General features: G+C 65.5%; 69 protein-coding genes and 3 pseudogenes. 36 read left to right on the plus strand and 36 right to left on the minus strand.

Annotated elements, in window-relative coordinates; genetic code table 11:
* Positions 1–102: 102 nt before the first annotated feature.
* Together ACODRZ_RS16890 and ACODRZ_RS16895 are read right to left on the minus strand one after the other, a co-directional pair.
* Positions 103–864: an enoyl-CoA hydratase gene (locus ACODRZ_RS16890; RefSeq protein ID WP_488971874.1), complete on the minus strand. Its 762-nt coding sequence runs from the start codon at positions 862–864 to the stop codon at positions 103–105.
* 53 nt (positions 865–917) lie between these two features.
* Positions 918–2,201: a cystathionine gamma-synthase family protein gene (locus tag ACODRZ_RS16895; protein WP_488971873.1), complete on the minus strand. Its 1,284-nt coding sequence runs from the start codon at positions 2,199–2,201 to the stop codon at positions 918–920.
* A gap of 330 nt (positions 2,202–2,531) precedes the next feature.
* Here ACODRZ_RS16895 and ACODRZ_RS16900 point away from each other — a divergent pair, with 330 nt between their 5' ends.
* Complete coding sequence (locus tag ACODRZ_RS16900) at positions 2,532–2,891, plus strand: cation diffusion facilitator family transporter (protein ID WP_488971872.1); 360 nt, start codon at positions 2,532–2,534, stop codon at positions 2,889–2,891.
* Positions 2,876–3,523: a cation diffusion facilitator family transporter gene (locus ACODRZ_RS16905; RefSeq protein WP_488971871.1), complete on the plus strand. Its 648-nt coding sequence runs from the start codon at positions 2,876–2,878 to the stop codon at positions 3,521–3,523. Before ACODRZ_RS16900 ends, ACODRZ_RS16905 begins: the two co-directional genes overlap by 16 nt.
* 22 nt (positions 3,524–3,545) lie before the next feature.
* Here ACODRZ_RS16905 and ACODRZ_RS16910 read toward each other — a convergent pair whose 3' ends face one another.
* Positions 3,546–4,598, minus strand: coding sequence for an AI-2E family transporter (locus ACODRZ_RS16910; RefSeq protein WP_488971870.1), 1,053 nt, complete (start codon positions 4,596–4,598; stop codon positions 3,546–3,548).
* A gap of 345 nt (positions 4,599–4,943) precedes the next feature.
* Positions 4,944–5,351, minus strand: a complete 408-nt coding sequence (locus tag ACODRZ_RS16915) for a MarR family winged helix-turn-helix transcriptional regulator (protein WP_488971869.1) — start codon at positions 5,349–5,351, stop codon at positions 4,944–4,946.
* Positions 5,352–5,441: 90 nt separating this feature from the next.
* On the opposite strand from ACODRZ_RS16915, the gene ACODRZ_RS16920 reads away from it, so the two are divergent.
* Positions 5,442–7,187, plus strand: coding sequence for a chloride channel protein (locus ACODRZ_RS16920; protein ID WP_488986213.1), 1,746 nt, complete (start codon positions 5,442–5,444; stop codon positions 7,185–7,187).
* 1,056 nt (positions 7,188–8,243) lie between these two features.
* Here the strand turns inward: ACODRZ_RS16920 and ACODRZ_RS16925 are convergent.
* On the minus strand, positions 8,244–8,501 hold the full coding sequence (locus ACODRZ_RS16925) for a response regulator transcription factor (protein WP_488971868.1): 258 nt from the start codon (positions 8,499–8,501) through the stop codon (positions 8,244–8,246).
* Between the two features lie 488 nt (positions 8,502–8,989).
* Here ACODRZ_RS16925 and ACODRZ_RS16930 point away from each other — a divergent pair.
* Positions 8,990–9,250: pseudogene (locus ACODRZ_RS16930) on the plus strand (PAS domain-containing protein); the annotation flags it as partial.
* Positions 9,251–9,352: 102 nt separating this feature from the next.
* Complete coding sequence (locus ACODRZ_RS16935; protein ID WP_488986216.1) at positions 9,353–11,683, plus strand: PAS domain-containing protein; 2,331 nt, start codon at positions 9,353–9,355, stop codon at positions 11,681–11,683.
* Between the two features lie 188 nt (positions 11,684–11,871).
* On the opposite strand, the gene ACODRZ_RS16940 is transcribed toward ACODRZ_RS16935, so the two are convergent.
* The 13 genes and pseudogenes from ACODRZ_RS16940 to ACODRZ_RS17000 form a co-directional block, all read right to left on the minus strand.
* Positions 11,872–12,075 (minus strand): hypothetical protein, encoded by a 204-nt coding sequence (locus tag ACODRZ_RS16940; protein ID WP_488971867.1) that lies wholly within the window; start codon positions 12,073–12,075, stop codon positions 11,872–11,874.
* Positions 12,076–12,818: 743 nt separating this feature from the next.
* A pseudogene (locus tag ACODRZ_RS16945) lies at positions 12,819–13,604 on the minus strand (IS110 family RNA-guided transposase); the annotation flags it as partial.
* A gap of 84 nt (positions 13,605–13,688) precedes the next feature.
* A complete protein-coding gene (locus ACODRZ_RS16950; protein WP_066489027.1) occupies positions 13,689–14,693 on the minus strand; it encodes a tyrosine-type recombinase/integrase in 1,005 nt (334 codons plus the stop codon).
* Positions 14,690–16,057 carry a tyrosine-type recombinase/integrase gene (locus ACODRZ_RS16955; RefSeq protein WP_313912368.1) on the minus strand — a complete coding sequence of 456 codons (1,368 nt, stop codon included), beginning with the start codon at positions 16,055–16,057 and terminating at the stop codon, positions 14,690–14,692. Before ACODRZ_RS16955 ends, ACODRZ_RS16950 begins: the two co-directional genes overlap by 4 nt.
* Positions 16,054–17,283, minus strand: a complete 1,230-nt coding sequence (locus ACODRZ_RS16960) for a site-specific integrase (RefSeq protein ID WP_066489022.1) — start codon at positions 17,281–17,283, stop codon at positions 16,054–16,056. Before ACODRZ_RS16960 ends, ACODRZ_RS16955 begins: the two co-directional genes overlap by 4 nt.
* Positions 17,284–17,440: 157 nt before the next feature.
* Positions 17,441–17,695: pseudogene (locus ACODRZ_RS16965) on the minus strand (IS110 family transposase); the annotation flags it as partial.
* Between the two features lie 425 nt (positions 17,696–18,120).
* Complete coding sequence (locus ACODRZ_RS16970) at positions 18,121–18,288, minus strand: hypothetical protein (RefSeq protein ID WP_488971866.1); 168 nt, start codon at positions 18,286–18,288, stop codon at positions 18,121–18,123.
* Positions 18,289–18,363: 75 nt separating this feature from the next.
* Positions 18,364–19,149 (minus strand): sugar transferase, encoded by a 786-nt coding sequence (locus ACODRZ_RS16975; RefSeq protein WP_488971865.1) that lies wholly within the window; start codon positions 19,147–19,149, stop codon positions 18,364–18,366.
* A gap of 353 nt (positions 19,150–19,502) precedes the next feature.
* Entirely contained in the window at positions 19,503–20,855 is a 1,353-nt protein-coding gene (locus ACODRZ_RS16980) for an HlyD family type I secretion periplasmic adaptor subunit (RefSeq protein WP_488971864.1), read from the minus strand.
* 4 nt (positions 20,856–20,859) lie between these two features.
* Positions 20,860–22,590, minus strand: coding sequence for a type I secretion system permease/ATPase (locus ACODRZ_RS16985; protein WP_488986214.1), 1,731 nt, complete (start codon positions 22,588–22,590; stop codon positions 20,860–20,862).
* 76 nt (positions 22,591–22,666) lie between these two features.
* Positions 22,667–24,115 (minus strand): TolC family outer membrane protein, encoded by a 1,449-nt coding sequence (locus tag ACODRZ_RS16990; RefSeq protein WP_488971863.1) that lies wholly within the window; start codon positions 24,113–24,115, stop codon positions 22,667–22,669.
* A gap of 154 nt (positions 24,116–24,269) precedes the next feature.
* Positions 24,270–25,253 (minus strand): cell wall hydrolase, encoded by a 984-nt coding sequence (locus ACODRZ_RS16995; protein ID WP_488971862.1) that lies wholly within the window; start codon positions 25,251–25,253, stop codon positions 24,270–24,272.
* Between the two features lie 287 nt (positions 25,254–25,540).
* The gene (locus tag ACODRZ_RS17000; protein WP_488971861.1) at positions 25,541–25,819 is read right to left on the minus strand and encodes a hypothetical protein; all 279 of its coding nucleotides are present in this window, start codon (positions 25,817–25,819) and stop codon (positions 25,541–25,543) included.
* Between the two features lie 570 nt (positions 25,820–26,389).
* Between ACODRZ_RS17000 and ACODRZ_RS17005 the strand changes: the two genes are divergently transcribed.
* Complete coding sequence (locus ACODRZ_RS17005) at positions 26,390–26,548, plus strand: hypothetical protein (protein ID WP_488971860.1); 159 nt, start codon at positions 26,390–26,392, stop codon at positions 26,546–26,548.
* Between the two features lie 271 nt (positions 26,549–26,819).
* Here the strand turns inward: ACODRZ_RS17005 and ACODRZ_RS17010 are convergent, their stop codons facing one another.
* From ACODRZ_RS17010 to ACODRZ_RS17035, 6 genes are all read right to left on the minus strand, one after another.
* Positions 26,820–28,163, minus strand: coding sequence for an MFS transporter (locus ACODRZ_RS17010; RefSeq protein ID WP_488971875.1), 1,344 nt, complete (start codon positions 28,161–28,163; stop codon positions 26,820–26,822).
* 630 nt (positions 28,164–28,793) lie between these two features.
* Positions 28,794–30,092: an APC family permease gene (locus ACODRZ_RS17015; protein WP_488971859.1), complete on the minus strand. Its 1,299-nt coding sequence runs from the start codon at positions 30,090–30,092 to the stop codon at positions 28,794–28,796.
* Positions 30,089–31,555 (minus strand): S10 family serine carboxypeptidase-like protein, encoded by a 1,467-nt coding sequence (locus ACODRZ_RS17020; RefSeq protein WP_488971858.1) that lies wholly within the window; start codon positions 31,553–31,555, stop codon positions 30,089–30,091. The genes ACODRZ_RS17015 and ACODRZ_RS17020 overlap by 4 nt, the downstream gene beginning before the upstream one ends.
* A 2-nt stretch (positions 31,556–31,557) precedes the next feature.
* Positions 31,558–32,736 carry a pyridoxal phosphate-dependent aminotransferase gene (locus tag ACODRZ_RS17025; protein ID WP_488971857.1) on the minus strand — a complete coding sequence of 393 codons (1,179 nt, stop codon included), beginning with the start codon at positions 32,734–32,736 and terminating at the stop codon, positions 31,558–31,560.
* Positions 32,737–32,826: 90 nt separating this feature from the next.
* Positions 32,827–35,880 (minus strand): TonB-dependent receptor domain-containing protein, encoded by a 3,054-nt coding sequence (locus ACODRZ_RS17030; RefSeq protein ID WP_488971856.1) that lies wholly within the window; start codon positions 35,878–35,880, stop codon positions 32,827–32,829.
* A 168-nt stretch (positions 35,881–36,048) separates the two neighbouring features.
* The gene (locus tag ACODRZ_RS17035; protein ID WP_488971855.1) at positions 36,049–37,452 is read right to left on the minus strand and encodes a S10 family serine carboxypeptidase-like protein; all 1,404 of its coding nucleotides are present in this window, start codon (positions 37,450–37,452) and stop codon (positions 36,049–36,051) included.
* Positions 37,453–37,629: 177 nt separating this feature from the next.
* On the opposite strand from ACODRZ_RS17035, the gene ACODRZ_RS17040 reads away from it, so the two are divergent.
* Entirely contained in the window at positions 37,630–38,871 is a 1,242-nt protein-coding gene (locus tag ACODRZ_RS17040; RefSeq protein WP_488971854.1) for an aminotransferase class V-fold PLP-dependent enzyme, read from the plus strand.
* A 17-nt stretch (positions 38,872–38,888) separates the two neighbouring features.
* On the plus strand, positions 38,889–40,409 hold the full coding sequence (locus ACODRZ_RS17045) for a S10 family serine carboxypeptidase-like protein (RefSeq protein ID WP_488971853.1): 1,521 nt from the start codon (positions 38,889–38,891) through the stop codon (positions 40,407–40,409).
* Positions 40,410–40,429: 20 nt separating this feature from the next.
* On the opposite strand, the gene pcaDC is transcribed toward ACODRZ_RS17045, so the two are convergent.
* The 5 genes from pcaDC to pobA are packed head-to-tail and all read right to left on the minus strand — an operon-like array spanning position 40,430 to position 45,387.
* Complete coding sequence (pcaDC, locus tag ACODRZ_RS17050) at positions 40,430–41,617, minus strand: bifunctional 3-oxoadipate enol-lactonase/4-carboxymuconolactone decarboxylase PcaDC (protein WP_488971852.1); 1,188 nt, start codon at positions 41,615–41,617, stop codon at positions 40,430–40,432.
* Positions 41,618–41,619: 2 nt separating this feature from the next.
* A complete protein-coding gene (locus tag ACODRZ_RS17055; protein ID WP_488971851.1) occupies positions 41,620–42,765 on the minus strand; it encodes a lyase family protein in 1,146 nt (381 codons plus the stop codon).
* Positions 42,762–43,457: a protocatechuate 3,4-dioxygenase subunit alpha gene (pcaG, locus tag ACODRZ_RS17060; protein WP_488971850.1), complete on the minus strand. Its 696-nt coding sequence runs from the start codon at positions 43,455–43,457 to the stop codon at positions 42,762–42,764. Before pcaG ends, ACODRZ_RS17055 begins: the two co-directional genes overlap by 4 nt.
* Entirely contained in the window at positions 43,447–44,163 is a 717-nt protein-coding gene (pcaH, locus tag ACODRZ_RS17065; RefSeq protein ID WP_488971849.1) for a protocatechuate 3,4-dioxygenase subunit beta, read from the minus strand. Before pcaH ends, pcaG begins: the two co-directional genes overlap by 11 nt.
* A 42-nt stretch (positions 44,164–44,205) precedes the next feature.
* Entirely contained in the window at positions 44,206–45,387 is a 1,182-nt protein-coding gene (gene pobA / locus ACODRZ_RS17070) for a 4-hydroxybenzoate 3-monooxygenase (protein WP_488971848.1), read from the minus strand.
* 152 nt (positions 45,388–45,539) lie between these two features.
* Here pobA and ACODRZ_RS17075 point away from each other — a divergent pair, with 152 nt between their 5' ends.
* Positions 45,540–46,418, plus strand: coding sequence for a helix-turn-helix domain-containing protein (locus ACODRZ_RS17075; RefSeq protein WP_488971847.1), 879 nt, complete (start codon positions 45,540–45,542; stop codon positions 46,416–46,418).
* On the opposite strand, the gene ACODRZ_RS17080 is transcribed toward ACODRZ_RS17075, so the two are convergent.
* Positions 46,415–47,749, minus strand: coding sequence for a family 1 glycosylhydrolase (locus ACODRZ_RS17080; protein WP_488971846.1), 1,335 nt, complete (start codon positions 47,747–47,749; stop codon positions 46,415–46,417). The genes ACODRZ_RS17075 and ACODRZ_RS17080 overlap by 4 nt on opposite strands.
* A gap of 219 nt (positions 47,750–47,968) precedes the next feature.
* Here ACODRZ_RS17080 and ACODRZ_RS17085 point away from each other — a divergent pair, with 219 nt between their 5' ends.
* Entirely contained in the window at positions 47,969–50,158 is a 2,190-nt protein-coding gene (locus ACODRZ_RS17085; RefSeq protein ID WP_488971845.1) for a TonB-dependent receptor, read from the plus strand.
* Between the two features lie 128 nt (positions 50,159–50,286).
* On the opposite strand, the gene ACODRZ_RS17090 is transcribed toward ACODRZ_RS17085, so the two are convergent.
* Positions 50,287–50,964, minus strand: a complete 678-nt coding sequence (locus ACODRZ_RS17090) for a TetR/AcrR family transcriptional regulator (protein ID WP_285017377.1) — start codon at positions 50,962–50,964, stop codon at positions 50,287–50,289.
* 87 nt (positions 50,965–51,051) lie between these two features.
* Between ACODRZ_RS17090 and ACODRZ_RS17095 the strand changes: the two genes are divergently transcribed.
* The 3 genes from ACODRZ_RS17095 to ACODRZ_RS17105 all read left to right on the plus strand — a co-directional run bounded on the left by ACODRZ_RS17095 (position 51,052) and on the right by ACODRZ_RS17105 (position 55,185).
* Complete coding sequence (locus ACODRZ_RS17095; protein ID WP_488971844.1) at positions 51,052–52,152, plus strand: LLM class flavin-dependent oxidoreductase; 1,101 nt, start codon at positions 51,052–51,054, stop codon at positions 52,150–52,152.
* 67 nt (positions 52,153–52,219) lie between these two features.
* A complete protein-coding gene (locus tag ACODRZ_RS17100) occupies positions 52,220–52,807 on the plus strand; it encodes an NADPH-dependent FMN reductase (protein WP_488971843.1) in 588 nt (195 codons plus the stop codon).
* Complete coding sequence (locus ACODRZ_RS17105; protein ID WP_488971842.1) at positions 52,804–55,185, plus strand: beta-glucosidase; 2,382 nt, start codon at positions 52,804–52,806, stop codon at positions 55,183–55,185. Before ACODRZ_RS17100 ends, ACODRZ_RS17105 begins: the two co-directional genes overlap by 4 nt.
* Positions 55,186–55,256: 71 nt before the next feature.
* Here ACODRZ_RS17105 and ACODRZ_RS17110 read toward each other — a convergent pair whose 3' ends face one another.
* Positions 55,257–56,474: an MFS transporter gene (locus ACODRZ_RS17110; protein WP_488971841.1), complete on the minus strand. Its 1,218-nt coding sequence runs from the start codon at positions 56,472–56,474 to the stop codon at positions 55,257–55,259.
* Positions 56,475–56,695: 221 nt separating this feature from the next.
* On the opposite strand from ACODRZ_RS17110, the gene ACODRZ_RS17115 reads away from it, so the two are divergent.
* The 4 genes from ACODRZ_RS17115 (at position 56,696) to ACODRZ_RS17130 (ending at position 61,653) form a co-directional block, all read left to right on the plus strand.
* On the plus strand, positions 56,696–57,322 hold the full coding sequence (locus ACODRZ_RS17115) for a gluconate 2-dehydrogenase subunit 3 family protein (protein WP_488971840.1): 627 nt from the start codon (positions 56,696–56,698) through the stop codon (positions 57,320–57,322).
* Entirely contained in the window at positions 57,322–59,019 is a 1,698-nt protein-coding gene (locus ACODRZ_RS17120) for a GMC oxidoreductase (RefSeq protein ID WP_488971839.1), read from the plus strand. The genes ACODRZ_RS17115 and ACODRZ_RS17120 overlap by 1 nt, the downstream gene beginning before the upstream one ends.
* A complete protein-coding gene (locus tag ACODRZ_RS17125; RefSeq protein WP_488971838.1) occupies positions 59,016–60,455 on the plus strand; it encodes an MFS transporter in 1,440 nt (479 codons plus the stop codon). The genes ACODRZ_RS17120 and ACODRZ_RS17125 overlap by 4 nt, the downstream gene beginning before the upstream one ends.
* Positions 60,456–60,651: 196 nt before the next feature.
* On the plus strand, positions 60,652–61,653 hold the full coding sequence (locus ACODRZ_RS17130; protein WP_488971837.1) for a Rieske 2Fe-2S domain-containing protein: 1,002 nt from the start codon (positions 60,652–60,654) through the stop codon (positions 61,651–61,653).
* A gap of 38 nt (positions 61,654–61,691) precedes the next feature.
* Here ACODRZ_RS17130 and ACODRZ_RS17135 read toward each other — a convergent pair whose 3' ends face one another.
* Positions 61,692–62,090 (minus strand): C-glycoside deglycosidase beta subunit domain-containing protein, encoded by a 399-nt coding sequence (locus ACODRZ_RS17135; RefSeq protein ID WP_488971836.1) that lies wholly within the window; start codon positions 62,088–62,090, stop codon positions 61,692–61,694.
* Positions 62,090–63,094 carry a sugar phosphate isomerase/epimerase family protein gene (locus tag ACODRZ_RS17140; protein ID WP_488971835.1) on the minus strand — a complete coding sequence of 335 codons (1,005 nt, stop codon included), beginning with the start codon at positions 63,092–63,094 and terminating at the stop codon, positions 62,090–62,092. The genes ACODRZ_RS17135 and ACODRZ_RS17140 overlap by 1 nt, the downstream gene beginning before the upstream one ends.
* A 293-nt stretch (positions 63,095–63,387) precedes the next feature.
* On the opposite strand from ACODRZ_RS17140, the gene ACODRZ_RS17145 reads away from it, so the two are divergent.
* The 9 genes from ACODRZ_RS17145 (at position 63,388) to ACODRZ_RS17185 (ending at position 74,972) form a co-directional block, all read left to right on the plus strand.
* Entirely contained in the window at positions 63,388–64,503 is a 1,116-nt protein-coding gene (locus tag ACODRZ_RS17145) for an FAD-dependent oxidoreductase (RefSeq protein WP_488971834.1), read from the plus strand.
* Positions 64,504–64,521: 18 nt separating this feature from the next.
* Positions 64,522–65,424: a VOC family protein gene (locus tag ACODRZ_RS17150; protein ID WP_488971833.1), complete on the plus strand. Its 903-nt coding sequence runs from the start codon at positions 64,522–64,524 to the stop codon at positions 65,422–65,424.
* Between the two features lie 3 nt (positions 65,425–65,427).
* Positions 65,428–66,585, plus strand: a complete 1,158-nt coding sequence (locus ACODRZ_RS17155; RefSeq protein WP_488971832.1) for an alpha/beta hydrolase family protein — start codon at positions 65,428–65,430, stop codon at positions 66,583–66,585.
* Positions 66,582–67,373 carry a cyclase family protein gene (locus tag ACODRZ_RS17160; protein WP_488971831.1) on the plus strand — a complete coding sequence of 264 codons (792 nt, stop codon included), beginning with the start codon at positions 66,582–66,584 and terminating at the stop codon, positions 67,371–67,373. The genes ACODRZ_RS17155 and ACODRZ_RS17160 overlap by 4 nt, the downstream gene beginning before the upstream one ends.
* 7 nt (positions 67,374–67,380) lie before the next feature.
* Complete coding sequence (locus tag ACODRZ_RS17165; protein WP_488971830.1) at positions 67,381–68,346, plus strand: fumarylacetoacetate hydrolase family protein; 966 nt, start codon at positions 67,381–67,383, stop codon at positions 68,344–68,346.
* 380 nt (positions 68,347–68,726) lie between these two features.
* Entirely contained in the window at positions 68,727–71,636 is a 2,910-nt protein-coding gene (locus ACODRZ_RS17170) for a TonB-dependent receptor (protein WP_488971829.1), read from the plus strand.
* Positions 71,637–71,701: 65 nt separating this feature from the next.
* Positions 71,702–72,418 (plus strand): response regulator transcription factor, encoded by a 717-nt coding sequence (locus ACODRZ_RS17175; RefSeq protein ID WP_488971828.1) that lies wholly within the window; start codon positions 71,702–71,704, stop codon positions 72,416–72,418.
* A complete protein-coding gene (locus ACODRZ_RS17180; protein ID WP_488971827.1) occupies positions 72,415–73,851 on the plus strand; it encodes a sensor histidine kinase in 1,437 nt (478 codons plus the stop codon). The genes ACODRZ_RS17175 and ACODRZ_RS17180 overlap by 4 nt, the downstream gene beginning before the upstream one ends.
* A 5-nt stretch (positions 73,852–73,856) precedes the next feature.
* Positions 73,857–74,972 carry an alkaline phosphatase gene (locus ACODRZ_RS17185; RefSeq protein WP_488971826.1) on the plus strand — a complete coding sequence of 372 codons (1,116 nt, stop codon included), beginning with the start codon at positions 73,857–73,859 and terminating at the stop codon, positions 74,970–74,972.
* Between the two features lie 189 nt (positions 74,973–75,161).
* Here the strand turns inward: ACODRZ_RS17185 and glpK are convergent, their stop codons facing one another.
* Positions 75,162–76,664, minus strand: a complete 1,503-nt coding sequence (gene glpK, locus ACODRZ_RS17190; protein WP_488971825.1) for a glycerol kinase GlpK — start codon at positions 76,662–76,664, stop codon at positions 75,162–75,164.
* 138 nt (positions 76,665–76,802) lie between these two features.
* On the opposite strand from glpK, the gene ACODRZ_RS17195 reads away from it, so the two are divergent.
* The 10 genes from ACODRZ_RS17195 to yaaA all read left to right on the plus strand — a co-directional run bounded on the left by ACODRZ_RS17195 (position 76,803) and on the right by yaaA (position 91,457).
* Positions 76,803–78,350, plus strand: coding sequence for a glycerol-3-phosphate dehydrogenase (locus ACODRZ_RS17195; RefSeq protein WP_488971824.1), 1,548 nt, complete (start codon positions 76,803–76,805; stop codon positions 78,348–78,350).
* A gap of 129 nt (positions 78,351–78,479) precedes the next feature.
* Entirely contained in the window at positions 78,480–79,733 is a 1,254-nt protein-coding gene (locus ACODRZ_RS17200; RefSeq protein ID WP_488986215.1) for an MFS transporter, read from the plus strand.
* A gap of 4 nt (positions 79,734–79,737) precedes the next feature.
* Positions 79,738–82,137 carry a glycoside hydrolase family 31 protein gene (locus tag ACODRZ_RS17205; protein WP_488971822.1) on the plus strand — a complete coding sequence of 800 codons (2,400 nt, stop codon included), beginning with the start codon at positions 79,738–79,740 and terminating at the stop codon, positions 82,135–82,137.
* 272 nt (positions 82,138–82,409) lie between these two features.
* Positions 82,410–84,656, plus strand: coding sequence for a TonB-dependent receptor (locus tag ACODRZ_RS17210; protein WP_488971821.1), 2,247 nt, complete (start codon positions 82,410–82,412; stop codon positions 84,654–84,656).
* A gap of 92 nt (positions 84,657–84,748) precedes the next feature.
* A complete protein-coding gene (locus tag ACODRZ_RS17215) occupies positions 84,749–86,059 on the plus strand; it encodes an alpha/beta hydrolase family protein (RefSeq protein ID WP_488971820.1) in 1,311 nt (436 codons plus the stop codon).
* 25 nt (positions 86,060–86,084) lie between these two features.
* Entirely contained in the window at positions 86,085–87,509 is a 1,425-nt protein-coding gene (locus ACODRZ_RS17220) for a carboxylesterase/lipase family protein (RefSeq protein ID WP_488971819.1), read from the plus strand.
* A 196-nt stretch (positions 87,510–87,705) separates the two neighbouring features.
* On the plus strand, positions 87,706–88,914 hold the full coding sequence (manD, locus tag ACODRZ_RS17225; protein ID WP_488971818.1) for a D-mannonate dehydratase ManD: 1,209 nt from the start codon (positions 87,706–87,708) through the stop codon (positions 88,912–88,914).
* Between the two features lie 11 nt (positions 88,915–88,925).
* Positions 88,926–89,843 carry a sugar kinase gene (locus ACODRZ_RS17230; protein WP_488971817.1) on the plus strand — a complete coding sequence of 306 codons (918 nt, stop codon included), beginning with the start codon at positions 88,926–88,928 and terminating at the stop codon, positions 89,841–89,843.
* 41 nt (positions 89,844–89,884) lie between these two features.
* Positions 89,885–90,646: a FadR/GntR family transcriptional regulator gene (locus tag ACODRZ_RS17235; protein ID WP_488971816.1), complete on the plus strand. Its 762-nt coding sequence runs from the start codon at positions 89,885–89,887 to the stop codon at positions 90,644–90,646.
* A 58-nt stretch (positions 90,647–90,704) separates the two neighbouring features.
* Complete coding sequence (gene yaaA / locus ACODRZ_RS17240; RefSeq protein ID WP_488971815.1) at positions 90,705–91,457, plus strand: peroxide stress protein YaaA; 753 nt, start codon at positions 90,705–90,707, stop codon at positions 91,455–91,457.
* Between the two features lie 19 nt (positions 91,458–91,476).
* On the opposite strand, the gene ACODRZ_RS17245 is transcribed toward yaaA, so the two are convergent.
* The coding region (locus tag ACODRZ_RS17245; RefSeq protein WP_488971814.1) for an EAL domain-containing protein at positions 91,477–92,435 on the minus strand (959 nt) is incomplete at its 5' end.

Here is a 92,435-nt window from a genome sequence, read left to right on the forward strand (position 1 = left end):
CCTGACGATGGCCCACGGCCACAGCCGAAATTACACCACCTTGACGGACGCGACCGTGTCGAATACGCGAAGGGCGGTGGGTACTAGGGCCGGGGGTAAGTTTCAGCTTCGCGAAACGAAGACAGGTTGGCGCTTCTCGAAGAAAGCGGCGAAGGCTTCCTGCGCCTCGGGTGATTGCATGGCATCCCGGAAAAGACCTGCTTCCTCCTCGATGCGCGCAGCCACAGCGGCCTGATCGCCTTTCATAAGACGCCGCGTGGCAAAAAGGGCCTCCGGCGGCTTGGTGGTCAAAAGCCGAGCCTTGCTCCTCGCATGGTCGAGAAGTCCATCGGCCGGAACGATGCCGGTGATCAGCCCCGACTTGTCCGCGCCTCGCGCATCCAGCGGCTCACCCAGCAACAGCATTGATGCCGCCTTGGCATACCCCAGTGTAGCGGGCGCCAGCAGGCTTGATCCCGCTTCCGGAACGATCCCGAGATTGACGAACGGCATGATGAACCGGGCATCCGGGGTTGCGTAGACGAGATCGCAGTGGAACAGCAGGGTTGTTCCCACGCCTACGGCAAGCCCCTGGACCGCAGCGACGACCGGCTTTTGGAACACGGCTATCGCCCGAATGAAATCGAAGGCGGCAGCGGCGCCTTCCGGGCCGGATACGAAATCAGCCAGATCGTTCCCGGCACAAAAGGCGTCGCCCGTTCCATGGATGAGCACCGCGCGAACATCACTTCGGTGAGAGGCGTCGGCGAGGGCGGTCGTCATGATCCCGTACATGGCGCCTGTCAGCGCGTTCTTCTTCCCGGGGCGGTCGATCTCGATTTCCAGAACGTGGCGGTCGTCGGTCACTTTGACGAAGTCCGTCATGTGCCCTTCCTTCCCATGGTTTGGGTGCAATTCTGAAACAGGCTGGTCGATGTTCAGGCCTGGTCGAGCGCCTGAGACAAATCCGCGACGATATCGCTTTCGTTCTCGATCCCGATGGACAGGCGGACCGTGGACTGCAGGACGCCGATCCGGTCCCGGATTTCCAAGGGTACGCCGGAATGGGTGGTCGTGGCCGGGTGGCTCGCCAGCGATTCCGTGCCTCCCAGGCTGACCGCGAGCTTGAAGATCTGCAGGGCATTGAGGAACCGGAAGGCTGCCGGCTGACCTCCTGCGATGTCGAAGGCGAAAGTCGATCCCGCTCCTTTGCACTGCGCCGCAAAGACGTTCGCCTGCGGTGAGCCCTCGGCATGAAACGGGGGATAGGCCACGCCTTCGACCTTGGGGTGGTCGCGCAGAAAAGCGGCGGCCACGGCAGCATTCACGTTCGCACGTTCCATCCGCAGCCCGAGCGTTTCGAGCGAACGGCTGAGCATCCAACTGCTGTACGGATCCAACTGCGTGCCGATCGCGCTGCGCAGTAGTCTGACTTCCCGCATGAGGGCCGCCGATCCGAGCGCGGCTCCTGCGACCAGATCCGAGTGGCCGCCGACATACTTGGTAAGCGAATAGAGCGAAATATCGGCGCCGTGCCGCAGAGGCCGCTGGAAGATCGGGCCAAGCAGGGTGTTGTCGCACATGAGAAGCGGGCGATGCCCCTGCTCCAGCGCGATGAGATCGCGGACCCTTGCGAGAAGGGCGATATCGACAAGGCTGTTCGTGGGATTGGCAGGTGTTTCGATGAGTATTACCGACAAGCGCCCCGAGGCGGCGGCGCTACGTGCCGCGCTGACGATTTCGCCTTCATCGAGGCCATCGGCAAACCCAACAGCGCGGATGCCCAGATTGGCGAAGGTCCGAGACAGAAGGGTCCCGGTCCCGCCATAGAGAGGCTGCGAATGCAGAATGACGTCGCCGGGTCTCGCGAACGCCAGAATGCTGGTGGTGATCGCGCCCATTCCCGATGAGAAGACCACGCCCGCTTCGGCGCCTTCGTAAACCGCCAGGCGATCCTCGACGATCTCGCTGTTGGGGTGGTTGAAGCGCGAGTAGACCAGTCCGCGACCTTCGCCGGGCGGCGGTTCCTTGCGACCGGCAACATAGTCGAAGAAGTCCCGGCCTTCCTCGGCGGTCGGGAAGACGAAAGTGGAAGTCAGGAATACCGGGGGCTTGACCGCACCTTCGGACAATGAGGGGTCGTAGCCGTAGTTCAGCATCAGGGTGTCGGGATGAAGCTGGTGCTCCCCGATGGCGGTCTTGCTCTCACGTGGTGCGGTCATTCCTGCTCTCCTCGGCTCCCCAATTTCCTGCAAACTCACCACCGGAGTGCAGCATTGTTCCCAAGGCCGCAAGTCGGTGCCGTCGATGGCTCCTCGTGGAGATCGGCAGCAACCACCCACTAAATTCGTCATGCAGTTTCGTGCGACGGGCGAAGTCTGGGGCGTGGACGCTTTCGTGGCTAACGGCGAGCGGCCTAGTCGATGCGCGACATGACGCTTCTGTTACAATGGCAAAGACCTCTCCCGAGTGCCGAACATTAGGGCTTTTCAATGTTCGGCCCGTTGCCGAACGCACTGGTTAGGACGCGACGCGCGGCCCATAGGGTCGCAATGTCTGCACATGCTTCAAAGAAAGCGCTCTACGCCGCCCTGGCCGCCAACGCCGGTATCGCTGTCGCCAAATTTTGTGGAGCTGCCTACACCGGGTCGTCGGCGATGGTGTCGGAGGGCATCCACAGCCTCGTGGATACCGGCAATCAGATCCTGCTTCTTTACGGCATCAAGGATGCGAGCCGCCCCGCCGATGCGTCGCATCCCTTCGGATATGGCTTGCGCCTCTATTTCTGGGGCTTCGTTGTTGCCGTGGCAGTCTTCGCCCTGGGCTCGGGGGTCGCGATTATCGAGGGGCCGAGAAGGGGCTCCATCCAACGCGCATCGATAATGCCTGGGTCAATATGCTCATCCTGCTAGTCGCGATCGTGCTCGAGGGGTCGTCGCTGCTTGTAGCCCTGCGCGAAGTTCGAACGGAAGCGGCCCGGCGCGGCCTGGGATTTCTGGAAACCATTCGAACCCACCGCGATCCGACAATCTTCGCCGTAGTCTACGAGGAGACAGCCGCGCTTGCCGGGCTGGCGGCGGCGCTGATCGGCATCGCGCTGGCAGTGATGCTCGACATCCCCGCCATAGATGGCTGGACCTCGATCATGATCGGCATCATCCTTGCCGTAACCGCACTCAGCCTTGCTCGCCGCTGCTACGTGTTGATGACCGGGCAGTCCGCCGATCCTGCGATCGAAAAGCGCCTCCGCAAAATTCTTGCCCTGGTCAAACCGATCGAGCAGGTCAACGAAGTGCGGACGATGCACTTCGGGCCATCGGAAGTCCTCGTTCTGGCGTCGGCCGATTTCGTGGACGATACGCTTGCCGGAACCGTGGAGCGTATCGTCTCGGATGTGGAAGACGGCATGCGCGAAGAATTTCCCGAAGTGCGCCGCGTCTACATCGAGGCCCAGTCAACCGTGCGCCACTGCGAGGCGCTGGAGGATATCGGCGAACATGCGGACGCGCTGGAGCGCGAGGAAGACGGCGAGGGTGCCTGGTAAAGGCAGTCCGCCAGCGTCGGGATCAGTTTCTTTCGATCTTCACTTCCTTGCCGAGTATGGCCTCCACGTAGATCCGCTTTACCAGCACGAAGGTGACGATCGTTAGAGGCGCGGCAAGAACCACACCCAAAGCGCCGAAAAGCATCCCGGTAGCCAGCACGGCAAAGAGGAGAACAGCAGGCGGGACATCGACCGCCTGCTTCTGGATCATCGGCTGCAGAAAATTCCCCTGAAGCTGCTGGATGACGATGAACAGGACCACGGTCCACAGCGCCGTCACCGGCGATTGCGTGAACGCCAGAAGCACGGCTGGCACGCCCGAGATCACGGGGCCGATCATCGGGATGACATCGAGCAGCCCGGCGATCACGCCGAGGCCTCCGGCTGAAGGCACCCCGAGCAGGGCGAGACCGGCCGAAGTCAGGGCAGCGACGACGAGCGAAGAAACCGCCTGCCCCTTCATCCATCCGTTCAGACCATGCCCGGCATCCTTCAGAGCTGCTTCGGTGACATGGACTGCGGTTTGAGGGATGAGCAGCAGAAGGCCACGGCGGTACACCGAGGGGTCGGCAGCGAGGAATACCGCCGCGAAGATGACGAGGACGAGGTTGGTGAGACCATTGCCGAAGGCGAGCACGTAGGTTCCTGCCTTCGAAAGTGTGCTCGAGAGCATGTCCTTGCCTTGCTCGAGCGCTCCGTTCACAGCCTCGCCAAGCCCGGCGTGGTCGAGAAATGCCTGGAGGCTGTCAACGGCGCCCGGAAGGGTCTGGCGAATGCTGTCGAACTCGCTGGCGAGCTGCGCTCCGAACAGCCCCAGAGCCCCGATGAAGATGCCAAGCAGCAGGACTACGGCGGCCGCGAGAGCCAGTGCGCGCCCGATCGGGAAGATCGCGCAAATCGCGCGCGTCAGAGCATCGAGGACGACGGCGAGAACGACAGCTGCGAAGACCAGAAGGAAGAAACTGGCCAGACGGACGAATAGGAAACCTGCTCCGACGATGGCCAGAATTGCAACCGTCGCTGTGGCAATCCTGCTGAGCGTCCAATAGCGCCCAGCTGCCGTGTTCTCATTCAAATGAAGTCCCCTTTGTCGTCCGAAAGCGGCAGAGAGGGAATAAGGGGATTTTCATGGGCAGGTTCCCATGGTTCAGCCAAGGATCCCGACGGGGTCGAATTGCGTCGATGGAATTCGAACGGTAAGTTCTGGTGGAAGGCACCTGGTATGTTGATGTCTACAAGTGCGCGTTGCTGCCGTCCCGCCGTCGACCCATGCCGATCATTCCGCCGCCAATTATCACTTACTAACTTCAGATGGTCCGCTCGCTTGCGAAGTCCGAGGAAGCCAGCGCGATCTATCTGTCAAACTTGCCCGACCAACGATGAGCGGTTCTTATCTTGGGCAATCTTGTCCGACCGCCTATCAATCCATCATCGTCCCTAGCAGGCCCATGAGCAATGGTTTGAGACGCAAGATTTCCTCCCGATGCACAGTGCTCAGTCGCGCAAGCTTGGCGTGGGCCTCCTGAGTCAGGACAAGCAGCGCGCGGCGCTTGTCCTGCGCTGATGTCCTGCGTTCGACAAGGTTCAATACCATCAGCCGGTCGACCAGTCCCGTCGCGCTATGCGGCTTCAGGATCAGCCGGTCCGCAACATAGCCTACCGTCGCCCCACCCACCGGAGCGGCCCGGATCGCGAGCAGTGCCTGATGCTGTTGCGGGGTCAGGCCACATTCGGCCGCTCGACTCTCACTGAAGGCCAGAAACTGCCGCAGGGAAAATCGGAACTCCGCCAGCGTGGCGTAATCGGCGTCGGAAAGCTCTGCTGCCATCGCACATCCCTAACGCGACGAGCTCCATTGATAAATATCGTATTGCGATATATTTGGCTAACCATCGCTTCTCTCTCGATCGGTCCCGCCATGAAACGTTTCGCCGCTCCTCCCACGCCCCGCCGCCTCGCCGACCACAGTGCCGATCTGCGTATGCTGATGCTGGCCGCGGCGGCCGTGATCGTGGGAACGGGCAGCGCGATGGGGGCATGGCTGTTACTCCGGGCCATTGCCATCGCTACCAATCTGTTCTGGTTCGGTCGCCTCTCCGCCACTCCGTCGGAGATCAGCGACAATGCGCTGGGCCTCGGGCTGGGTGCCATTCCCATCATCGGCAGCCTGATCGTCGGCCTGATGGCGCGCTATGGGTCAGACAAGATCCGGGGCCACGGAATCCCAGAGGCCATCGAGGCCATTCTCTATGGCGAGAGCCGCCTGTCGCCCAAGGTCGCGCTGCTGAAACCACTATCCTCCGCCATATCGATCGGCAGTGGCGGCCCCTTTGGCGCGGAAGGGCCGATCATCATGACGGGTGGCGCCATCGGATCGCTGTTCGCCCAGCAGTTCGACCTGAGCGCGGCGGAGCGAAAGACCCTGCTCGTCGCCGGTGCCGCAGCGGGAATGACGGCAATTTTCGGCACGCCGGTCGCCGCCCTGCTGCTCGCCATCGAAGTGTTGCTGTTCGAGTGGAAGCCGCGCAGCTTCGTGCCGGTCGTCATCGCAACGCTTGCCGCCTTTCTCTGGCGTCCATACCTTATCGACAGCGGGCCGCTGTTTCCCGTCATTCACCACGTGCTGCTCGGTCCCGTGACTATCGCTATTGCTCTGGCTATGGGGGCTCTTGCGGGGTGTCAGGCTTCGCTCCTGTCCCTCCTTCTGTACCGGGTGGAGGATATGTTCGGCCGTCTGCCGCTCCACTGGATGTGGTGGCCGGCTATCGGCGCCGTGTCGGTGGGGATTGGCGGGCTGATCGATGCCCATGTGCTTGGCGCGGGCTATGAGAGCATCCGTGCTCTGCTCGACGGGTCGATGGCGTTGCGGGTCGCTCTCGCTCTGCTGGTGGTGAAGGCGGCGGTGTGGCTCATCGCCCTGGGATCCGGCACATCGGGTGGTGTCCTCGCTCCGCTTCTGATGCTGGGAGGAGCATTGGGTTTCGTGATCGGCCATTTCCTGCCCGGCGGCAGTGCGTTATGGGCGCTGGCGGGCATGGCCGGGACGATGAGCGGAGCGATGCGCGCGCCTTTGACGGCGGCGCTGTTCGCGGCGGAACTGACCGGCGATTTTGCAATGCTGCCGCTCACCGTCGCTGCGTCAGTGGGCGCCTATGCAGTCAGCGTGCTGCTGATCCGCCGCTCCATCCTGACGGAGAAGATCGCGCGGCGCGGACGGCATGTGCTGCAGGAATACAGCGTCGATCCGCTCGACTTCCTTCAGGCCGAGCAGGTGATGACACCCGATCCGGAGACGCTGTCCGGTGGACTGTCCCTCGCCGGGGCGATCAACTTCTTCGCGACGGCAAAGCATCGCAGCTATCCGGTGGTTGATGCGAAAGGATGCCTGATCGGCCTCGTGTCCCGCTCCGACGCGCTGCGGTGGCAGATGGAGGAGAACGCCCCGATCAAGGCATCTCTTGCGGAGGTTCTGTCGGACGTCTCCCTGCCCTTTGCCACGCCGCAAAACCCCATCAGCCAGATTGCGGACATGATGGTCGACAGCGGTATCGGCCGTATCCCAGTCGTAGATCCGGCAACCTCGCGGCTGGTGGGCATATTGAGCCGTCAGGATCTGCTGAAGGTGCGCCATGTCCACCGCGCATCCGAATGGAAGAGGCGGTGACCGAACCTCCTCAGTCGTTCATCGGATGAATTCGTAGGCTTGGGAACAGACCAAGCGCTTTATCTTTGCGATATGTGGGATGTGGTATGAATATCTCCGAAGATATCTATCTTTTGTAGGCGTCTTCGCTCGGATTCAGCGACCACTCCCCCGTCGTGCAGTTTTCCGGATTGAAAGGAGCGACGGTGCGCATAGTCTGAGCGGGTTCGCCGGGCATAGTGGCGCGAAACCTGACCATAGCGGCCCAACCCCCGTTAAGCTTCGGTTGATCAACCGTGAGATCTATGAACTCGAAGCCACTGCTGCCAAGTGGCAGACCGGCGCTAATCCGCAGCAGCAAGTCGCGCAGGAAGGGGGAGTGGCGGGTGCGGCAGATATCATTGGGCTCGGTCGCAGTAAGGTCTGCCGCTCCAATATCGTAAGTAGTGGGTGTCGGTTTAGGGTGTGGGGCATATGGGTCGAAGAAACAATCCGTGCCTCAAGAACGAGGTGGCTCCGCGCCCCGGGGATGGCGCGGAGCCGAATACGGAACGCACCCATGACGGCACCTACATACGGTATATTGAATCTAAAACCCGATCAACGCGTTCGTGCTATCGAGTAGGAATTCCTGTCAGCCTAAGCGGCGAACCTTTCGAAAGACCTTTATGCTGATCGACAATAGGCTAGCCATGAAGCCTAAAAGGGTAAGGCGAAGTTGGCCGCGATCATTGCTCTGAATTTCGCCAAGCCTTGTGCGAGGTGCTCGCCGAGTGTGTCGACTGTGCCTTGGCGAACGTGGCACGACGGGGCGATGATGATGGTTGTGGCGCGTAGATCTGCCATCCCCGAAAGGTGTACAGCAAAAGAAATATCAACGCGCGGTACGAAAAGCGCAGTGATTATGGGGCAATGGCACTGATGGTCCGGACCGCGGCGGTAGGGCTCGGTGCAATAAACCAGAATTGGCAGGCAATTTTTACCTTTCGTTACTTGAGGTCAGCGAATTCACTGGTAGAGGCGATCGCGGGCGACGGCGAGGGCGCGATCACGCCACCCGTCGTCCATCGGCCTTCATCAGATCAGTTGTGCAGTCAGGACCTGTGCGATCATGTGCGCGCGGTTTCTCGACCGCGTCTTGAGCCGCACGTTTTCGACATGGCGTTCGACCGTAGAGGGTGCGATCTTGAGGCGCAGCGCGGTTTCTTTGGCGGAAAAACCATCTGCCACGTGACGGATGACGTCGGTCTCGCGCGCTGTCAGCGCCAACAATCGAGATGCTTGTGTGTTGTACATGAGTCGCCCCTCACTCTGTGGAGGAACGATTGTGCGCACAAAATCAAATACAGGATATCAGTATTTTTTCCAGTTAAAGCCAAGGCAAGGATATCGAACCGGAATCCGCCGATAAGATTATAGATATTGGCAATCGCTCCCTGACAAAAAGCACCACATCGCCGGGGAAGAGATATGTTCAAATCGACCTTTGTTAAGTTCGCGTTCCCGAAATTTGTTGAACGCGCAATCATGATACCCGGCTTTGATTGAGAAACCGCTGTGCGCCCTTTTGGCTTCAGGGCATTTTCCGGCCAGTAACATTCCGCTTCCAAATCGATGGCCTGCGCCCAGCTTCAACTGGATCGCGCCTTGCCTCGCAGATATACAGTCGCGGGCATCAGGAGCTTAAGGCATTGGACTCAACCGGAACCGAGGCGAAGATTATCGACGACCTGCAGGCTATCGTCGCGCGCTCGCGTCTGGACGCAGACCGCCTCAAGCTCGCACTCGCGGCCGGCACTATCGTCGGGACCTGGTTCTGGGATGTGCCCGCCGACCGTTTCACGGTCGATGAGCCTTTTGCCGAGGCGTTCGGTCTCGACCCCGCCCTGGGGCGGGACGGTCTCAGTCTCGAGAAGATCGTCGAGACCGTCCATCCCGAGGACCGCGCCGGCCTCATCGCCGCCATTGAGGAAGCGCTCGCGAGGGGAGGCCGCTATGCCCATCAGTACCGCGTCTGCCGCACCAATGGCCAGTATCACTGGATCGAGGCCAACGGACACGTCGTCCATGATGAAGGCGGCAAGCCCATAAGCTTTCCCGGCGTGATTATCGATATCGGAGAACGTCGCCGTATCGAGGCTGAACGCGACAGCGCGCGGGCGCTGCTGACCAATTTCGTCGATGCCATGCCCGGCGTCGTCTACGCCAAGGATCGCGAAGGCCGGCTGATGATCGGCAACCATGGTACGAGCGAACTCATCGGCAAGGCGCCCGAGGATTTTATCGGCCGCACCGACCTGGAGGTGCTCGAGGACAAGCAGCAGGCCGCCATGGTAATGGCGACCGATCAGCGGATCATGGCCAGCGGCCGTTCCGAACAGGTCGAGGAGGATGTGAATTTTCCCGATGGCCGGCGTGCCATCTGGCTGTCGACCAAATCACCGCTGCGGGATGCCGATGGTGCGGTAGTGGGCCTTGTCGGAACCTCGCTCGATATCACAGAGCGCAAGGCCATTGAGGCCAGCCACCGCGAGATCGAGGAGCGCTACCGGCTCGCCATCGGTGCTACGAGCGACGTGATCTGGGATTGGCGTCTCGCCGACGGCCACGTCGTCTGGAACGAGGCACTGGCGACACGCTTCGGGCATGCACTGGAGCAGACAAGCGCACAGTGGTGGCTCGACCACATCCACCCCGAAGACCGCGCGCGGATCGAGGCCAGCATTCATGCGGTGGTCGATCATGGCGGGACCAGCTGGACTGACGAGTATCGCTTCCAGCGCGCTGACGGCAGCTACGCATTCGTGCTCGATCGCGGCGCCGTGCTGCGCAATGACGATGGCGCTCCCGTTCGCATGATCGGCGCGATGCTCGATCAGACCGAGCGCAAGGCGGCAGAGGCCGCGCTCGCCGAAAGTGAAGAGCGGCTTCGTCTCGCGACCGAAGCCTCCGATGTCGGCCTCTGGGACGTCGACATCATAAAAGATGTGTTGATCTGGCCGGCCCGCACCAAGGGCATGTTTGGCATTTCGCCCGATGTGCCGGTATCGATGCGCGACTTCTACGCGGGACTGCATCCTGACGATCTCGATGCGACCAGCGCGGCATTCGCGGCGGCCTCCGATCCCGATCAGCGCGCGCTCTACGATGTGGAATATCGAACCGTCGGCAAAGAGGACGGGATCATCCGCTGGGTCGCGGCCAAGGGTCGCGGCGTGTTCGAGGAGGATCGCTGCATCCGCGTGGTCGGCGTTGCGATCGACGTCACGACGCGCAAGGCTGATGAGGCCCAACTCTTAGACCTTAACGAACGGCTCGAACTGCGCGTTGCCGAGGAGGTCGCCGAGCGGACAAGAGCCGAGGATGCGCTACGCCAGAGCCAGAAGATGGAAGCCGTCGGTCAACTCACCGGCGGTATCGCGCACGACTTCAACAATATGCTTGCCGTCGTTGTCGGGTCGCTGGACCTGCTGACCCGGCGCATGGGAGAGGCCGATCCCAGGGCCCGGCGCTATGTCGACGCGGCGATGGATGGCGCGCGGCGCGCGGCTCAACTCACCCAGCGCCTTCTCGCTTTCTCGCGCCAGCAGCCCCTCAAGCCCGAGGCGTTAGACGCGAACAAGCTGGTTGCCGGCATGTCCGATCTGCTTCGCCATACGCTTCCTGATATTCAGCCCGAAACCGTGCTGGCTGGCGGGCTGTGGCGAACTTTCGCCGATCCCAACCAACTCGAGAATGTCATCCTGAACCTCGCTGTCAACGCGCGAGATGCCATGGCCGATGGCGGGAAGCTGACGATCGAAACCGCCAATTGCCATCTCGACGTTCGCTACGCCGCCGGCCATCTCGGTGTACCGGCCGGGCAGTATGTAATGATCGCTGTGAGCGACACCGGCAGCGGCATGCCCGAGGAGGTCATTGCCAAGGCGTTCGACCCCTTCTTCACCACCAAGGAGGTCGGGCGCGGCACGGGTCTTGGCCTCAGCCAGGTCTACGGGTTCGTCAAACAGTCGGGCGGACATGTGAAGATCTATTCCGAGGTCGGCCAGGGGACCACGGTGAAGGTCTATCTGCCCCGTCTCATGGGCGCAGTCGAAGACGTGGAGAGCGCCCAGACGGACGACGCGCTGCCGATGGGCGAGAGTCAAGAAGTGATCCTCGTTGTCGAGGATGAGCCGGGTGTGCGCCAGTTCTCGGTAGATGCTCTGAGTGAGCTTGGCTACCGGGTGCTCGAGGCCGATGGGGCGGCAGCCGCACTCAAGCTGATCGACGCCCATCCCGAAATCGCGCTGATGTTCACCGATGTTGTCATGCCCGAGATCAATGGTCGCAAGCTTGCAGACGAGGCACGCCAGCGGCGTCCCGACCTCAAAGTTCTCTTTACCACCGGCTATACCCGCAACGCCGTCGTCCATAACGGCGTGCTCGATCCTGGCGTGCATCTGATTGGCAAGCCCTTCACGGTCGAGGAACTGGCGACGGCAGTGCGTCTCGTGATCGAAGAAGACGTCGAATAGACTTTTTAGGCGCGGTACCTACTCTACCGGTGGCTGGTCCTACGATCGCCGATTTCGAGGCAGCCGATATCCATAGGGCGTGGCACGAGTGGTGCGAGTTGGTCGGGAGCCGACGGCGCGTGAATGTGGGCTATCCAAAACGCGCGGCTGCAGGCCGGCGGTTCGTCTATCGGCCAAAAGGCGTGAGGCTACGGGTTCGCATTTGCTTCGCGCATGAGCGCAGACAGCTGCTTCTTGAATGATTGCCCGTCGAAGTGCGCATCGATCTGCGTAAAGCCCTCCTGCGCCAACCGCGAGCGCAGATCCTTAATGGATACGCATTGGCCTTCACGGGCGAGTTCGAAGGCACGAACCGGTAAAGTGGTCTCGGGTGTCAATATCTTCTCCAGCATCGATCGTGCTTGCGCTTGCCGAAAAGCACTTCCGTAGCAGCTAAGATTAAACCCTCGGGAAGCGATTAAGTTACATCACATCGCGCCAGATTGAAAAGTTGTGAGTGCAGCAGCGGATTTCCGCACACATCACCGTGTTAGCCCGGGGGGGACATGAATGGCCAACCTCCGACGTCAGAGATCTGTACAGCCAGCTGTAGTTGGTCCCTGGATTTATATGGTACGCCATTGGTGGAAAGCGTTGGAAGCCCTTCTGACCAACCGAAGCGCAGGTGGCGGCTATGCGTCTGATCCTGATATCGGTACCCACAACACCGACCTCTCGACCTTCATGATCGACACCATCAATTTGACGATCGTCGGTCTTCATGCGCGGCGGTCTGCCGCGGCTTCCCGGGCGATTGACCGGTTCCGACGCCAATGGACATTCCAATGGCTGCCCCAAAACACATCGAGGGGTCGGAAGCTGGTGCCGCTGAAATGTCGTCTGTGGACGCCCCCAAAGAAGCAAGCGTTAAATGAGAGGTGGTACGTAGTCAGGTGCTCTCGTCTGTCCGGCCTCTGAGTGCAGCATTATGCTGCGGGCCAGTATGGGAGTTCGCGGACCGGATCCAAATCGGCTTAGCGCGCTTGGTTAGCGCTTCGACATTCCCTGGTTTTCCGACCCCGTCTAACTGACAGTTGTGCCATACCCTCCTTCGACCGCCTACGTCTCCGACGACCTCAGGTCTGTTGTCGCAGCATCACGCGGCGACAGCGACCGGAGCTTTGTAATCCTCCTGCTTTGTCATGAGCGCCCAGGCAATGCGCGCCATCTTGTTGGCGGGCGCCACCGACACGAGCATACGCGGTTTGCGGGCCAACATCCCTTCCAGCCACGAACCTGCCGGCGCTCCCCGCACGGTTGCCTACCGCACGACCGCGCTGCCGCCGATAATAAGCAATCGCCTGATGGTCCGCTCGCCCATCTTCGATATCCTGCCCAATTTCTGCTTGCCACCGGTTGAGTGCTGAAGTGGGGCAAGGCCCAGCCACGCAGCAAAATCGCGGCCTTTCGTGAACGACGCCGCCTGAGGCGCTAGCGCCACGATAGCAGTTGCAGCGATCGGCCCGATGCCAGGGATTGTCATGAGTCGGCGCGCAACTTCATCTTCACGTGCCCGGCGCGCGATCTCCTTGTCTAGGCCGGTAATCCGATGATCCAGTTGGTCCAACATTTCGGTCATGACCCGCAGCATGGCCCGGGCGGGCTCGGGTAGAGAAGAAGCCATCTCATCTTCATCCAGCAAATCCGCTAGCATTGTCGCCTGGGCTACGCCGCGCGGTGCTACCCAGCCGTACTCCGCGAGATGACCACGCAATGCGTTGATCAATTGAGTGCGTTGACGAACCAGCAAGTCACGTGTCCGAAAGACCATGCCGGCAGCCTGTTGTTCCTCGGTCTTTATTGAGACGAACCGCATGCCTGGCCGCTGCGCCGCCTCACAAATCGCTTCCGCATCGATCGCATCGTTCTTGTGTCGCTTCACTAATCACGAGGTCCCCATAATGCGGAGGAACGCGGCCTGATTGGCGGATTTTCGCCTTTCTGGGCCATGCTCCTCCTCATTATTTCAGAGCTTGTCGAGCCAGGCGAGCACGCTTGCATCGCGTTTCCAGGATGGTTTGCCGCCAGGTGTGGTCGGAGCGGCGACCTGTTCCAGGGCTTTCCGCTTCGTTTCCAGATTGGCCCTGGCATAGTGGTTGGTTGTATCGAGGCTCACATGGCCGAGCCAGCTGCGTATGATTGTAACGTCGACGCCCGCCGAGATGAGATGCACGGCGGTGGCGTGGCGGAAGGCATGTGGCGTCACATGCTTGGCACATAGCGTTGGCATGGTTTCGGCCGCAGACCTCACGTAGGCAGCAAGCTTGAACCGAACCCCCGAGGCACTGAGGGGTTCGCCATAGCGGTTGACGAACAGCCGCTGGTCAGGCGCCCGTGGCTGCCGCTCGAGCAGTTTGCGCAACAGCAGGACCGTTTCCGGCCATAGCGGGCAGATGCGTTCCTTCCGCCCCTTGCCGGTCAGACGCACGCAGCTCGGGCTTTCGAACCGGATCGCCTCGGGGCATAGATCTAGCGCTTCCTGTATCCGTGCGCCGCTGTTGTAGAGGAACGAGAACAGCGCATGGTCGCGCGCACCCTCAACGGTCGAACGGTCTGGCTGAGCGAGGATCGCCGTCACTTCCGCCGGATCCAGATAGCTCGGCGCCGACACGGGAGCACGCTTGATCGGGATATGGAGGATTTCGACGCATTGGGCGATCGACGCGGGATCCTTGGTGGCCACGAAGTGGAAGAAGCTGCGGATCGCGGCAAGCCGGCAGTTGCGCGTGCCGATTGTGCCGCCGCGTTCATGTTCGGCGTGGCTGAGGAACGCAATGACGGCGCTGGCGGTCAGATCGGCCAGCGTGATAACCACCACCTTCTTTCCTGCACGCTGTGCGACGAACCGCAGCAACAGCCGCCAGGTGTCACGGTATGAGCGAACCGTATGGATGGACGCGTTGCGCTGCTCGACCAGCCATTCGTAGAAGAACGCGCGCAACAGTTTCGGGAACGGGTCGGCTTTGCTCATGGCTGCGCCTCCCGCCCCAGGCTGAGGCATTGTGCGCCCATCGTGCGGAACCGCTCGTTGGCGAGGTGCAGCAACTCCTGCGTGACCGTAATGTAGACCAGCGTGGAGTTGATATCCCGATGGCCGAGGTAAGTCGCAAGGAACGGCAAGCGCTCCTGCGGATTGATGCCCGTTCGGTACCATTCGAGGATTCTGTTCACGACCATCGAGTGGCGCAGGTCATGCACGCGCGGGCCTGCTTTTCCTCGCAATGGTTTCAACCCGGCGCGGCGTATGACGTCGGAGAGCAACCAGGTGATCATTTCCGGGGTGTAATGGCCGTCGCCTCGCTCGTGCCAGAACAGACCCGACCGTGCGTCCTGTGATCCACCGGCACGCCGGCGCGCATCGATGTAGGCCCGAAGCTCGACTACAACGCTGCCCGGTAGTGGCAAAATGCGGGTCTTGAAGAACTTGGTCTGCCGGATGGTAATGCTACCCGCGTGCAGGTCAACATCACCAAGATCTAGACGGGCAAGCTCACCGCGCCGCAAGCCCGCGCAATAGGCGAGGAGCAGCATGGTGTACATGCTCTGTGGGCGAAGTGGTGCCTGCGGCGACGGGTAGTTACGTGCGATCTCGAGCATCCGCCGAACGTCGGCAGGCGAGTAGATATGAGGCGTTCGCCATTGCTTGGAGGCCTCCTTCCTCGGTCTCGGGTCAGGTCGGCGCATGGGTATCGACGGGTCGCGGTGACGCAGGATTTTCGCAAAGACGCGCGCGAGCTTTTCGCATTCCTCAGCGTGATGAAGCGTGCCATTCGTTGCTGCCCATCGATCCATCATGGAGCTCAGCGGCTCGGCTTCCGGTCCCGGATGCAACTGGAGGAACCGGTCGAACCGCAAAAGCAACTGGGGCTGCGATGTGTATTTGTATCCTCTGCGCCGCATCATCGCGACATGCTCGGCCATTATTTCGCCCAGCACGCTTCCGAACGGTCTGGGCTGGCGGAGTTCGGCAAGTGCCTCTTGCGGATTCCGCGACGCCAATGCCCGCCAGATCGGCATGCACTGCTTGATATTGCACTCATCGCGCAGAGCGGCGACGGGATTGCGTTGGATCGCGCCGATTTTCGCCAGGCGTTCGAGGAACCGGTCAACGATGCGGGTGCGGTGCAAGAGCGTGGACGGCGCTCGACGAACGGCCGATTCTCGTAGCCAGGCCAGCAGCACTTCCTGATCCAGTGCCTCGTAACGTTCAGCGACATCCTGCAAGCCATGCAAGACCTGGGCATAACCGGCTCGGCTTTTCGTGCTGCGCAGATCAAGGCTCGCGACATAGCGGCCAATGATCGCTCGGTCGGGATCGGGCCAGCGTGCGGTCATGCCACCAACTCCATTCCCGGCACGTCTAGCGCGATGGCCCTGAGGTCTTCGGTAGCAAGTTTGAGATAGGGAGCCGTCGATCCTGTCGAACGATGTCCCAGCACGTCGCCGATGACCTTTTGAGGCACCGCGGCGCGCAGCATTTCGACCGCGCGCGCATGACGGAAGATGTGGGGGCCGCACTTACCAGGCGGTTGAACGCCAGCGTCACGGAGCCGCCGCCGAACCATGCTGTATAGCTTATCGAGCTTTCGGTAGGGCGCGCGTGTACGAACGAAGATCTCCCTGGCATCGGTCGAGGGGCGCCCGGATCGCAGATAGGCGAGCACCGCTTCGCCGACCGGCTCAAGAAGGGGCAGGAATGTGCTGGCTCGCGTCTTGTGGTGACGCACATGGATGGCTTCCGTTCGCCAGTCGATGTCCTCGATCCGGAGATGGCGGATTTCACCTGACCGCAGACCATAGGCTGCGAGGAGTTGCAGGATCGCATAATCCCGCAACCCCGCCGGTGACTTGTCCTTCTCGGCACTCTCCAGAACGGCGATGATCTGCCCACGGCTCAGGACCGAAGGTACGCCTTCATATGCATAAAGCGTCGGCGCCAGCACATGCCCTGACAGATCCGTCGTAACGCGACCTGTGATATGGAGGTAGCGCAGCAACGAGCGAAGCCGCTCTGCCACAGACTTCAGCGAACAGCGCGTCAGTTTCGGCGCGCGCAAATCCATATAACGGTCAACGTCAGTGACGCTCAGATCCGCCAAGCCGTCGTTTCCGCAATCGATCTGCCAAGCCAGGAAGTTCCGGGCTTCCCACATCAGCGCTGCGACGCTCGCGCAAGCCATCCCGCGTTCCTCACGCAGCCAGATTTCGTATTCGTCACAGATTGAAAATCGGACCTCATCGGCCTCACAGGCTGGCTTGATGGCTGGCGGCCATTGGCCGTGAACAAGCCGCATCAGTGCGTGAATTCCGGAGCGTGGGACCTCGTGCCAGCGCGCACTGGGACGTCGACCACGCTGCTTTTCGAACTGGACGATTGCGTGCCGCAGATATCGTTCCACATGCACGTCGATCACGCCCGTGACGGGGATACCCCGCTGCTCCAGATAATCGAGAAATCCAGAAGCGTAGGCGCAGTAATTCCTCGCCACCACCGGGCTGTATCGCTGACCGATAAGCGACGACTTAAGTGTGGCGATTAGTTCGTGATGTTTATCCGACATTGGCGGCTCCTCTGCTGGTCTATTGACCCGCAGAGGTTCGGCGCCAAATAATGCGAAGCAAGTCGATCCGAAAACAACGAAAATCCGCCAATCAGGCCGCGTTCCTCCGCATTATGGGGACCTCGTGATTAGTGAAGTTATGCTCACCTCGCCATAACTTCACGAAGGGCTTGACGTAGGTCGGCGGAATAAGCCGGACCTCATGCCCAAGTTGGGCCAATTGTCGCGCCCAGTGATGGGCGCCGCCGCATGCCTCCATCGCGACAAGGCAGGCAGGTTGGTTAGCAAAGAACTCGAGCAGCTTGCTGCGGCTCAGTTTGCGGCTGAAGACTGTCTCGCCCCGCTCGTCGGCACCGTGTGCGTGAAACGAATTCTTGGCGATATCCAATCCGATTGTGATAACCTCCGACACGGACGCCTCCTTCAGTGGTGTTCAACACCTCCACTATGGCACATCGATGCCGTCGGGGGGCGTCCACCCCATCAGCTATATCCGTCACCCGGCTCCAACTCAGTCAATCGCCTGTCAGCCACAGCATGGCTTCCTGAAACTCAGGCACTTAACCGTCCCCAACTCGTTATCCTTTGCACAAGCGGGGCTGGGCGAATTGCCCAGTGCCTCGCCTAGGAGCATTGCCCATGACGCTTTCGCCGCCGCTACTTTATTCCCCCGAAATCGAGACGTTGCAGGATGACGAGGGCGAAACGCTTGCCTCGATCAATGCTTCTTTCGACAAGATCCTTCAGACTACTTATGAAGATTATGGCCGCGCCGTGCGCGCGGTCCATGCCAAGGCGCACGGTATACTTGAAGGTACGTTCACCGTGGCCGAGGTCCTACCGCCCGAACTGGCGCAGGGGCTCTTCGCAATGCCGGGCAGCTATCGCGTCTACTTGCGCATCTCGACGAACCCCGGCGATATCCTTGACGATGCCGTGGCACTGCCGCGCGGTCTGGCTCTCAAGGTCCTGGATGTTGCGGGCGAGCGCCTGCCCGGTGCGCAAGGATCCACACTCATGCCGCCTAGCGCGTCTTGGGCAGTCATGATGGAATTGTCCGCTCTCGCCGCCAGAAGTCTTTCAGTAAACCCCGCGAGAAGCGATGACGGCAGGGACGGTACGGAAACAGATGGCGAGATCATAGAGCGTCGACTTGCGCAGGGCATACAGCGCGTCGAGGCGAACTCGAGCCTCGTAGGATACCTCATTGCGGCCACTTACCTGCCACAAGCCGGTGAGGCCCGGACGTACCGAGCAATAGGCGCCGAACCGGCTGCCATAGCGCTGGATTTCAGCTTCGATTATTGGGCGAGGCCCGACGATGCTCATGTGCCCGACAAGGATATTGAAGAGTTGCGGCAATTCATCGAGGCTGCTCTTGCGCAGGATCGCACCGACCGGCGTTATGCGGGGATCGCTGCGCAGTTTTTGGTCGCGTTGCCATTCCGCCCTGGCTTCCGGCGACGATGCGAGCAGGTCGTTCAGCACTTCCTGAGCGTTCACGACCATCGAACGGAATTTGAGGCAGGGAAACAGCCTTCCGTCACGGCCCACGCGATACTGCACGAAAAGCACGGGGCCTGGAGCCGTAAGCTTGATCGCGAGTGCGGCAAGGATCAGGAACGGGAGGAAGATCAGGATTGCGGTAGCAGCCACCAGGATGTCGAATACCCGCCCGACGATCGACAAGGCCCGTTCCTCGTTCGAATTGTCTGCTATCGGACGCACGAAAGAAGAACTGGCGTTCATGGCAATGGATGTACCCTTGCTGTGTGGGTCCGCGTTCATCGGATTGGCGTAGACGGTGAAGGATGGGGCAGAATTTGCCCGTGCCGTTTCGTCGAAATGACTCGAGAGAGCTTCCATCGATCCACCCTGAATAGCGAAAATGGCCTGAGAGCTGCCACACGTTGGTTGATGACATGGTAATAGAAGTTAAAGGGGCGTCAATATTATCACGCTGCAGTGCGGCATCATCGAATGATCCGATTGCAATGTATTAATTCCCCCTTGCGTCGTGGGATTCGTCTGAAGTCGCCAATTCCCTGTTTTTCGGTCTTCGGGTTTTTAGTCCGATGTGGATGCTGCAGAAATTTAATCCTTCATAGCGGATCAGACATTCGCGCGTTCCAGGATCAATCGGTTGGATGCCGCTCCGTTGCAATCGTTGACCGTCGGCTGTTCGCGAATCGGCATGGTCGATCGGCCGAGCGCCGAGCCTAGCCTTCGCGAAACGCACGCGCCAACTGATCGGCCAACGGTTTCAGGATATAGCTGAGCATCGTGCGGCGATTTGTTTGAATGAAGGTCTCGGCGGGCATGCCCGGGCGCAGGCGCAATTCTCCAAGCCTCGCGGCCTGACCTTCATCCAGGGTTACGGTAACGCGGTAGAAGGCGCTGTGCGCCGCCTTGTCGTCGGTTCGATCCGCCGAGACATGCGTGACGGTTCCACTCAGTTCGGGTGTAGTGCGGGCCGAAAAGGCGCTGAAGCGCAAGGTCGCCTTCTGACCGACATGAACCTGATCGATGTCCACCGGAGAAATCGTCGCCTCGACGACCATGCGATCGTCGTCCGGAACCAGTTCGAGGATCGTCTGCCCGGCCGGGACGACCCCGCCGACCGTCCGGAACGCCAGCTTGTCGACGGTGCCCGACTGCGGCGCGCGGATGATGGCGCGCTCATAGCTGTCGTTTGCGGCCACTTGAGCGCGCCTCAACTCGCTGATCCGAGCCAGGACATCCATCAGTTCGGCGGCCGCGCTGCTTCGCGCGTCGGCCTGGATCGAGCCCATCTGCAAGCGCAGTTCGCCGATCCGCGCAGCGCCGGAAACGACCGCCTCGCGCGCGCCGTGCGCTTCGGCGGTAAGCCCCGATGCAGACCGTTCGAGCGCGTTCAGCCGGTCAAGCGTCGTGTAGCGCTTTTCATAAAGCTTGCGCGTGGCATCCAGTTCGTCCTTGATCAGCGACGCCTGCTCGGCAAAGCTCTGTGCCTTGGTGCGGGAACTGGCGACATCGGCCGCAGTCTGGTTGATCCGCTGGCCGAGTTGCGCGGTCATGGAACGGCGGGCATCGCGACGCAGGATGAAGGTCCTGCGCTCCTGTTCCACCAGCGCTGCGACGTTGGGATCGTGGGCACGGGCCTTGAGTTCCGCAGGAAAAGGCATGTCAGGGCTGTTGTCACGCTCGGCCGTCAGCCGTGCTGCGCGGGCCAGCAACTGATCGACATTCTCCCCGGTGTAAGTCGCAGCCGCGCCGCTTACCCGAGAGTCCAGGCGCATCAGCGGCTGGCCTTTGGATACGTGATCTCCGTCACGCACCATGATGTCGGCGACCACGCCCCCGGAAGGGTGCCCGATCTCCTTGACGTAACTCGATACGGTAACCTCGCCGGGTCCTATCACCGCGCCGGTCATCGGCAGGAATACCGCAAGTCCGCCGAGACCGAAAACGAGGGCACCGCATAGCAGCAGACCTGCGCGAACTTCTTTGCGCAAACTGCGCGTCGGTTCGTAGTCCGGCTCGGCCAGCGTTGTGGGAAGGGCGGCAGATGGGATGATGATCTCGCTGGACACGGCTCTACTCGACAGGAGGTTCGGGAGTGCGCGAGGGCGCCGGGTTGAAGTTGATGCGCTTGAGCATTTCCGCACGTTCGCCCATCTGGAGAACCTGACCGTCCGCCATGATCATGATGTGGTCGACCTGGGCGAACACGGTCGGGCGGTGTCCGACGATGATGACCAGCGCTCCCCGCTGTTTGGCGGCGGCGATCGCGGCAAGAAGAGCATCTTCGCCCGCCGCGTCGAGATTGGAATTGGGTTCATCGAGGACGATCAGGAACGGTTCGCCGTAAAGCGCGCGGGCGAGCGCGATGCGCTGCCTCTGCCCGCCCGACAGTGCGCCGCCGGACGGCCCGCCGATGGGATATTCGTAGCCACCCGGAAGGGCGACGATCATGTCATGCACGCCGGCGGCGCGCGCCGCCGCAATGATCGCTTCGGGCTCTGCTTGGGGGTCGAAGCGGGCGATGTTCTGCGCAATGCTGCCTTCGAAAAGTTCGATGGTTTGCGGTACGTAGCCGATGTCGCGTCCGATCTGTACCGGGTCCCATTGATCCAGCGACGCCCCGTCAAGGCGAACGGCTCCCCTGAGCAAGGGCCAGGCGCCGGTGATAGCGCGCATCAATGACGATTTCCCGGACCCGCTATGACCGATGACAGCCAGCGCTTCACCGGCAGCGAGGCGAAAGGAAACGTTGGCGACCGTTATCTTCTGGCGACCGGGTGGGCCGCAGACTACGCTTTGCACTTCGAGCTCGACATGCGGCCTTGGCAGCAGCATCGGTTGTTCGAGCGGCGGCACGCGGTCGAGCAGGGCGGCCAGACGGCGCCACGCCTGGCCGGCTTCGGTCATCGGTTTCCATTGGCCGATGGTCTGTTCGACGGGCATCAGGGCGCGCGCACTCAGGATCGATCCGGCGATGATGACGCCGCCGGTCGCATCGTTGTCGATCACCAGGAACGCACCCACAGCGAGCACGAAGGACTGCAGGAACAGGCGGAATGCCTTGCCGATCACCTGGGTCCGGCCGGACACGCCTGCCAGTTCATCGTGCGCGGCGATCAGGTTCAGGCTGACCGCGTCCCAGCTTGCGCGGCGCCTGGCACCCATTCCCAGAACGCGCAGGACTTCGCCGTTGCGGCGCACGTCCTCGGCCATGTTGAACCGGGCGGCGGCGACGGCAGCGGCCTGCGACGCTGGCCCGCGAGTCCGGCGGTCCCCCAGTACCATCAGGGCGATCATGATCAGCACCCCTGCCAGTGTTGCCAGGCCGAGAGCCCAATGAAACAACGTGAGGATCAGCAGGAACATGACCACATAGGGCAGGTCGAGCAGGGCCAGTGGCCCCGGCCCGGTGATATACCCTCGCACGACGTCGAGGTCCCTTACGGGCGCAGCCCCTGCAGGCATGGGGCCGACCTCCTGCTCGTAGCGACTGATGATGTCGTACAGTCGATCGCAGAGCTTCTGGTCAGCCTGCGCGCCGGAATGCAGCAGTACGCGCGATCGGATAACGTCGACCGCACCCTGGAACACGTAGGCGACCGTCACCATCAGTAACAGCCCGGCGAGTGTGGCGCCGCTGCGACTGGCAAGCACGTCGTCGTAGACCAGCAGCATGAAGAAGGAGCCGGACAGGAGCAGCACGTTGAAGACGGCGCTGAAGGTCAGGATCGGCCAGAGCACGGGGAGGATTGCTCGAAGCATTCCGCGCACTTCGCCGAAGAATGTGTCGCGCGCTGGGGTCATGAGGAATGTCCTGTAGCAGCGTGTCTCGGCAGCTTCGGCCGTGTAGTTCGCGAAACGTCCGATGGAAAAGCCGGGCTCATTGCGCGTCCGGTTCCGGGGACATGTCGTGTCCGGGCTCGGCGTCGTTTTCGACGCTGGCCGGAGCAGGCGTGAAACGCTGGTCGTAGCCGGCCGTGTCGATCGTCTGGATCAGCGGGGCGGTCGGCAGGCCGGTCCATGGTGCAGGTTGGTAGACCGACGGGTCGAATGCGGGTGTACCGGGGGCGAAGGCGTCGGCGCGCAATTGCCCCATCGCGCCGAGCAGCAGTGCGTGCTGCACATAGATCTGGGCTTCGGACTGCGCCTGAGCCTGACGCGAAACCAGCAAATCGCGCGCAGTGTCCAGCACGTCCAGCGAGGTGACTTGTCCGGCGAGTTGCTGCTGCCTGGCACCATCGAGTGCGCTTTGGGCAGCCGTTACCGCGCGGTTGTAGGCGGGCAGGGCGCGTCGTGCCGCTGCAAGCTGATCCCAGTAGCTTGCGATGTTCTGCCGCACGTTGCGCGAGGTCTGTTCCAGTTGCTGGGCTGCCGCGTCGGCAAGTTGCCGCGCCTCGCGAATGCGCGCCGAAAGCAGGCCCGCCGAATAGAGGGGAACCGTCAAGCCCAACTGGACCTGAGCGGAGGTTTCGCGCGGATCGTCGTCTTCGATCGTGAGCGGGGTGCGGGCCACGCTTGCCTGCAGGCCGACATAGGGACGGGCATTGCCACGGGCCTGAGCAATGCGCCCCTGGGCGGCGGCGAGGTCGAAGCGGGCCGCTTCCAGCAGGGGGCTCGCCGTGGCACCAAGCGCCTGTGCATCCTCCACTGTGGGAGGCAACGGGGGGAGTTGGGGAAGCGGTGCCAGAGCCCCCGGATAATGCCCTATGACATTGCGAAAGCTGTTGCGACTGGCGAGCAGGCTGCCCTGGGCGAGTTCAAGCTGCGCCTGGCCACTGAAGATGCGGCTGCGCGTCTGCTGCAGATCCGTCTCGGTGGCGTAGCGGGCCGAATAGCGGGCGTTGATCTGATCGAGTTGCTCGGTCAACTGCGAGAGGTTCGCGCGGGCAGTCTCGACGAGTTTCTCGTCGCGCAGAACCGTGGAGTAGGCGATTACGACGTTCGCCAGCATGTCCTGCTCGGATGCGTGCATGTCTGCCATCGATGCGCTATACCCGGCGTCGGCGATCCGTCGCTGCGCGGTCAGGCGGCCGAAGGTGAACAGCGGCTGGTCGATCGATGCCGACAGCTGGGGCGTGAACCCCGACTGCTTCAAGGCGGTGATACCGTTCTCGGTCACGCGCCGCCAGGCATAGGCATAGCTGGCATCCGCGGAGATGCTGGGGCCGAACTGGGCTTTTGCCTGCAGCACCCGCTCCTTGGCGGCGCGCGTGCCGGCGCGGTTTGCTTCTACGCCGGGGTTATGCCGGTAGGCTTCCGCAATCGCGTCTCCCAGGGTTTCGCCGAAGGCAGGGGGCGCAACAGCGATCGCGGCCGCTGCGCTCAGCAAGATCCAATACTGCCGGCACAGGAAAAGTCGCATGGTCGGTCCGCTTACGTCCAGTGACTTGTCCTGACGCCACATGGTGAACATGACCCTGCCGCCGCCCTCCGGATTACCCCGTAGTTTCTGCGGCTTTGCGCTTACGGAGCGCGCATGGCCGTCACCACGCATGGGACAAGTCGCCCCTGAAGGTAATCCAGCGCCGGTTCTGGCTCGAAAGGCACTGGCTGTCGGACGGGTGGTTGAAGCGCGTACAATCCCATAGGACGACTTCGACCCCGGTACGCTTGTCGCTGACGTAGAGGAAAACGACTGTGCGAATGACAGGCCTGGTCGGAGAACCGTAAGGCGCCGAATGGCGATCCCATCCGACGACTTTGCAATACGTCTGGCCACGACACTCCCTCAGGCCTTGCATGGCGAGCTTCGTTCCGTCTCCGCCACCATCGACGAGAATGAAATGGTCGCCTTCCTGCCGCGTCAGCACGGTGCTTGCTGCTACTGCGGTTCCGCCGGGCTCCTCGGTTGTGTCGGTGGGCGCGGTACTTGCATTCTCGACCGTCCGGTGCGCTTGGGAAATGAAGGTGAGCTTATGCTGGTACGCCTCAATGCTGCTGTAGGGCGCATCGAAGGCGGGTTTGCGGCCCCAGCTTCCTCGCCAGCGGAAGAACAGGTGTGTGTCGATCTGGGCGATCTTGTCGAGTGTGGCGCTCCAGTAAGGCCGCACCCAGTCGGTATGATAATGCGTGGCCATTCCGATGGCGGGATCGGTCTCCCCGGCGAGGAAGGATGCGGCGGTCTCTCGCGCCCGGCGCCACGGCGCGGGAGCGGGATGGCGGGTGAGCGCGCCATCGCAGGTGAAAGTGAACTGGCACCCGCTCGCGCGTTCGGAGCCCTGATAGACGACACCGCACACCGAATGCGGGAAAGCCGGATGGCGCATGCGGTTGAGGACCACTTGCGCGACGGCGGCCTGGCCCTTCCTGTCATCGCCGGCCTCGTAAAGCAGGGCGCTGGCCATGCAATCCAGAGCGCGGCTGTAACCATCGCTCGTCTTGTCGAGATGAAACCCGGTCGGACGATCGGTGCCGAGAGGAACAAAGGGCGTGACGCGGTTCAGGGATAGGGCGTCGCGATGGGCCATCCGCTCGAACGCGACCGGGGCGACAGGCGGCGGGGCTGCAGCCCGGCCGGGTGCACTTCGCGGATATACTGCACTTGACCTCGGCTCTGCCGGTTCAGGACGATGTCCGGCAGGGCGGACCGTCAGGGAAGCGAGCACGATAATCACGGCAAGCGCGAGGATAGCGGAAAGCCGTCCACGCTTTGCAGTGCTTCGCCGCAGTACGCATGCGACATTGCCTTGCGTGCGCTCCGGGGGCGAGGCCAGGCGCGATCGCGGTTGCCAGTGGAGAGGTGCGCAGGAGATGCTCATCGGCTTGGTGTCACCGAGATCATGCCGTAGAACTGCGAATAGCGTTCAAAAGGCGCCCCACCGTTCACGGTGATGGATTCAAAGCTTGTCGTGCCGCGCGTATATGTGCCTTTGAAACGATGCTCGATGGAGTCCTGATTGGCGGATTTGAAATAGCTGCTTGTCCGCGCGCCGGCCTCGAGCGCCGCATCGTTGAAAAGATCCTCTCGCTTAACACTGGTTCGGGTGAAAAGGTTGTCGTCTCCGCGAGCGCCGAAGGCCACTGATGGCAGCACGTCTAAGCCACCGAGTTCATAGGCGATTGATGCATATTAAGGGATGACGCAGCGACCGGGAACATCGTCCGGCTCCCGAATGATCCGATGAGGGGGATGCGCTTGCGCCCGCGCCATCGACCAGGTATTCGCCTGTGAGCTGGTTTTCACCGCAGGCGGTAATGCGCAGCTGATCCCCGGCACTCGGAATGTAGTGGGGCTCCACGCCATCGAACGTAAGTTTCGGCAAGGCTGTGGTTCCGGTGCATGCGCTTGTGCCAAGGAGCTGGGTGCATAGTTCATTCGTGAGTTCCAGCATGGGTTCTTCCGCAGTCGTGATGACATTGTCCGTCCGGCAATCTGGCGTACCGATGGGCTGAGTTTCAAAGGAAGAACCGTTCAATAACGACGCAATTCTGCAGTGATTGATCCGATTGCGATCAGGTTATTCTTAAGGGATTCTCGATCGAGCGCCGCTGGAGCGGCTGGTCGAGGCATGCGGGGCGTCGTTGGTCATGACTTTGTGCGGTGCGGTGGCTGCAGACCGTGCAGTTAATCCAATCACAGCACTTGTTCCTCTATGCATGGGGCATGTCCGATGCCCATGACCCCTCCCTTCAGGCCATGCGCGCCGCTCGACCAGCGGCGCCGATCGGTGCGCGTCCGATCCTGTGGCGTGGCTGGCTGGCCGGACTGGCGATCAGCGTCGCGCTCTGGGGGGCACTGGCTGCGGTGGTGGTCTATCTCTGACCGGACGAGGCGGCGCTTCGCCTCACCTCATCTCACCTTGCCTCCGCAAACGGGAATTGCCTGTATTTCGGATATGCTTGCGATTGAGGGGTATCCCTCAAGCTCTCTACGCTGATCGTGCCTGCCGCCATGTTTCTGGGTCGCCTACCCGGCGATGGAGCTAGCCAAGTCTCCTGTCGACCCCATGCGGCCTGCGGCGCTGGTCGCTTCCACGGGGATGCTTTTCGCGGCATTTGGCTTCGGATGATTTCCTGTCGTCCGCGCTTCGGAATCAGTCTGACACCGTGCCGAGGCGACGTTCATCCTCGCGGTCGATGGCAAGCAGCGATGTGCCTTTGCTCTCGGTCATGACGAGGGCGGACAGCAGGCTGATGGCGCCCGCCGCTGCGACATAGAACGCGATCGGCAGCCAGTCATCGTACTCGCGCAGCAGGGTGGTGCCGATAAGCGGCGCCCAGGATCCCGCAAAGATCGCCGTCACCTGATATCCGAGAGAAACGCCGGAGTAGCGCATCCGGGTGGGGAACATCTCGGCCATGATCGCGGGCTGCGGGGCATACATCAAGGCATGGACGAACATGCCCACGAAGATGCCCGCCAGCACGACGACGGTGCTTGCGCTGTTGAACATCGGGAATGCGATGAAAGGCCATGCAACCGTGAGCGCCGCTCCGAGCATATAAACCGGCTTGCGGCCGATCCGGTCGGCCAAGGCACCGAACAGCGGGATAAGAACGACATGGAGGATATGCGCGCAGAACAGCAGGGCCAGGATCTTGGTCGTATCGACACCGATATGGGCCAGATAGGTGATCGAGAACGTGACGACCATATAGTACAGGATATTCTCGCCCACCCGCAGGCCCATCGCCGTGAAGACGCCGCGCGGGTAGCGTCGGAAGACTTCGACCAGCCCGTAACCCTGGTGCGCGCGCTCTTCGGCTTCGGCCTTGGCGGCCTCGAAAATGGGGGAGTCGGCCACCTGGGTTCGGATGTAGTACCCGATCCCCACGATAACGGCCGAAAGCCAGAAGCCGAAGCGCCAGCCCCACGACAGGAATTGCGTGTCGGACAGGGTTGCCGACAGGATCAGCAGCACGATCGTTGCCAGCAGGTTGCCCAGAGGCACGCCCGCTTGGGGAAAACTGCCCCAGAAAGCGCGGCTGTGATTGGGGCTGTGTTCTGCCACCAGCAGCACTGCGCCGCCCCATTCCCCGCCCAGCGCGAACCCCTGCACGAAACGCAGGACCACCAGAAGGACCGGCGCCCAATAGCCGATCGAGCCGAAAGTAGGGAGGCAGCCCATCAGGAATGTCGAACAGCCGATCAGCATCAGGCTGAACTGGAGCAATGATTTGCGCCCGACCCTGTCGCCGATGTGACCGAACACGATGCCGCCCAGCGGTCGCGCGATGAAGCCGACCGCATAAGTGGCGAACGCTGCGATCACGCCGTCCAGGTCATTGCCGGTGGCCGGGAAGAACAGCTTGCCGAAGATGAGCGTGGCGGCCGTTCCGTACAGGAAGAACTCGTACCACTCGACCACGGTGCCCGCCATCGAGGCGCCCACGACCTTGCGCAGGTAAGGTAGATCGGCCTTCTCTTCGTGCTGCATCGCTTCCACATCCCATTTCCCGTTACGCTGCCGTGCGTGAGTCAAGCCCAGCCGCTTCCGCGCGTGCGGGATATGTTGCAGCGCATTCAAATCAACTCAAGTCGTTAGAATGATCAGGGGACGTGCTTAAGGAAATGGGGCAGGCGCGGCTGGCAGGCCGCTTCATCCCGGCCTGTCACCGGCATCGGGCAGGCTGCGGATGCGGCCAGATGGTGATCCGGCGCACATCGTCGCGGGCGGGAAGCGGCGTGCTCTCGTTGGGGTATCCGCTCCAACTGCCGCCTATCACCAGATTGGCGATCTCGAAACGTTCGTCGAACGATGGAGCGGCAAGCTGCGCCAGCAGATCGGCGCCATTGCGAGGTGGCGGGGGCGCCGCCGCCGCTGGTTGCCTGGGCGTTCGGATCGGCGTTTTCCTACAGTCGTTTGTGTGGGTTAAAGTGCCCGTATGACCCGTCGGCCCCCTTCCGCAAGGTGACAACCTTTCGTGCCAAGGTGACAGGTTGGCGGGCTCAAGTGTCACCTTACCGGGCCAAGGTTACACCTTTCAGTCGCAAGGTGACACATTCCGCCCCCAAGGTGACACCTTTTCATCCTGGACGGTGTAAACTGTGTAAACCTGCCGGTCGGTCAGCCCCGGACGCGGGTGTGCAGCAGGCGGAACGCCGCGCCCGCCAGCACCCAACCGCCGAGCAGGGCGTAAGGGCGCCAGTCGGCCTCCAGCCCCACCAGTGCGAGGGCCAGTGCGCAGGCGGCTCCGGCATAGGCGAAGGCGCGCATCGTCGGGCGGGCGAACTTGAAGGCGGCAGCCTCGTAGAGATCGTCGTGCCGCTCGACCACGCGGGCGGCGGAGAGGCAGATGCTGGCGTATTTCAGCAGGTTGGGGATGTTGACCGCCAGGAACAGGAAAGTCAGCTCCATCGGCAGCAGCAGTCCCGCGCAGCCGATGGCGAAGACCGCCAGCAGCGCGACGTAAGGCGTCTGCCAGCGTGGATGGACCCGGCCGAGCGCGGCGGGCAGCATCCCCGCCGTGCCCATGGCGTAGAGGCTGCGGCTGAACATCGCGAACATCGCGTTGAGCGACTTGCCGATCGACAGCACCGCCGCCAGCACGATCACCGGCGTCGCCACCGGCCCCATGAACGCCTTGGCGGCGTCGAGGATCGGCGCCTCGCTCGATCCCAGTGCCGGAGCGCCCAGCACGCCGAGCGCCACGAAGCCCACGGCAAGGTAGAGCAGCGTCGCCGAGCCGATCGACAGGGCGATCCCCAGCGGAATGGCGCGGCGGCTGTCGGCGACTTCGGCGCCTGCCTCGGTCGCGGCCTCGATGCCGAAGAACAGGCCCATCAGCAGCGGCATCGCCGCGATCATGCCGTGCAGGCCGTTGGGGAAGAGGGGTTCGAGGCGGGAGATGTCCACCGTCGTCGCGCCGCCCCAGCCGATGAATACCGCGAACAGGATCAGCATCGCAGCCAGCAGCCACTTCTGCACGGTCGCGGCGATATGGACGCCGAACAGGTTGGCGAGCAGCGCCAGCACCAGCACCGCGAACATCGTCGGCTTGACCGGCAGCGGCAGGATCATCGATCCGTAGCGCACGAGGACCAGCGCCAGGACCACCATCGCCCCCATGTTGGCGATGATCCGCGCCCAGGCGATGAAGAAGCCGAGCGCGGGGTGCAGGAACCGCGCGGGCCACGCGAACGAGGCGCCCGACACCGGCAGCGCCGAGCCGAGGAAGGCATAGCTCACCGCGATCAGGTACATCGGCAGCGCTGCGACCAGCACCGAGAGCAGCATCGCGGGACCGGCGATCGCGGTGGCGGGCGCGATCGCGGAGAAGATCGAGACCCCCACCGCCGTACCGAGGCCCAGCGCGACGACGCCCCAGAGGTCGATGCCCTTGGCGAGTTTCTGCTCGTCGCTCACGGCTTGCTGCCCGCGATGACGAAGGCGCGGATGTCGGCGACTAGCCTGCGCCAGCTGACGTCGTCGGAATAGGCGACGTGCCCAGCGGGATAGCGGTGGTTGACGAAGCGGTCTTCGGTCAGGCTGGATTGCGCGAAGAGGTAATCCGCCGCACCGACGGTAGTTGCGAGGTCGTAGAGGCCGGTGCCGACGAACAGGTGCAGCTTGGGCTCGGCGGCCATCGCGGCTTCGAGGCGGGCCATGAACGGCCAGTCGTTGAATGGGCTGTCGCCCGCGCCGTAGGACCATTCTCCGGGGAAGCGGGTGATGACCTTGTAGCGCTCCGGGTTCGCCACGCCGATGCTGGCGAGCTGGCCGATCACCGCCTTGCCGTAGAGGTCGGACACGGCGGAGAAGGCGTCGGGGCCGACCATCTCGCCTGCGTTGGCCGGGAGCGGCGCGGTGTAGCGCGCGTCGTAGCGGCCCAGCACTTTGCCCTCGTCGCGCAGCAGTTCGACGCGGAAGCGCTCCTTGGAGATGCGCAAGTCGTGGGTGAGGTAGAAGGCGGCGGGGATGCCGGTGAGGTCGGCCAGCTTGGCGGCGACCTTGGCGCGATCGGCCTCGTCCAGCGCGCGGCCCTTGTAGAGCGCGTCGAGGTAGGCCGGGCCGAAGGCGGCGGCCTCTGCGGCGCTGGCGGCGGGGTCGCAGGGCGCGGGGCGCTTGTGGTGGTAGCAGGCCAGCGCGGCGAGGGTCGGCAGCGAGACCGGGTAGGTCACCACGTTGTCGGGCCGCTGCGAGGTCTCGATCATGTTGAGCGCCTGCCCGAGCAGCAGCACGCCGCGCACCTTGAGGGCGCTGTCCTGCGCCTTCAGCGCATCGACCATCGCGGCGGCGCGGATGGTGCCGTAGCTCTCGCCGAGGATGAACAGCGGCGAGGCGGTGCGGTGGTTCTCGGCGAGCCAGGCGCGGGCGGCCTGCGAGACGGCATCCGCATCGCCCTTCACCGACTGGTAGAAGGCGGGGTCGGCGTCCTTGCCGATTTCGGAGAAGCCGGTGCCGGGCGGGTCGAGGAAGACGAGGTCGGCAACGTCGAGCAGCGAGGCCGGGTTGGCGGACACGTCCACCTCGACGGGCAGCGGCGCGGCGGGGTCTTGCGGGACATGCGCCCGCATCGGGCCGAGTGCGCCCATCTGCAGATAGGCCGAGGCTGCGCCCGGGCCGCCGTTGAAGACGAACAGCACCGGGCGCTCGGCAGAGGCGCTCTTGCGGACATAGGCGACGTAACCGGCGGTCGCGTCGCTGCGTCCCGGCTTGCTCGCGACCGGGTACGTGCCCGCCTCGGCCGTGAAGGCGAGGCGCTTGCTGCCGACCTTGAGGCTCTGTTCGGTGCTGCCTTCTATCTTCGCCGCGACGGTGGGCGCTTCCTGCGCGATAGCCGAAGTGCTCGCCAGCATCGCCAGCGCGAGGGTCAGCCAAGTGCGCATGTTCAGTTCGTCCCTCTGGCGGCTAGCAGGTCGCGGTAGCGGACCAGCCCGTCGGTCAATGCCTGCAATCCGTAGTCCACGTCGGCCGGGGCACGGGCGAAGCCGATGCGTATGTGCCCGGCGGCGCCGAAGTATTCCCCCGGCGCCACGACCACGCCGCAGCGTTCGGCCAGCCATTCGGAGAAGGCGATCGTGTCGTCAATCCCGGTCAGGCGCGGGAAGGCGATGCAGCCGAAGCGCGGCAGCTCGCCCGAGACGAGGCCCTCGGCGCGCCAGTGGGCGTGGTAGCTCTCGATGATCGGGCGGGCCTTGCGCATGATCGCGTCGCGGTATGTGTCGAACGGCTCGGGCCGCTCCAGCACCAGCGCGGCGGCGGCGTGGGCGAGGTTGGAGACGCCGAACTCGGTCTCGTCCGCCAGCGCGCGGATGCGGCGCATCGGGGCCTCGTCCGCGACGATCCAGCCGCAGCGCAGGGTGCTGAGGCCGTAGGACTTGGTCAGGCTGTCGATCCCGATGATCGCGGGCGAGAGCGACACCGCCGAGGGTGGGCGCACATCGGCATCGACATAGGCGGCGTAGACTTCATCCACGACGACATGAATGCCGCGTGCCTCGGCGATGCGGGCGATGGCCAGCAGCATGTCCCGATCCACCGCCATGCCGGAAGGGTTGTGCAGGTTGGACAGCACGATCAGCCGCGTCATCGGAGTGATCCGCGCGGCGATCTCGTCGGGGTCGATGGTGAAGCCATCGCCTTGCCGGGTGAACTGATCAACGCCAAGGCCGTTGGTCCGGGCGATGGTGTGGAACAGGTCGAAGCCGGGCGTCTCGACCAGCACCGACTGCCCGGGACCGACGAGGGCGCGGTAGATCAGCGAGAGCGCGCCGGTCGCTCCGGTGGCGCAGAGCACGCGGTCGGTCGCCACGCCGTAGCGCCGGGCGAGCTGCTCGACGACGTAGGGATTGCCGTTGAAGGCGCTGGTGTAGCGCGAGGTCACCGGCTCGGCGAATTCCTCGACGACGATCCGGCGCAGCAGGTCCACTGGCTCGGGCACGGAGCTGTCGAACAGGCTGACCAGCAGGTTGCGCTCGGAGCGGACCGAGCGGATCACCTTGCGGACCCACTGCGAGTACGAGCCGATCCCGGCGTCGTCGGGAGTGGGGGAGGGAAAGGGGGGCATCGGCGGGTTCATCGCGGGGATCGTCTGTTTTTCCGTTCGATGCGGGAATGAAACCGCCGCCAGCGCGTCATGCACCGGCGGCGGATCGGATCACTTCAGCTTGATGCGCGCGCCGACGAAGAAGCGGCGGCCGAGGATGTCGCCATAGGCGATCTGCGGATAGGACGGGGCCTTGTCGGTCAGGTTGTCGATGCCTGCGCGGAAGGTCATGTTCCCGGCCTCGACCTGCGCCGAGATCGAGTGGACGATGTTCGACTTGAGGATCGGATTCGGATTGGTCTCGACGGTCGCGTCATAAGCGGCGCGGGTGCGGCCGAGGTAGTCAAGCTGGTAGCTGACGCGCACCGGCCCCTTGTCCCACACCGCGTTGAACCGACCGACCCATTCGGGGCTGCGGTACGTGTCGTCGGTGCGGATGAAGGTGGTGCCCGTCACCGACGTGGTGAGCAGGGTGTTGTGCGTGGCATTCGCAGTCAGTCGCAGGGTGCCGAGGTCGTTGCCGCCGAACAGATCGCCGGGTGCGAAGGCGTAGTCGATCGTGTACGTTTCGCCCCGGTACTTCATAACGCCCGCGTTGAAGGTGGTCGTGGTGCCGGTGACGATGGTGCCGCCGATGGTGGTGGCATCGGGCGTGACGAGGCGCGTGAAGGCGCTGCACACCGCGTCCGCCGGGTTCGGATCGTCGAAGCAGGCCGCGGCGAAGTCCTCGGTGGTGAAGGCCGAGAGGCCGTCCTTGAGGTCGATCTCGATGCGGTCGACGCTGATCGACAGTCCGGGCACGAAGCGCGGCTGCAGCACGATGCCGTAAGTCAGCGTGTCCGAGATCTCGTTGCGCAGGTTCGGATTGCCGCCGCTGGTGACGGTCGTGCGGTTGAAGTTCTCCGCTGGGCTCTGGAAGCGGGCGAGGCGGTCGGCGGCGCTCAGGCCCGCACCGGTGCCGTCCCCGTCGACGCCGAACGTCGGGTTGGCGGTGAACAGCGCAAGGCAGTTGGCGTAGCGGACCGACGGGTTGGAGCCCGCGTTGATCCGGTCGGCATCGCAAGGGTCGTAGCCTGCCGATTCGATGGACGTGCTGGTCGGCGCGAGCAGCTGGGTCAGCGTCGGCGCGCGGAAGTTGCGGCTGCGCGATCCGCGCAAGGTGACGCCGTCGGTGACTTCCCAGCGCAGGCCCGCGTCCCACACGCTCTCGGTGCCCGCGAACGAGTTGTCGACGTAGCGGAAGGCGCCCTTGAATTCGAGCAGCTTGACCAGCGGCAGGGTGAAGTCGCGGCCGATCAGCGGCACGATGACTTCGGCGGAAAGCTCGTCGGTGTTGTAGCCGCCCGACTGCGCCACCTGCTGCGAGCCGTCGCCGAACACGCCGTCGCGGTTGGCCTGCAGCGGGCTGAACGCGGCCTTCTCGTCGCGGTGTTCATAGGCGGCGCTGAACTGCACCTCGCCCATCGGCAGCGTGAACAGCGTGCCGCCCAAGGTGGCAAGAACGTCGATCTGCTCGTTGGTCCAGTCCATCCCGGCGCGGGTGCTGACGTAGTCGCGCGCGGCATCGCTGACGGTGTTCGTACCGAAGGGGTTGATCGGCGCGCAGCTCGGGTCGTCGTTGGTGGTGTCGGCATCGGCGTTGATCGCGCAGACCGCCTGCCCGCCGGAGAGGACCGAGTTGATCGCATTGTTGTAGCGGCTGTTGACGACCTGCCAGCTGCGCTGCCTGCCCTCGACACGGGCGTAGCTGCCCGAAACCGACCAGTAGAAGTTGCGGCTGCCGACGTCGAAGTCACCGTCCAGCGTCAGGGCGCCGCGCCAGGTGTCGGTGTTGTAGGTCTGCACCGGGTCGGGGACGAGGTCGTAGAAGTACTTCGACAGGTATAGCGGCGCGCCGTTGGCGAAGCTGGGGCGGGCGGCGATCAGCGCGGCCTTGGCCTCGTCGGTCAGGAAGGCGTTGTTGATGGTGAACGCAATCGGCCCGGCATAAGTGCCGCCGTTCAGCACGGTGCGGCTGTTGCGCTGCGGGATCTCGCGGCCCTTGGTGTTGGCGTAGAGGAATTCGGCCGAGAGGGTGATGCGATCGGTCAGGTCGTAGTGGCCGATCGCGTTGGCGGTCAGGCGCTCGACCCCGGTGCGCAGGCCCGCCAGTTCCTGATAGGGGAAGCCCTCGCCGTCAAAGGCGAAGGGGATGCCCTGGATGGTGCCGGGATTGTAGGGGATGATGCTGCCGTCGCTGCCGAACTGCAGCGCGCTGCCCGCGCCGTTGCGCAGCAGGAAGCTGGGCGGCGGGGCGGGCGCGGTGAAGATCACGCCGTTGCCGTTGAACGGCCAGAACCCGGCGTTGAAGATTTCCTTGACCGACGGAATTCCGTCGCTGGGACCGGTGTTGGCCGGGTTTGTGACGGTCAGGCGGCCGAGGTTCGACAGCGGGCGATCCGAGAAGCGCAGCGAGGGCGTCTTCGACCAGCCCACGTCGACCGCGAAGTTGCCGCGACCTTCGGCGAAGTTGAAGCCCGCGGTGCCGCGCAGCGAGTAGGTGCCGTAGTCGCCGCGGTCGGAGATGCCGGTCTGGCCGTCCAGCTCGATGCCGGTGAAGTCCTTCTTGAGGATGTAGTTCACCGTGCCCGCGATCGCGTCCGAACCGTAGACCGCTGCGCCGCCGCCCTGATAGACCTCGACGCGCTCGAGCAAGCCGAGAGGGAGGATGTTGGAATCGACCTGCGCGTCGCCGCCACCGGCAGCCCCGCCGATGCCCGAGCTGCTGGTCACCATGCGGCGGCCGTTGAGCAGGGTCAGCGTGCGCCCGGTGCCGAGGTTGAAGAGGTTGGGCGCCTGAATGCCCGAACCGCTGCTCTCGCCCGAACCGTCCGCCTGATTGAGCGTCGGCACGTTGGAGGGCAGGTCGTTGAGGGCATCGGCGACGCTGACATAGCCGCGATCGAGGATCTGTTGCTGGCCGACTTCGAGGACCGGGGCGGCATCGGAATTGGGCGCGCGGCGGATGCGCGATCCGGTGACGACGATGGCTTCACCGGCGCTTTCGGCCCCGGCGCCATCGAACGCGGCGGGGCGCAGGTCCTGCGCGTGGACCGGCGTGCCGAACACGGCGACCGAGAGTGCGGTGGTGGCCAGAAGCGTGCGTGTCTGCCTGCGAAGTGTCATGCCCGAATTCCCCGATGTGTCCCTGAAGGCCGCCGCGTTGGCGCAGCGTTTCCCTGTCCGTCAGGATAGAGGCAGGCACCGGGAATAGTTTTGCGTTCGCACCGGCCCCGGCGCATCGCTCGCCCGTTTCCGCTGCGATTGCAATTAAGGGCGCAAGATTTATGCGCGTTATCGCAGGAACGCGGAAAGCTCACGCCCGAAGCGCAGGGTTTCGCGATCATCCTCATACATCATGTGGCCGCCTTCGTAGCAGTTCAGCACGAAGCGCGCGGCGACCGAAGCGGGCAGCGCCGCGACGGTCGCCTGATTGCCCGCGCAGCTGTTGAGCGAATCGAAACGCCCGGCAGCGACCCAGGTGCGCAGCGTCGGCATCTTCTCCATCGCGCGCAGGGTCCAGGGCTGCGAGGGGCTGGGCGGGCCTTCTCCGGCCATGGCGCGGGCGAGCGACTCTTTGGTGATCGGCGACTGGTCGTACTGCCACGCGCTGCCCGCGTTCGAGGCCGGGGCGTCGATCCCGGCATAGCTGCCCGCGCGGTAGCCGAGCGTCGTGCGGTAGTAATCGAGCACGAGCGCGTTTTCCGCAGCCTCGTCGGGTTCAGGTCCGGAGCGGCGCATGTCGAAGACGTCGAGCGTCTTCTTTTCTCCCGCGAGCAGCGCGGTGCGGAACTGGCGGGGCGAGACCCACAGCGTCTTGCCGTCGATCAAGGCGGGATCGAGGCCCTGATAGCGGGCCAGCGCGGTGATCACCGCTTCGCGCTTCTGCGGGGACAGTGTATCGGGCGCGGCGAGAGCCGGGGCGTAGACCTGCACGGCCCATCTGCGCGCTTCGGCCAGCAGTTTCGCGCGGTCGGCACCCGGCGCAAGACGGCCGAGCGCATGGGCGGTGGCGATCCGGCTGTCGAGCGAGAGCGCGCGCATCAGGTTACGGTCGGACATGTCGCCGAGCGGGATGCCGCCCGAGATCAGTGCGATGCCCGCGACCGGCGTGCCTGCATCCACCAGCGCCTCGGCGACGCCTGCCGCGCGCCATGTGCCGAAGCTCTCGCCCGCGAGGTAGAGCGGTGCGGCAGCGCGGTTATAGACCTTGCGCCAGTCGCCGACGAACCCGGCGACGGAGGCGATGTCCGCGCGCGTGCCGTAGAAATCGGCGGCATGTTCCGGCGCATCGGCGCGGCTGAAGCCGGTGCCAACGGGATCGACAAAGACGAGGTCGCTGATCGCGAGCGGGCTCGCCGGATTGTCGGCGAGGCGTCCCTCGGCGATCACGCGCGGGCCGAGCGCATGGAACTGCAGCAGCCGCGAATCCGCGCCGGGGCCGCCGTTCCACACGAAAGTCAGCGGGCGCTGCTTGCGCTTCGGTACGATGTAGGCGGTGTAGAAGATCCGCCCCCGCACCTCGCCCTTGAGGTTGCGGACCGGCAGTGTCCCGGCGCAGGCGGCATAATCGATGCGCTTTCCGGCGATCACGGCATGGTGCCGGGTCTCTACCGCATCCGCCTTGCAGACCGACGCGGCATGCGCGGGCAGGGCCACGGTCATCAGCAGGGCGGGAATGGCAGCCAGTCGCAGCATCATGGGTCTCCGGATCACGCATCGACGATAGCGGCGGGGCCGAGGCATTTTTATGCGCAGTTGGGGGCTGTTGGACAGGGTGCCGTGCGTCGCTATGGCGCTTCCGGCGCGCAACATCGGCGAATTCTATTCGCAAAGCCCGGGTTAGTGTGCATGGCACGGAGCACAGGAGCGCGCATGGAGATCAAGGGAATGACACGGCGCGGCGTACTGGCGGCAGCGAGCGCCGTGCCGGTGGCGGTGCCTGTCGCGGCCCGTGCGGCTGCCGTGATCAAGCCCACCGCATTGCCGGATCGCGCAGCCTTCGCGCCCAGCGTGGCGGGCTACCTCGACAGCGGGACGATGCACCCGATCCCGCTCGGCGCGCGCGCGGCGGTGCAGCGCTACCTCGACCAGCGCACGTCCATGGAGGGCCACTACCCGACCGACGAGGTCGAGACGCGCGTGAAGGCCAATTTCGCCCGCCTGATCAACGCCGCACCGGAGGAACTGGCCTTCGTCCAGAGCACCACCGCAGGCGAGCAGCTGGTGATCGAGGCGCTGGACTTCCCGCACGGCGGCGGGCGCATCGTCACCGACACGCTGCACTTCTTCGGCTCGTTCTATCTCTACGAGGAACTGGCGAAGCAGGGCGTCGACGTCGCCTGGCTGCGGCCGGAAGGCGGGCGCATCTCCGTCGAGGCTTACGAGCGGGCGATCACGCCGGGAACGCGGCTCGTCGCGCTCTCGCTGGTATCGACCTACAACGGCTTCGAGCATGACCTGAAGCGCATCTGCGAGATCGCCCATGCGCGCGGCGCGCTGGTCTATGCGGATATTATCCACGCGGCAGGCACCATTCCCATCGACGTGCGGGCAAGCGGCGTCGATTTCGCCTCCACCGCCAGCTACAAGTGGCTGATGGGGGACTTCGGCCTCGGCTTCCTCTACGCCCGCGCCAACTTGCGCGAGCGGCTGAAGCGCACCCATTTCGGCTATTACCAGCTCTCCGGGTTCGCGCCGCACGTCTACCCCTTCGATCCGCCGGGCGAGACGATCGCCGACACCACCCTGCGCGGCGATATGGAGGGGCTATTCGCGGGCGGCACCCGGTCCCACGCGGTACTGGCCCAGCTCGACTGGTCGCTGGACTATATCCTCGGCCTTGGCGTCGAGCGCATGGTGGCGCACCGCCTGCCGTTGCTGGCGCGCCTGCGCGAAGGGCTGGCAGCGAAGGGCTACGCCATCGTCACGCCCGAAGGATCGCGCACGCCGCTGGTGACCTGCGCGCTGGAAGGCGCCTACGCCAAGTTGTCTGACCCCCTGAAGGCCGCGCAAGTGCGCATCACGCTTTCGCGCAACCGCTTCCGCGTCTGCCCTTCGGTCTTCACGGACGAGCACGACATCGACCGCCTCCTCGCCGCGCTGCCGCGCGCCTGATCCTGCAGGAAATGCCCATGCGTCACTTTTCCGCCGCCGCCATTGTTACCGCCGCCATGCTCCTCGCCACGACCTCGGTTGTCGTCCATGCACAGGACGGGGAGGCGCCGATGTCGCCCGCGTTCCTTCGCGCCATGGAGCCGATGGTTCCGCGCGATACGGCCACCGACCGCGTCGTCGTCACCCGCCATTCCGCGAAGATCGCCGGGCGCAAGCTGGCGTACAAGGCGGTGGTCACCGAACTGCCGATGCCGGGCGCGGACGGCGCTCCCGTGGCGGTCGGCGTCAGCTACGCCTACGTCGCCGAGACCAAGGGCGATCTGGCGAAGCGGCCGGTCCTGTTCGTCTTCAACGGTGGCCCCGGCGCCTCGTCCTCGCCGCTGCACATGCAGGCGCTCGGGCCGCGCCGGATCGTCGGCAAGGGCGACGCGGCGCATCTGGAGGACAATCCGTACAGCCTGCTCGACGTCGCCGACCTCGTCTTCATCGACCCGGTGGGCACGGGCGCGAGCATGCCGGTGAAGGACCGCGACGCGAGCGCATACTGGGGCGTCGGCGGCGATGCGCGCGGCGTCTCGGCGATGATCGAGGCGTGGGTGAAGGCCAACGGCCGCACCGCCTCGCCGCGCGTGTTGGTCGGCGAAAGCTACGGCACCTCGCGCGCGCTGGCGATCCTCAACGAGGACATGAAGGCGAAGAAGGCGCTTCCTGCAGGCGTCGTCCTGCTGTCGCTGGCGATCGGCGATGCGGACGGTCCGGTACTGTCCGAGGCGATGCACCTGCCGACCTTCGCGGCGGTCGCGTGGTATCATCAGGCGATCGACCGGGGCGGGCGCACGGTGGCCCAGCATTATGCCGAGGCGCTGAACTTCGCGCAGACCGAATATGCCTCCGCCCTCATGCGTGGCCCGGCCTTGCCGCAGGCCGAGCGCAGGCAGGTGGCCGAGCGCATGTCGGCGCTGATCGGCATCCCCGCCGATACCATCGAGGGGAAGAACCTGCGCCTCGACAACTACGACTTCATGCTCGCGCTGCTGGCGGACAAGGGCCTGCGCACCGGCCAGCTCGACGGCCGGGCGACCCGCGCCATCGCGGAATCGAAGCTGCGCCCGCCGTTCGACGATCCGTCCATGTCGCTGGGTTCGGGCACCAGCGCCGGGATCGAGGGCTATCTCAAGGACGAACTCGGCTACTCCGCGCCGAGCCCCTATCGCAGCCTCAATCTCGGCATCAACTTCAAGTGGAACTGGGACAAGGACTACGGCGGCAGCTACCGCGCCATGTCGTTCGCACCTTATCTCAAGGCGGCGATGGATGCGCAGCCCGGCCTGAAGGTCTTCGCGGGCGGCGGGTACTACGACATCACCACGCCGGTCTACGCAGGCCAGTTCGCGCTGGAGCAGGCCGGGGTTCCTGCGGACCGGGTGACTTACGCCCGATACGCGGCGGGCCATTCGGTCTTCGAGGACGAGGACGGGCTGACCGGCCTCAGCGCCGATCTCCATCGCTTTCTCGCCTCGCTCGGCGGCGGCGACTAAGACGCCGCCGCCGGTCCGGCTTATCCTGCTTGCGCGGCGTCGATCTCGGCGATGATCCGGGCTGCCTCGGCGAAGGCGGTGTTGGCGGCCGGGACACCCGCGTAGATCGCGGTCTGCATCAGCACTTCCTTCAGCTCCTCGCGAGTGAAACCATCGCGCTGCAGGCCGGAGCGGACGTGGAGTGCGAATTCCTCCCAGCGGCCGAGACTTGCGGTGATCGCAAGGACGACGAGGCGGCGGGTGCGGTCGTCAAGGCCGGGGCGGCTCCAGATTTCCTGCCAGGCGATGCGCGTGATCATTGCCTGGAAATCGGCGTTGAAGGGGGTGCGCGCGGCAAGCGAGCGATCCACCCATTCGTCGCCGAGCACGCGCCTGCGGTTGAGCAGCCCGGCTTCGAACAGCGTGTCGGCTGCCGCCTCGGACTGCGCGGTGTCGGCAAGGAAACGGATGAGCGCCCCGCCCAGCGCGGCCGGGCTTTCGATCGGCGGCAGGTGCGAGGAGTCCAGGTGAATGACCTCGGCGCCCGGGATCGCGTCCGCCAGGTGTTCGCCGTGGCCGACGAAGGGGGTCGAGGTGTCCCGGTCGCCCGCGACGATCAGCGTGGGCACGGCGATGGCGGGGAGCCGCTCGGCAAGCTGCATGTCGCGGATTGCCGCGCCGCAGCCCGCATATCCCGCGTCCGCCATGGCTACGAGGCTGCCGCGCAGCCCTTGTGCGATTGCCGGATGGGTCCGCACGAAGCCGGGTGAGAGAAAGCGCCCCATGGCGAGTTCGGCGATGGCCTGGGTGCCCTGCGCCCGCACGGTCTCGACGCGGGTGTTCCACGAAGGCGCATCCATGTGGGCGGATGTGCAGACGAGCGCCAGCGCTTCCACGCGATCTGGGAAGTCGAGCGCCATCTGCATCGCGATCATCCCGCCCAGCGACACGCCTGCGATGGCCGCGTGCGGGATGCCCGCCGCTTCCATCGCGGCAACGACGTCGGCTGCCAGCTGCGGCAGCTTGTAGTCGCCTTCCGGCGCGTCGGAGGCGCCATGGCCGCGCGTATCAATGCGCAGCACGCGGAAATGCGGCAGCAGCGCGGGCAGGGTGGTATCCCACAGGCCCATGTCGGTGCCGATGGAATTGAGCAGGATCAGCGTGGGGGCGTCGACCGAACCATCCAGCTTCCAGTAGAGCCGGACGCCGTCATTCATTGCGAAGGGCACGTCTATCCTTTCCGTTCGATCTTCAGCAGCGCAGCGGTGATCGCTGCGCTCTCGCCGATGTCGCGGCCGGGTCCTGCCGCGCCGAGGTTGCGGGCGATGGCGTCCGCGTCGATTTCCAGCCCCTCGGCGACCACCGCCAGCGCATCGAGGCTGCCCGAGGCGAGGCAGAACAGTTCGGCGAGCGCGGGCGCTTCGGCCTGCCATCCGCCGAGGCCGCGCTCTTCCTCCTGCGGCAGGCCGCCAAGCACGCCCGCGACGAGGCCGGGTGAGCGGGTGGCTGCGGCGAGCGCGACCTGGCAGCCTGTGGGATTGCGCTTGTGGGCCATGGCCGAGGAACCGCCGCGTCCGGGGATGGCGGGCTCGCGCGCTTCGCCCACGCCGTTCTGGGCGAGCAGGGCGACGTCGCGCGCCATCTTGCCCGCCGCGCCGATCAGAATGCCGAGGGCAGCGGCGATGGCGGCCACCCCGCCGCGCCGCCCGTGCCATGGCGGCGACGGCCTCAGGCCAAGGTCTGCGGCCATGCGGCGCGCGACCGCTTCGCCCTTGCCGTCCATACCGGCGCGGGTTCCGGCGGCTCCGCCCAGCTGCACGCAGGCATGCGCGGCGATCTCGGCGGCGAGGCGCGCGGCGGCCTCGACGATCCCGGCGCGCCAGTGGGCGATGCGCAGACCGAAGCCGATCGGCAGCGCATCCTGCAGCAAGGTGCGACCGATTGCCGGGCGCTCCGCCTCGGCCTGCGCCAGCGCGGCCAGCGCGGCATCGATGCGCGCGGCGTCGGCCTGCAGCAGCGCATGCGCGGCCACGGCCTGCCGCATCATCACGGTATCGGCGACATCCTGGCTGGTCGCGCCCTTGTGCGCCAGTGGGGCGACTTCAAGCGGGAGTGCGGCGCGCAGGCGTGCCACCAGCGGGATCGCGAGGGTTCCGGCCAGCGCTGCCTCCTCGGCCAGCGCTGCCGGGTTGATTTCCAGCGCGGTGCAGGTCGAGGCGATGGCTTGCGCGGCCTCGGCGGAGAGCACGCCTTCGGCCGCCTGCGCCGTGGCCAGCGCGCTCTCGAACGCGAGGGCATGGGCGATCACCGCCGCGTCGTCATGGACGGCGAGCATCGATGCCGTGGCGGCGGCGCGCTGGGCGATGAGGCGGCTCACAGGTCGAAGAACACCGTTTCCCGCTCGCCCTGAATGACGATGTCGAACCACCACGTGCCGTCCTCCTGGCGGCGGGCGATCAGGGTGTCGCGGCGCTCCTCGGGCACCTGAGCGAGCACCGGGTCGGTCTCGTTGCCCTCGGCGCCCTCGAAATAGAGGCGGGTGGGCAGGCGCTTGAGCAACCCGCGCCCGAATACGGACACCGCGATGTGCGGCGCCTGCAGCGTGTTGCCCGGTCCCGGAACACGGCCCGGCCTGACGGTGCGGAAGCGGTAGATGCCGCTCTCGTCGGTCGATGCGCGGCCGAATCCGGTGAAGTTCGGGTCGATCGCCAGATCCTCGCGCGGGTCGTCGGCGCTGCGATAGCGACCGGCGGCATTGGCCTGCCAGATCTCGATCATCGCGTCGCTTATCGGATCGCCGTTGCCGTCGTAGACGCAGCCCGCCAGCGCGATCACCTCGCCCTCGGGCGCGTCCTTGGGAGCGCTGACGTTGAGGACGTAGTGCGCCTCGGGGAACAGCTCCGGGCGCGCGCCCATGTCGGACGCGCCGACGAGGTCCGCGCCGCCCTTCCACGGCAGCCCGTAGTGGAAGAAGGGACCGACCGTCTGCGAGGGCGTCTGGCCGAACAGCGCAGGGTCGAGATTGTCCGCACGGGGAGCGGCATTGCGGGTTTCGAGGTCAGTGGTCATGGTCGGAGTCCTCGAACGGGGTCTGGTCGCGGCCCTTGAGCACCACGTCGAACAGGTAGCCGAGCGCCCAGTTGGGCACCGTTGTCGCGATGTCGAAGCGGCAGACCATGCGGTTACGGTAGGGCATCGGCACGGCGTTGGCGATCGGATCGATCTCGATCAGCGGATCGTCGGGGAAATAGAGCTGCGTCACAAGCCGCGTCGAGAACGCCGGGCCAAGCAGCGAGAGATGGATGTGCGCCGGGCGCCAGGCATTCTTGTGGTTGCCCCAGGGATAGGCGCCGGGACGGATCGTGGTATAGCTGTAGCGGCCCTGATCGTCGGTGATGACGCGGCCCGCGCCGGTGAAGTTGGGGTCAAGCGGCGCGTCCCAGTTGTCCTTGCCGTGGATGTAGCGCCCGGCGGCATTGGCCTGCCAGATCTCCATCACGGTGTTCGGCACCGGCCGCCCGCGGTCGTCGAGCACGCGGCCCGAGACGACGATGCGCTGGCCCTGCGGCGGCGCCTTGTGCTGGGCGGTGAGGTCGGCCATCGCGCCGCCCATCAGCTGCTCCCAGCAGCCGGTCGGGCCGGTCGTCTCGGTCAGCGTCTGCTGCAGGGGAAGCGGCGCGAGCGAGGGGCTGCGCAGGCCCGTCGAGCGGTAGTCCGGGACGAGCGATGGCGGCGATCCCGCATCCTCGCGGGCATAGGGCAGAACTTCAGTCACGGGTCATGGCTCCGGAACGGGGGTGATCGGAAAGGGCGGGCATCATTCGGAGCCCATCGGCAGGCCGACGTAGTTCTCCGCCAGCGTGCGCTGGGCCGCGCGCGAGCCGCGGATATAGTCGAGTTCGGCAGCCTGGATGCGGCGGGCGAAGCCGTCCATCTCGGGGAAGCGGTGGGTGATCGAGGTGAACCACCAGGAGAACCGCTCCGCCTTCCACACCCGCGCGAGGGCGCGGGCGGAATAGGAATCGAGCCCGGTCTGGCTGCCGCCGTGATAGTGCTCGACCAGCGCTTCGCCCAGGAACATGACGTCGGACACCGCGAGGTTCATGCCCTTCGCTCCGGTCGGCGGGACGATGTGTGCGGCGTCCCCGGCGAGGAACAGGCGCCCCCAGCGCATCGGCTCCGACACGAAGGAGCGCAGCGGTGCGATGGACTTTTCGAAGCTGGGGCCGCGCGTCACGCGCGATGCGGCGTCAGGGCCGATGCGCAGGCACAGTTCGTCCCAGAAACGCTCGTCGGGCCAGTCCTCGATGCTCTCGTCCAGCCCGCACTGAATGTAGTAGCGGCTGCGCGTGGCCGACCGCATAGAGGCGAGGGCGAAGCCGCGCTCGTGGTTGGCGTAGATCAGTTCGTGATCGGCGGGCGGCACGTCGGCGAGGATGCCGAGCCAGCCGAACGGATAGACCCGCTCGAAGGTGCGCAGGACGTCGGCGGGGATGCTGGCGCGGCTGACGCCGTGGTAGCCGTCGCACCCGGCCACGAAGTCGCAGCGCAGTTCGTGTGCCTCGCCCTCGCTGCGCCAGCGCACGACGGGGGCGTCGGTGTCGAGACCCTCCAGCGAGACGTCCTCGGCGTTCCATTCGATCCGTAGGCCGCGTGCGGGTGCGGCTTCGAACAGGTCATGCATGACTTCCTGCTGGCCGTAGACGGTCACCGCGCTGCCGCCGGTGAGTTCGGCCATGTCGATGCGGAACAGCGAACCGTCGAGCGAGATCTGGGTGCCGCCGTGGACGAGGCCCTCGCGGTCGAGCCGCTCGCCGAGGCCGAGGCGGTGCATCAGATCGGTGGTGACCTGTTCGAGCACGCCCGCGCGCACGCGGCCTTCGACATAAGCGCGGTCGCGCCGCTCGATGACGACGGCATCGATACCCTCGGCCGCGAGCAGGTGTGCGAGAAACATGCCGGCGGGGCCGGCGCCGATGATGGCTACGCTGGTGCGCATGAATATCCTCTCCCGAGCTGTCGGCGGTATCGCCGTTGCTCCGTGCTGTGCCGCCATCCTACGCCTGCGGCCCGTGATGGACATGGCCGCGCCGACATATTACTTGGACGAAACGACAGCCTTTAAAACGACAGCCTTTAAGGTGCGAGGCCTTGAGCAAGCAGACAGTTCCATCCTTCTATCTCTATGGAGAAGCGCCAAGGTTGGTGCACAAGGACTTCGTCCACGTCGAAACGCTGGACGATCGGTCACGCCCTAGTGAATGGACGATCCAACCGCACGCCCATGCCGAGCTGAACCACATCTTCGTCCTGCTCTCCGGCGGCGGCGCGATGAAGGCGGACGGCGCCCTGCTGCGGATTGCAGCGCCGGGCTTCCTTTTCGTCCCCGCATCGACGGTGCACGGTTTCGAATGGCTGGAGGACAGCGAGGGCTTCGTGGTGACCGTGGGCAGCAGCTATGTCGCGGACCTCAATGCCGCCGACGAGACGCTGGCCGACCTCTTCGCAAGGCCGAGGGCGGTCGGCTTCGCGGCCGGGGAGGTTGAGCAGGTGCGGCGGATCGTCGCCGACCTGATGCGGGAGTTGAACTGGGCCTCGGTGGGGCACCGCGCGGCGGTCAGCGCGGCGATGCTCTCGCTGCTGGTCGTCGCCATCCGCAGCATGGACGCGACGGCGGAAGCAGGGGAGCGCGTCGGCCCCCATGCCACGACGGTCGCACGCCTGCGCGAACGGATCGAGCGCCGTTTCCGCCTGCGCGAGCCGATCTCCAGCCATGCCGCCGCGCTGGGGGTGAGCGAGACCGCCTTGCGCTCGGCCTGCGCCAAAGTGGCGGGACGCTCGCCGGGCGAGATGCTCGACGAGCGGGCCTTGCTGGAGGCGCAGCGGGCGCTGCTCTACACCAACCTGACGATTTCGGAGATCGGCTTCTCGGTGGGCTTCGCCGATCCCGCCTATTTCAGCCGGTTCTTCCAGCGCAAGGTCGGCCTGTCGCCGCGCGCCTACCGCACGAAGCAGCGCCTCCAGCCCTAGAGCGAATTGCGGCGGGCAATCTCGGCCAGCACGTACGCCGAGGGCTTGGGTGTCCGCGCGAACGTCGCGCGGTCGAGCGTGTGCAGGCCGAACTGCGGCTTGTAGCCGAAGACCCACTCGTAATTGTCCACCAGCGACCAGTGCATGTAGCCGAGCACGGGCACGCCTTCGTCCATCGCGCGCTTGAGTTCGGTCAGCGCGGCGGGGATCAGGCGGGCGCGCTTGGTGTCGTCGGCCGAGTTGATGCCGTGTTCGGTGACGATGACGGGCACGCCGCTGACCTGATGGGCATGACGCACCGCGCCCGCCAGCGAGGCCGGATAGACTTCCGATCCCGCGTCATTGGTCTCGGCGCCTTGCGGTGCGGGCAGGCGGCCCTTGTCGTTCCAGACCGTGCGCTCGTAGTTCTGCACACCGACGAAATCGTTGCCGCGCGCCGCTTCCAGCCAGGGCTGATAGAGCTTCCTGCGCATCGCGTCGCGCAGGCTGTTCCGACCCACCGCCTGATCGTCGATGATGGCAAGGCTGACGCCCACGGGAAGGTCGCCGCGCACCGCCTTGATGGCTTCGCGCCCGGCCTTGTGGCCCGCGAGTAGGTTTGCCTGCACCACTTGCGGATCGGCGACGTAGAGCGGGTTGCCGGGCAGGAATCGCGCCACCGCATGCGTGCGGGCGGCGGCTTCCTGCATGGCCTTGTCGGCGCCGAGCAGTTGCTTGCCGATATCTCCGGGCAGCACGATGTCGAGCAACCCGCTGAGGTTGGGCTCGTTCAGCGTCGTCGCCTGCCCGATCCCGACGGCGAGATGGCGCGCGGCCTTGTCGCAGTAGCGGGCGAAGAGCGCGGGCGCCTCGGGATTGGACCAGCCGCCCTGCGCGGCGAACCAGACGGGCGTAGTGAAGTGGTTGAACGTTACCATCGGGTTCAGCCCGCGCTCCCGGCAGCCCTCGATCATCGCCTTGTAGTGGTCGAGCATGGCGATGGAGAACTGGCCCTTCGCCGGTTCGATCCGCGCCCATTCGAGGCTGAAGCGATAGGTGCCCAGGCCTAGGCCCTTCACCAGATCGAGGTCGGTGCGCCACAACGCGAAGCTGTTCGCCGCATCGCCCGATGGCTCGGCGTAGACGGTGGGGCTGGCATGTTCCATCGCCCAGACGTCGCTGTTCACATTGTTGCCTTCGACCTGATAGGCCGCCGTCGCCGCGCCCCACAGGAAGCCTTTGGGAAACGCCGGATTTACCGGACGCGCGGCCCGGGCCAGGGCGGGCGTTTCCATCATGGTGGCAAGCCCGGATGCGGCGGCGGTCGCCAGAACGGTGCGTCGATCGATCATGCTTGTCTTCCCTCTCCCGCCGTCCTCTGTGCGAATCGGCACGAGTTATTTAGAATTTATATTCTAAAATCGGAAGTGGCTTGATTGCGGCACACCGTGGTTCCCTCATAGCCTTGACGACCCGCTTGACGACCGATTCTCCATCTATTAATTAGAATGCGTATTCTGGTTTTATAACGGCTTCCCAGAAGGGCAGCCATTCGCATTGGGGAGAGATCTATGAAGCTGAATTTCCTGCTTGTTTCCGTGTCCGCATTCGCCCTGCCGACGATTGCCATGGCGCAGGACGCGGCGAGCGAATCGCAGGATCAGGCCGGTCTCGGGGACATCATCGTCACCGCCAACCGCACCGCTTCCAGCGCGCAGGACACGCCGACCGCGCTCAACGTCTATTCCGGTGACTCGCTGCGCGACGCGGGTATCGCCTCGGTCCGCGATCTCGCCACGATCGATCCCAGCGTGAACATCTCGCCGTCCGCAGGCGCGGCCTATGTCGCGGTGCGCGGCATCGCCTCGACCGACGTGACCGAGATCGGCGATCCCTCGGTCCCCGTCTCGCGCGACGGGTTCTACACCAACCGTTCGTTCTCGCTGAATTCCTCGATGTACGACCTTGCTCGCATCGAAGTGCTCAAGGGGCCGCAGGGCACGCTCAACGGCCGCAACTCGACCGGCGGCCTCGTCAGCATCATCACCAATCGCCCCAAGTTCGAGAACGGCGGCTATGCCTCGGTGGAGGCGGCGAACTTCGGCACCTTCAATGGCGAGATGGGCGCCAATCTGGCCGTCAGCGACACTTTCGCGATCCGCGCCTCGGGCACGTACCTGACGCATGACGGCTACCGCAAGATCGACGGTCCCACCACCAGCGGTGACGACGAGGACTTCGCATCGGGCCGCATCCAGGCACTCTACAATTCGGGCGGGCTCTCGGCCTGGGTTTCCTATCAGCACGATTCCCGCACGGTGAACGGCGATGCGATCCTGCGCGGTACTCTGGGCGGACCGAAGCCGAGCTTCAGCGATCTCGGCGCGTTCCCTGGCAATTCGGCGCAGAAGACCACGCTCGAAGGCGACCGGGTGCGCTGGGAACTGGCCTACTCGACCGACAGCAACCTCAACTTCATCTACGCAGGCGGCTTCGACAGCCAGAACTGGGTCAACGTCCTCGACGCGACCGGCCCGGAATATCCAGCCAACCGCCAGTTCCGCCAGAACGAGCGCCCCAAGACCTGGAACCACGAATTCCGCGTGAGCAACGACAGCAGTTCCAAGCTGTTCTTCCAGGCGGGCTACTTCCGGTTCAGCGAGAACAACACGGTCGATTCCGGCCTCTACAACCTCGACATGACCGGCCTGTTTGCGGATGGCGGCCCGCTCGAGGCACTGGGCCAGCCCGACCAGTACGGCATCAAGTTCGACTACAAGATCCGCACCCGTTCGCAGGCGGTCTTCGCGCAAGTCGATTACGACCTGACCGACCGGCTCGAGATCAGCCTCGGCGGCCGCTACACCTGGGACAAGAAGACCCGCAGCGGTCAGGCGCTGTTGTTCCTGCCCGCGCTGGCCAGCCCCTTCGCACCGGCGCTGCGCCTGACCACGCCCGGAGACGGCAACCTGAGCGACAGCCAGCCGACCTGGCATACGGGCCTGAACTTCCGCCCGAAGCCCGACACGCTGATCTATGCGAAGTACGATCGCGGCTACAAGTCGGGCGGCTTCAACTCGAACGGCAGTTCGGCCGCGGTGCCTTACGATTCCGAACAGCTCGATGCCTTCGAGATCGGCACCAAGAACTCGCTGCTGGGCAATACGCTGCAGATCAACGGCGACGTGTTCTACTCGAACTACCGCGGCTATCAGGCATCGCAGACTTCCGACGTGCTGCAGGGCAGCGGCATCTTCAACGTGGGTTCGGCCAAGATCTTCGGGGCCGAGGCAGAAGTGAAGGCACTGCTGGGCAAGGCCACGCGCATCGGCCTCAACGCCGCCTACCTGCACACCAGGTTCGGGAACGGCATTGTCGTCAACGACGGTGACGGCAACCCGCAGGACATCAGCGGCAACCGCCTGCCCAACGCGCCCTCGTTCACCGTCACCGGGTCGTTCGACCAGGACATCGCGGTGGGCGCGGGCAAGATCACCGCGCATGCCGATGCCAAGTATTCGTCGAAGTACTACTTCTCCGCATTCAACCTCGACGATATCTCGACCGCCAGCTTCGTCGTCGCCAATGCCTCGATCGGGTACGAACCCGACCACGGCGGCTGGAAGGTGATCGCCTTCGTGCGCAACATCTTCGACAAGAACGTGCTGGCCTATGCGCAGCAGAACTTCGTCTCGCACACCAACAACTACCAGTTCCAGCCGCCGCGCACCTATGGCGTGCGGGCAAGCGTCAGCTTCTGACGTCGGGGCAGATGCAATCGCGGGGCCGCACCGTTTCCTCCTTGCGGCCCCGCGATAAACTGAAGGGGCGCGGCATCGCTGCCGCGCCCCTCGATTGTGTCATACTGCCGGAAAGGCGAAATCCCGCGTCAGGCATCCGCCTTGAGGTAGGCGAGGCACATCCGGCCCAGCTCGGTGTTGAGCTGCTCCCAGTCGTGGGCATAGGCGGATTCGGCAGTCGAGCCGAGACTCAGCTGGCGGGCCAGCGTGGCGAAGATGATCTGGTAGGCGGCATTGGCCTTCAGTTCGTGGTCGTCGCCGCCGAACGCCTCGCGGTATTCGAGCATCGCGGCGATGCCCATCGCGGCGGCGCGGTTGGCGCTCTGCTTGCCGGGTTCGGACACCAGCGGGTCGAACGAGGCGCGCTGCATGCTCAGGCGCAGCAGCGGCGCATGGTCGCGCAGCACTCCGGCGAACGCCTGCACGTAGCGCGGCATGAACGTGTCGAGCGAGGTCGCCTTCGCCTTGACCGCCACCATCATCGCGTCCTCGTCCGCCGCCATGCGTTCGAGGTGGTTGGCGATCACCGCGCGGACCAGGTTCTCCTTGCTCTTGAAGCGCAGGTAGATCGACCCGATCGAGACGGCGCCCGTCTGGCTGACGTCCTGGAGGGTGAACTCCTCGCTACCCCGCTCGAGCATCAGCTTTTCGGCGGCGACGAGCATGCGCTCGAACGAGGCCTTGCTGCGCCCCTGCTGCGGGGTTCGGCTGACGGTATCGACCGCCAGCGTTTTTTCGGAAGCGCGAGGCTTTGGACGTGTTGACATGACAGCAATAAACACCTTATCAAAATAAGAACGTCAATTCTAATTTAGCGACATATCCATGTCGCGATGATTCCCTTGGGAGGGTACATGCGCTTTTCCGTCTTCCTGAACGCCCGTTCGCTCGGCCCCGAGCAGGATCGCAAGCTGATGAAGGACCTTGAGGCGCACGCGCGTCTCGCGGCCTCGCTGGACTACGATGCGATCTTCCTGCCGGACCATCACTTCAACGGTTACATGCCGGTGGCGAGCGACAGCTTCATCTTCGCAGGCTATCTGGCGGCGCAGATGCCGCACATGCATTTCGGCTTCTCGGTCGTGTCGGTGCCGCTGCATCACCCCGTGCGCTTCGCCGAGCGGATCAACGTCCTCGACCAGCTGACCAACGGCAAGCTGCTCGTCGGCGTCGGTTCGGGCACCACGCCCGAGGAGATGATCGGCTTCGCGGTGGACTACAGGGACGCGGGCGCCCTTGCCGAGAACAACCTCGCCATCGCCGAGCAGCTCTGGGCCAAGCGGATGGACGATCCCGCCGTGGTGATCGAGAACGGGCCGTACAACGGCCGGGTCCTCCAGCGCATCACGCCGGCGCCCTATACGCCCGGCCATGCCCGCCTGATGCCGGTGGCGATGAAGGAGGCCAGTTCGCGCCGCGCCGCCGAGAACGGCTGGCCCGCCTTCATCCCCGCCTTCACCCCGCCCAAGATCGGCGGCACCGAGCCCTTCGTCCACGTCAAGAAGTGGTTCGACATCTACAAGGGCTTCCTGCTCGAAGCCGGTCACAGCGACGAGGTGGTCGCCTCCGCGCTCGACTGGACGACGCATACCTATCAGGTCGTCCACGTCGCCGAGACCGACGAGCAGGCGCGCGAGGAACTCGAAGTCATCCTGCGCAGCTATCAGGACGCGGTCGAGCGTGAGGCCGAATTCAACGCCCGCGCCGAGAGCGACGACGCCAACAGGAAGACCGACCGCACGCCCGATGCGCTGACCGACGACTGGATCGGCACCTGGTGCCTCTACGGCTCGCCCGAGACGGTGATCGAGCACCTGAAGCCCTATCAGGAGCTGGGCATCGGCAACATCCTGTGCGGCACGACGACCGGCCCGCTCACCGACGAGCGCCTGCAACTGGGCAATCAGACGCTGCACCTGCTTTCGGAGAAGGTGATGCCCGCGCTCAAGGGCTGAGCCGAGCCGACGACAACAATGACAAGGCGCCCGGAAACAGGGCGCCGCCGTATCAGGAGAGCGCGTAGTGACCGCAAATTCATCGCCCCGCCGCAAGCGGGTGGTCGGCCTTGGCGGGACGTTCCGCCAGGCCTCTTCCAGCGAGCGGATCGTGCGGGCCGTCCTTGCCGAATACGCGGCGATGGGTGCCAAGACGACGATGTTCGACGGCCCCTCGCTCGCTCGCCTGCCGCACTTCAACCCGGAGAATGCCGAGCGCACGGCCGAGGAACAGGCTCTGGTCGAGGCGGTTCGCGGCTGCGACGCGCTCGTCATCGGTAGCCCCGGCTATCACGGCGGTTACTCCGGGCTGGTGAAGAACGCGGTCGATCTCCTCGAGGACTTGCGCAGCGATGCGCGGGTCTACTTCGATGGTCTTCCGGTCGGTCTGGTCGTGACGGCGGCGGGCTGGCAGGCCTGCGGCACGACGCTTTCCGCGCTGCGCGACGTCGTCCACGCGATGCGCGGTTGGCCAACGCCGGTCGGCATCGCGGTCAATTCGGTGGAGCAGCGGCCGTTCGGTCCTGACGGCGCACTAGCCGATGACGGCATCGCCCACGCCGTGCGGGCACAGGCACAGCAGATCATGGGTTTCGCATTCGGGGTTTCGGCATGACGGACATCACGCTCACGCAGGCGAGCGCACTTACGGCGGGCGGGGCGATGTGGTCCTCGGTCGCATTGCCCGAGGCGGACATTCCGGCCTTCACCATGTCCGATGGCCCGCTCGGCATCGCCAGCGGCCGGGTGGACGAGCGCGATATCGCGCTGCTCAGCCCGTGCTCGACGCTGCTGGGCGCGACGTGGGACCGAGACTTGTGCCGCCGCGTCGGCGAACTCGTCGGGCACGAGGCGGTCGCGCGCGGCGTCGATGCGGTGCTGGCCCCCAACCTCAACCTTGCGCGCAGCCCGCTGGCCGGGCGCGCCTTTGAGTATTTCTCCGAGGACCCGGTACTGGCAGGCGTTCTCGGCGCCGAGTGGGCCATGGGCCTGCAGTCGACCGGCACCGGCTCGGTCGCCAAGCACCTTGTCTGCAACGACAGCGAGACCGCGCGTGACGAAGTCGACGTGCGCGTCGATGAACGTACCTTGCGCGAAGTCTACCTGCTGCCGTTCGAATATGCGGTGGCAGCGGGCTGCGTCGGCCTGCTGGCGGCATACAACCGCGTCAACGGTTCATGGTGCGCGGAGCAGGCCGAAGTGCTGACCGGAATCGTCAAGGGCGAGTGGGCCTTCGGCGGCGTGATCATGAGCGACTGGTTCGGCACCCATTCCACCGATGGCTCGATCAACGCAGGGCTCGATCTGGAAATGCCGGGGCCGGCGCGGTTCCTCGGATCCAAGGTGGAGGCGGCCGTCGCGGCGGGCTCGGTCCTGCGCAGCCGCGTCGATGACGCCGCTGCCCGTGTCACCGCCGTCGCCCGCCGCCTCGATGCGCCCAAGGCCGCGCCTGCGCCGATGGATCAGGCCGAGGCGCTGCTGGTCGAGGCCGCTGCAGCGGGCTTCACCCTGCTGCGCAACGAAGGCGCGATGCTGCCGCTCGAACCGGGGACGGTGAAGCGGCTGGCGGTGATCGGGCCCAATGCCTACGCGCCGTGCTTCCAGGGTGGGACCTTCGCGAAGATTTCGATCTCGCCCGATGCGCCGACGCCGCTGGAAACGCTGCGCGAGACCTATGGCGATACCTGCGAACTGGTTTTCGAACCGGGCGTCGATCCGCAGCCGCGCCTGCCGGGGATGCCGGTGGTCCCGGCGCTCGACATCGGCGACGGCTGCACGCGCGGCATGACGCTGGAATACTTCGCGCAGCCCGGCTGCACCGGGGAGGTGCTTTCGCGTGAGACGCGCGATACCAATTCGCTGGTGTGGTTCGTCGGCGTGCATGAGCAGGCGGAGTTCACCCGGCCCGGCTCGCTGCGCGCGTCCGGCCGGTTCACGGCGGAAAGCGCGGGGCTCTACAGCTTCTACCTCGGCTCCACCGGCGCGGCGCGCATCCTTGTGGATGGGCGCGAGGTGCTGGCGGCAGGCGGTGAAGTCCCGGCCTCCGAGATCATGGGCGTCCTCAAGCGCGGCGATGCCGACGTGGCCGCGATCGAACTGGCCGAGGGGCAGCAGGTCACCGTCACCGCCGAATTCGACTGGCTGGGCGGGCGTGTGCAGGGCCTCTGGTACGGCGTTCGCCACCCCGACAGCGCCGAGGCCATGCTCGCCCGCGCCGTCGAGGCCGCGCGGGGAGCCGATGCGGTGCTGCTGATGGTGGGCGAGACATCGGATTCCAGCGTCGAGAGCAAGGACCGCGGCGACACCCGCCTGCCCGAGATGCAGGAGCGCCTGATCGCGCAAGTCTGCGCCGTCAATCCGCGTACGGCGGTGATCGTCAACGTCGGCCATGCCTTCGACTGCAGCTGGGAGGATGGCGCTGCCGCCGTGCTCTCGGTCTGGTATCCGGGGCAGGGCTTTGCGCAGGCGCTGGCGGACGTGCTTTGCGGCCGCCGCGAGCCGCGCGGGCGTCTGCCGGTGACGATCGCGGCCGACGAAGCGGACTATCCCGCCTTCGACCTCGCCCCTGCGGCGGACGGGACGCTGACTTACGCCGAGGGCACGCGCTTCGGCTATCGCGGACTGGTGGCGCAGGGGCGAGCCGCGCGCCATCCGTTCGGCAGCGGCCTTGGTTACGCGCAAGTGCTCTGGAGCGATGCGCGTGCGGAGGACGGGGCGATCTCTGTGGCGCTGACCAATCCGGGCGAGCGCGAGACCTGCGAGATCGTGCAGGTCTATCGCGACGAGCCGGAATGCGCGCTGGTCGGCTTCGCGCGCGCCATTCTCGCGCCCGGAGAGACGCGGCGGGTCACGGTGCCGCTGGAGACCAGGGCACTGCGCATCTGGGGCGAGGAGGGCTGGATGCCCATCGCCGATCGCCTGACGCTGCGTGCCGCCCGGCATTGCGAGGATGCCGGGCTGCCGGTCGAGGTCACGCTCGCCGCATTCGCCTGAAAGGCAAGGCCACACAGAAAAGGGGCCGGCAGGACAATCCGTCCTGCCGGCCCCTTTTCTGTGTTCGTGGATCAGGCCGTGCGCGGCATCGCCGGGGTGGCGCGCAGGGCGGCGACGATCGCTACCGCCATGCCGACCAGCGCCGCGCAGCCACTCGCTACGAAGGCGCCCTGCATCGTCCCGGTCGCAAGGTTCATCTGGTGGACCAGCCAGGGCGAGCTGAACTGGCCGAAGAAGAACGCGCCGGTCCAGATGCCCATGCCCCGGCCGCGATGCTCGAAGGGGAACTTGGTCTGTGCCCACGCTACCAGCATCGGCACGGCCATGCCTGCGGCGGTCTGCTGGATGCACAGGCCGACGACCATCTCGCCCGGCGTGCGGGCAAGGCCGATCACGGCAAGGCCGGTGCCGATGATGCCGAAGAAGGTGGCCAGTTGCACCGCGTTCGCGCGTCCCGAGAGGATGCGGAACAGCAGTGCCCCGGGGATCACGAAGAGGCTGGGCAGGAAGCTCATCCGGCCGACCGCACCGGGATCACGCACGCCGACTTCCCCGAAGGCGATGCTGCCATTGACGATGAAGACGTAATAGAGCGCCGAGGAGAACAGCGTGACAAGCGCCACCGTTGCCGCCGCCGCGATCGGGAAGGACGACTTGCCCGCCGCCGTCGGTGCTTCGGCCTGCACCCTGGGCGCCTGCGCCCGCTTCGGCTCGAACATGAAGGCGAGCATCGCGAAGAAGATCGGAAAGGCCACCAGATAGACCAGGAAGCCGCCGTTCCAGCGCAGCGAGGCCACCGTGCCCGACAGCAGGATCACGCCCGAGGCAAGGAACGGCCCGACGACGCCCTGCACGAACAGCCAGTCGCGACGCCCGGTGTCCTCCCAGTAGTCGGCGATCAGGGTGTTGACGATGGTGAGGATGCCCGCCTCGCACACGCCCAGCATCAGGCGCGTGGCGAATATCTGGTCGAGGTCGTCGAGGAAGAACGGCGCGGTGCCGAACAGCCCGTAGAAGAACGTGCAGCCCAGCAGCAGCCGCCGCCGCCCGAACTTGTCGACGAAGAACCCTGCGAACGGCGCGAGCACGGCCACGGTGAGGCCCGGCGCGGTGACCATGAGCGGCACTTTCGCGGCCGCGTCGGGGTCGGTGGCGAAGTGCTGGATCATCGAGGCGACGATCGGGAACATCGAGACGATGGCGAAGATGGGCAGGAACGCCGCCGAGACCAGGGTCACGCCCTGAGGTCGCATCGTCAGCCTGCCGAAGAATCGGGATACCGGGTTCATGCTACTCCCAACTGCGCTCTGGATTGGCGCATATTAGAATTCGTATTCTCGTTTGGTATCCGGCCATGGGCGCCCGGTCAATGGACTTGTTTTGCCGACGATGGGCTTGACGAACGCGCCGTTCAAAAATTAGAATGATAATTATAAAAATGGGTGATGGTGCAGATGAGACGGCGTTTGCGAATGGACATGACATATAGTGGCGCGGCGTTGCGGGAGCGATGCGCGTGAGCGGCTGGACGCGCCGCGATTTCGCGGGCGGCGTGGCGCTGTTCGCGCTGGCGCTGGGCATACCGGCGGCAGCGGTGAAGCTCACCGACCTTGCCGCCGAGGAAGCGCCGAGCGACCGCCAGCGCAGCCTGATGGCCGAGGTGTCCGACCTCGTAATCCCACGCACCGATACGCCTGGTGCAAGGGACGTGGGGGTGGGCGACTTCGTGGTCCTCGCCCTCGCGCATGGGCTGAGCGGCACCGGTGCGCCGATGGCTGTGGAGACGGTGACGGCGGCGCTCGTGCCCTTCCGCCGCCGTGACGGATCGCTGCGCCATCTGGCGTGGCTGGAGCAGGTTCTCGACCGGGCAGCGGGCGGCGACTTCCTGCGGCAGCCACGAAACCGGCGGGTCGAGGTTCTCTCCGCGCTGGATGCCGATGCCTTCGCACAAGGCGCCGCCTTCTCGCCCTGGACGGCGATCAAGGGGCTGATCCTGACCGGCTACTACACCACCGAGGCGGGGGGATCGCAGGAGCTTCGCTACGAACTCGTCCCCGGCAAGTGGGAGTGGGACATTCCGATGACGCCCGGCATGCGGGCATTTTCCAGCGACTGGACGGCAGTGGATTTCGGCTGATGACGGGCAACAACACGCAATTCGACGCGATCGTCGTCGGCTCAGGCATCACCGGCGGCTGGGCGGCCAAGGAACTGACCGAGGCGGGCCTCACCGTCCTGATGATCGAGCGCGGCCGCAAGATCGAGCATCAGGTCGACTACGAGACCGAGACAAAGTCTCCGTGGGACATGGAGTTTCGCGGGCAGGGCGACGCGGCGCTCTATGCGCGCGAATACCCGGTGCAGATGCTCAACCGGCACTTCAACGAATTCACGCAAGGCCACTTCGTCAACGATGCGCAGGAGCCTTATCAAAAGGCGCAGGGCAAGGATTTCGACTGGTTCCGATCTTATCAGCTGGGCGGCCGCTCGCTGACCTGGGGGCGCCAGTGCTATCGCTGGTCGGACTACGATTTCGGCGCCAACAAGCGCGACGGCTTCGGCACCGACTGGCCGATCCGCTACGCCGAACTCGCGCCGTGGTACGACCGGGTCGAGGAGTTCGTCGGCGTGTCGGGCGCGGCGGAAGGGCTGGCGCAGTTGCCTGACGGGCGCTTCCTGCCGCCGATGGAACTCAACTGCGTCGAGCAGGCGACCCGCGAGCGCATCCTTGCGAAATACCCCGACCGCGTCATGACGATCGGGCGCACCGCCAACCTCACCGAAGCGCGCCCCGAACAGGGCCGCGGGCATTGCCAGTATCGCAGCATCTGCGCGCGCGGATGCTCCTACGGCGCTTACTTCTCGACCCAGTCGGCGACGTTGCCGGCGGCGCAGAAGACCGGGCGGTTGACGGTGGTGACCGACGCGCAGGTGCACAAGCTGGACTACGATCCGGCGACGGAGCGGGTCACCGGCGTCCACTGGATCGACACGAAGACGGGTGAAGGGCGGCAGGCGCACTCGCGGATCGTGTTCCTCAATGCAGGCGCGTTCAACTCGGTCCACCTGATGCTCAATTCGGCGAGCGAGGCGATGCCCCGTGGCCTCGCCAATTCCAGTGGGGTGCTGGGGACGCATATCATGGACCACGCCAACACGATGGCGGGCATGGCGGTGATGCCCGGGTTCGAAGGGCGCACCACGTTCGGCAACCGTCCGACCGGCATCGTCATCCCGCGTTTCCGCAATCTGGAGACGATGGACGGCAAGGGCTTCACGCGCGGCTATTCGTTTCAGGGCGGCGCCCTGCAGGGCACGTGGACGCGCGGCAAGCGCATGGCGGGCATCGGCAGCGCCTACAAGGACGAGCTGCACGATATCGGTCCCTGGACGATGGTGCTGGTGGTCTTCGCCGATTCGATGCCGCGCGCCAGTAACCGCCTGACACTGAGCAACCGCACCGACCCGCGCGGCGTGCGCCAGCTGGAGATCGCCTTCGAGCACGGCAGGGAGGAACTGGCCGCGCTGTCCGACGCCAAGACCGAGGCGGCGGCGATGCTGACGGCGGCGGGCGGCCATGTCGTCATGGGCTTCGACCGGCCGGGCCACGGCGGCACCTCGATTCACGAGATGGGCGGCGCGCGGATGGGCTGGGATCCCCGGACTTCGGTGCTCAACCGCTGGAGCCAGGCGCATGACGTGCCCAACCTGTTCGTCACCGACGGCGCGCAGATGAGTTCGTCGGCCTGCCAGAACCCCTCGCTGACGTATATGGCGCTGACCGCGCGGGCCTGCGATGCGGCGGTGAAGATGCTGCGGGAAGGGGCGATTTGACGCCCGATGCGTCGCCGCCGCCAGCGGTGAAGCACGGTTCGGGCCTCAGCGAGCGGCAGAAGTCGCTCGCCTACCTGACGCTGATGGTGGCGCTGGTGCTGGAGATCGTCGATGTCACGATCGTCAACACCGCACTGCCGGTGATCGAGCGCGACTTCGGCGCCATGGCCGCGCAGGCGCAGTGGGTGGCAGCGGGGTATTCGCTCGCCTTTGCACTGCTGCTGATGCTGGGCGGACGGCTGGGCGATTCGTGGGGTTACCGGCGGCTGTTCGTCGGTGGGGTCGGCGGCTTCACGCTGGCTTCGATCCTCTGCGGCCTTTCGGGAAGCCCCGACCAGCTCATCGCCGCGCGCGTGCTACAAGGATCGGCGGGCGCGATGATGGCGCCGCAGGTCATGGCATTGGTGCAAGTGCTGTTCGAGCCGCTGGAGCGCGTCGCCAAGCTGGCATGGGTGGGCGTGATCGGCGGGCTCTCGGCGATCTGCGGGCCGATTCTGGGCGGGCTGCTGATTCATGCCGACCTGTTCGGGCTGGGCTGGCGCAGCGTGTTCCTGATCAACGCGCCGGTCGGCCTCTTCGCGATGGTGGTCGGCTGGAGGCTGCTGCCGGACGCGCGATCGTCAAACCCGCGAGGCGTCGATCTTGCCGGGACGCTGCTGTTCGCGGGCGCGATGGCGGCGCTGCTGGCGCCGCTGGCGCGGGGCGCGGACTTCGGCTGGCAGGCGTGGCACTTCGCGCTGCTGGCCGCCGCGCCCGGGTTGCTGGCGCTGGTCTGGCGCCGCACCCGCGCGCGGGCCGCCAGAGGCACCGCCGCCCTGTTCGCGCCGGAGCTTTTCGCTGAGCCGCAGTTCGCGCTGGGCCTCGCGATAGCGCTGCTGTTCGGTGCGGCGACCGGCGGGTTCCTGTTCGTCTTCGCCTTCGGGGCGCAGAAGCTGCTGGGCTATTCGCCCTTGCAGACCGGGCTGCTGCACATTCCCTTCAGCGTGGGTGTGATGCTGGGCATCGCGTTCCTCGGCCGCAAGCTGCTGATGAGCCGAGGCAAAGGCGTGCTGGTGCTGGGGGCCGGGCTCATGGCGCTGTTCGCGGGTGGCTCGCTGGGGTGGATCGGCTGGGGAAGCCCGTGGATTTGGGCGCTGCCCTGTCTGGCGCTCGCCGGAACCGGGATGGGCATGACTACCGGGCCGCTGACGCCGGTGATGCTGGCGCGGGTCGATACGCGCCATGCCGGGGCGGCGAGCGGGCTGATCAAGACGGTACAGGAACTCGGCATGGCGCTGGGTATCGCGGTGGTCGGCACGGCCTTCTTCGCCGGAGCGCCGCGCGGACAGGTAGGCGCGGTCTGGCCTGCCATCGCGGTGATCGAGGTGCTGCTGGCGGCGTGCCTGTTGCTGGCGCTTCGTCTGCCCGCGCAGCTGTTCCCGGAGCATGACGCTTGACTGGAATATTCATTCCAATTAAACCGTGATCCAAGCCTGGTAGCGGTCTTCGCACCGTTTGGGACGGCGGCGCGCTTCGCGCCGTCAGCTGCAGGCCCCGTGTCCTTCGGGACGAATCCCTATCGGGATGGGGCAATGTAGCGTCACATGCGCACCTCCTCCCCCGATCCATGACAGAGATAGAGGGGAGAAGACGATGCCCGAATATGTGCGCAACCTGTGGTACATGGCCGCCTGGGACCACGAGATCCCGGAACGCGGCATGCTTTCGCGCATCCTGCTCGATGAAAAGTGGCTGATCGCACGTCTTTCGGACGGCGCTTACGCCATGCTGGCGGACCGCTGCCCGCACCGCTTCGTGCCGTTGAGCAAGGGGCGGCTGGAGGGTGACCTGATCCATTGCCCTTACCACGGCCTCGCCTTCGACCGCACCGGCGCCTGCGTCCACAATCCGTTCCCGGCCGCGCCGCCTTCCCATGCGCGGGCGCGCACGATGCCGGTGGTCCATGCCCATCGCGCTCTGTGGTTCTGGCCCGGCGATCCGGCGCAGGCGGACCCGGCGCTCATCCCCGACTTCGCCTTCGTCGACCGCGCCGGAATGCAGCGCAGCAGCCTGACGATCCGGGGCAATTACGAGCTGGTCAGCGACAACCTCATGGACCTCACCCATGCGGAGTTCCTCCACGTCACCAGCTTCGGGGTGAACGGCTCGATCTTTCAGGGCGAGCAGTCGATCCGCACCGATTCCGACGGCGCGATCTGGAACAACTGGGACATGGAAGCGGTCACGCCGCCGATGTGGGCCGCGCCGATGCTGGCCAAGGGCGAGCAGGTGGACCAGTGGCTGCACATGCGCTGGCACGCCCCCGCCGCGATGGCGCTGACGGTCGGCCTTGCGCGCACGGCGACGCAGCGGGCGGACCTAGTCGTGCCGCAAATGGTCAACCCGCACATCATCACCCCCGAGACGCAGACGACTTCGCACTACTTCTACGACCACGAAGCCACGCCGGAGGCCGAGGCACTGGCGCGGCAGGTCTTCGTGGAAGAGGACGAGCCGATGATCGAGGCGGCGCAGGATGCTCTCGGCTCGCAGGACTTCTGGGACGCACGCCCGGCGATCCTCGAAACCGACGCAGGCGCGATCCGCGCACGGCGGCGGCTGATGCAACTGCGCAGGGCGGAAGCGGCTGGATGAAGCAGGGGGCGGCGCAACCCGCGCCGCCCCTTTCAACGTCAGATCGATACCGTTTTGCGGTCAGTGTTGATCGAGGGGAACGGCAGGTACGACACCCGCAACTGCTGGAGCAGCGCGAGTTCGTGCTCGCCCGCCGGGAAGCCGCCGGGATGGTCGACGAGAATCGTCGCGGGTGTGCCGAAGGGCCAGCGGCGGTCGTAGGCCAGTTCCATCTCGTCCAGCGTCAGGGCGCCCCCCGTGCGGCCGCCGCCTTCATCGAAACGCACGGCTTCGCGGGCAAGGGGCTCGCCGTCGATGGACACGTCCAGCTTCTCGATCATCGAAAGGCCGAGGCCGCGGTAGTAGCCGAGCTTGGCCTCGAAGGCGAAGCCGGTGGGGGCGTCCGCCGGGCCGGTGTTGCGCAGGCTGGCGGCGTTGATCAGGTACTTGTCGAACATCAGGCGATCTCCAGCCGACTTTCCGCCTTGGCGATGAGGTTTTCGAACATGACGTGCTGGCGGCGCACCTGCTCGCGGCTGTCCACTTCCTCGACGTCCTGGATCCAGCGGTTGCCTTCGTATTCGCTGGAAAGCGTGCCTTCCCAGCCGCACTTCACGAGTTCGGGGATCACTTCGTCGTAGGCGATCGTCGGGTCGGTGCAGTCCTGCGTCATGCCGTAGAACTTCGCCTGGATATGGCGGAAATACGGAGCGTAGTCCCTGATCCGCTTCGGATTCGCGTAAGGTGCATGGCGCAGGGTTTCGGCCATCGCGATCTCGGCCTTGTTGCCGCCCATCTTCACCGCGACTTCGTAGATCGTGTATTCGCACATGATCTTCTGTTCGTGCTGGTCGACGATGAACTGCGCGACTTCGGGGCGGGCGCCCTGCCGCTCGAACCGGGCGCGGAATTCGGGGGGGTAGTGCTTCATAAACACGCCCATGTCAGGCAGGATGCCGAGGTGCTTCGTGCCGAGGCGGTCGGCGACGTCGATCGTGCGCAGGATCCACGCATGTTCCAGATGCCACGGCGCGTGGACCTCGACGCCCATGTGGACGTCGAGCTGCTCGGCGTAAGGCACGCACTTTTCGAGGATGTCTGGCCGCACGAAGATCAGCACGCGCATGTTGCGGATGCCGAGGCGGTTGCAGAGCACGAGGTCGCGGCGGATGCTCTCGACCTGCTCATCGTCGGACAGGACCTCGCCCTTGCGCAGCTTGGTGTCGAGGAACATGTCGTAGCAGGTGAAATGGGCGCCGTGGCGGGCGAGCATGTCCTGCCATTCGCCGACTTGCGCATCGCTGATGTTCGGGAACGTCGGCATGTTCTGCTCGGGCAGGATCTCGATGCCCGGTGCGCCGATCGAGGCGGCGAAGGCGACGACGTCCTCCACGCTCATCCGGCCCAGGAACATTTCTTCCTGAAAACTGTAGAGGCTCACGCCCCGCTGGATCTTGGACATAGTGGCCCCTTTCGAATGGGCCGTTCGCAGCGGCATACGAAAGCGCTTCCGGCCCGTGCGGCCTGTCGCTTCTCCCGGATACGCGGCGTTGCGGCCGTCTATATTAGAATAGAAATTCGTATTTGGACCCGGATCGGGGCGCTGTCAATCTCTTGACGACCCGCGAATCCATAATTAGAAATATCGTTCTAATTTACGGATGCGGGACATAAAGCCGCGCCGGTTCGGACCATGAGCCCGGGAGAGAAGCATGCGGCCAATTCATGAGATTGTGACGAAGACGGGCGCTCGCCATGCGTGACCTCGATGTCCTCGTCATCGGCGGCGGCATCGGCGGGCTATCCGCCGCGATCGCGCTCGGCCGCGCGGGCCACCGGGTGACGGTGATCGAGCGTGACCCGGAGTGGTCGGTCTACGGCGTCGGCATCATCCAGCAGGCCAACGTTGTGCGGGCGATGGACCAGCTTGGCGTGCTCGACGCATTCCTCGACGCGGCTTGCGGCTTCGATGCAGTGGAGATCTACGTGCCCTCCGGCGAGCGCGTCGCGCGGGTACCGGCGCCCAGCCTCGTACCGGGCAAGCCCGCCAATGTCGGCATCGGCCGCCGCGCGCTGCAGAAGGTGCTCGGCGACCGCGCGAAGGCGCTCGGAGCGGCGATCCGGCTGGGCGTGACCGCGACCGCGCTCGACGATGACGGTGCCAGTGTGGCCGTCGGCTTCTCGGACGGCAGCGCGGAACGCTTCGACATCGTGGTGGGCGCGGACGGGGTCTATTCGCAGACGCGCGAGGCGATCCTGCCGGATGCCGCCGCGCCGGAATTCACCGGGCAGGGCGTGTGGCGCTACAACTTCCCGCGCCCCGCCGATCTCGACGCGCTGCACGTCTACAATGGCCCCGTAGGTATCGGTCTGGTGCCGATGAGTGCCGATGGGATGTATCTCTTCGCGACCAGCCCGGAGCCAGGCAATCCGCACTATCCCCGAGAGGGCCTTGCCGCCGCGATGCGGGCAAAGCTGGCGAATGCCGCGCCGCAAATCCGGGCGCTGGCGGAGCAGATCACCGATGACGCGGGCGTGGTCTACCGTCCGCTGGAGGGGCTGATGGTCCACGGCCCCTGGCACAAGGGCCGCGTGGTCCTGCTCGGCGATGCGGTCCATGCGACGACGCCGCATCTGGGGCAGGGTGCAGGGATGGCGATCGAGGATGCGCTCGTGCTCGCCGAGGAACTGGGCCGCAGCGACGCGCCGGAAGCCGCCTTCGCCGCCTACCGCGAGCGCCGCTACGAACGCTGCCGCTACATCGTCGAGAAGTCGCTGGAGATCTGCCACGGCCAGATCGGCAAAGGCCCGCAAGTCGACAACCACAAGGCCACCGCAGAGATGTTCGCGGTCGTCTCGCAAGCTATCTGATCAGGCAAGGACAGACCCATGACCCGAGTGACCGAGATCCGTTATGTCGGATATGGCGTCGAGGATTTCGACGCCGAACGCGCTTTCTACACTAACGACTGGGGCCTCGTCGAAGTGGCCGGTGATGACCAGATGGCGTGGTTCAAGACCCACGGCCATGACGAGCACCACGTCGTGCGCCTGCACAAGTCGGACGCCAACCACGTCGAGGTGATCGCCTTCGCCGCCGACACCCGCGCCGACGTCGATACCCTGCACGACAAGGTCGCCCAGGCGGGCTGCAGGGTCGTCCACGCCCCGCGCGATTTGGATGCGCCGGGCGGCGGCTACGGCTTCCGCTTCTTCTCGCCCGACGGTCTGCCCTTCGAGATTTCCGCCGACGTCGCGCGCTCTGACAAGCGGGCGATGGAGCGCTGGGAAGGCATGCCGGTGAAGATCAGCCACATCGTCGTCCACTCGCCCGACCATCAGGGGCTGGTGCGCTTCTTCACTGAGGTGCTGGGCTTCAGGGTGAGCGACTGGCTGGGCGACTTCATGTGCTTCCTGCGCTGCAACGAGGCGCACCACCGCGTCGCCATCCTGCCCGGACCGCCGTGCCTCAACCACGTCGCCTACGACATGCTGACGGTGGACGACATGTTCCGCGGCGCCCACCGCCTCAAGCAGCACGGCATCGACATTCGCTGGGGGCCGGGCCGCCACACGGCGGGCAACAACACCTTCAGCTACTTCGTGACGCCGGGGGGCTTCGCGGTCGAGTATACCTCGGAACTGGAGGAAGTGGACTTCGAGAACCACGTCCACAAGGTCCACGTACCCGCGCCGCTCGTCATGGACCAGTGGAGCATCGGTGTCGGCGGCCCGCAGACGATGCCGCACCCCAAGCCCGATGCGAAGCTGTTCCAGGCGGCGGAGGTCTGATCGGTGGCTTTGTTCGAATACTTCCCGAACTACATCTGGAACCTCTCGGTCGCGATCGCGATGGAATCGGGCGCGCAGCTCGGCGAGATCGTCGACATGTGCCAGCCGATCCGCGACGCGGCGGACAATGGCGCGGACGCGGGCACGCCGCAGTTCATGAAGGCATGGGCGGCGATGGGCGACAAGCTGCTCGATCTCGCCGCCGAGGACGAGGCGAAGGGCCGCGCCTGCTCCGCTTCGAACAAGCTGGAACGCGCCTCGCTCTACCTGATCACGGCAGAGCGCATGCAGGGCCACGGCGCACCGGGGCGCGAGGCGACTTACGCGAAGGCGCGCGAGGCGTTCGACCGCTCGACCGCGCTGGGCAAGCTCAACCGCGAGCGGGTGGAGATACGGCTTGCGCAGGGCACCATGCCCGCGCTGTTCACCCGCGCGCCGGGCGAGGGCCGCAAGCCCGTCGTCGTGTTCTGCAACGGCCTCGATAGCTGCAAGGAACTGCTTTACTGGACCCGGCTCCCCGAGGAACTGGCGCGGCGCGGCATCTCCACCCTGTGCGTCGATCAGCCCGGTTCCGGCGAGGCGCTGCGCCTGCAGGGCCTGCCGGTCGACCCGCATTCCGAAAGCTGGGCGAGCAAGGCGGTGGACTGGCTGGAGCAGCAACCCGAGGTCGATCCCAAAGCCATCGGCATGACCGGCATCTCGCTCGGTGGCCACTTCGCGCCGCGCGCCGTCGCCTACGAGCCCCGCTTCGCCAGCGGCGCGGTCTGGGGCGCCAACCATAACTGGCGCGAGGTGCAGGACAAGCGCATGTCCCGCGAGGGCGAGAACCCGGTGCCGCATTACTGGGCACACGTCCACTGGGCCTTCGGCGCCGAGGGTCAGGAGGACTTCCTCGCCAAATCCGAGGCGATGAACCTCAACGGCCATATGGACGGGATCAAGGTGCCATTCCTCGTCACTCATGGCGCGCAGGATCGCCAGATCAGCGTCGCCTATGCCGATGACCTCTACGACCAGCTCGTCAACTCGCCCCGGCGCGAGAAGGTGATCTTCACCCCGCGCGAAGGCGGCGTCGAGCACGTCGGCGCCGACAACATGGCCTATGGCCGCGACCTGATCTCCGACTGGTTCGCCGAAACGCTTGGAGGAGCAATCGCATGACCCGTCATTTCGTCGACCTCTCGATCACCCTGTGCAACGACGTGGTCAGCGACCCGCCGTTCCTCAAGCCCGAGATCACGTACCAGAACCACATGGACACGGCGGGCGAACTTGACATGTTCTTCCCCGGCGTAACCGCCGACGACACCCCTGACGGCGCCGGTTTCGCGGCCTCCGAATGGGTGAAGCTGACGACGCACAGCGGCACGCATCTGGACGCGCCCTACCACTTCCACCCGACCATGAACGGCCGGGACGGCGAGCCCGAACGCTCGATCACCATCGACGAAGTGCCGCTGGAATGGTGCTTCCAGCGCGGGGTGAAGCTGGACTTCCGCCACCTGCCGGACGGTCATGTGGTCACCGCCGCCGAAGTCGAGGCGGAACTCGCGCGGATCGGCCATGACCTGCAGCCGCTCGACATCGTTCTCGTCAACACGGCGGCGGGCAAGGCGCTCGGGCGGCCGGACTTCGTGAACGTCGGCTGCGGCATGGGCTACGAGGCGACGATGTACCTGACCGAGCGGGGTGTGCGCGTCACCGGCACCGATGCCTGGTCATGGGACGCGCCTTTCGCGCATACCGCGAAGAAGGTGCAGGAGACCGGCGACACCTCGCTGATCTGGGAGGGGCACAAGGCCGGGCGCGACATCGGCTACTGCCATCTCGAAAAGCTGCACAACCTGGAGGCCTTGCCGCCGCACGGCTTCACCGTCAGCTGCTTCCCGCACAAGATCAAGGGCGCGTCGGCCGGGTGGACCCGCGCCGTCGCCATCATCGAGGACTGAGCCTGCCATGCGTCTCGCAACGCTTGCCGACGGGACGGCGGACGGCCGCCTCGTCGTCGTTTCGGCGGACGGCGCGCGCTGCCTTGACGCGCCGATGCCCAACCTGCTGGGCGCGATGGAGGGCTGGACGGGTGCGGAAGCGCTGCTGCGTGATCTCGCCGCCCGGCTCAACGCGGGCGAGGGCGATCCGCTCGACCCCGCGCTTCTGCGAGCACCGCTGCCGCGTTCGTGGCAGTGGCTCGACGGTTCGGCATTCGGGACGCACGGGGAACTCATGCAGATCGCCTTCCATCTCCCGCCGATCGAGAGCGACCGCCCGCTGATGTACCAGGGCATGTCCGATCGCTTCCTCGGCCCCAACGATCCCGTCCCGTTCCCCAGCGAGGCGGACGGCATCGATTTCGAGGGCGAGTTCGGCGTCATCGTCGACGCGGTGCCGATGGGCGTCACGCCCGAGCAGGCGCTTGGCCACATCCGGCTGGTGGTCCAGATCAACGACTGGTCCCTGCGCGCGATCGCCCCTGTCGAGATGAAGACCGGCTTCGGCTGGGTCCAGGCCAAGCCTGCCTGCTCGATGGCGCCTTTCGCGGTCACGCCCGATGCGCTGGGCACGGCATGGCGCGACGGGCGTGTCTGCATGGACCTGCACGTCGACTGGAACGGCCAGCGCTTCGGCCGGGCGAACGGTGCGGCGATGGATTACGGCTTTCACGACCTCGTGGCCCATGCCGCCCGAACGCGCGATCTGGTCGCGGGCACGATCATCGGCTCGGGCACGGTGTCGAGCCCGGCCTATGCCGAGGTCGGCTCCAGCTGCATTTCCGAAGTGCGCGCCATCGAGACGATCCGCGACGGCAAGCCGTCCACGCCGTTCATGGCCTATGGCGACAGGATCCGCATGGAAGGCCGGGACGCGGACGGCGCTGCGCCGTTCGGCGCGATCGACCAGATCGTTTCGCGCCCGGCGGGCTGACCGTGCCGTTCGCGGACTGACCGCCAGGTCGGCTGCCGGAAGATATCCCGGCCGAGGCCGTCGGAGACATGCTCCGGCGGCCTTCTTTCTTAAATTTCCCTAATCTTCGGTGCTGTCACAGAACCGTAAATGCCGCTCCCTAGTGGCCATCCCCGACGATCGATAATGCTGTTGCACTGCAGCGAATTGCACTGATCCGAACCTGGGATTTCGCAATCGTGGCACAGGCGCTCGCGCGCCGGTGCACCGGCTCCATTCGTCATGATCACATTTTGAATTTGCGATCTTCGATCGCGAATTGGGGGCAATCCGTCATGTCGGTATTCTCGAGTATTTCGAAGTCTCGTCTTTGTCTTCGCGCGGCGCTGACCGCCGTTGCGGTGTCAAGCATATCGGTCGTCTGCGCGCCTGCGCAGGCCCAGTCGACCGGCGCGGCCCGTGCGGAAGGGCGGGTTTCGGGCACCGTCGTCAACGCCTCGGGTGATTTCCTGCGCGGCGCGGAAGTGCGGGTCGAAGGTTCGGACATCGTCTCGGTCACCGACAGCGACGGCCGCTTCACGCTGCAGCGCGTGCCCGTCGGCACCCAGCAGCTGAGCATTTCCTACATCGGCTTCGAGACCGGCCATCAGCCGGTCGAGGTCGGCGGCGCGGACGCGGCCGAGGTGCGCGTTTCGCTGCGTCCGCGCAGCGTTGACCAGGCGGGCGACATCGTCGTCAGCGGCAGCCGCCCGATCGCCGAATCCGAGGAAGCCGCGCTGCAGCTCAAGCGGTCCTCCACCTCGCTCGTCGATGTCATCGCGGCGGACAGCGTCGGCCGCTTCCCCGACCAGAACATCGCCGCCGCCGTGAGCCGCCTGCCGGGCGTCAGCGTCGGTCGCGATCAGGGGCAGGAGCGCTACATCAGCCTGCGCGGCTCCCCGGCAAGCTGGACGACGATGGCCTTCGACGGTGTCAACGTCATCAGCCCTGCGGGCCGCGAGACCCGTTTCGACACGATCCCCTCCTCGATCGCCAGCCAGACGGTGATCCTCAAGGCCGTGACTGCCGACATGCCGGGTGAAACCGTGGCCGGCAACATCAACATCGTCACCCGCAGCCCGTTCGACTATCCCGGCCTCAAGGGCGCGCTCGACGGCGGCTACGGCTACAACGACCTCGGCCAGGGCAAGCAGTACAACTTCAGCGGCTTCCTTTCCGACCGCTTCGCCAATGATACCCTCGGCATCCTGATCGGCGCCTCGCGCTACGAGCGCGACATGGTGACGGACAACTTCGAGAACAGCTGGGAAGTCTCGCCCGAGGACCAGGAGGACGGCGGCGAGAACCGCATCTGGAATTCCAAGACCCAGAACAAGCTCTATCGCCTGACGCGCAGCAACACATCGTTCTCGGGCCGCCTTGAATGGCGCCCGGACAGCGCCAACAAAGTGTTCCTGAGCTCGATCTACAGCCAGTTCCGCGACGACGAACTGCGCAACGCCTGGGTGTTCGACCTCGATCAGGACGCCAAGAAGACCGGCAGCAGCACCGTCGGCACCACGACCGGCTACGCCGATATCCGCACCGGCAATACGCCGATGCAGGGCACGCTCTACGGTTCCGAGATCGAGAGCACGCTCAATTCCAACTCCTCGCGCCAGAGCATCTTCACCAACACGCTCGCGGGCGAGCACGAGATGGACGCCTGGAAGATCAAGTGGCGAGCGAACTACACCCGTGCCGACAATCGTAGCAAGCCGCCCTTCGGTTCTTCCTGGGCGAGCCCCAGCAGCTTCACCTCGCGTCCCACGCTGGTCTATGACTTCACTGACCCGAACCTCGCCAAAGTGCAGCTCTACGACACCGTGCGCAATGCGGACGGCACCTACAGCGCGGGTGCCTCGCGCCCCTATATCTCGCCGACCGAGCTGAACTTCCTGTCGATGACCCGCAATCGCCAGCTTGACCGGACCAATGCCTACACCGGCAAGCTCGATGTCGAGCACACCCTGGACCTGTTCGGTGCCGAGACGGTGTTCCAGTTCGGCGGCGAATACGACAAGCGCATCAAGACCTCGCGCCGCACCGTGCTGGAGGTGACGCCTGCGACCCTTGCCGCCGCCGGCCTTAGCAACCCCACCCAGGCCGACATCAGCATCGACACGCCCTACAAGGGCAAACTGCCGCTGGGCTACGGCTTCAAGTACTTCTCCAGCGAGAAGGGCGAGGCCCTGTTCGACAGCTACCTCGCGGCGGGCGCGGCGCAAGTGCAGGCGGATACCAGCGAAGAGAACAACTATCGCGTCAGCGAGGAAGTCATCGCCGGCTACCTCATGGGCACCACCTACTTCGACTGGGGCAACATCGTCTACGGCGCCCGCGTCGAGAAGGTGACCAACACCGGTTCGGCCCTGTCGATGATCGACGATACATGGACGCCCACCCACGTCTCCAGCAGCTTCACCTCGGTCTATCCCAGCATCCACCTGAACTGGGACATCAACCGCGACATGAAGCTGCGCGTGTCGGGCAACACCGGCGCGGCGCGTCCGGACTACGACCAGCTGCGTCCGAACTTCTCCTACGACGACGTCGAGCAGGTGGTGTCCGGCGGCAACCCGAATGCCCGACCGGAGCGGGCCAAGGGCGTCGACGTCTACTTCGAATGGTACATGCCCTCGCGCGGGTTCTTCTCGGTGGGCGCCTACTACAAGAAGCTGGAGGACATCCTCTACGACGTCGAGCTGACCACTTTCGGCTCGGACGTGCTCAACTCGGACGGCATCGATCGTTCGGACTACCGCTACTCGACGGTCGCCAACGGCGGCGGCGGACACATCAAGGGCATCGAGTTCGCGTTCTCGCAGCCGCTCGAGGGCCTCGCCCGTTCCGCCGGCCTGCCCGACTGGGCGCAGGGCTTCGGTGTTCAGGCCAACCTGACGCTGAACGACTCCAAGGCTACTACGCCGGACGGTCGCACCACCGACCTGCCGGGCGCCTCGCCGCTGATCTACAACATCTCGGGCTATTACGAGCGCTACGGCTTCTCGGCCCGGGTCAGCTACCAGTGGCAGAAGGCCTACCTGGACTCGATCGGTTCGGGTGACATCCTGGGCGATACTTACTGGGCCAACGTCGCGCGCCTGGACTTCTCGATGCGCTACTCGATCAACGAGAACCTGCAGCTGTACCTCGATGCCAACAACCTCACCAACGAGCCGGGCATCCGCTACCAGGGCGACTTCCAGCACCAGATCGAGCACGAGACGTTCGGCCGCCGGTATCTCGCCGGCGTGCGCCTGAACTTCTGATCATGAGCGCGGGCGGCGCCGTTCCCTGCGGGGAGCGGCGTCGCCGGCATTCTCGCGAAGATCGCATGAACAGGACCATCCTCGTCGTGGAAGACGACCCGGCCACCGCCGGGTTTCTCCGTGCGGGACTCGAGGAAGAAGGCTACGCCGTTTCCTGCGCCGCCGACGGCCGTCACGGCCTCGAACTTGCCCAGGGTGGCCGGGGTCAGGGAGCCGGGGGCCAGGGAGGCAGCTTCGACGCCATCGTGCTTGACCGGATGCTGCCGGAGCTGGATGGCCTGGCGCTGCTCGCGACGTTGCGGGCGCAGGGTTGCGATACGCCCGTCATCATCCTTTCGGCGATCGGCTCGACTGACGAGCGGGTGCGTGGCCTCAGGGCCGGGTCGGACGACTATCTGGTCAAGCCCTTCGCCATGACCGAACTGCTCGCCCGGCTGGAAGTCCTGCACCGCCGCCGCGCCGCCTCGCCCGCGGTCGTCACACGGCTGGCCTGCGCGGACCTGACGCTGGACCTTCTGGCTTCGCGCGTGGAGCGGGCGGGCCAGGTGCTCCTCCTGCAGCCGCGCGCGGTCCAGCTGCTGGAATACCTGATGCGCAACCAGGGGCAGGTCGTCACCCGTTCGATGATCTTCCAGCACGTGTGGAACTACGATTTCGACCCCGGCACCAACGTGATCGACGTCTACGTCAGCAGCCTGCGCAAGGAGATCGACCGCCCCGGCCTCGTCCCCCTGCTGCGCACGGTGCGCGGCGAGGGATACCGCTTCGGGCCTGCCGCATGACCCCGGGCAGCGTCACCCGGCGCGGCCTGCCGCCGTGGCGCTCCACGAGCGGGCGCTTCGTCCTGCTGCACCTCGTCCTCAGCCTCGCCTGCATCCTGCCGGTGCTGCTGTACGTCTACTTCCAGGTCGACCGCATCATCCTGGCCGATTTCACCCGGCCGCTGGAATTCCGCCAGAGCAATCTCGACAAGCAGTACGGCATCGGCGGCATCGCACGGTTGCAGCGCGAAGTGGTCAGCCGCGCGGTGCGCGCGCATCGCGACCAGACCGCGATCCTTCTCGTCGATGCGGCCGGGCGCAAGCTCGCGGGGAATATCGAGCGCTGGCCGGCCGGCCTCGCCGCGCCGTCGGACTGGACACCGTTCACGCTGAAGCGCCTGGAAGAGCCCCGGCCCGAGGAGTTCCTCGTCCGGACCGTGCGCTACCCGTCGGGCCACCGCCTGCTGCTGGGCGGGCTGCTCGACAACCGCGCCGACGTACAGGGCGCCTTGCTGCTGGCGCTGGTCGCGGCCTTCGCGCTGGCGGTCCCGGTCGGGCTGCTGGGCAGCTTCGTTATCGTGCGCGAGATGAACCGCATGGTCGCCGCGATCGCCAGCATCGGCCAGCACGTCGGCGCCGGGGATCTCGGCCGCCGCGCGGATACCGATGGCAGCGGCGATCCGGTGGACCGGCTGAAGGCGTCGCTCAACGCCATGCTCGATCGCATCGAGGTGCTGGTGGAAGAGCATCGCACGCTGACCGACGCCCTTGCGCACGACTTGCGCTCGCCGCTCACGCGCATCCACATCCAGGTCACGCAGGCCCTTGCCGCTGCGCCGACCAGCTCCTCTGCGGCCCCCTCCGCCCCTGCAGACCGCGAGCGTTTCGATACGATCGCGCAGGAAGTGGGCATCGTCCTGCATATGCTGGAAAGCGCGCTGGAGATCAGCCGGGCCGAGGCCGGGATCGGGCGCGGCACTTTCGAGCGCTTCGACCTCGCCGCGATGCTGCGCGACTTATGCGAGATATACCAGCCTCTCGCAGCCGCCAGCGGCGTGGCGATCACCGTCGATTGCGTGGCCGACCTTGATCTGCAGGGCAACCGCGCGCTCGTTGCGCGGGCGCTGGCGAACCTGATCGACAATGCCCTCAAATACGGCGCGCAAGGCGGCGTGATCGCGCTGGATGCCAGGTCCGCAGGCGGCGAAGTCCATGTCTGCGTGGCGGATCGTGCCGGTGGCATCCCGGAAGAACGCCGCACGGAGGCGGTGCGCAAGTTCGGCCGCCTCGACAGTTCCCGCAGCACGCCCGGCAGCGGACTGGGCCTCAGCCTCGTCAGCGCCGTGGCCTCGCTCCACGGCGGCCGTCTCGAACTGGAGGACAACCGGCCCGGCCTGCGCGCCCGGCTGGTCCTCTCGCGTCTCCATCATTTGCAAAACCCCACGAAGGAGTAACAGGAATGCGCATCTCGATTAAGGCCGTGGCCACCATGGCCGCAGCACTGCTCACCGGAACCGCCGGTCTTGCCCAGGCGCAGGAAGCGCGCAACGTCATCGTGTTCCTCGGTGACGCGGGCGGGCTCCCCACGCTCAACGCGGGCGGTATCCTCGCCAACGACAAGCCGCAGTCGCTCTATATCCACACGATGCCCTACGTGGCGCTTTCGGACACCTCCTCGGCGAATCGCTGGGTCACGGATTCGGGCGCGGGCATGACGGCGATCATGACCGGCCACAAGACGAACAATTCGATGGTCTCGGCCATTCCCTCCGGTCCGAACGGCGCGGTGGTTCCGGTCAAGTCCCTGCTCGAATATGCCGAGCAGCGCGGCCTTTCCACCGGCGTCATGACCAACATGAAGATCTGGGATGCGACCCCGGCGGCCACTTACGCCCACGTCGCCGCGCGCAAGGACAAGGATTCGATCTTCCAGCAGATGCTCAAGCCGCGCTTCGGCAACGGCGTCGACATCCTGATCGGCAAGGGCCGCGCCGATGCCGTCGCCTCGTTCGCGTCGCGCCAGACCACGGCCGAGAAGGCCTTCGCCGACGCCGGTTACCGCTTCGGGGATGATCCGGCGATCGTGCGCGACGCGGCCCGCGCCGCTGTGCTGCGCGACAGCGACTTCGCCCCGATCCCGGCGGTCGAGGCGACCATCGCCCAGCTCGCGAAGAATCCCAAGGGCTACTTCCTCATGGTCGAGTGGGACATGCACACCGACGACCCGAAGAAGGGCCTGCGCCACGTGGTCGAGATGGATGACATGATCCGCCGCGTCCACGAGATCGCCGGCAAGGACACCCTGATCCTGTTCACCGCCGACCACAGCTTCGGCCTGCGCATGGGCGGCGGCGTGCGCGGCACCCCGCTGGTCGAGCAGTACGATGCGGAAGCGGCGAAGCCCGGCGTGACGAACGCCACCAATGGCGTCATCAGCGTCCAGGACGGCCACACCGGCGAGGAAGTGATCGTGGCCGCATCCGGTCCCGGCGCCGAAAAGGTGCACGGCTTCATGCCGAACACCCGGCTGTTCGACATCATGCTTTCGGCCTTCGGCTGGAAGCGCGATCAGTAAGCGCCAGCATCCGGGAGAGTGCGAGGGCGCTCTCCCGGGCCTCGCCACGGCGCCGTGCTGGGGCAGGATCAGTTCGCGTCGGCCGACGCCACCTTGATTGTCATCGCAGGCGAGGCGGAGCGACGCGGCGGGACATGCGTTCCCGCCTCAGCCGCAATGACGGTGATGCAGGAGAGGCCGGAACGCGCTTCAAACCGCTGCGAGTTTCACGGTAGCGGCGGCCAGCGCCCGCCGCCATCCCGTCAGCAGACGGTCGCGCAGGTCGTCCGGCATCGAAGGCTGGTAGCACGTCTTCTCGCGCCCGGCCGAGGCGATGGCGTCGGTATCGGGCCAGACGCCGACCGCCAGCCCGGCAAGGAAGGCCGCGCCCAGCGCCGTCGTCTCCAGATGCGCGGGCCGCTCTACCGGAATGCGTAGCACGTCGGCGAGGAACTGGCACAGCCACGCATTGCCCGCCATGCCGCCGTCCACACGGATGGCAGAAGGCAGGGTTCCGCTGTCGGCGATCATCGCCTCGATCAGGTCGAGCGTCTGGTACGCGACCGCCTCCAGCGCGGCGCGGGCGAGGTGGGCAGGTTCGGTGTCGAAGGTCAGCCCGACGATCGTGCCGCGCGCCTCCGGGTCCCAGTGCGGCGCCCCGAGGCCGACGAAGGCGGGGACCATGTAGACGCCGTGGTTGTCGGCGATGCGCGTCGCCATGTCATCGGTCTGGCGCGCGTGGGTGATGATGCCGATGCCGTCGCGCAGCCACTTCACCGCTGCGCCCGCGGCGAAGATCGATCCCTCCAGCGCGTAAGTCATGCGCCCGCCGATGCGGTAGGCGGGCGTGGTCAGCATGCCGTGCTCCGACGTCACCGCCGTCTCGCCGGTGTTGAGCAGCACGAAGCAGCCGGTGCCGTAGGTCGACTTGACGGTGCCGGGTGCGAAGCACGCCTGCCCGACCAGCGCCGCCTGCTGATCCCCGGCGATGCCCGCCAGTGTGACCGGGGCGCCGAACAGTTCCGGCAGCGTCTCGCCGAAGACGTGGCTGCTGTCCTCCACTTGCGGCAGCATCGCCATGGGGACGCGCAGCAGCGTGCAGAGGTCCGCGTCCCAGCACTGCGCATGAATGTCGTAGAGCAGGGTGCGACCGGCGTTGGTGACGTCGGTGGCGTGGACGGCGCCGCCGGTCAGGCGCCAGAGCAGGAAGCTGTCGATCGTTCCGAAGGCCAGTTCGCCGCGCTCGGCCCGCTCGCGCGCGCCGTCCACCGCGTCAAGGATCCAGGCGACCTTGGTTCCGGAGAAGTATGGATCGAGCAGCAGGCCGGTCCGCGCGCGCACCATGGCCTCGTGACCGGCTTCGCGCAGGGCCGCGCAAGTGCGCGCGGTGCGGCGATCCTGCCAGACGATCGCGCGGTGGATCGGCTCTCCGGTGGCGCGGTCCCACACCACCACCGTCTCGCGCTGGTTGGTGATGCCGATGGCGGCGAGGTCGGCGGCGGTGATGCCCGCTTCGGCGATCGCCTCGCCGACGGTGGCGACCACGTCGCGCCAGATGTCCTCGGGATCATGTTCGACCCAGCCGTCCTCGGGATAGTGCTGGGCGAATTCGCGCTGCGCGGTGGCGAGGGGGCGCCCCTGTGCATCGAAGACGATGCTGCGAGTCGAGGTCGTGCCCTGGTCGATGGCGAGGACGTAGGAATCGGCTGGCACTGGACATCTCTCCACGCGGCATTGAGGTCAGTTGACTTCGGGCAGATATTTTTCTTCTGGTAAGGCCAATCTACTACTCATATAGAGCACGACGTCAATCGCCCGAACGGGGTGATGGCCCGTGAAAGAGGATGCCTGATGCCTTCTTCGGACAGTTCCGTGCCGCTGGATACCGCTTGTGTGCCGTTGGGTGCCCTTGAGTGCACTTACGATCTACTGGTCGTCGGCGGCGGTATCAACGGCGCGGGCATCGCCCGGGACGCCGCCGGGCGCGGACTTTCGGTGCTTCTGGTGGAGCAGGAGGACCTTGCGCAGCACACCTCCTCGGCCAGCACCAAGTTGATCCACGGCGGCCTGCGTTACCTCGAATACGGCGAATTCCGGCTGGTCCGCGAGGCCCTGATCGAGCGCGAGCGGCTGCTGTCCATGGCTCCGCACATCATCTGGCCGCTGTCCTTCGTGCTGCCGCAAGTCAACAGCCCGCGCCCCGCCTGGCTGGTGCGGCTGGGCCTGTTCCTTTACGATCACCTCGGCGGCCGCAAGGTCCTCCCCGCCACCCGCACGATCGCCAAGCTGGACCACGATCCGCGAGGTAACGGTTTGAAATCCGGCGCAAAATCCTTCGTCTATTCGGACTGCTGGGTAGAAGACAGCCGCCTCGTCGTCCTCAACGCGATGGACGCCCAGGCACGCGGCGCACAGATTCGCACCCGCACCCGGCTGGTCTCGGCCGAGCGCTCCGACGGCCTCTGGACCGCGATGATTTCCGACGCGCAAGGGAGGCATAACGTCCGCGCCCGCGCTCTCGTGAATGCCGCCGGTCCGTGGGTCGCCGACGTGATCGCCCGCGTCCCCGATGGCCGCAGCGATCGCGGCGTCAGGCTGATCAAGGGCAGCCACATCGTCGTGCCCCGCCTTTACGAAGGCGAGCACGCCTTCCTGCTGCAGAACCCTGACAAACGGGTAGTTTTCGCGATCCCCTACCAGGGCGAATTCACCCTCATCGGCACCACCGACGAAGCCTGGAACGAGGCCCCCGGCGCCGCCGCGATCTCGGAAGGCGAGACCCGCTACCTCCTCGACACCGTGGCCTGCTACTTCACCCGCCCGGTGAGCGAAAGCGACCTCGTCTGGAGCTACGCCGGCATCCGCCCGCTCTACGACGACCGCGCCAGCAGCGCTTCGGCGGTGACCCGCGACTATGTGCTTGACCTCGATGCGGAGGACGGCCGCGCGCCGATGCTCAACATCTTCGGCGGCAAGATCACCACTTATCGCAAGCTTGCCGAGCACGCGATGGAGAAGCTCGCGCCGCTCCTCTCCCCCAAATCCGGCGCCTGGACCGCCGGCGCCACGCTGCCCGGCGGCGACATGCCCGAGGCGGACTTCGAACGCTTCGTCGCGACCCTGATCGCCGAACGCCCGAACCTCCCCGCCCCCCTCCTGCGCCGCCTCGCCCGCGCTTACGGCACCCGCGTCGCCACCCTGCTCGGAGATGCTCGCGACGTGGCGGGACTCGGCCACCATTTCGGCGGCGATCTCTATGCCGCCGAGGTCGATTATCTGGCCCGCCACGAATGGGCACGCACCGGCCGCGACGTGCTGTTCCGGCGCTCCAAACTCGGCCTGAAACTCGACAAATCGGTCGAATCCGCGCTCGATGAGCACCTTGCGGAATGGCCGTAATTTGGCTTGTCCAGAATGGTAAGACCTCTCTGGACATGGCGGTTTTCCGCGACTAATCAACGATAAGAATCTTGGGAGACAGAGCATGAAGGCGGTCGGAATCCGGACGCGGGCCAAGGGAGCGGGGCGGTGAGAACCGTGCGTCACTTGCGCTGGTGGATCGTCGCGCTGATCTGTGTCGGCACGATCCTGAACTACCTCGCCCGCAATTCGCTGGGCGCGCTGGCTCCCGAACTGACGAGCGTGCTGCATATCTCGACGCAGCAGTACAGCTACATCGTCGGCGCCTTCCAGTTGGCCTACACGGTGATGCAGCCGGTCTGCGGCTGGATCGTCGACCGGGTGGGCCTGCAGGTCGGTTTCGCGCTCTTCGCCGCCGCATGGTCACTCGCCAACATGGCCCACGCCTTCGCGGGCGGCTGGATGGGGCTCGCCTTTTTCCGCGGGCTTCTGGGCATGAGCGAGGCCGCCGCGATCCCCTCAGGGATGAAGGCCATCGCCGAATGGTTCCCTGCGAAGGAACGCTCGGTCGCGACCGGCTGGTTCAATGCGGGCACCTCGCTGGGCGCGCTGATCGCGCCGCCGCTGGTCATCGCCGTCTCGCTCGCCGCCGACTGGCGCGCCGCCTTCCTCGTCACTGGCGGGGTCGGGCTGTTCTGGGCCTATGGCTGGTATCGCCTCTATCGCTCGCCACAGAAGCACTGGGCGATCACCCCGGAAGAGCGCGCCTATATCGAGCACGACCGCCCGGTCGCGCCCGCCCGCCGGGCCTCGGCGAAGGAGATCGTATCCAGCCCGCGCTTCTGGTCGATCGCGATTCCGCGCTTTCTTGCGGAGCCCGCGTGGCAGACCTTCAGCTTCTGGATTCCGCTCTATCTGGCGCATGAGCGCGGCATGGACATCAAGCAGATAGCGCTGTTCGCGTGGCTGCCGTTCCTCGCGGCGGACCTCGGCGGCGTGCTGGGCGGTTATCTCTCGCCGTTCTTCATGAAGCGCTTCGGCATGAGCCTGATCCCCTCGCGCGTCACGGCGATCAGCCTTGCCGCCGTGCTGATGATCGCGCCGGGCTGCATCGGCCTTGCCGCCGATCCCTACACCGCGATCGCACTGTTCTGCGTCGGTGGTTTCGCGCACCAGATCATCTCGGTGCTGATCAACACGCTGAGCGCCGACGTCTTCTCGCCCGAGGAAGTGGGCACCGCCAACGGCTTCGTTGGACAGGCGGGCTGGCTTGGCGGCCTGCTGTTCTCGCTGCTGATCGGGCAACTGGCCGACAGTGTCGGCTATGCCCCGCTGTTTGCCTGCCTTTCGGTTTTCGACCTTCTCGGCGCGGCCGTGCTGATCGCCATGATCGGCCGCCTGCGCTCCGCCGTTTCGGAGTAAGTTCATGCGTCAAGCGACCCTCTCCCGCCCGCCGCTGTTCCACGTCGCCGAGCGCTATGCCGGCCGCGTCACCCTGCGCAGCGACACCGCCGCCGTCGCGCATGTCTTCGTGCTGGAGGAGGACGTCGTGCGCCTGCTTCTCCTGCCCGAAGGCAGCGTGAAGGGGCCGCCGAGCTGGGCCGTCGCGCCCGGCGCCGAGGACGTCGCCGAACCCGGCCGTGACCGTATGAGCGTGGAGGGCTTCGCCTGCCCCGACTACCGCCTCGACGACGCCGACGGCATGCTGGTGATCGAGACCGCGCGCATTCGCCTGACGATCCGCCTCGACGGCTTCCACTGCCGCTGGGAGCAGCGCGCAGGCGACGGCTGGCAGCTGATGATGGCCGACCGCCCGACCCAGAGCTACGACTTCGGCTGGTGGGATGGCCGCGTGGCGCACTACGTCGCGCGTCCGGCGGGAGAGCGCTACTACGGCCTCGGCGAGCGTTCGGGCGGCATGGACCGGGCAGGGCGGCGTCTGCGCATGACCAACCTCGATCCGATGGGCTATGACGCGCAGAGTTCGGACCCGCTCTACAAGACGATCCCCTACCTGCTCGTCGCCGATGCGCAGAACGTCTGCCACGGTGCGTTCTACGACATCATGGCCGACGTCACCGTCGATCTCGGCGAGGAACTGGACAACTACCACGGCCACTATCGCTCCGTCGTGGCGGAGAGCGGTGACCTTGACCTCTACATGATCGCCGGGCCGGATGCGCTGGCGGTGACGCGGCGGTTTACCTGGCTGACGGGGCGTCCGGCGCTGATGCCGCGCTGGGCTTTGGGCTATTCCGGCTCGACGATGACCTACACCGACGCCCCCGATGCGCAGGCGCGGATGCAGGAGTTCGTGGACAAGCTGGAGGAGCACGATATCGGCTGCACCTCGTTCCACTTGTCCTCGGGCTACACCTCGATCGGGCCGAAGCGTTACGTCTTCAACTGGAACCGCGACAAGTTCCCCGATCCCGCCGCCTTCGTCGAGAGCTACCGCGCGGCGGGGATCGAACTGGTGCCCAACATCAAGCCCGCGTTCCTGCGCGACCATCCGCGCTTCGCCGAACTGGCCGAGGCCGGGCTGCTGGTCGCCGACGCCGATGGCACGCCGATCGAAGTGCAGTTCTGGGACGAACTCGGCTCCTTCATCGACCTTACCAGGCCCGAAGGCGCGGCCTGGTGGCGGGCGCAGGTGAAGGCGGCGCTGCTCGACTACGGCATCCGCTCGACCTGGAACGACAACAACGAATATGGCGTGTGGGACCGGCGGGCGCTGTTCGATTTCTTCGGCTCGCCGCGCCCGGCTGCCGAGGCGCGGCCCTTGCAGTCGCTGCTGATGATGCGGGCCTCGCGCCGGGCTCAGGTGGAGCATGACGCGGTGCGCCGTCCCTACGTGGTCACGCGGAGCGGCATGGCGGGGCTCCATCGCTATGCGCAGACGTGGACCGGCGACAACCGTACCGACTGGAAGACCATCCGCTACAATGCCAAGATGGGGTTGGGGCTGGCGCTTTCGGGCGTGTCCAACAGCGGGCACGACGTGGGCGGGTTCGCGGGCCGCAAGCCGGAGCCGGAACTGTTCCTGCGCTGGGTGCAGGCGGGCGTGCTGATGCCGCGCTTCTCGATCCACAGCTGGAACGACGATGCCAGCGTCAACGAACCCTGGATGTACCCGGAGCAGCTTCCCGCGATGCGCCGCCTGATGGCGCTGCGCCAGACGCTGATCCCGTACCTCTCGGACCTGTTGTGGCGCTATCATCGGGATTACGAGCCGGTATCGCGCCCGTTGTGGCTCGATTTCCCCGAGGATGCAGCCGCGTGGACGGACGATGATGCACACCTTATGGGGCGTGACCTGCTCGTCGTGCTCGCATGCGAGCCCGGCGTGGAGAGTGTCGGCACGACCTTGCCTGCCGCCGCCGACTGGATCGACCCGTGGACGGGCGCCGTTCATGCAGGCGGGCAGGTCGTCACCCTTCCGGCTCCGCTCGAGGGCCTGCCGAGCGTGCTCGCCCGCGCAGGCAGTGCGATCCCGGTCGATCTTGCTCCGGGCGGTGCGCGCCCCGGCGCGTTCGAGCGCGGCCTGTGGCTGTTCCCGCCGACGCGCGGCGAATGCGCCGCGTGGTCGTTCCACGAGGATGATGGCGAGGGTTATGGCGACGCCGATATCTGGAGCGGAACTTGCAGGACCACTTCCGATGAGGTGATCGTAACCGTAACGCGCTCGGGTAGCGGCGTCTTCGGAGATGGCGCGATCACGCTGCTGCTGCCGGTCGGCGAATCACGCAAGCTGGTGGTCGAAGGGCACGCGACGACTACCGTGGAACATGGGAGGCGGTCCGGGGTTCGGGTAACGGTGGCCTGACCGGTCAAGTTGGCGCTCCTGCGGTCGGTCTATCGTAGAATAAAGCGCCTGAAATAGCCCGATTTAAGCCATTTTTAGCGCCCCCGATGCCTTTGCTTCGGGGGCGTTTGACTGCGTGTGCACCTTCATGCGCTTCATGGCACGATAAATTCGGCAAACAGGGCAAAACATTCCATTGCTATTGGTAAGGTCAGTTGATAATCGACTTGGGACAGGCTGATAAAGCCACTGCTGGGATGACCTTCGCTGGACGAAGGGGAGGAGAATAATAGATGAGACTTTGGCATCACCTCTGTGCAACCTCGATCATCGCGGGCGCCAGCGCGTTCGCCGTGCCGGCGATGGCTCAGGACGCGGTTCCGGCCCCTGCGCCCGCTCAGGCGGGCGCGGCGGACAATTATGGCGGCGACATCATCGTAACCGCCAACAAGCGCGCTGAAAGCGTCCAGGATGTTCCGCTCGCCGTCTCGGTCGTTGCACCCACCAAGCTGCAGGCGGCCGGTGTCAGCGGCTTTCAGGATCTCTACAAGGTCGCTCCCTCGCTGCGTATCAACCCGGCGCAGCAGCCGCAGAGCGCCAACATCTCGCTGCGCGGCGTCGGCACGTATGCATTCGGCATCGGCGTCGAGCCCAGCGTCGCGGTGCTGATCGACGAAGTGCCTCTGGCCTTCCAGGCGCGCGCCTTCACCGACCTGCCCGACGTGGAGCGCCTCGAAGTGCTGCGCGGCCCGCAGAGCACGCTCTACGGAAAGGCCGCCTCGGCCGGTCTCATCAACCTCATCACTCGTGGCCCCTCCGACAAGCTGGAAATGCGCGTCAACGGCAAGGTGACCAGCGATGACGAAGTCGCCAGCAGCTTCAGCGTTTCCGGCCCGCTCACCGATACGCTCGGCTTCATCGTCTCGGGCAGCTATTCGTGGTGGGACGGCAACGTCCGCAACATCACGCTCAACAAGGACGTCAACAGCCGCAAGGCCTCCAGCTTCCGCGGCAAGCTGAAGTGGGAACCCGGCAGCGACGTCGCCATCACCCTGGCGGCCAACTACAACGACGGCGAAACCCACTCGGGCATGCCGTTCATCAACCTCGCAAGCGGCGCGCTGTACCGTAATACGCCGGGCTACACCGCCGATGTCGTGTTGCCGGGCATCACCGTCTCGCCCGACAACCAGCAGGTCGTCGACAACGTCGATTCGGGCACCGATTACCACGGCTACGGCGGCTACCTGCGCGGCGAGTTCGGCATCGGCGACATGACGCTGACCTCGATCACGTCCTACGACCGCTTCACGCTCCACGACTTCGTCGACCAGGACCAGACCGTTGCACCGGTTGGCGGCAACAATATCGAGCGCGGCACCTTCAACTCCGAGATGGTGACGCAGGAAGTGCGCCTCCAGTCGCCCGCTACGGACAAGTTCCGCTACACCGTGGGCGTCTACTTCGCCGACACCCGCTTCAATCGTCCGTTCTATCGCGGGCCTGAGTTCTCGCTGGCGCAGTGGTTTGCCACCGCCAAGCAGCGCCAGATCGCAGGCTTCGTGCAGGCGGACTGGGAACCGGTTCAGGGCCTGACACTGACCGGCGGCGCGCGCCTGCAGAACGAAAAGGTGTCGTACACCTTCAACGACATCTACAACGGCAACGGCTACTGGTCGGGCAGCGCCAGCGACACCGCCGACACCTACAAGGCCAGCCTGCGCTACGAATTCACGCCTGACATCAGCATGTTCGGCACTTTCGCGACCGGCTACAAGGGCCAGACCTACGATCTTTCGACCGGCTTCAACGCAACCCGCGCGGCTGCGGGAGCGATCAAGCCCGAGACCTCGAAGGACTGGGAACTGGGCCTGCGCAGCCAGTTCCTTGACCGCGCCGTGACGCTCAACGTCACGCTGTTCAACACGAACTACAAGAACCTGCAGGCACAGTCGATCGAGACGGACGGCATCACGCAGTTCTTCCGCCTGACCAACGTTGGCGGCCTGCGTACCCGAGGCATCGAAACCGAGGTCTTCCTGCGGCCGGCACAGGACCTGACGTTGAGCGCGGCAGGCACCTACCTCGATGCCAAGTACACCGAGTTCGAGGGCGCGCCCTGCTATATCGGTCAGACTGCCGCGCAGGGCTGTACCGGTTCGCCGGCTCGCCAGAGCCTGACCGGCGAGCGCCTGACTTCGCCCACCTGGAACCTGCAGGCCAGCGCGGACTTCACGCCTGCCCTGACCGACAGCCTGCGCGGCGTCGCGCAAGTGAGTTGGCAGTACCAGAGCGCGACCCACGCCAATGACCCGGCGATCCAGATGGATGCCTTCCACATCGTCAACCTGGGCCTGGGCGTTCGCGCCGAGGACAGGGCCTGGGAAGTGGTGGCCTTCGTCAACAACGTGTTCGACCAGCAGTATTACGCCACCATTATCAACCGCGCGAACTTCTTCGGAAACAGTCCCGCCGCCAACGCGATCCTCCCGCGTGACTTCCGCCGTTACGGCGGGGTCCGGTTCAACCTGAATTTCTGAAGAGGGTCGGGGGCGCTGGTCGCCCCCGATTTCTTTCGGGGGTGCGGGCAGCGCAAGGCCCGCACCCCCGACTTTCTGCAAGGGAGATGACGATGCTTCGCGCGCTGTTGCTGCCCCTGACGCTTGTCGCCGTCGCGCCTCTGGCGATCGCCGCCGGGCAGGTGCCCGGCTCTCCCACCATTCCTGGCCCCGATGCACCGGAACTGGCAGCGCTCGGCCGCCTGCCGGTCGGCACCGGGACCATCGAGCTGGTGCAGCCGGGCCAGTTCGATCCGCTTCAGGGTGATGACAGCCCCGCGAAGATCGACCGCCACCTGACTGTCCGCTTGTGGTATCCGGCCGCCGCGGCCGGTCCCGCCACGACCTATCATGCGCCGCTCCCGGACGAAGACGGCAAGGACGTCGTCTTTACCGTGCCGGGCATAGCGTCCACGAACGCCGCGCCGGCCAAGGGCCGCTTTCCGCTGGTGATCCTGGCGCATGGCTACAGCAACAGCCCCGAGGTGCTGGCGTGGCTGGGCGAGAACCTCGCCAGCAAGGGTTATCTCGTTGCCGCGCCCGCATTCCATGATCCCGCGATCAGCATTCGCACTGATGCAGCGCGGGCAGGGCCTCTGTCACGCCGCCCGCTCGACATCGTCTTCGTTGCAGCGGAGGCAGCACGCATGGCAAGGCGGGGGGAGGGCGTCTTCGCCGCCGCTGACGTCAGCCGTACCGCGCTCGTCGGCTATTCCATGGGCGGTTACGGCGTACTTACTGCAGCCGGCGCCCCGCTCGATCCGGCCATGTCCAGCCGGACGCGGGGCATTCTGGCGCCTTACGTCAAGGGGGGTGCTCGGGCGGATGCGCTCAAGGTGCCCAACCTCAAGGCGGTGGTCGCCATCGCTCCGGCCGGCGGATCGCCCGCGCTCAGCCTCTGGGCCGCGCCCGGCGTGGCGGCGATCACCGCGCCCACGCTCTACATCGTCGGCAGCCAGGACAAGGCGGTCGGCTACCAGCCCGGGGTGCGCAGCCTGTTCGATGGCCAGGCTCATGCCTCGCGCTACCTCCTGACCTTTCGCGAAGCCGGACACAGCATCGCCCTGACCGGTGCCCCGCCCGAAGCTCTCGCCAGGTTATGGGACTTCGAGTGGTTCGAGGATGCGGTCTGGCGCAAGGATCGGCTGCTGGCGGTGCAGGCGCACTTCATCACCGCCTTCCTCGATCGCATGGTCAAGGGTGACGAAGCCAAGGCGGCCTACATGGATGGGCTGGTGGTGGATTCCAACGATGGCAAATGGCCGGAAGCCCCGGGAGGGCGTTATTCCGGCTACAGCCCCGGCACTCCGGCGGCGACCTTGTGGAAGGGCTTCCAGCCCAACAAGGCAACGGGCATGTCCCTCGAATTCAAACCCGCATCCTGAGCATTCGCGCAACCGGGAGATGACAATGCGCACGTTGACGATCACGCTGGGCTGCACGGCACTGGCATTTGCGGCTCTCGCATCCGTGGCTCAGGCCGAGGACGTGCCGCCGCCGCAGGTCACTGTCGAGCAGGGCACGGTATCAGGCGTCGATGCCGATGGCGTGACCGCGTTCAAGGGTATCCCCTTCGCGGCGCCGCCGGTGGGCGACTTGCGCTGGCGCGCGCCGCAGCCCGCCGCGAAGTGGGAGGGCGTTCGCGACGGCGCGGCCTATGGCCATGACTGCATGCAGAACTACAACGCGGTGCCGTTGCCGCCGGGGTCGGCGCCGTCGGAGGATTGCCTCTACGCAAATGTCTGGCGTCCTTCGGGGGAAGCGACGAAGCTGCCGGTGCTGGTGTGGATCTATGGCGGCGGCTTCGTGAACGGGTCCGCCTCCCGGCTGATCTACACCGGCACGCGCATCGCGCAGCAGGGCGTCATGGTTGTCAGCTTCAACTATCGGCTGGGCCGTTTCGGAACATTCGCGCATCCGGCGCTGACCAGGGCGAAGGAGGATGGTGGGCGCCTCGCCAATTATGGGTTCATGGACCAGATCGCGGCGATGGAGTGGATCAGGCGCAACGTCGCGGCCTTCGGCGGCGATCCGCAGAACATCACCATCATGGGCGAGAGCGCGGGCGGCATGTCGGTCCATAACCTCGTGACCGCGCCGGCGACCCAGGGCAAGGACCTGTTCCAGCGGGCAGTCGTCATGTCGGGCGGCAGCGGATCGGCGATCAAGGTTTCGACGCTCAAGGATGCCGAGGCGATCGGGCTCGCCTTCGGCAAGGCGGAGGGTGTCGCCGCCAACGACCCGCAAGTGCTGGCCAAGCTGCGCGCGATCCCGGCCCGAAACGTGACGGGCGACATCAAGCTCGGCACGGTACTGACCGGCGGGCCGCGCACGTTCTCATCGCCGTTTCCGCTGGGCGACGTCGCCACGGACGTGGCGGCGGCCTACAAGGCGGGCCGGTTCGCCAGGGTTCCGACCATCATCGGCGCGACCAGCGGCGATCTTGGCGGCAGGGACGGCATGATGATCAGGGGGGCGCGCGACCTTGCCGACACCATTGCCGGGACGGGCGTGCCGACGTGGTACTACCGCTTTTCCTACGTATCCGACGCCGCCGTCACGCCCAAGAGCGACGGCGCCATCCATGCCGACGACCTGCCCTATTTCCTCGATACGGTGGACATCAAGTACGGAGCGAAGACGCGGCCCGCCGATCAGGAGATGGGCCGTACCATCGCGACCTACATCGCCAACTTCGTGAAGACCGGCAATCCGAATGGCCAGACCGTACCGCAGTGGCCGGGCTACACGGGGCCGGGCGGGCAGATGATGGACTTCGCGGTGGATGGGGCCACGCGCGTCGGCGCCGACCCTTGGGTGAAGCCGGCTCCCTGACGATCTCTCCCACCCTGCCCTGACGGCAGGACTTTGCCGGGCGGCCCCCTATGGGGCTGCCCGGTCTTTTTTGGGAGGTCCTGTGCACTTCAGAGTCATCTGATGTATTGCATCAATGAGGTAAGGCCAATATGAAGAGGCAGCAAGGCGAGTCAGTACGGGCATGGGTTCGTCCGACTCTCAAGGGAGATCACCAGTGAAGATCACTTCGGCCAAGGTCATCGTGACCTGCCCCGGTCGCAATTTCGTGACGCTCAAGATCATGACCGATCAGGGTGTCTACGGCATCGGTGATGCGACGATGAACGGGCGCGAGAAGGCCGTCGTCGCGTATCTCGAAGATCACGTCATCCCCTGCATCGTCGGCATGGACCCGCGCCGGATCGAGGATATCTGGCAGTACCTTTATCGTGGGGCCTACTGGCGTCGCGGCCCTGTGACGATGCGCGCGATCGCCGCAGTCGACGTCGCCCTGTGGGACATCAAGGCCAAGATGGCGAACATGCCGCTCTATCAGCTGCTCGGTGGCCGCAGCCGCGACGGCGTGATGGTCTATGGTCACGCGAACGGCAGCGACATCGCCGAGACGGTCGATGCAGTGGGTCAGTACATCGATCTCGGATACAAGGCGATCCGCGCGCAGACCGGCGTGCCGGGGATCAAGGACGCCTACGGCGTCGGTCGTGGCAAGCTGTTCTACGAACCCGCCGATGCCTCGCTCCCCTCTGTCACCGGATGGGACACGCGCAAGGCCCTGAACTACGTGCCCAAGCTGTTCGACAAGCTGCGCGCGACCTACGGCTTCGATCATCACCTGCTGCATGACGGCCATCACCGTTACACCCCGCAGGAAGCGGCCAATCTCGGCAAGATGCTGGAGCCCTACCAGCTGTTCTGGCTGGAGGACGTGACCCCGGCCGAGAATCAGGAGGCGTTCAAGCTGATCCGTCAGCACACCGTCACCCCGCTGGCGGTGGGCGAAATCTTCAACACGATCTGGGACGCCAAGGACCTGATCCAGAACCAGCTGATCGACTACATCCGCTGCACGATCGTCAGCGCCGGCGGCGTGACGCACCTGCGTCGCATCGCCGACCTTGCCGCGCTCTACCAGATCCGCACCGGCAGCCATGGTGCCACCGACCTTTCGCCGGTGACCATGGGTACGGCGCTGCACTTCGACACCTGGGTCCCGAACTTCGGTATCCAAGAGTACATGCGCCACACGGAGGAGACCGATGCGGTCTTCCCGCACGACTACCACTTTGAGGCGGGCGAACTGTTCTGCGGCGAAGCCCCGGGACACGGCGTGGATATCGACGAGGAACTGGCCGCGAAGTATCCCTACAAGCCTGCCTACCTGCCGGTCGCACGGTTGGAAGACGGCACCATGTGGAACTGGTAAGGCGAAGTATCGTGGCAAGGATCGTCTGTCTCGGCGAGGCGATGGTGGAGTTGTCCGGTTCCGAAGGATCGTGGAGCGTGGGGTTCGGCGGGGATACGCTGAACACTGCTATCCACCTCCGCCGGGCCGGGAATGACGTCGCCTACATGACGGCGCTGGGTGCGGATGCGTTCAGCAAGGGCTTGCGCACGGCATGGGCAGGCGAGGGGATCGACTGCGGGCTGGTGCTGACGCATCCCACGCGGCAGGTCGGTCTCTATGCGATTACGACCGATCATGCCGGCGAGCGCAGTTTCACGTACTGGCGCGAGGCGAGCGCGGCGCGGGCGCTGTTCGAGCTGGAAGCGGTGGACGCCGCGATGGATGTCGCCGAAACGGCTGACCTCTTGTGCTTTTCGCTCATTTCGCTGGCGATCCTGCCGCCGCAGGGGCGTCAGGATCTGCTCCGGCTGGCAGGGCGTGTTCGCGATCGTGGCGGCGTGGTCGCCTTTGACGGCAATTACCGTCCGCGCCTGTGGGAATCCGCCGAGGCAGCAGCGCGGATGCGGGACAAGGCCATTGCCTTTGCTGATATCGGCTTGCCCACGTTCGAGGACGAGGCGCTGCTGGACGGCGCGGGATCACCAGAGGCAGTCGCCGCGCACTGGCAACGCCTGGGCTGCGGGGAGGTGGTGGTCAAACTTGGCGCCCAAGGCTGCCTGCTGCCTGACGGGACTGCCTGCCCCGTACCCAGCACCCTCAGCCCGGTCGATACCAGCGGTGCGGGCGACGCATTCAACGGCGGCTACCTCGCCGCCCGGATGCAGGGCGCGCCGGTGCCGCAGGCGGCTATCGCGGGGCATCGCCTGGCTGGATGGAACGTCATGCGGCGCGGGGCCATCCCGGCAGCCGATGCAGCGGCGCCCTATGCCGCACTTGCGAAGTGGTAAGATAACTTGCGAGCGCCTGCCGCTTGTGACATTCAGGATTCATGGCGGAACGCTTGAAACTATACCAGCGCGTAGCGCAGGAAATCGAACAGGGTGTCAGGAGCGGGCAATACCCGGCCGGAAGCCGTCTGCCTGCGGAGCGTGACCTTGCCGAGAAGTTCCAGGTCAGCCGCCCCACCATTCGTGAGGCGATGATCGCGCTGGAGATCCGTGAACTGGTGGAAGTGCGTCACGGTTCGGGGGTCTACGTGACCGAAAACATGCCTGCCGACCGCATGCCTGCCGAACTCAACGTCGGCGCCTTTGAACTGATCGAGGCGCGGATCATGTTCGAGGGGGAGGCGGCCGCGCTGGCGGCGACGGTCATGTCCGACGAGGAAGTGGCGCGGGTCGGTGAAATTCTCGAACGGATGGAAGCGCTCGATCCCGCGACGGCGGAGGAACTGGCGCTAGACCGCCAGTTCCACATGGCGATCGCGGAGGGCACGCAAAGCTCACTGGTGGCCCAGACGGTCGAGCACTTGTGGGATTTGCGCGAGCAATCGCCGCTATGCCGCCATATGTTCGAGCAAGCCCGCCGGGTGGGTATCAACCCGCGTCCCGATGAACATCGCCGCGTCTATGACGCCTTGCTCCAGCGTGATGCGGAGCAGGCGCGGGCCGCGATGCGCGCTCATCTCATGCGGGTTTCGGAGGATCTTCTGGCCGTCACCGAACTCCAGCTGATCGAGAAGGCAAAGCAGGAGATCGGCGAAAAGCGTCGTCGCATCGCGCGCAGCCCGCTTGCGGGCGCTTCCAGCTGAGGGACATCGGCCGAGCGCCATTTGACGCACCCGTTCGCGCTCGCTACCGCACGCGCCGATGATTGCCCTGCTATCTCCCGCCAAGACGCTCGATTTCGAGCGTGAGCTCCCGCCGCTCTCCGTTTCGACTCCGCATTTCGTGGAAGAAGCGACCAGCCTTGCGCGCTCGGCCGCGAACCTCACGCAGAAGCGCCTTTCCGAGCTGATGCACATCTCGCCGCGCCTGGCGAAGCTGAACGCCGATCGCTTCCGGGACTTCGCCGAACTGCCCGAGCGGCAGGCGCTGTTCGCCTTCGCCGGGGACGTCTACACCGGGTTCGAGGCGCATACGCTGGACGAGCCGGGCGTGACCTTCGCGCAGGATCACTTGCGCATGCTCTCGGGCCTCTACGGGCTGCTGCGCCCGCTCGACACGATCAAGCCTTACCGGCTGGAGATGGGCACTCGCTGGGCTCCGCGGCACAAGAGCCTGACCGACTGGTGGGGCGACCGCATCGCCGCGCTGCTGCGCGAACAGGTGGCGGAGGAAGGATCGGGCGTCGTGCTCAACCTTGCCAGCCAGGAATATTTCGCCGCCGTCTCCGGTCGCCTTTCCGGCATCCGGGTGATCGAGGTCGAGTTCCGCGAACCCGGCCCCAACGGTCCCCGCTTCATCAGCTTCAACGCCAAGCGCGCGCGCGGCATGATGGCGCGCTGGATGTGCGAGCACCACATCACCGACGTCGATGCGATGCGCGGTTTCGACACCGACGGCTACCGCTTCGATGCCGAAGAGAGCGACGCCGACCGCTGGCGCTTCACGCGCGCCTGACGGGGATGCCGCTCTCCACTCACGCTACTTGCGCGAGATCGTCCTCGGCATTCGCGAAGTAGCCAAGGACTTCGGCTGCCTCGATCGGCTTGCTGTAGTAATAGCCCTGAAGGTGCGTGCATCCGGCCGACTTGGTCGCGCCGATGAGATGCGCCTCGCTGATCCCTTCAGCTACCACTTCGGCGCCGACGTGGCGGGCCATCGTCACTGCCGCTTCCAGCACTGCCACCGAGGCCGGGTCCTGCCCGAGATCCATCACGAGGCTGCGGTCCAGCTTCATGCGGTCGAACTTGAAGCTCTTGACCATCGATAGCGACGAATAGCCGGTGCCGAAATCGTCGAGCGCGATGCGGAATCCAAGGGTGCGCAGCAGGTTCAGCGTCAGCAGTGCCCGCGTGTTGCGCTCGATCGAGAGCGATTCGGTCACTTCCAGGAAAAGGCGCTGCGGGACGATGCCGTTGCGGCGGCAGGCGTCGAGGAGGAAGCCGCTGAACCCTTCGTGCTGCAACTGCAGCGGCGACAGGTTGATGCTGAGGAGCATCTCGGGCCACTGTGCGAAGTCGGCCAGCGCGCGCTCGATGATCCATTCGCCGAGCCGCACCATCAGCCCGCTGCGCTCGGCGGCGGGGATGAAGCTGGAGGGCGACACGTCGCCGAGTTCGGGATGGCGCCAGCGCACCAGCGCCTCGACCTCGCGCGCGTCGTCGACGACCGAGTGAATTGGCTGATAGACCATGCGCAGCTGGTCGCGCTCGAAGGCGTATTCGAGGTCCTTTTCCAGCGCGCGGTCAATCGAGCGTTCCTGCGCCATGGCGAGGTCGAAGGCGGTGGCGCAGTTGCGGCCGCTCTTCTTGGAGGCATAGAGCGCCATGTCGGCATTGCGCAGGATATCGTCGACGTCCTGCGCGTCGTCGTCTGCGGTAATACCAAAACCTGTGGAATCTGACTCACCGAGGGTATCGGGTTTGGCGCTGACGT

The organism is Novosphingobium sp. FG90 (genome assembly GCF_057808725.1).

Excerpts from the sequence above, each read along its gene's own strand:
- ACODRZ_RS16890 (WP_488971874.1), bottom strand. The coding sequence starts at position 864 with ATGACGGACTTCGTCAAAGTGACCGACGACCGCCACGTTCTGGAAATC.
- ACODRZ_RS16895 (WP_488971873.1), bottom strand. The coding sequence starts at position 2,201 with ATGACCGCACCACGTGAGAGCAAGACCGCCATCGGGGAGCACCAGCTT.
- ACODRZ_RS16900 (WP_488971872.1), top strand. The coding sequence starts at position 2,532 with ATGTCTGCACATGCTTCAAAGAAAGCGCTCTACGCCGCCCTGGCCGCC.
- ACODRZ_RS16905 (WP_488971871.1), top strand. The coding sequence starts at position 2,876 with ATGCTCATCCTGCTAGTCGCGATCGTGCTCGAGGGGTCGTCGCTGCTT.
- ACODRZ_RS16915 (WP_488971869.1), bottom strand. The coding sequence starts at position 5,351 with ATGGCAGCAGAGCTTTCCGACGCCGATTACGCCACGCTGGCGGAGTTC.
- ACODRZ_RS16920 (WP_488986213.1), top strand. The coding sequence starts at position 5,442 with ATGAAACGTTTCGCCGCTCCTCCCACGCCCCGCCGCCTCGCCGACCAC.
- ACODRZ_RS16935 (WP_488986216.1), top strand. The coding sequence starts at position 9,353 with ATGCCCGGCGTCGTCTACGCCAAGGATCGCGAAGGCCGGCTGATGATC.
- ACODRZ_RS16940 (WP_488971867.1), bottom strand. The coding sequence starts at position 12,075 with ATGCTGGAGAAGATATTGACACCCGAGACCACTTTACCGGTTCGTGCC.
- ACODRZ_RS16950 (WP_066489027.1), bottom strand. The coding sequence starts at position 14,693 with ATGAGCAAAGCCGACCCGTTCCCGAAACTGTTGCGCGCGTTCTTCTAC.
- ACODRZ_RS16955 (WP_313912368.1), bottom strand. The coding sequence starts at position 16,057 with ATGACCGCACGCTGGCCCGATCCCGACCGAGCGATCATTGGCCGCTAT.
- ACODRZ_RS16960 (WP_066489022.1), bottom strand. The coding sequence starts at position 17,283 with ATGTCGGATAAACATCACGAACTAATCGCCACACTTAAGTCGTCGCTT.
- ACODRZ_RS16975 (WP_488971865.1), bottom strand. The coding sequence starts at position 19,149 with ATGGAAGCTCTCTCGAGTCATTTCGACGAAACGGCACGGGCAAATTCT.
- ACODRZ_RS16985 (WP_488986214.1), bottom strand. The coding sequence starts at position 22,590 with ATGACCCCAGCGCGCGACACATTCTTCGGCGAAGTGCGCGGAATGCTT.
- ACODRZ_RS16995 (WP_488971862.1), bottom strand. The coding sequence starts at position 25,253 with ATGGCCCATCGCGACGCCCTATCCCTGAACCGCGTCACGCCCTTTGTT.
- ACODRZ_RS17005 (WP_488971860.1), top strand. The coding sequence starts at position 26,390 with ATGTCCGATGCCCATGACCCCTCCCTTCAGGCCATGCGCGCCGCTCGA.
- ACODRZ_RS17010 (WP_488971875.1), bottom strand. The coding sequence starts at position 28,163 with ATGCAGCACGAAGAGAAGGCCGATCTACCTTACCTGCGCAAGGTCGTG.
- ACODRZ_RS17020 (WP_488971858.1), bottom strand. The coding sequence starts at position 31,555 with ATGCGCACTTGGCTGACCCTCGCGCTGGCGATGCTGGCGAGCACTTCG.
- ACODRZ_RS17025 (WP_488971857.1), bottom strand. The coding sequence starts at position 32,736 with ATGCCCCCCTTTCCCTCCCCCACTCCCGACGACGCCGGGATCGGCTCG.
- ACODRZ_RS17030 (WP_488971856.1), bottom strand. The coding sequence starts at position 35,880 with ATGACACTTCGCAGGCAGACACGCACGCTTCTGGCCACCACCGCACTC.
- ACODRZ_RS17035 (WP_488971855.1), bottom strand. The coding sequence starts at position 37,452 with ATGCTGCGACTGGCTGCCATTCCCGCCCTGCTGATGACCGTGGCCCTG.
- ACODRZ_RS17040 (WP_488971854.1), top strand. The coding sequence starts at position 37,630 with ATGGAGATCAAGGGAATGACACGGCGCGGCGTACTGGCGGCAGCGAGC.
- ACODRZ_RS17045 (WP_488971853.1), top strand. The coding sequence starts at position 38,889 with ATGCGTCACTTTTCCGCCGCCGCCATTGTTACCGCCGCCATGCTCCTC.
- pcaG (WP_488971850.1), bottom strand. The coding sequence starts at position 43,457 with ATGACCACTGACCTCGAAACCCGCAATGCCGCTCCCCGTGCGGACAAT.
- pobA (WP_488971848.1), bottom strand. The coding sequence starts at position 45,387 with ATGCGCACCAGCGTAGCCATCATCGGCGCCGGCCCCGCCGGCATGTTT.
- ACODRZ_RS17080 (WP_488971846.1), bottom strand. The coding sequence starts at position 47,749 with ATGATCGATCGACGCACCGTTCTGGCGACCGCCGCCGCATCCGGGCTT.
- ACODRZ_RS17085 (WP_488971845.1), top strand. The coding sequence starts at position 47,969 with ATGAAGCTGAATTTCCTGCTTGTTTCCGTGTCCGCATTCGCCCTGCCG.
- ACODRZ_RS17090 (WP_285017377.1), bottom strand. The coding sequence starts at position 50,964 with ATGTCAACACGTCCAAAGCCTCGCGCTTCCGAAAAAACGCTGGCGGTC.
- ACODRZ_RS17095 (WP_488971844.1), top strand. The coding sequence starts at position 51,052 with ATGCGCTTTTCCGTCTTCCTGAACGCCCGTTCGCTCGGCCCCGAGCAG.
- ACODRZ_RS17105 (WP_488971842.1), top strand. The coding sequence starts at position 52,804 with ATGACGGACATCACGCTCACGCAGGCGAGCGCACTTACGGCGGGCGGG.
- ACODRZ_RS17110 (WP_488971841.1), bottom strand. The coding sequence starts at position 56,474 with ATGAACCCGGTATCCCGATTCTTCGGCAGGCTGACGATGCGACCTCAG.
- ACODRZ_RS17115 (WP_488971840.1), top strand. The coding sequence starts at position 56,696 with ATGCGCGTGAGCGGCTGGACGCGCCGCGATTTCGCGGGCGGCGTGGCG.
- ACODRZ_RS17120 (WP_488971839.1), top strand. The coding sequence starts at position 57,322 with ATGACGGGCAACAACACGCAATTCGACGCGATCGTCGTCGGCTCAGGC.
- ACODRZ_RS17130 (WP_488971837.1), top strand. The coding sequence starts at position 60,652 with ATGCCCGAATATGTGCGCAACCTGTGGTACATGGCCGCCTGGGACCAC.
- ACODRZ_RS17135 (WP_488971836.1), bottom strand. The coding sequence starts at position 62,090 with ATGTTCGACAAGTACCTGATCAACGCCGCCAGCCTGCGCAACACCGGC.
- ACODRZ_RS17140 (WP_488971835.1), bottom strand. The coding sequence starts at position 63,094 with ATGTCCAAGATCCAGCGGGGCGTGAGCCTCTACAGTTTTCAGGAAGAA.
- ACODRZ_RS17145 (WP_488971834.1), top strand. The coding sequence starts at position 63,388 with ATGCGTGACCTCGATGTCCTCGTCATCGGCGGCGGCATCGGCGGGCTA.
- ACODRZ_RS17150 (WP_488971833.1), top strand. The coding sequence starts at position 64,522 with ATGACCCGAGTGACCGAGATCCGTTATGTCGGATATGGCGTCGAGGAT.
- ACODRZ_RS17160 (WP_488971831.1), top strand. The coding sequence starts at position 66,582 with ATGACCCGTCATTTCGTCGACCTCTCGATCACCCTGTGCAACGACGTG.
- ACODRZ_RS17165 (WP_488971830.1), top strand. The coding sequence starts at position 67,381 with ATGCGTCTCGCAACGCTTGCCGACGGGACGGCGGACGGCCGCCTCGTC.
- ACODRZ_RS17175 (WP_488971828.1), top strand. The coding sequence starts at position 71,702 with ATGAACAGGACCATCCTCGTCGTGGAAGACGACCCGGCCACCGCCGGG.
- ACODRZ_RS17180 (WP_488971827.1), top strand. The coding sequence starts at position 72,415 with ATGACCCCGGGCAGCGTCACCCGGCGCGGCCTGCCGCCGTGGCGCTCC.
- ACODRZ_RS17185 (WP_488971826.1), top strand. The coding sequence starts at position 73,857 with ATGCGCATCTCGATTAAGGCCGTGGCCACCATGGCCGCAGCACTGCTC.
- ACODRZ_RS17195 (WP_488971824.1), top strand. The coding sequence starts at position 76,803 with ATGCCTTCTTCGGACAGTTCCGTGCCGCTGGATACCGCTTGTGTGCCG.
- ACODRZ_RS17205 (WP_488971822.1), top strand. The coding sequence starts at position 79,738 with ATGCGTCAAGCGACCCTCTCCCGCCCGCCGCTGTTCCACGTCGCCGAG.
- ACODRZ_RS17210 (WP_488971821.1), top strand. The coding sequence starts at position 82,410 with ATGAGACTTTGGCATCACCTCTGTGCAACCTCGATCATCGCGGGCGCC.
- ACODRZ_RS17215 (WP_488971820.1), top strand. The coding sequence starts at position 84,749 with ATGCTTCGCGCGCTGTTGCTGCCCCTGACGCTTGTCGCCGTCGCGCCT.
- ACODRZ_RS17220 (WP_488971819.1), top strand. The coding sequence starts at position 86,085 with ATGCGCACGTTGACGATCACGCTGGGCTGCACGGCACTGGCATTTGCG.
- ACODRZ_RS17235 (WP_488971816.1), top strand. The coding sequence starts at position 89,885 with ATGGCGGAACGCTTGAAACTATACCAGCGCGTAGCGCAGGAAATCGAA.
- yaaA (WP_488971815.1), top strand. The coding sequence starts at position 90,705 with ATGATTGCCCTGCTATCTCCCGCCAAGACGCTCGATTTCGAGCGTGAG.